Raw genomic sequence first — 115,343 nt, 5'->3', positions numbered from 1 at the left:
GCTGGAGCGCCTCATGAACGCCATCCCCATGCTTCACCGAGCCCGCGCTGCACCCGACGGCGCGTTGCAACACTCCACCCACGGCCGCATTCCGTCAGGAGGCCATCACATGAAGGTCTTAGGGAAACTTCACCAACACATCAAACGCAAAGGCCTGCGCGCCACGATCAGGGTCGTATGGAGGCGCTACGTGTTCGTTCACTGGGAGCTGCTGTGGATGAAGCGTGACCTGGTCAGCCCGGTGCCGCCCCATCAACTCAAGCCTTACCCACCGCTACGGATGAAAACCATCACGGTGCACAACGCCGCCGCCTTCGCCCGCCACTTTGGCGACCGCGTCAGCACCATGGAGGAACTGGCCGCCGAGGGTTACACCGGGCATATGTATCTGGACGGCAACGGCGATGCGGTGGCCTTCATCTGGGGCAGCAACCGGGCGTATCACGACCGGCATTTCTACGGCTGCACGTTCCCGGTGAAGAAAGGCGAATTCTTCGAATTCGGCGGTGAACTGGCCCGTGCCTATTGGGGCACCACGCTCTCCGTGGACCTGCAACTGCAACTCTGGAAAGCCATGCGGACACAGGGCTGCAACACCGTTGTGGATGTCTGCGATGCCCGCAACATACCGGCGATGAGACTGCACCTGCGCATGGGCTATCAAGAGCAAGGGCGCATCCAGCATGTCTACCGATTATTCGGTCGCTGGCGCTTCTTCCGTGAGACCCGTTACAGCGGCTCACGCCTGGATGCGTTACGCAAACCCTCCCATCCACCTGCTTATGCGTCGATGGCTTGATTCTATGATGGCTCGATTCGAATGGCGCACGTCCTTGTGCGCCGCGGACTTTCCGACAGCCGCCTATGAGGGGTTGCGCGCACGCGTGACGGACCACACGCCGTTCAACACCCTCGCCTGGCTGCGCGCTTCGGAACAGGCATTGACCGCCGGGGAACGCTTGCACGTTCTGCTCGGCTGGCACGGCGATGAATTGGTTTTGTGTCTGCCGCTGGTGGTGTCCGTGGAACGCTTTGGCGGGCTACCGTTTCGAGTATTGCATCACCTCGGGTATCCCCTCACCGACCGCCTGGCGCTGCTCACCTGCCTCGATGCCAACAGCATGCGCAAGGCGTTGGTGATCATCCGCCGTCGCGTCCCCCATGCGATGCTGCAACTCAATGAATTGTCCGAACCCATCGGCGAAGAAAGTGCGCTGACCACCTGGATGGCCCACAGCTCGACCGGCGAACGTCGCCTCAGTTGTCGGGTGCCGGTGCACTTGATCAGCGATGCCGACCGCCAGGAAGTCTCCGGCGACCCGCGCTACAAACTGCGCCGCGCGCGTAAACGCATCGCGGCCTGCGGTGCCGAGGTCCGGCGGATAACCCCCGACGCCGCTACCATCAGGCCACTGTTGCGGGTCCTCGGCAAAGTCGAAGCGCTGAGCTGGAAAGGCCTGCAAGGCGTGGGGATTTTTACCAATGACCGCTGCCGACAATGGATCGAGCAAGCTTTCACCGCCCTCGCCGAACAGGGATTGGTGCGGGTAGTGGTGCTGGAGCTGGACGGGCGCTGCATCAGCTACCGTATCGGGTTGCTGGACCAGGGCCGGCTGTACGACTACAACCTGGCGTTCCTGCCGCAATACGCAGACCTGGGCAGCGGTCGGGTGCTGCTCGAAGAGTGGATCCGCTGGGGTCTGGATGACAACTGGCGCTGGATCGACGCCTCGCGGATCAGCCTGGAAAACTCCAGCCATCAACTCCTGGAACGCATGACCGGGCAACTGGAGCACTGGCGCTGGAGCTTCTACTCCTGGCGCCCCAGCGGCCTCGCCCTGGGGCTGGCCCTGCGACTCTGGCACCGGCTCAAACCCTGGTTGAAAAAGTGGCAGGCCAGGCGTGCAGCGGCGCTGGTTGCTCCTACGCTTACTCTTATACAGGTTCCCGTCGCCAAAGGCTCTGCACCCACCGATAACAATAAAGAGAGCGAACATGCCTCGCCAAGTCATAGTCAACGCTGACGATTTCGGCCTCAGCCCGAGCGAAAACGCGGTGATCCTGGGAGCCTTCCAGGCCGGGGTCATCAGCTCCGCAACCGCCATGGCCAACATGCCGGCCTTCGAAGCGGCCTGCGTGCTGGCCCGACAGCCATTGCTCAAGGGGCGGATCGGGCTGCACTTCAACCTCACATACGGCCGGCCGTTGAGCCTGTCGATTCGCGCGCGCTCGATATTTTGCGACAGCCAGGGTGAGTTCGACCTGAGCCTGCCCCGCCACAGTCTCTGGCTCAACCGCCTGGATCGCGACGCGGTGCTGGAGGAACTCGAAGCCCAATGGCAACGCTGCCTGGACAATGGCCTGCACCCCAGCCACCTCGATTCCCATCAGCACGTACACAACATCTGGCCCATCGGTGAAATCGTCGCGCGCTTCGCCGCCCGCCAAGGGGTGCCCGTGCGACTGGCGCGCGATCTGGGAAGCAACCTGAGTGTGCCCAAGCGCGTGTTCAAGACGCTGCTCAACCGTCGTTTGAACAGCCTGGCCGGAGCAACCGCCCAGAACGTATGCACCCCGGTCGACCTGCGCAATGTGGTGATGCCCATCGACGGCCTGCTGGAAATCGTCGTCCATCCGATCCATATCGGCGCCGATTTCGGCGATGCCTATCTGAATCCGGGAGAGTCTTTGAGCCATATGCTGGATCAGCGGCTGGTCGGTGTTCCGAGGGTGTCCTATGCCGTTGTGCCGAGAACGCTCAAAGAGGACCCGCAATACTCGACCGAGCTACAGCCATTGAAACTTTGATTGATCGCCGTCCAAAACATTACCCACCACACCCTGGCTACGGCCTCGGAGGACTTCATGAGCACCATCGACAAACTTCGCGAACGCATCAAGCAAAAAGGCCTGCTCCACACGCTCCAGTCGCTCTGGAAACGCTATGTGTATTTCCATCGTGAACTGTTGTGGCTGGGGCGCGATCTGGTGACCCCGGTGGCACCGCACAATCTGCGGCCCTATACGGGCTTGCGTCTGGTGACCATCACCCCGGAAAACGCCATAGCGTTCACCAAGTATTACGGCAACCGTGTCAAGGCCATGGCCGAAATCGCCGCCGAGGGTCACACCGGGCACATGTACGTGAACGAGGAAGGTGATGCCATCGGGTTTATCTGGGGCAGCGCCGGGGACTACTTTGACCGGCACTATTACGGCTGCTGGTTCCGGGTCAATCCCGGTGAGTTTTTCGAGTTCGGCGGTGAAATGATCCCGCTCTACTTCGGCACCAACCTGTCGGTGGACGCCCAGTTCAAACTCTGGGATGTGATGCGGGCCAAAGGCTGCAACAAGATCGTGGACGTCTGCGACACCCGCAACATCCAGGCGATGAAAATGCACATCCGCATGGACTACCAGGAGCAAGGGCGCATCACCCACGTCTACGACCTGTTCGGCCGCTGGCGCTTCTTTCGCGAAACCTACTACACCGGCTCGCGGCTGACCGCGTTGCGTAAACCGGAACAGCAGCCAGTGACGGCGGCGCAGGCGTGATTGGCTTCCACATCGATCTCCGTCAGCCATTTTTTACGGCCGACTCGGACCAATGTGGGAGCGGGCTTGCTCGCGAACGCGATATGTCCGGCAACATTAATGTCGACTGACACGCCCTCTTCGCGAGCAAGCCCGCTCCCACATTGAATCGCACTGAACCTGTGGGAGCGTGGCTTGCCCGCGATGGCGTCAGTCAGTGCAACGCATTTCCCGGATATGACACTCAGCGCTTCACCGCCACCAAGGAACCCTCTTCCCGCTGATCCAACCGCTCACGCAAGAACTCGATCAACGCCTGCACCGGTCGCGAGGCCTGACGGTGCTGCGGGTAGACCGCCGACAAGGTCAGCGGTTCGGGGCGAAACTCGTCCAGTACCGGCACCAGCCGGCCGTCTTCCAGGGCCGAACCGACGATGAAGGTCGGCAAGTACGTGATGCCCATGCCGGCGATGGCCGCGTCCTTGAGCAGTTCACCGTTGTTGACCCGCATCCGCCCGGTGACGTTGACCGTCAGCGGCTTGCCCCGCCCCTCGAACCGCCATTGCACCTGGCGACCGTGGCCGTAGGGCAGGCAATCGTGGCTGTGCAAATCCTCGGGTTTGAGCGGCGTGCCTCGCTCGGCCAGATACGCCGGGCTGGCGCAGTACAAGCGTTCGATGGAGGCGATGCGCCGTGCGATCAGGGTCGAGTCTTCCAGCACGCCGATGCGCAAAGCCAAATCGTATCCCTCACCGAGCAAGTCCACCGGACGATCACTCAGGTCGACCTCGACGGTGACGTCGCGATAACGCTGCAAAAATACTGGCAGCAAACAGCCCAAATGCGCCACGGCAAACGACAACGGTGCACTCAGGCGAATGGTCCCGCGAGGCTCGATGGTCTGGCCGGCGATGCCCTGCTCCACTTGCTCGACTTCACTGAGCAGGCGCAGGGCCGATTCGTAATAACTCTGCCCCAGCGGGGTGACGTCCAGCCGTCGGGTGGAGCGATTGAGCAGGCGCACACCGAGGCGCTCTTCGAGTTGCATCAGCCGACGGCTGACGAACTGCTTGGACAGGCCCAACTGATCGGCCGCCGCCGTGAAGCTGCCGGAGTCCATGACCTGGCAAAAAATACGCATGTCTTCGAACGGGTTCATTGTCACTCTCTGATTGACAGTTAATCGCTTTATAGCCGCTTTTTCGCTTTCCGGCATCTTATTAATCTGTGCTCACGGTGTTGCTGAGGCCTGAACCCCAGCGCCACAGCAGCCCGATCCCAAGGCATAAAAACTCAAACGATTTAAAAAGGATTTGCACATGAACATCAAGAAAACCCTCGCCACTTCCGTCCTCGCCCTGTCCATCGGCAACGCATTCGCCGCCGGCAGCCCCGGTGTCGAACACAACACCCAGGCCTTCCTCGATGCCCTCGCCGCCGGCGGTGGCAAACCGCTGGAACAACTGAGCCCGAAAGACGCCCGCGCGGTGCTGACCGGTGCCCAGGCTTCGGTGAAGGTAGATCTGTCGGGTGTTGAAGTCAGCGACAAGGCGATCAAGGTCGACGGCCAGACCATCAACCTGAAAGTGGTGCGTCCGGCCAAGGTCAATGGCCAGTTGCCGGTGTTCATGTTCTTCCACGGTGGCGGCTGGGTATTGGGCGACTTCCCGACTCACCAACGCCTGATCCGTGACCTGGTGGTGGGCTCCGGCGCAGTCGCGGTATACGTCGACTACACGCCGTCGCCCGAAGCGCACTACCCGACCGCCATCAACCAGGCCTACACCGCGACCAAATGGGTGGCCGAGCATGGCAAAGAGATCGGTGTCGATGGCAAGCGACTGGCGGTGGCCGGCAACAGCGTCGGCGGCAACATGGCGGCGGTCGTGGCGCTGATGGCCAAGGAACAGAAAACCCCTGCCCTGCGCTTCCAGTTGTTGATGTGGCCGGTGACCAACGCGCAGTTCGACGACGGCTCGTACCAGCAATTCGCCGAGGGGCACTTCCTCACCAAAGGGATGATGCAGTGGTTCTGGGACAACTACACCACCAACCCGGCCGAGCGTGCGCAGATTCATGCCTCGCCACTCAACGCCAGCGCCGAACAACTCAAGGGCCTGCCTGCGGCACTGGTGCAGACCGCCGAATTCGACGTACTGCGTGACGAAGGCGAAGGCTACGCCCGCCACCTCGATGCAGCCGGTGTGCCGGTGACCTCGGTGCGTTACAACGGGATGATTCACGACTTTGGCCTGCTCAATCCGCTGAATCAGATTCCGGAAGTCAAAGCGGCGGTACGTCAGGCCGCGGCTGAGCTCAAGACGCATCTGAACTAAGCCCAACCGCTCGCCACACCCCAGGGTGTGGCGAGTTTTTTTGTGCCCGCTGGAGTGCAATCCATGAGCCTTTTCTCTGCCCACCTGTTGCCTTGGAGCGCCCTGCTGCTGGTGCTCGACGCCCTGCTCTGGCACCTCGTCCCGTTCAAGCATCGCGCGCCAAAGGTCGGTGTGCGGCTGGTGCTGTTTCTGGCGTTCAGCGCGCTGATTATCAACGCTGGCGTCAGCCCGTTGCAGGCACCGTTGGTTGCCGATGACCCGGTGGCGCAACTCGGTGCAACGGCGCTGGGGATTATCTGGTGGTTGTACGCCGCACGGGTGCTCACCGAGGTGTTCGGTCTGGTGCTGATGCGCCGCATCGGTCACAGCGGCCGTTTGCTGCAGGACGTGATCGGTGCGCTGGTGTTTCTGGCCTCTATCGTCGCGGCCGCCGGTTATGTGCTGGATCTGCCGGTCAAGGGTCTGCTGGCGACTTCCGGCGTGTTCGCCATCGTGGTCGGTCTGGCGTTGCAAAGTACCTTGGCCGACGTGTTCTCCGGCATTGTGCTCAACACCACCAAACCCTATCAGGTGGACGACTTTGTGATGATCGATGGCGTCGAAGGCAAAGTGCTGGACATCAACTGGCGCGCTACGCACCTGTTGAGCAACGCCGGCACGATGGCCGTGGTGCCGAACTCGGTGGCGGCCAAGGCCAAGATCGTCAACCTCAGTCGCCCGAACAACCTGCACGGGGTGTCGATCAGCATCAAGGTGCCGAACCACATCCGCCCACGCCGGGTGCTCGACGCCCTCGACCGCACGCTGCAAGGCAGCAGCAGTCTGTTGCTGTCGCCCGCGCCGAAAGCGGTGCTCGTCGATGCTGGCGAAGAGATGTCCGAATACGTGGCCAGCGGGTTCATCGCCGAGCTGGGCAAAAAGAGCGACGTGCGCAATCAACTGTTCGACCTCGCCCATCGCCATCTGGAAGCGGCTGGCATCTCGCGACACCCCGACGGCGTGATCGAACCCTCGACCCGCGCCCGCGCGCTGCTCGACGAAGTGAAGATTTTCCGCTCTCTGAGCCATGAGGAACGCGATCGCCTCGCCGAATCGATGGTCGCGCAACAATACGCCGCCGGCGAGGTGGTGCTGGATCTGGATGACGTGCCAGACAGCCTGTTCGTGATCGCCACTGGCGTCGTCAGCGCCAGCGTGCCGGACGGCAATGGTTTCACCGAGGCCGGTCGCATGGGGCCGAGCGAAGTGATGGGCGAACAGAGCATCCTGGCCGATACGCCATCGCAGGCGACGTTCACCGCGCTGACATCTTCGATCATCTACCGTCTCGACAAGAACCTGACCCGCCAGTGCATGGAACAGCGCGGCGAAGTGGGCCGGGCGTTGAACAAGCTGCAGGCGGTGCGCCAGCAGAACAGTCGGTTGGCGTTGATGGCCAAACCGGTGCCGATCAGGAAAGGTGGGTTTCTGGGATGGTTGCAGAAGCGCTGATGCAGCGGACATTCGAGCAGTACAAAAAAATGCCCGCACATCGCGGGCATTTTTCTTCAGCGCCTTACTTGGCAGTGAACTTGGTGTAGCTGTTGATCAGGTTGCGGTAGTTCGGCAGACGCTGGGACAGCAGGTTGGCCAGGCCTTCCATGTCGTTGCGCCAGTCGCCTTGCAGCTCGCAGGCCACGGCGAACCAGTTCAGCAGGTGTGCACCCGCCGCCGACATGCGTGCCCACGCCGCTTGTTGCACGGTGGTGTTGAAGGTGCCGGAAGAGTCGGTGACCACGAACACTTCAAAGCCTTCGGCAATGGCCGACAGGGTCGGGAACGCCACGCAGACGTCAGTCACCACGCCGGCGATGATCAGTTGCTTGCGACCGGTGGCCTTGATGGCTTTGACGAAGTCTTCGTTGTCCCAGGCGTTGATCTGGCCTGGACGCTGAATGAACGGCGCGTCCGGGAATTGCTCGCGCAGTTCAGGCACGATCGGGCCGTTCGGGCCTGCGTCGAAACTGGTGGTGAGGATGGTCGGCAGGTTGAAGAACTTGGCGATGTCGCCCAGGGCCAGCACGTTGTTCTTGAATTCGTTGGGCGAGAAATCCTGCACCAGAGAGATCAGGCCGGTCTGGTGATCGACCAGCAGCACAACGGCGTCATCTTTGTTCAGACGTTTGTAAGGAACGTTGCTCATGTGAAACTCCTCGGAGGGTGATGAGTGAAGCGTCGACCACACATGGCCGACGCTTTTGTTGCAAGACTCAGAACGCGAAGCAGGAACAGCCGAAGGCGCCCCAGAAACCGGCGAAGTCACTCACCGGCACGTTCGACATACGGGCCTTCTCATGGCTGTGGGTATGCACGGCGCACGGGCCGCTGCACTGGTGCACCTGCGCCTGCATCGGCGCGTTCGGCCGCCAGTGTCCCGGAACCTTCGCCACCGGCGACCAGTCCGGCAGCACCGGCAGGCTGACAGGCCCGAGTTTTTCGAAGTCGCCGGCGGCGTACACCACCTTGCCGCCGACCACGGTCAGTACCGATTCGATCCACTTGATCGCTTCTTCCTCGACGCTGAAGAAGTCCGCGCTCAGTGCTACGAGGTCCGCCAGTTGCCCGACCTTGATCTGGCCTTTCTTGCCTTGTTCCGACGAGAACCAGGCACTGCCGTGGGTGAACAGTTCCAGTGCAGTGGTGCGCGGCAAACCTTCCTCATACAGCGCCAGACCACCGACGGTACGGCCGCTGACCATCCAGTACAGCGAGGTCCATGGATTGTAGCTGGACACTCGCGTGGCATCGGTGCCGGCGCCGACCGGTACGCCCTCGGCCAGCATGCGCTTGATCGGCGGCGTAGATTCGGCGGCCTGCTTGCCGTAGCGGTCGACAAAATATTCACCCTGGAACGCCATGCGGTCCTGGATCGCAATACCACCGCCCAGCGCCCTTACCCGCTCGATGTTCTGTGGGGTGATGGTTTCAGCGTGGTCGAAGAACCATGGCAGGCCGTTGAACGGAATGTCGCGGTTGACCTTCTCGAACACGTCGAGCATGCGGCTGATCGATTCGTTGTAAGTGGCGTGCAAACGGAACGGCCAGCGCTGTTCCACCAGGTGGCGAACCACCGGCTCCAGCTCCTGCTCCATGGTCTGCGGCAGGTCCGGACGCGGTTCGAGGAAGTCCTCGAAGTCCGCCGCCGAGAACACCAGCATCTCGCCGGCGCCGTTGTGCCGCAGGTAGTCGTCGCCCTGGTGCAACTTAACGCTGCCAGTCCAGTTCTGGAAATCGGTCAGCTCTTCTTTCGGCTTCTGGGTAAACAGGTTGTAGGCGATACGCACGGTCAGTTGGTCATCTTTCGCCAACTGCTCGATCACCTGATAATCGTCCGGGTAATTCTGGAAACCACCGCCGGCATCGATCGCGCTGGTCAGGCCGAGGCGGTTGAGCTCACGCATGAACTGGCGGGTCGAGTTGACCTGATACTCCAGTGGCAGCTTCGGCCCCTTGGCCAGGGTCGAGTACAGGATCATCGCGTTCGGCCTTGCGACCAACATGCCGGTCGGATTGCCGTTGGCATCACGCACGATTTCGCCACCCGGCGGGTTCGGCGTGTCGCGGGTGTAACCGGCAACCCGCAATGCAGCGCGGTTGAGCAAGGCGCGGTCGTACAAATGCAGCACGAACACCGGGGTGTCTGGCGCCGCCTGGTTGAGCTCTTCCAGGGTCGGCATGCGCTTCTCGGCAAACTGGAATTCGTTCCAGCCACCGACTACCCGTACCCATTGCGGCGTCGGTGTGCGGTCGGCTTGCTCCTTGAGCATGCGCAACGCATCGGCCAGGGACGGCACGCCTTCCCAGCGCAGTTCGAGGTTGTAGTTCAAGCCGCCACGGATCAGGTGCAGGTGCGAGTCGTTGAGGCCGGGGATGACGCAGCGGCCCTTGAGGTCGATGACCTGGGTGCCCGAGCCACGCAGGGCCATCGCCTCTGCATCGTTGCCGACAGCGACAAAGCGCCCGTCCTTGATCGCCACGGCACTGGCCAGCGGTTTTTCCCGGTCTACGGTATGAAATTGGCCATTGAACAGAATCAGATCGGCGTTCATCGCAGTTCCTTCGTCATCAGTGAAATGAAGCAAAAAGCGCCCGCTCAGCGCGGCGAATTTGCGTTGGATTCGAGGTGTTCCCGTGGCTGACTGGCCGTCAGCCACGGCGCAAACAAGCGAGTCGCGGCCGGCATGCACACGTACACCACCGACACCACGATGGTCACGGTGATCAGGAACGTGGCGACCAAGTAGTTGGAGAGAAAAGCGTTGAGTTTGAGCAGCGGCCCCCAGAGCAGCGGCACCAGCAAGGTGTGCGGCAGAATCACCAGCAACGACACCACGGCCTGTTTCCAGCGCGGTGGCGGCGAGGCGGCATCGGCCAGCGGCGCAAACCAGAATTCGTTGACCGGGTTGACCTCGGTCTGGTCGCCGTCGGCCAGCATCGGCGCGGCTTCATCGATCAACGACTGACGTTGCGGCGAATCGAGCCAGTGCTGCATGGCCTCGGTGGAGCAAAAGCGCAGCACGCAGGTAAACATGTCCAGGCCAGCGTTCTTGCCGCGGATCACGTCCACGCCCAGATGCCCTTCCGTGCGCCCCGCTACGCTGACGATGTTGCGCAGCCAGGCTTCATAGGCTGCTTCGAAACCGGCCTTGACCCGGTGCTTGACGATCAGCGTCACGATCTCATCGGACCCCGGCGCTTTTTGAGTTTGGGCTTCAGACATAACGGAGCACTCCGGGCAAACGAACATTGAGCGCCAGGCGTCCAGGCCCGGCGATAAACACAGAGGTGAAGATGATCAACAACAGCCAGCCGAACTGCCCTTCGGCCACACTCCACTGCGGGTGCACGACCAGCAGCGCCACCAGCAGCACAAACAGAATAGGCAAGCACGCCAATCGCGCCAGGACACCGGCGACGATCAATAGCGGGCACAGGACTTCGGCGAAAATCGCCAGGATCAGCGTGAGGTGGGCACCGAGGTGGAATGGGTCTTCGATCAGTTGCAACTGCGCGTTGAAGTCCAGCAGCTTGGGCAAGCCGTGAACCCATAGCAGGAACAAGCTGCCGGTGACCCGCAGAAACAGCAGCCCGACATCCCGCGCCTGTTCTTCCCGTTGCGAAGCGTTCATGGCTCACCCCTGTTCAATCATTGGATTGAATAGTGCCGCCAAGGGGTAGGGAAAAATTGAATGTACGTGCTCTATTTGCCCCGACACACCGAAGGCCCGAACGACATATCCCCTGTGGGAGCGGGCTTGCTCGCGAAAGCGGTGGGTCAGTCGACATTACCGTTGAATGATCCACCGCTTTCGCGAGCAAGCCCGCTCCCACAGTTTTTTTGCGTGATCATTACTGCTCAGGCACAAAAAAACGGCCCGCAGGCCGTTTCGTATTGAATCCGCTCAGACGGCCGGGTCGGCCTTCAGCTCCAGGCTATCCAGCGCCCGACTCACCGCCAGCTCACCGAACATGATGAGCTGCGCGACACCCAGTACCGTATTGCGCTGCGGCCCGTCCAGAAACCCGGCGCAGTCACTGGCGATCACCTTGGCCGAGGCAAAGGATTCGCAGGCATTGACCAGCAGCTCTTCGATGTTGATATCCGGGGCGACAGTGTAGATCGTGCTCGGTTTGCGCGGGGGCTTGGGGTCGGACGGTTTGAGGTAGTGATCGAGGGCGCGTTCGGCGGCTTCGTTGAGTTTTTTGGGATCGAGGGGATCGTAGGGGGAAACGTCGTCGGTTGCTGGTGGGTTAGGTGTGGCTTTGAACATGGTGAATCTCCTTTGGAAAATAGCACCACCAGAACCTGTCGCTAAACAAATAAGGGTGGCGACTGTATGCAGGTTAGCGAACCGGTCAAAGGCACCCGGTAGACCCGAGGGTCTCCCGCATACAGCCACCATAACGTAATTGCAGACGTCAAAAGTCGGCAATAAAGTCTGGAGCACTGAGGCACTTTGAATAGTCCGAGTCGCTAAACCCGATCGCTGATTGGCAGCGATGCGGAAACGATAAAGACCAGGCCCAAAGCGCACAAGCCGGCGGATTCTGGCGCAGTCGTAGGCAACGGCGCAAGGATCTGTAGCTTTCAGGAAGTAACGTTAAACACCCTTAAACACAGCCCTCGAATCAACACACATCCCCCTGTGGGAGCGGGCTTGCTCGCGAAGGCGTCCGCCCAGTCGGCATCACTGTTGAATGACACACCCTATTCGCGAGCAAGCCCGCTCCCACAGGGTTTTAGGCGTTTTGAAGAGCTGTATTTGCAGCCATTAAACTGCCGGAATATCCAGCGAGGCCGACATGAACTGGCTGATCCGCGATCGCAGCCATTTCTCGGCAGGATCGTTGTCATGCACCCCGCTCCAGGCCATCGACAGTTGCGCCGCATCAATGGGAAACGGCGGATCTTCGGCGCGTAACGCACAGCCTTCCACCAACGCACACGCGGCATAGTCCGGGACAGTGGCGATCATTTCCGTACCAGCGAGCAAGGCACGCAAGCCACTGAACTGCGGCACGCCCAGCACCACGCGGCGGGTGCGGCCGACCTTGGCCAAATCGACGTCGATGTTGCCGCTCAGGTCGCCGGAGAACGACACCATGGCATGCGGGCGGGAGCAGTATTCGTCCAGCGTCAGCGGCTCCGGTCTGTTGTCGCCACGCAGGACTTTGCAGGGAATGTCCCGCAGCTTCTTGCGCTTGGCATTGGCCGGCAGATCCGTGGTGTAGCTCACCCCCACCGAGATTTCCCCCGACGCCAGCAACGCCGGCATCAGCAGATAGTTGGCGCGGCGCACCACGACCACGATCCCCGGTGCCTCTTCCTGCAATTGCCGCAGCAACGGCGGAAACAGCCCGAACTCGGCATCGTCCGACAGCCCGATGCGGAACACATCGCAGCTGGTCGTTGGGTCAAACTCCTTCGCGCGGCTGACCGCCCCGGAGATGGTGTCCATCGCCGGTTGCAGCTCCTTGAGAATCGCCAGTGCCCGCGCCGTCGGCTCCATGCCACGACCGTTGCGCAGCAACAACGGGTCGTCGAACAAATCACGCAACCGACCCAGTGCCGCGCTCACCGCCGGTTGGCCCATGAACAGTTTTTCGGCGACCCGGGTCAGGTTCTTTTCGAACATCAGGGCTTCGAAAATCACCAGCAGGTTCATGTCGACGCGGCGCAGATCATTACGGTTCATGGGCACGGTTCCCTTTTGTCTTCAGCCAGGCACAAGTCCGTCGGACTTTACTCGATCATCGGCACTTTCGCCGCTCGTTTGTAAGGCCCGTACTCGATCGGTACCCACTGGAAATGCTTGTCCACCGCGGTGATATGGCCGACACCCGGAAACGGCAAATGCGCCGCCGTGACCCAGATCTTGCTGGCCGCCGCATCGCTGAACACCTTGGCGCGGCTCTTGATCGCCTGCTGATTATCGACATCGAAACGGATCGATACCTCGGGATGCTCGAACTGCACCGCCAGGTTATGCACCAGATCCCCCATGAACAGAATGCTCTGGCCCTGGGAGTTGAACCGATAGGTAGTGCTGCCCGGTGTGTGCCCGGCCTCCAGCTCGGCATCGACAACGCCCGGCACTGGCGATTGCCCGGCAGTAAAGGTCTTGAAGCGACCCGCCGCGATGTAAGGCGCGGTGGAGTCCTGGGCGATCTTGAAGAATTCCCTGGCGCCGGCCGGTGCCTTGGCCATGGCTTGCGGGTCAAGCCAGTAATCGGCTTCGGCCTTGGCCGCGTAGACTGTTGCGTTGGCGAACACGGGCTTTTGCTGCCCGTCCACCAACCCGCACACATGGTCCAGATGCAGGTGGGTGAGCAGGATGGTATCGACTTGTTCCGGCTGATAACCGGCGGCTTTCATGTTCGCCGATAGCAGGCCCGCCGTGGCACCGATGCACTGCCCCGCCCCGGTATCCACCAGAATCAATTGTTTGCCGGTATTCACCAGAAACGCGTTGAACGCGGTTTGCACCCCCGGCGTTTCAATCGAGCGACGAGCCAGCAACGCGCGGATCTGGTCTTGGGTCAGCCCCTCGAGCAGTTTGGGCGACAGGTCGTTGTAGCCATCGAACAATGCCGTCACCTCATAGTCGCCCACCGCGAGCCGGTAATAACCGGGCACCTGAGTGTTCACCTGAGCCGGTGCCTGGGCCAGGCTGGTGCCGGACATCAGCGCCAATGCCAGGCCAAGTCCGCCAAACATGCAAACGCGGGAATGCTTCATGAGATCACCCTTGATCGAGCCAGAAAAAGCGGCCCTGTCCAGGCCGCTACACGTCGCCCATCTTGCATGACCGTGCATCAGCGCGAATTGCAGTGATGTGCTCAGTTGGCGCATTTTCACCCTTAAGCCTGACTGCGGAATTAACAACGTTTAACTCGCAAGCCAAAGCCCTCGCGACCAAGAATGAAGCCTTCTGCGCAGACTTGTTTCTAAAACAAGGGAACGTGCTGGCCCACCGTGCAGTGCACCCGCGCGCGCCCATCGACACGGACATTGGCCATGGCTCTCATTCAGCAAAACGCAATCAAGGCGTGTGCCATTGAAACGCAAAAAAAAACCACGGGTGGCCTTAGCCCCTGGCGTGAAACCCTGGTCAAGCAACTGATCCTCGACCACCTCGGCGACACCCTGGAAGTGACCGAGCTGGCACGGGCCTGTGCCCTGTCGCGTAGCCATTTTTCCCGTGCGTTCAAGTGCAGTACCGGTGTTTCGCCGCAGGACTGGATCCGACAGCAACGCATCGCCCGAGCCAAACAGTTGATCCGCAACACCGACCTGACCCTGACGCAAATCAGCCTGGAATGTGGCTTCTGCGACCAGGCACATTTCTCTCATATCTTTACCCGCAGCGAAGGCGTTACACCGTTTGCCTGGCGCTGCCGTGCCATGCGTACTCTTCCCTCTCTCGACAGCAAAAGATCGCGGCCTTCGCCAGCGCCTACGGGCATTCACATGACCCTGTAGGCGCCGGCGCAGTCCGCGATCTTTTGATGTTGATCAGCCCTTGATGAACGCCAGCAGATCTTCGTTGAGTTGATCCTTGTGGGTATCGGTCAAGCCGTGCGGGGCTCCCGGATAGACCTTCAATGTGGAGCCCTTGACCAGTTTCGCCGAAGCGATGCCCGCGGCTTCGATCGGCACCACCTGGTCGTCGTCGCCATGCACCACGAGGGTCGGCACGTCGAACTTCTTCAGGTCTTCGGTGAAGTCGGTTTCAGAGAACGCCTTGATGCAGTCGTACGCGTTCTTGTGGCCGGAAGCCATGCCCTGCAGCCAGAACCAGTCGATCATGCCCTGGGACGGCTTGGCGCCCGGCCGGTTGAAACCGAAGAACGGACCGCTGGCCAGATCCTTGTACAGTTGCGAACGGTCGACCAACGACGCCTGACGAATACCGTCGAACACTTCCATTGGCAGGCCGCCCGGATTGGCCTCGGTCTTGAGCATCAACGGCGGCACAGAAGAAATCAGCCCGGCCTTGGCCACGCGGCCGGTGCCATGGCGACCGATGTAGCGCGCCACTTCGCCACCGCCGGTGGAGAAGCCAAAGAGTACGGCGTTTTGCAGATCCAGATGCTCGATCAACTGCGCCAGGTCATCAGCGTAGGTATCCATTTCGTTGCCGAACCATGGCTGGCTCGAACGACCGTGACCACGGCGGTCATGGGCGATGACCCGGTAGCCCTTGGAGGCCAGGAAGATCATCTGCGACTCCCAACTGTCGGCATTCAACGGCCAACCGTGGCTGAAGACGATCGGCTGACCGGTGCCCCAGTCCTTGTAGTAAATCTCGGTGCCGTCTCGGGTGGTGAAGGTGCTCATTTTGATTCTCCTGATGCATGGGGTTTACGACGGTTAATAAGAGGTATGAGCCATTCGCTCGGCCAGGCGCGCCACCCGCTCGCCCAAATGTGCGGCAGTGCGGCGGTCTTCCAGGGGCGGTGCAAATTCAGGAGATTGCTCGACGTTCGATTGGGCCATGGCCCCCAGCGAGCTGCCGAGCCGGTTCAACTGCCCGTCGAACACGCCGATGCTGCTGCGCGCCGGCAGCAGGTCGAGGCCGACCCAGATCATCGAGTGCTGGGCGGCGAACACCGCCATCTGCAGCAAGGTGTTGAGCTTGTCGCCACACAGACAGCCGGAGTTGGTGAACCCGGCGGCGAGCTTGTCGCGCCAGGGTTGGGCCAGGTAGAACGACGCGGTGGCCTCCATGAAGCCCTTGAAGGCTGCCGAGGCGCTGCCCATATAGGTGGGAGCGCCAAAGATAATTGCATCGGCACGGTGCAAGCGCTCCCAGTGATCGTCCACTTCCTCGACCGAAATCAGCCGGCAGGTGCTGCCCAGGTGCCGTTCCACACCCTGGCTCACGGCTTCGGCCATGACCCGGGTATGCCCGTAGCCACTGTGATAAACCACCACCACGTTGCTCATTCCGGCTCCTCCAGAAGTGTTCGTCCTTTTTGCGGCACGCTTTTTGTCGCACTTTCTGTTACAAAAAGGCCGAGACCTTCGGCTACTTGAAGAAATGGATTTTTGAGCGTAGACCGGACTCGGTACGAGTTAAACGTTGTTAATTTTCTTCTGTGCCCCCCCATGGCCCCGGCGCGCTCTTCGCCAGCATCGCGCCCAATAAATACGGGGCCGCCGGGCACTGGCGGCAAGGTCGCAGCCGATGCACTTAACACCGAGGCGTTTGACGCTGCGTTGCACAGCCGAAAAAACCTGAGGAATATGCCTGGATACCGCGTGATAGACGGATGCAAGCAGGAGTGACCCGTTGACCCTTACCCCCGAACAGGCCATCCATTTCGGCCCCTACCGGATCTACCCTGGCCAACGCCTGGTGATGGAGGCCGACCAGCCCCTGCGCCTCGGCCGGCAAGCCATGGACATTCTGTTGATGTTGCTGGAGCACGCAGGCCAGGTGGTGAGCAAGCAGCAACTGATCGCCCGGGTCTGGCCCAAAAGCGTGGTGGAAGACACTAACCTGCGCGTACACATGGCGGCACTGCGCAAAGCCCTCGGTGACGGTCAGGCCGGCCAGCGTTACATCATCACCGTCGCCCAGCGCGGCTACAGTTTTGTCGCGCCGTTTTCCCTGGAGTCCAGCGAACAGCGGCAGGAACACGGCGCCCATGAGCCAAATGGTCATAATCTGCCGGTCCGCCGCACCCGCATGATCGGCCGTGAGGCCCTGGTCGACAGCCTGCTGACGCAACTGTCGCGGCAACGTTTCATCACTCTCGTGGGCCCCGGCGGGATCGGCAAGACGACCGTGGCGCTGCGTGTCGCCGAGCAACTGATCGGTCGCTATCGAGACGGTATTCGCCTGGTGGACCTGGCACCGATCAACTGCCCTTTGATGATCGGCGCGCACTTGGCGACAGCGCTGGGCCTGTCGTTGCATGACGCCGACCCCATGAACGGGCTCGCCACATGCTTGCGCGAACGGCAGATGCTGCTGGTCATCGACAACTGCGAACACCTGATCGATGCCATTGCGTTGCTCAGCGAAAGCATCCTGCGCGCGGCGCCCCAAGTGCATATTCTGGCCACCAGTCGCGAAAGCCTGCGGGCCGAAGGCGAATATGTGCAGCGCCTGGAATCGCTGGACTGCCCGCCGCCCATCGCCGTGCTCGACCGAGCTCAGGCCCTGACGTTTTCGGCGCTGCAGTTGTTTGTCGAGCGGGCGATGGCCAGCCACGACAGCTTCGAACTGAGCGAAGCCGACCTGCCGCTGGCGATTGAAATCTGCCGACGTCTGGACGGCATACCGCTGGCGATCGAACTGGCAGCGGCGCAGGTCGGCAACCTGGGTTTGAGCGGCTTGCTGTCGCAACTGCAAGACAGCTTTCGCCTGCTCGCCCAAGGCTGCCCGACCACCATGGGCCGCCATCAGACCCTGCGCGCCACGCTGGACTGGAGCTTCGAACTGCTCAACGCCTGCGAGCAGACGTGCCTGCGCCGACTGGGGATATTCCGGGGCGCTTTTACCCTGGAATCGGCGGCTGCCGTGATTGTCGGCCAGTACATCGAGCCCGACGTAGTGTTTGCCTCGATTACCCAATTGGTGGCCAAGTCATTGCTGAACGTGGAAGTCGGCGACGAAGAAGTGTTCTACCGTCTGCTCGACACCACGCGTGGCTATGCGCTGGAAAAACTCGACCAGGCCCAAGAGCTGGCGGACACCCGAGAGCGCCACGCCGAATGCTGCCTGGCCTTGATGCAGCAGGCGCAGAGTGATTGGGAACACACCCAGAGCGAGCGCTGGACCGAGCGTTACGCCCGCAGCCTGGACGACATTCGTGCAGTCCTGGATTGGGGCTTGAACGCTCAAGGGCCGCAGGCCTTGGCCATCCGTCTCGCCGCGACCTCGGCACCGCTCTGGCAAGAGCTGTCGCTGCTCAAGGAATACGGGGTGTACGTGCGCAAAGCCCTGGCGTTGCTCGAAACGACGCACCAGCCCTGCCCGCGTTTGACCATGAACCTCAAGCTTGCCCTCGGCAGTTCCTGCTACCACACCCAGGGCGGTACCGCCGAAACCATCGAAGCGTTCGTCAGCGCCAAACGACTGGCCGAAGACTATAACGATATGGCCGGTCAACTAAGGGCAATCTCGGGGCACATGGCGGTCAACCTCAGTTGTGGCCAATACCAAATGGCCCTGGAGCAGAGCCGGGAATTTGACCGTTTGGGGCTGCACGGCGACGCGGTGTTATCCCTGAGCACTCACCGCTTGCGGGTCCTGGCTCTGCATTTTGCCGGAGATCAGGCACTGGCGCGGGAGAATGCCGAGCAGGTCATTCAACGCCTGGCCCAGAGCGGCCAACTCAACCGTTTCACCCATGGTTTTGGCGTGCAATACGACCAGAGCGTGGCGACCCTGACGATTCTGGCGCGCATTCTCTGGCTGCAAGGGCTCCCGGAAAAAGCCTGGCATACCGCACGACAGGCGCTCGACATCGCGATGCAAATCAATCATGGCACGTCCATCTGCTACACCCTGGCGCTGTCCGGTTGCCTGATCGCCCACTACAACGGCGACACGCCGGTCGCCCGCGAGCTCCTGGCCTTGCTGCTTGAGCAGGCGAAGAAACACTCGGTGTTGCTGTTCTACACCTGGGCCAAATATTACGCGCAGGTGATCGACGGAACTGATGCGCCCTCATCCCCGCGACCGGACACCGGGTTGGTCAAGGAAATCATGGTCACTCTGGGCAGTCGTTTCATCGATGATGCGTTGCTGGAGCGGGCCGAAAACGGCGCGGCGGGCTGGAGCACGGCAGAGATTCTGCGGGCTCGGGCCGACGCGTTACTGGCAGAGGATTGCCCGAGCAGTGCTGACGCGGCCGAGGCGGTGCTGCTCAAGGCTTTAGCCGTGGCAAAAACCCAGGGAGCGCTGGCCTGGGAACTGCGCAGTGCGACATCGCTGGCCCAGTTGTGGCAGCGTCAGGGCCACTTCCGGCAAGCCCATGAGCTGCTGGCGCCGATTTACCAGCGCTTCACCGAAGGCTTCGCCACACCGGACCTGATCAAAGTCCGGCGGTTACTCGACGAATTGCAGCACGACCTGTCCGACTGATGTCCAGTGGGCCCGGCTGATGTAGCGCTCATAACGCAGTTCGAAGGCACGCAAGTAACCGCTGTTTTCGAGTTTCTCCAGGGCGTAGGTGCGCGTGGTATTGAGGAAACGGTAGCGCGTCACGCCGTTGCCCTGCTCCACCGACAGCAGCGATTTATTCGCCAGACTCTCCACCACGTTGACCAGGCTTGCGGGCAGCAACATCGCGCCACTGATCACGCCAATCGCCGCGTCCAGGGTGAACGCCATCTTGAACACCGCCAGCCGCTGCAACACGATCTGTTCCAACGGGCTCAGCCGTTCATAGCTCCAGTCCAGTGCGGCTTTGAGATTCTGATGCCGTGGCACGGCGGTGCGTCGACCTTGGCTCAACAGCTGAAAACAGTTGCCCAGTTGCGCTTGCAACCCCACCAGCGCCAATGCATCGATCTGCGCCGCCGCCAGTTCAATGGCCAGGGGCAAGCCATCCAGCCGACGACAGATTTCACGCACAGCCTTCAGATCCTGTTGGCGCAAGGCAAACCCTTGCTGACGGGCTCGGGCGCGGCTGACCAACAGCTGCACCGCTGAATACCCCATGGCCTCGTCCACGCTATAAATCGCCGAGGCTGGCGGCACCGTCAGGGGCGGTACCCGCAGCAGCGTTTCCCCCGCTGCTCGCAGCGGTTCGCGACTGGTGGCGAGGATCGACAGTCGAGGCGCCGAGGCCAACAGATCGTCCACCACTGTCCTGCAACGTTCGAGCAGGTGTTCGCAATTGTCGAGCACCACCAAGGCATGCCGTTGCGCCAACGCCTTGGCGCCGACATCCAGTTCCAGGGTGCGCGACAGATGATCGACAAGCTGCGACGGGTCATCGATGGCCGACAGGTCAACCATCCACACACCATCCCGATAGTGCTGCAACAGCAACTCGGCCACGCGCAACGCCACGGTGGTCTTGCCGATGCCAGCAGGGCCGATCAGGGTCATGAAGCGTCGAACCGGCAACTGCCGGACCACGCTGCCGACAATCGAGTCACGACCGGTCACCGGTGTGAGTCGCGCAGGCAGATTGTGTTGAGGCCTGTGCACAGTTTCGACCAGCACCGGCGTATCCGCCCTGTCGTGCTGCACCGGGGCGACGAAGCTATAACCGCGTTGAGGAATGTTAACGATGTAGCGCTGCCCGCTCTGCCCATCGCCGAGCGCTCGACGCAGGGCGGCGATGTGGACGCGCAGGTTGATTTCCTCGACCACCGACGTCGGCCAGACGCGGGCAATCAGCGTCTCTTTACTGACCACCGCACCGGCGCGCTCGACCAGCACCTGCAAAATATCCAGGGCGCGCCCGCCCATGCGCAGTGGCCGATCACCGTCCAGGATCAGCCGTTGGTGCGGGTGAAAAGCGTAGGGCCCGAACCGCAGCACCGTATCGCTGTTTATCTCTCTTAGGCTGTTCATGCACGTTCATGCGCTGAAAACCTGGCCCGGCTCAAGGAACTTCAAGTTCCATCGCACCCGCCCATCCAGGCTCCCGCACCTCCAAGAAAAAGAGTTCACGGGTATCTTGGCAGGCATCGGTGACGGTACAACGGCCACGGGGGGAGCATCACGGCCATCGCGGTGCGCATGACGGACAACAGCCCCCTAGCTGAATTGTTCACGGTACTGGGTGGGGGTCAGGCCAAGCTTTTCACTGAACAGAAAGCGCATATGGCGCACGCTGCCGAAACCGCTTTTGTAGGCCACGGTCTTGAGCGGCAAGTCGCTGGTTTCCAACAGATTCCTGGCGCAATCGATGCGCGCGCTTTGCAGAAACTCCATCGGCGTCATGTTCACTTCCCGGGTGAAAACCCTGGCGAAGTGCCGCGCACTCATGTTCACCAGACTGGCCATGCGTTCGATGCCGAACGCTTCGTCGAGGTGTTCGAGCACATGCTTCTGCACCCGGGTGATCGGCGTTTCCTGGGGCGCCACCGCCGCCATCAACGGGCTGAACTGCGCCTGCCCGCCTTGGCGTTTCATCACTACCAGCAGCACTTTGGCGACATCCTGGGCGACTTTCTTGCCGTGGTCCTGGGCAACCACCGCCAGCGCCAGGTCGATGCCGGCGGTGACTCCGCCGGAGGTGATGAGGCTGCGGTCCTGGACGAAAATCTGATCAGTCTCGACGATGGCCTTGGGAAAGCCCTTGATCAGCCGTTCGGTGTAATGCCAGTGAGTGGTCACGCGAAAGCCGTCCAGCAGCCCGGCATGCCCGAGCACGAACGCGCCGGTGCAGATCGACCCGTATCGGTCCGCACGACTGATGGCCCCCTGAAGCCAGTTAAGCAGCGGCGGATGCTTTTCGTTGTAGGCCCCCGGCCCGCCCGGCACCAGCAACACGTCATAGTGTGCGTTCGCCTGATCGATGTGCAGATCGGCCAGCACGTTCACGCCGTTGGAAGCCCGCAAGGGGCCATGCTCGGTGCCGATGGTCGACAACTCGTAACGGTCCGCCGGCTGCAGATAACGATTGGCGATGGAAAACACCTCCATGGGACCGGCCATGTCGAGCAGGAGAAAGTTTGGGAACAACACCATTGCCACGGTTTTCATGGGTTCAAAATCACTGAGGTCACTAAAAGAGAACGGTTTAATCCTGAGGGAACGGGCTTGCTCGCGAAGCTTTTGGCGCTCCTGAAGGCCCCTTCGCGAGCAAGCCCGCTCCCACAAGTATCCCGCCCCATTATGGCCGAGTGTAACAACAAGGGTACGTGAACCTGCTCACACAACTGTCAACTTGAGCGAGACAGTATTTCAATTTTCATCTACTTATTGCGCTCAACGGTAACCATTAACCTTCTCCTCACTCGGACGAATTCACGTCCTGACAGGAGATTTCATCATGCTGACCCTTCGCAAAGCTTCGGATCGCGGCGCGGCCAATCACGGTTGGTTGAAGTCGTTCCATACCTTTTCCTTTGCCAACTACCGCAACCCACGGGAACAGGGTTTTTCCGACCTGTTGGTGATCAACGACGACCGCGTAGCCGCCGGCAAAGGCTTTGGCCAGCACCCTCACCGCGACATGGAGATCTTCTCCTATGTGCTCGAAGGCGCGCTGGAACACAAGGACACGTTGGGCACCGGTTCGGTGATCCGCCCCGGCGACGTGCAACTGATGAGCGCCGGCAGTGGCGTGGCGCACAGTGAATACAACCACTCATCGACACGCCCGGTGCACTTCCTGCAAATCTGGATCGTGCCTGACGTCAGCGGCGCCAAACCGCGTTATCAGCAAGAGCATTTCAGCACCCAGAAAAAACGCGGCCGCTTGCAGTTGATCATCTCCCCGGATGGGGCCAAGGGTTCATTGAAAGTCCGGCAGGATGCGCGGGTGTATGCCGGCCTGATCGACGGCAAGGAAAGCGCCACCCTGGAACTGGCCGCCGATCGCTATGCTTATGTGCATGTGGCGCGTGGCAAAGTCGAACTGAACGGCATGCAGCTGCAGGAAGGCGACGGCGTACGGGTTCGCGAAGAACAGGTGCTGACCTTGAACAATGGCGTGGATGCCGAGGTACTGGTGTTTGATTTGCGGCCGCAGGAATTGCCGGAAATGCCGTGATCCTATCCCTACAACGCGCAGAAATGGCCTTGGCAATGCCAGTCAATTAGAGTGCGGAACCTGTGGGAGCGGGCTTGCTCGCGAAGGCGGTGTGCCAGACAACATTCATGTCGACTGACACGCCCTCTTCGCGAGCAAGCCCGCTCCCACACTGGATCTGCACCAGGCAGGCCCTAGATCGTTGCCCGCAATTCCCGTGGCGACAGGCCGTAATGTGAGCGAAAGCGCACGGCAAAACGTGAGGCCGAGGCGTAGCCGCTGGCACCGGCAATTTCACCGATGGGCCGGGACGTGGTTTGCAACCATTGCAACGCGGTCGCCAGTCGAACGCTTTCCAGAATATTCCTGAAACTGCTCCCCTCATTGGCCAGCTGGCGACGCAACGTCGATTCGCCGAGGTTCAGGTGTTGTGCGACGCTCGCAACCGTCCAGTCGCTCTCAGGGCTGCCCATCAGCAACTGCTGCACCCGTTCGGACAGTGGATCATTGCGATCCATCAGCAGCGGTCCGGCCTGGCCGTTGAGGCCCAGGCTGAGCAGAACCGCTTCCCCATAGTGGGTGCGTAATGCATCCGGAGCGTTCGCATTGATGGCGGCCAATAACTGATCCCATGCCTGCGTCGTGTGCCGGTCCAGAGGAACACACAGATCTGTGGTCGGGGCACGGTGACCACTCATGATCTGGCGGCCATATCGGTTGCTGAAGTTGCGCAGTGTCGAACCGGGAAAGGTCACGACATCAGCGATGTAGTGACCGTGAAGACCGGGGAAGTTCGAGATACCAAGCTCACGCCCGGCCGGCATCAGAATCAGATGTTGCGGCCCTGCGCGCATCTCCCGATCATCCCATTGCAGCAGCTTTTCCCCCTGTCGCACTCGACACAAGGTGGTTGCGAATATCGGCACCCGTTGCAAGGTATGAGGCTGCCGCGCCCTTATGACACACGCATCGATAATGTTTTCCCGGTGCTGGATGCCGTCACAAGGGCGCATTGTGCTTAACGTCCGTAAGTTGAAGTGATGGTCGCTTTGGCCAAGGCGTTGGCATTGAGCATATAGCCCACCAGGGCGCCGCTGGCCTGGCTGTCGAGTGGCAGCTTATCGACTTTCAACGCCCATACGGTGAATTGATAGCGATGGGGCTTATCCCCTGCCGGAGGGCAAGCTCCGCCAAAGCCCGACTGGCCATAATCGGTTCGCCCTTGTACTGCGCCGGCAGGCAGGTTCGAACCGACCCCTCTTGGCACACTGCTGGTGGAAGCCGGTAAGTTGACCACCGTCCAATGCCACCAGCCGCTGCCGGTCGGCGCATCAGGATCGTAGACCGTGATCGCATAACTTTTAGTGCCCGCCGGGGCGTTGGACCAGGACAGTTGCGGAGACGTATTACCCCCTTCGCAACCGAAGCCCTGAAACACCTCGCGACTGGTCAGCGGGCGATTTTCAGCAATATCCTGGCTGGTCAACGAGAAGTCGGCAGCGTGCCCGGTGAGGACGACGCCCATGGACAATGCGCAGAGGATAATTCGGATGTTCATCGTGACCTCATCGGTGTCTTGGTATGAAGCACGAGTCTAGAGAGAGCAAAGGCTGATTACTGTGCCGAAATGCTCGACCATTGTGCCTGAACGCTCTCTCGATCCAGGCATTGCCGCAGGTGATCTCAAACCCCTGCGAAGATATTTTTCATCGCCGCATACTGCAGCAGCATGATGGTCTTGGCATCGCAGATTTCCCCGCGATAGAACGCTTCAAGAGCATCGTCGAACGGCCACTCCAGCACTTCCAGTTCTTCGGTTTCTTCTTCCAGCCCGCCACCCTCGCCGACTTTCGAAGACGCGTCGTACTCGGCAATAAAGAAATGCAGTTTCTCCGTGACCGAACCCGGGCTCATGTAGGACTCGAACACCTTCTGCACATGGTGGACGCGATAGCCGGTTTCTTCTTCGGCTTCAGCGCGAATGCGCTCTTCAGGTGCAGCGCCTTCCAGCAACCCCGCCGCTACTTCAATCAACAAGCCATCATGGCCGTTGACGAACACCGGCAACCGGAACTGGCGAGTCAGCACGACGGTTCTCTTCTCACGGTTGAACAGCAGGATCGCCGCCCCGTTGCCACGGTCATAAACCTCGCGGGTCTGGCGCTGCCAGTCGCCGTTGTTGCGCAAGTAATCGAACGTGATTTTCTTCAGCAGGTACCAGTCGTGGGACAACACCTGGGACTCGATGATGTTGACCCGCTCGGCTGTGACAGACATAACAACCCATCCTTACTTTCATCAGAAAGCGTACATGTTAGGCCAAAACAGATTTCTCTGGTTTGGGGGGATAGAACAATCGCGGCGACCGGGATAGGCTCAGCCTTCACCGCCATAAGGATGTAGCACATGACCCTGCGAATCGAACTGTCGACAAATGCCACCCAGCAAGAGCGCGACGCAATCCTCGCTCCACTGCGCGTCTACAACGCCTCAAAGGCCGGGCCCACGGTGTCAGAGCAAATTGCTTTGCTGGTACGCGATGACAACGACGAGATTCTCGGCGGGCTTTATGCCCGGGTGTTTTACCAGTGGTTTTTCATTGAGTTGTTGTCGGTGCCGGACCAGGCACGGGGACAAGGGCTGGGCTCGAAGCTGATGCAGATGGCCGAAGACCTGGCGCGGGAGAAAGAGTGCATCGGGATCTGGCTGGACACCTTCGACTTCCAGGCGCCGGAATTCTACAAAAAACACGGCTACAGCGAGCTGGGGCACATTGCCGATTATCCGCCGGGCCACAAGCGCTTCTTTTTCCAGAAGCGCCTCGTTAACACTGATCAAGACGCGTAACTGTGGGAGCGGGCTTGCTCGCGAAGGCGGTGTGCCAGACAACATTCATGTCGACTGACGCGCCCTCTTCGCGAGCAAGCCCGCTCCCACACTGGAATGGCGTCAGCCGATCAGGCCGTGCTTAAAGGCAGGTCGCCAACGCCGCCAAACGGCGCTTGGCGACAAAATCATCATGCTGGGCGTAGTAGCTCAAGGCCGTGCCTGACGCATCGGTGGTCACGTCCACGAAAGACTCGGCCGAACGGGTGTAGACCGTCGAGCCGCCCTTCTTGCCCGGCTGCAAATACGCGCCAGCATCGACGCCGAACACTGCCTCGTCCTGCCAGGCAAACTGCACGCACTGGGCGACGACTTTTTCCGGTTTGTCCGAGGTCAGGGTTTTGTACGGGGTTTTGCCGCGGGCGTCGTTCATCGCCGATCCGGCACAGCCCGCCAGCAAGGTTGCGGCCAGCGCCACCATCAGAATTCGCATTGCGTTCGCTCATCAGGAAAAAGCGGACTGTACCACCGCGGCGCGGCGTATCGTTCTGCTTTACTTCATTTATACCGCGACACCGCGCAACGATTCGCGCACCCTGTCGCGCCAATATCGTCGCATCGCCCATTTTCCAGGAAAGGTCATGACACCCAACGCCGAGTTCTACAAACCCTCCACCGACTACGCCGACAAGCTGATCAGCCAGATCGGTCAGACGCCGGCCTGGATCGCCAAGCGAATTGGCGTCACCGACAAGCGGATTCGTTACATTCTCGACGGCGAAAGAACCGTCAAAGGCGAAACCACGCCGATCCAGATGACCTACACCGAGCAGTTTGCCCTCGAGTGTCTGGCCGCGGCTGCCAAGGCGAGCAAAAAGCAGTCTTCGTAATCCCTTCAAGGAGTGACCATGGCGGCAACCGAACAGCAACACGAGCAGGCGCTGAAGAAGTTTCTCGATCAGCGCCCCGAACTGCGCGTCGAACTGGATAACCTGAATCCACTGTTGGCCCAGGCCAAGAGCCAGACGGTGGCGCAGTACCGCGACGAGCGTTTGCATGAAGCGTTCGAAGCCGAGGCGGAGCGCCTGGGTTTGTTTGCCTGGGAGCTGACGTTGCAACTGACCACCGCCACACCCGAGGAATATCAGGCCCAACGCATGGAAGTGCACAAGGAAGTTGCAGAGATGGCCGGCATGGACTGGCTTGAGTATTGCGAGTTATATGGGTTAGCCAAGTAATCATCGCTGCTCAAGGAAGTCCTCTTCAATGCTGCCTTCTCCTTCAAGCACCCGGGCCACGCCGGGCCATCTGCATACTCATAAATGGCGCGGACGCATCGGCCTGTCGCTGGTCGCCGGTTTGTCGGTGCTCGCCGGCATGACCGATGCCATCGGCTTCATGGCCAGCGGCGACTTCGTGTCCTTCATGAGCGGCAACACCACACGCCTTGCCGTAGCAATCAGCGATGGCGACCTCGGGCTGACTTTGCGTCTGGTGATTCTCGTGGCCACGTTCGTCATCGGCAATGCCTTGGGCATTGTCGTCAGCCGATTCGGTGGCCGACGGGCGCTGCCATTGATGCTGTGCATCGCCACGTTGCTGTGCGGCGCCGCAGCCTGGCCCTATGACCTGCAACTGCCGGCGCTGCTGGCAACGATCATTGCCATGGGCATGCTCAATGCTGCGGTGGAAGAGGTCAATGGACTGCCGGTCGGCCTGACCTACGTCACCGGCGCGCTGTCGCGGTTCGGCCGTGGACTGGGACGCTGGATGCTTGGCGAGCGGCGCAATGGCTGGCGCGTGCAGTTGATCCCGTGGACCGGAATGTTTGCCGGCGCGGTGATTGGGGCGCTGCTGGAACAGCATCTGGGGCTCAAGGCGCTGTTTGTCAGTGGCCTGTTTGCCGGGGCGCTGGGGGTGATGTCGTTGAAGATTCCGCGGCGCTGGCAGTTGGGTTATATGCCGCGCTAAGTAGCGTGATCAGATCCTGCACTTATGTTGCAGGGAAGTCCGTCTTCGCGAGCAAGCCCGCTCCCACACTCGACTCTATCGATCACAAAATCGTGATCCGCCGCAGATCCAGTGTGGGAGCGGGCTTGCTCGCGAAGGCGGCGACTCGGTCTTCAGGTAAACGCCCTTCGCCGCACCCGCGATAAAGCTTTATCATGGCCGCAGTTTTGCTGATCGAGTCCGCCATGAAGTTTGCCATTGCGCTGTTTTCCGCCGCCCATGCGCCCTCCTCGCGCCGTGCCTTGCTGTTCGCCCAGGCCGCGCTGGCCGGCGGACATGAGATTGTCCGGCTGTTTTTCTATCAGGATGGCGTCTACAACGCGTCCGGCAGTGTGGTCACGCCTCAGGATGAGCAGGACTTGCCCAAGCAATGGCGCAACTTTGTCAGCGAGCATCAACTCGATGGCGTGGTCTGCATCGCCGCCGCCCTGCGTCGTGGCGTGCTGAACGAGGAAGAAGCCCAGCGCTATCAGCGTGAAGCGGTCGCCGTGGGAGCGCCGTGGGAATTGTCCGGCCTTGGCCAGTTGCATGACGCGGTGCAGGACGCTGACCGCCTGATCTGTTTCGGAGGCGCGTGAAATGGCTAAATCCTTGCTGATTATCAGCCGGCAGGCGCCATGGTCCGGGCCGAATGCGCGGGAAGCGCTGGATATTGTTCTGGCCGGCGGCGCCTTCGATCTGCCGATCGGCCTGCTGTTTCTCGATGACGGAGTGTTCCAGCTCGCTGCGAAACAGGACGCCAAAGCCCTGCAACAGAAAGACCTGAGCGCCAACCTGCAAGCCTTGCCGATGTTTGGTGTCGAAGACTTGTTTGTGTGCGCTGACAGCGTAGCGGCCCGAGGTCTTGACCCGGCAGGTCTGTCACTTGCAGAAGCCCGGGTGCTGAGCGCCCAGGACATCACCGCCCTTATTGACCGTTACGACCAGGTGATCACCCTCTGATGTCGACTTTGCATGTGTTGTCTCATTCCCCTTTCGGCGACGAGCGCCTGGGCAGTTGCCTGCGCGTGATCGGCGCCGACGATGCGCTGCTGCTGAGCGGCGACGCGGCCTATGCCCTGCAGCCAGGCACCGCGCCATTCAGCTCTTTGCATGCTCGCAACCTGAAACTGTTCGTACTGGCCGAAGACGCACAGGCCCGGGCTCTGCAAGTCCCGGACTGGGCCAACGCCATCGATTACCCGGCCTTCGTCGAACTGTCGATTCACTATGACAAGGTCAACAGTTGGCTATGAAATCCCTGACCGTTGGCGCCCGCGCCATTGAACTGGACAAGGACGGTTTCCTGGTCGAACTGAGCGACTGGTCGGCCGAGGTGGCCGCCGCCCTCGCCGCCGCCGAAGGCATCGAGTTGAGTCCGGAACACTGGGAGATCCTCGAACTGCTGCGCCGTTTCTACGACGAATTCCAGCTGTCCCCGGCCACCCGCCCGTTGATCAAGTACACCGCATTGAAACTCGGCCCCGACAAGGGCAACAGCCTGCACCTGAACCGACTGTTCAAAGGCACCCCTGCCAAACTCGCCGCGAAACTGGCGGGCCTGCCCAAACCGACGAATTGCTTATGACCGACTATCCAGCGCTGACCCTCGAAACGCCCGCCGAGCACCCGTTCGCCCAATTCGTGCGGATCCTTGGCAAAGGCAAACGCGGCGCCCGCGATCTGACCCGGGCCGAAGCCCGCGAGGCCATGGGCATGGTGCTCGACGACAAGGTCGAGGACACCCAGCTCGGCGCGTTCCTGATGCTGTTGCGGCACAAGGAAGAAAGCGCCGAGGAAATGGCCGGGTTCGCCGAAGCCTTGCGTGAACGCCTGAATCCACCGGCGCTGGCGGTCGATCTGGATTGGCCGACGTATGCCGGCAAGAAGCGCCACTTGCCGTGGTATCTGCTGGCGGCCAAGTGCCTGGGGCAGAACGGCGTGCGCATTTTCATGCATGGCGGCGGCGCGCACACGGCGGGTCGGCTCTACAGTGAACAACTGCTCCAGACGCTGAACATACCGCTGTGCCGCAATTGGCAGCAGGTCGGGTCGGCGCTTGATCAGGGCGGTCTGGCGTTCATGCCCCTGGTGGACTGGGCACCCCAGCTTCAGCGGATGATCGACCTGCGCAACACTCTGGGCCTGCGCTCGCCGATCCATTCCCTGACGCGGATTCTCAACCCGCTGAGCGCCCGCTGTGGCCTGCAAAGCATTTTCCACCCCGGCTACCAGGCGGTGCACCGCGATGCCAGCGGTTTGCTCGGCGATACCGCCATCGTCATCAAGGGTGATGGCGGCGAGATCGAGGTCAATCCGGACGCCGACAGTCACCTGTACGGCACCACCGGTGGCGAAAGCTGGGATGAAGAATGGCCGCAGCTGTCGAGCCAGCGCCACGTCAAACCGGCGACGCTCGATCCCGAGCACTTGAAAGCCGTGTGGCGTGGCGACGTGGTCGACAGCTACCCGCAAATGGCATTGATCTCGACCATGGCCCTGGCCTTGCGCGGCCTCGGCCAGCCCCGCGAACAAGCCTTCGAAACCGCCCAGCAATACTGGGATGCCCGGGATCGATCGATTTAATCGATCATAACAGTCCAACCTTTGCGCTTTTTGTTCGAACCTATGCGCATAGACTCCTCTCCAACGCTTATTAGGTTGAGGAGTCAGGCACATGGGTTTGTTAGTTGAAGGTCGCTGGCAGGATCAGTGGTACCAAAGCAGCAAGGACGGCGCGTTCCAGCGTGAACAGGCACAGCGTCGCAACTGGCTGACCGCCGATGGCAAGCCGGGCCCGACCGGCGTCGGTGGTTTTGCCGCCGAGGCCGGGCGCTATCACCTGTATGTGTCCCTCGCCTGCCCGTGGGCCCATCGCACGCTGATCCTGCGCAAACTCAAAGGCCTGGAAAGCCTGATCGACGTGTCGGTGGTCAGTTGGTTGATGCTGGAAAACGGCTGGACCTTCGATAAAAACCTCGGATCGACCGGTGACAAGCTCGATCACTTCAATTTCATGCACCAACGCTACACCGCCGATACCGCCGACTACACCGGCCGCGTCACCGTGCCGGTGCTGTGGGACAAGCAGCTGGGACGTATCGTCAACAATGAATCGGCGGAGATCATCCGCATGTTCAACAGCGCGTTCGATGACTTGACCGGCAATGACCTGGATTTCTACCCGGCACCGCTACGCAGCGAAATTGACGCCCTGAACGAGCGGATTTATCCGGCGGTAAACAACGGCGTCTATCGCGCCGGGTTTGCTACCTCACAGCAGGCTTACGAAGAGGCGTTCGATGAGTTGTTTGCTGAGCTGGATCGGCTGGAACAGCTGCTGGGCGCCAATCGTTACCTGACGGGTGAATACCTGACTGAAGCGGATATCCGCCTGTTCACCACGATGATTCGTTTTGACGCGGTGTATTACGGCCACTTCAAATGCAATCTGCGGCGGATTGCCGATTATCCGAACCTGTCGAACTGGCTACGGGAGATTTATCAGTGGTCGGGGATTGCCGAAACGGTGAATTTCGAACACATCAAGAATCACTACTATGGCAGCCACAAGACCATCAATCCGACCGGGATCGTGCCGAAAGGGCCGGCGCAGGATTTTACCAAAGCGCATGATCGGGGGCGGTTGAGCGGGAAAGGGGTTTGGCGTAAAGCGCAGGTCTGATCTGAAGCATGGGTTGGTTTTGAGGGCCTCTTCGCGAGCAAGCCCGCTCCCACATTTTGATCTGTATTTGGCCATGAATCTGCGGCTGAACACGGGCCAATGTGGGAGCGGGCTTGCTCGCGAAGGGAGCGACTCGGTCTCTAGACCTGCGCCTGAGCCCCTTCGAACCACGCCAGTTTCTCGCGCAGTTGCACCACTTCCCCGACGATCACCAGTGTCGGCGCATGCACTTCATGCTCCGCCACCAGCCGTGGAAGGTCGGCCAGGGTGCCGGTAAACACCCGCTGATTGACCGTGGTGCCCTGCTGGATCAACGCCGCCGGAGTATCGGCGGCGCGACCGTGTTTGATCAATTGCTCGCAAATGATCGGCAAGCCTACCAGCCCCATGTAAAACACCAGGGTTTGCGCCGGCGCGACCAGGTCGGCCCACGGCAAATCGGTGGAACCGTCCTTGAGGTGCCCGGTGACAAACCGCACTGACTGCGCGTAATCACGGTGAGTCAGCGGAATACCGGCATACGCCGCGCAGCCGCTGGCAGCGGTAATGCCCGGCACGACCTGGAACGGGATGCCATGGGCCGCCAGTTCTTCGATCTCTTCACCGCCGCGCCCGAAGATAAACGGATCGCCGCCCTTCAAGCGCACCACGCGCTTGCCGGCCTTGGCCAGATCCACCAGATGCTGGTTGATCTGTTCCTGAGGCACGGCGTGATCGGCACGGCGCTTGCCGACGTAAACCCGCTCGGCATCGCGACGGCACAAATCCAGAATCGCCGGCGCCACCAGACGGTCATACAGCACCACGTCGGCTTGCTGCATCAGGCGCAAGGCGCGGAAGGTCAACAGGTCGGGATCACCCGGCCCAGCGCCCACCAGATAAACTTCGCCAGTGGCGACAGGCGCCTCGCCATTGATTTTCGCCAGCATCAGGCGCTCGGCCTCGGCACCCTGCCCGGCCAGTTGCCGGTCGGCAATCGGGCCCTGGAATACATCCTCCCAGAACGCCCGACGCTGCTGCACGTCCGGAAACAGGCCTTTGACCTGGTTGCGGAAACGCGCCGCCAGACCGGCCAGTTGACCGTAAGTGGAAGGAATCCAGGTTTCCAGCTTGGCGCGAATCAACCGCGCCAGCACCGGCGCATCGCCGCCACTGGACACGGCAATGATCAGCGGCGAACGGTCGACGATCGCCGGGAAGATCACGCTGCACAGGGCCGGCGCGTCCACCACGTTGACCGGCACGCAACGCCGATGGGCATCGGCGGAGACTTGCGCATTCAGCGGTTCATCGTCGGTGGCGGCGATGATCAGCCCGCAACCGTCCAGATCCGCCTCGACGTAGCCACGCACCAGGCACTCGCCACCGCTGCCGGCTACCAGCTCACGCAACTGCGGTTCGATTTCAGGTGCGACCACCCGCAGCAGCGCACCGGCTTCGGCCAGCAGGCGGGATTTGCGCAAGGCAATCTCCCCCCCGCCGACGACCAACACACGACTGCCGCGAAGGTTATGGAACAGCGGCAGATAGTCCATTTAGCCGATGACCTCAAGGCCACCCATGTACGGCTTGAGCACTTCAGGCACACGGATCGAACCGTCGGCCTGCTGATAGTTCTCCAGTACCGCCACCAGGGTACGACCGACCGCCAGGCCGGAACCGTTCAGGGTATGCACCAGCTCAGGCTTGCCGGTTTCCGGGTTGCGGAAACGCGCTTGCATGCGGCGGGCCTGGAAGTCGCCACAGTTGGAGCACGACGAAATCTCGCGGTACTTGTCCTGGCTCGGGATCCACACTTCGAGGTCGTAGGTCTTGACCGCGCTGAAGCCCATGTCGCCGGTGCACAGCGCCAGGGTACGGTATGGCAGCTCCAGCAGTTGCAGGACTTTCTCGGCGTTGGCGGTCAGGTTTTCCAGCGCTTGCATCGAGGTCGACGGCTCAACGATCTGGACCATCTCAACTTTGTCGAATTGGTGCTGACGGATCATCCCGCGAGTGTCGCGACCCGACGCACCGGCCTCGCTGCGGAAGCACGGCGTATGCGCGACGAACTTGATCGGCAACAGCTTCGAATCGACGATTTCGCCGGCCACGATGTTGGTCAACGACACTTCAGCGGTCGGGATCAGGTACAGATCGGCTTCGCCGTCGCGGCTGATCTTGAACAGGTCTTCTTCGAATTTCGGCAACTGACCAGTGCCCTGCAGGGCCGGCGCTTGTACCAGATAAGGCGTGTAGGCCTCTTCGTAACCGTGTTCGTTGATGTGCAGGTTGATCATGAACTGCGCCAGGGCACGGTGCAGACGAGCAATCGGGCCGCGCAGCAGGGCGAAACGGGCGCCGGACAGCTTGGCGGCGGTTTCGAAGTCCAGCCAGCCGAACTTCTCGCCCAGGGCCACGTGGTCCTGAACCGGGAAGTCGAAAGCCTTCGGCGTGCCCCAACGGCGTACTTCAACGTTGCCTTCTTCGTCATCGCCGATCGGCACCGATTCGTGCGGGAGGTTCGGGATACCCAGCAGGATCGAATCCAGCTCGGTCTGGATCGCGTCCAGCTCGACTTTACCGGCGCTCAACTCGCCCGCCATGCGCTCGACGTCCGCCATCAGCGGCGCGATGTCTTCGCCGCGCTGCTTGGCCTGACCGATGGATTTGGAGCGCGCGTTACGTTCGGCCTGCAGAGCTTCGGTGCGGGTCTGGACGGTCTTGCGCTGTTCTTCCAGCGCTTCGATGCGCACGACATCCAGGGCAAAGCCACGGGATGCCAGGCGGTCCGCTACGTCCTGAAGGTTGCTACGTAACAGTTTGGAATCGAGCATGTCGGTTTCTCGTTATCAAAGTTTGGTCAAGGACAGGCCAGCCCAGGTGGCGAGCAGCCCGCCGAATACGCTGATGGCCGCATAGCCCAGGGCCAGCGGCACCTGCCCGGTTTCCAGCAGGCGCACCGTATCCAGTGAAAAGGATGAAAAAGTCGTCAGCCCCCCGAGGAAGCCGACGATCAGCCCGGCGCGCACCGCAAACGATACTTCCGGGCGAATCAAAAACAGGCCGTATAGAACGCCGATCAGCAAACAGCCCACGATATTAACGGCCAGCGTCGCGGTATAGAAGTGCCGCGGCCAATTCGCGTTGATCCAGCTACCGGTGGCGAAGCGCAATAGGGTGCCGGCGACACCGCCGACAGAAACCGCAACAATTAAGGGAATCACTATTTTCTCCGCTGTCGGGGGCTTAGACGGTCAAGCTGCGCGAGGTGGCTGAGCTTTTCGCCGATCTTCAGCTCCAAGCCGCGGGGCACCGGTTGATAGAACCGTTGTGGCTCGAGCTCTTCCGGGAAGTAGTCCTCGCCCGCAGCGTAGGCATCCGGCTCATCGTGGGCATAACGGTATTCATCGCCATAGCCCAATTGCTTCATCAACTTGGTCGGCGCATTGCGCAGGTGCAGCGGCACTTCCAGCGAACCGTGTTCGGTGGCGCTACGCATCGCGACCTTGAAGCCCATGTATACCGCGTTGCTTTTTGGCGCGCAGGCCAGGTATGTAATGGCCTGGGCCACCGCCAATTCGCCTTCGGGGCTGCCGAGGCGCTCCTGCACTTCCCACGCGGCCAGGCACAGGCTCAAGGCGCGAGGGTCGGCGTTGCCGATGTCTTCGCTGGCCATGCGCACCACGCGCCGGGCCAGGTACAGCGGGTCGCAGCCGCCGTCGATCATCCGCGCGAACCAGTACAGCGCAGCATCGGGGTTGGAGCCGCGAACCGATTTATGCAGCGCGGATATCTGGTCGTAGAAGGCTTCGCCGCCCTTGTCGAAACGCCGACGGGTATCGCCGAGCAGGCTTTGCAGCAGGTCGACACCGATTTCGCTGTTGTCTTCGGCCAGGTCAGAAGCGTTTTCCAGCAGATTGAGCAGACGCCGGCCATCGCCATCGGCGGCGGACAGCAGCATCTGGAAGCCCTCGTCGCTGAGGGTCAGTTGCCGCTTGCCCAGCCCACGCTCTTCGGTCAGCGCGCGATGCACCAGCTTGCGCAGGGCGGCTTCGTCGAGGCTTTTGAGCACATAGACGCGCGCCCGGGACAGCAGCGCGTTATTGAGTTCGAACGAGGGGTTTTCCGTGGTCGCGCCGATGAAAATCAGCGTGCCGTCTTCAACGTACGGCAGGAACGCATCCTGCTGGGACTTGTTGAAGCGATGCACTTCGTCGACGAACAGGATGGTGCGCTTGCCATACTGCCCGGCCTGCTGCTTGGCGACTTCCACCGCCTGGCGAATCTCCTTGACCCCGGCCAGCACCGCCGAAACCGTTTCGAAGTGCGCATCCGAGACTTCCGCCAGCAGCCGCGCCAGGGTGGTTTTACCCACGCCCGGTGGCCCCCAGAAAATCATCGAGTGCAGGGCACCCTGCTCCAGGGCTTCGCGCAAAGGCTTGCCGCGAGCGAGCAGGTGTTCCTGACCGACGTACTCGTCCAGATTGGTCGCGCGCAAACGGGCGGCCAGGGGCTGAGCAATCGGGGCACTGCGAAACAGGTCCATCACTACTTATGAAACCTCACTGGGTCCTGATGCCGATCAGTCAAAGCACTAACATACAATCCCTGTGGGAGCGGGCTTGCTCGCGAAAGCGGTGTGTCATTCAACATTGATGTTGGCTGATCCGACGCCTTCGCGAGCAAGCCCGCTCCCACAGGTCCTGCGTCTTACTCCTGGATCACGTCCGCACCTTTAGGGATGTCGAACTTGAATTTGGACGCCGGGATCGGCTCGTTGGCCTTCACACCGGTGAACAGGATATTGGTGCGCTGGCCGACGCTGTCGATCATCTGCATATCATTGACCAGACCATTGCGGAACGACAGGCGCAGGCTGTCGAACAGGGTGTCCTTGGTTTTCGGCTTCAGGGTGAAGTCAATCACGCCGCCGGCTTCCTTGGCGCTGATGTCGAAGCTCTGGCTGATCTTGGACACATCACCGGACAGCAGCAGCGCCGGGGTCTGGGTCAGACGCTGATCGAGCGTCTTGATGGTGGCCTGTTCCAGATCCGGGTCCCACAGGGTCACTTTCTTACCGTCCGAGACCATGGTTTGCTCGGCCGGCGCGTTGGTGTGCCAGTAGAACAGGCCCGGGCGCTGCAAGGACATTTCCCCCGCTGTTTCTTGTAATTGAGTGCCGCTGCCATCGAGGGTCAGCTGGGAAAAACGCGCGCTCAGGGTCTGGGATTTTTCCAGCAGTTGAGTCAGACGCGCCACATCCTTGTCATCGGCGTGGGCCGAGAGCGTGGTCAAAGCCAGTACCGGCAGCAACAGCATGCGGATAAGACGCATGGGAGTCCTCATAAACATTCGTGGGAGTGCGGGCGGCGCCTCAGGACGCCGCCCCTTTCAAAACCGGATCAGTCGCGCACCGGGCCAGGGGCCAGGACTTCACGCGAGCCGTTGGTGTTCATGGACGTCACGACCCCGGCCATCTCCATGGCTTCGATCATGCGCGCCGCGCGGTTGTAGCCGATTTTCAGCTTGCGCTGAACCGCGGAGATGGACGCACGACGGCTTTCCAGGACGAACTGCACCGCTTCGTCGTAGAGCGCATCGGTTTCGGCATCATCGTCACCGCCACCGCCGCCGTTTTCAAAGCCGCTACCGGCTTCTTCGACACCGGCCAGGATGTCATCGTTGTATTCCGGCGCGCCGCGCAGTTTCCAGGCTTCAACCACCCGGTGCACCTCGTCATCGGACACGAACGCGCCGTGAACACGAATCGGCAGGCTGGTGCCCGGCGGCATGTAGAGCATGTCACCGTGGCCCAGCAATTGTTCGGCGCCGCCCTGGTCGATGATGGTCCGCGAGTCGATCTTGCTCGACACCTGGAACGCCATGCGGGTCGGGATGTTCGCCTTGATCAGACCGGTGATCACGTCCACCGACGGACGCTGGGTCGCGAGGATCAGGTGGATACCCGCCGCACGGGCCTTCTGCGCGATACGGGCGATCAGCTCTTCAACCTTCTTGCCGACGATCATCATCATGTCGGCGAATTCGTCCACGACCACGACGATGGTCGGCAATTTTTGCAGCAGTGGCGCTTCGTCGTGAATGCTTTCGCGCTTGTACAGCGGATCGCTCAACGGCTCGCCGGCGTCCTGGGCTTCCTTGACCTTGGCGTTGAAACCCGACAGGTTACGCACCCCCATCTTCGCCATCAGTTTGTAGCGCCGCTCCATCTCGGCGACGCTCCAGCGCAAGGCGTTGGCGGCATCCTTCATGTCGGTGACCACCGGGCACAACAGGTGCGGAATGCCTTCGTAGATCGACAGCTCAAGCATTTTCGGGTCGATCATGATCAGCTTGGCGTCTTCCGGGCCAGATTTGAACAGAATCGACAGGATCATCGCGTTCACACCCACCGACTTACCGGAACCGGTCGTACCGGCCACCAGCAAGTGAGGCATTTTCGCCAGGTCAGTGATGACCGGCTTGCCGCCGATATCATGCCCCAGGGCCAGGGTGACCGGGGACTTGAAGTTGTCGTACTCAGGGGTCGAGAGCACCTCGGAGAACCGCACGATCTGCCGGTCTTCGTTGGGAATCTCGATACCGACCGTGGTCTTGCCCGGAATCACTTCCACGACACGCACACTGGTCACGGCCAGCGAGCGAGCCAGGTCTTTGGCCAGGTTGGCGATGCGGCTGACCTTGACCCCGGCGGCCGGCTGGATTTCGTAACGGGTAATGACCGGGCCCGGGTGAATCGAATCCACCGAGACTTCGACGCCGAATTCCTTGAGCTTGATTTCCAGCAGGTGGCCGACGGCCGCCAGGGATTCAGGCGAATAATTGAGTTGTTTCTTTTCCGCAGGGTCGAGAATCGAGATCGGCGGCAAGGTGCCTTCCACGGCGCTGTCGACGAACAACGGCGCCTGTTTCTCTTTTTCCACGCGTTTGCTCGGAGCGGCCGGTTTGGGCGGCGCGGGTGCAATCACCGGCGGCACCTGCTTTTCGCGCTCGGACATGTGCTTGCTCAGGGCCTGCTCGCGCTCGATCAGGCGTTCCTTGACCTTGGCCTGCTCGCGTTTGTCGGTGACCGTCGGCGCAACCACGTCATGCACGCGATCGTCGACTTCACGCAGCTGGGCGACCAGTTGCTTGCGTTCGGTACGGGCTGCCCACCAACGATTGGCCGCGCCCTGAAACAATTCGAACAGATCAAGGGTGATCTTGCCGGTGACGTCCATCACCTTGAACCATGACAGATCGGTAAACACCGTCAGCCCGAACAGGAACAGCGCGATGAACAGCAACGTGCTGCCCTGGATGTTCAGCGCATTCTTCGCCAGGTCGCCGAGGCTTTCCCCCAAAGCGCCGCCCGCGCCGGCCGGCAGACCGGTCGCCGCATGGAAATGGATATGGGCCAGCGCCGCGCCCGACAACACCAGAAACACCAGGCCGATCAGGCGCCAGGAAAACAGCCAGCCGCTCCACTGCCACGGCTCGTGGCGCTGGCGGAAGATCTGGTACGCCTTGATCGCCAGCAGCAACGGGAAAATGTAGGCGAAGTAACCCAGGACCATGAACAGGATGTCGGCGCTGTAGGAGCCGGCAGGCCCGCCGAAGTTCTGCACATCGTCGATCTTGCTGTTATGGCTCCAGCCCGGATCGTCCTTGCCATAGGTCAACAAGGCCATCATCAGGAACAGGCACAAGGCACCGATGGCGATCAATGCACCTTCCTTGAGCCGGTAGTGCAATTGCTGACGCCAGAGCGGAACGACTGTTTTAGGTGCTGCGGTGGATTTCTTCAAAACGCTTCTTTTCCTGCGCCCGTGGCGCGTCCATCTGTTGAATGACTATAAAAACTGCCCAATCCAGGCAGGTAAAAAAGTTAACAGCCCCAACCGGGACTACTTTTAACACTGTGCCCCGGGTTTTCGAAATACGGCACGCAGCGCTTTTTTGATACAAACACTGTTACAAGCGGGCATTGTACGGGTTTGTTCGCCCAATGCCATGCTTGAGACCCTTGGCTCCAGCATAGCCAACAGCACAGTACGCGCCGTCCAATTTGAGCATGCATTCTCTTTTGTGACAAAGGCTTATGAGGTGTTTTTATGAGTGAAGCGAAGCATTCCCGCCTGATCATTCTGGGTTCCGGCCCTGCCGGTTACAGCGCAGCCGTTTATGCCGCTCGCGCCAACCTCAAACCCGTCGTCATTACCGGCATACAGGCAGGTGGCCAGCTGACCACCACCGTCGAAGTCGACAACTGGCCTGGCGACGTCGAAGGCCTGACCGGCCCGGTGCTGATGGAACGCATGCAAAAACACGCCGAACGCTTCGACACCGAGATCGTCTACGACCACATCCATACCGCCAAGTTGCAACAGCGCCCGTTCGAGCTCATTGGCGACAGCGGCACCTACACCTGCGATGCGCTGATCATCGCTACCGGCGCCTCGGCCCAATACCTGGGGCTGCCATCGGAAGAAGCCTTCGCCGGCAAAGGGGTTTCGGCCTGCGCCACCTGCGATGGCTTCTTCTACCGCAACCAGGTGGTCGCGGTGGTCGGCGGCGGCAACACCGCGGTGGAGGAAGCGCTGTACCTGTCGAATATCGCCAAGGAAGTTCATCTGATTCACCGCCGCGACAAGTTGCGCTCGGAGAAGATCCTGCAGGACAAGCTCTTCGAGAAAGCCGCCAACGGCAACATCCGCCTGCACTGGAACCAGAATCTGGACGAAGTGCTGGGTGATGCCAGTGGCGTGACCGGCGCCCGCCTGCGTCACAGCCATACCGGCGAAACCCATGATCTCTCGCTGGCCGGCGTGTTTATCGCCATCGGCCACAAACCCAACACTGACCTGTTCCAGGGCCAGCTGAACATGCGCGACGGTTACCTGCTGGTCAAGGGCGGCAGCGAAGGCGACGCCACCGCCACCGACATCCAGGGCGTGTTCGCCGCCGGTGACGTGGCCGACCACGTTTACCGCCAGGCGGTGACCTCCGCCGGAGCCGGCTGCATGGCCGCGCTGGATGCCGAGAAGTATCTCGATGACATCCCCACCGTTTGACGGTTAACCTTCTTCAAGGCGGGCTTGCCGGCCCGCCACCGCCCTCCCCTTCTGCAAGCCCGGATGCCATGCTGACTTGGTTACAACGCAATACCCTGACTTTTCCGCCGCTGGAAAAAGCCATGCGCGACCCCAACGGACTGCTGGCCGCGGGCGGCGATCTGTCCGCCGACCGTCTGATTCAGGCCTATCGCCATGGCTGCTTTCCCTGGTTCTCGGAAGGCCAACCGATTCTCTGGTGGTCGCCGGATCCACGCACGGTGCTGTTTCCCGACGAACTGCATGTCTCGCGCAGCCTGAATAAACTGCTGCGCCAACAACGCTATCAAGTGACCTTCGATCGGGATTTTGCCGCGGTCATCCGCGCCTGCGCCGCGCCGCGCGAGTACGCCGACGGCACCTGGATCACCCAAGCGATGCAGGACGCCTACGTTGAGCTGCACAGGCGCGGCTACGCCCATTCGGTGGAAGTCTGGGACGATGGCGTGCTGGTCGGCGGGCTCTACGGCCTGGCCATGGGGCAGCTGTTTTTCGGTGAGTCGATGTTCAGCCGTGCCGACAACGCCTCTAAATATGGCTTTGCCACACTGGTGCGACATCTGAAAGACTCAGGTTTTGTGCTGATCGACTGCCAGATGCCTACCGATCATCTGCACAGCCTGGGCGCCCGAGCGATTCCCCGCAGCGAGTTTGCCGGCTATCTGGCGCGACACCTGGATCAACCCGATCATGCCACCTGGGTTTGCTGAGCGACATTGGCGCGTGTGGCTTACACTTAATGCAAAAGCTTATCCCGAGGGTTGATCATGACCGAGTTGGCGCGTTTGAAGTTCTATGCCACTCAGCCCCACTCTTGCAGTTATCTGCCCGAGGAGCAGGCCACGACGCTGTTCCTCGACCCTAGTCAGCCCATGGATGTGCATGTCTATGCAGACCTGTCGGAAATGGGTTTTCGTCGCAGTGGCGATCATCTCTACCGGCCTCATTGCCAGAATTGCAATGCCTGCGTACCGGCGCGTATTCCTGTGGCGCAATTTACCCCCAACCGTCAGCAGAAACGTATTCTCAAACGCAATGCCGACTTGCAGGTGCGTCCAGCCAGGCCAAAGTTCAGCGAAGAGTATTTCGACCTCTATCAGCGCTACATCGAACAGCGTCACGCCGATGGTGATATGTATCCGCCAAGTCGCGACCAGTTTTCGACCTTCCTGGTACGCGACTTGCCATTCTCCCGGTTCTACGAATTTCGTCTCGAAGGCCGCCTGGTGGCGGTGGCCGTTACCGACTTGCTGCCCAACGGCCTGTCAGCGGTCTACACCTTCTACGAGCCCGACGAGGAGCGTCGCAGCCTGGGGCGTTATGCGATCCTCTGGCAGATTGCTGAAGCCCGTCGCCTGGGGCTGGAAGCGGTCTATCTCGGCTACTGGATCAAAAACTGCAAAAAAATGAGCTACAAGACCCAATATCGCCCTATCGAACTGCTGATTAATCAACGCTGGATCATCCTGAGCTAGAACCCCTTGGCTTAAACCCCATTTTTCGGGCACAATGCACGCCGCTTTTGCCTGGCGCAGTTGCACCGGGCCATTCATTGGACACCGAGGGCTTTACTGCATGTCGAAAGAAGACAGCTTCGAAATGGAAGGCACTGTCGTCGACACCCTGCCCAACACCATGTTTCGTGTGGAGTTGGAAAATGGGCACGTCGTAACCGCGCATATCTCCGGCAAGATGCGCAAGAACTACATTCGTATTCTTACCGGCGACAAAGTGCGCGTCGAGCTGACGCCCTATGACTTGAGCAAAGGGCGCATCACCTACCGCGCTCGCTAATCAAGTCAATACAAAACGCCCGGCTATGCCGGGCGTTTTTGTTTGTGCGGGATTTGAGTCAGCGCGCAAGGACCAATGTGGGAGCGGGCTTGCTCGCGAAAGCGGTGGGTCAGTTTGCATCATTGCTGAATGTGCCGCCGTCTTCGCGAGCAAGCCCGCTCCCGCAGGGGATTTATGTATTTCTCGAGGCAGCAAAAAGGCGCCAATCGGCGCCTTTTTGCTTTGTTGCGGTTTAACGTCAGGCCATTTCAGCCGTGGTCTCGAACTCGAAGGTCAGCTCGCCGTCCTTGATGTCGATGTGTACCACACCGCCATGTTCGGCCAGTTCGCCAAAGAGTATCTCCTCCGCCAGCGGACGCTTGATCTTGTCCTGAATCAAGCGCGCCATTGGGCGAGCCCCCATGGTCACGTCGTAACCACCGGCCGCCAGCCAGCTGCGAGCAGCGTCGGTGACTTCCAGCAGCACACGCTTGTCTTCCAGCTGCGCCTGAAGCTCGGTAAGGAACTTGTCCACCACGCTTTTGATGACCTCATGGCTGAGGCGACCAAACTGGATAATGGTGTCCAGACGGTTGCGGAACTCCGGCGTGAAGCTCTTCTTGATCACTTCCATCGCATCGGACGAGTGGTCCTGATAGGTGAAACCGATCGAAGCACGCGCTGCGGTCTCGGCACCGGCGTTGGTCGTCATGATGACGATCACGTTACGGAAGTCTGCCTTGCGCCCGTTGTTATCGGTCAGCGTACCGTGATCCATGACCTGCAACAGCAGGTTGAAGACTTCCGGATGCGCCTTCTCGATTTCATCGAGCAACAGCACGCAGTGAGGCTGCTTGGTAATGGCTTCGGTCAGCAGACCGCCCTGGTCGAACCCGACATAACCTGGAGGCGCACCGATCAGACGCGATACGGTGTGGCGCTCCATGTACTCGGACATATCGAAGCGAACCAGCTCGACCCCCAACGCCTTGGCCAGTTGCCGCGCGGCTTCGGTTTTACCGACACCGGTAGGCCCTGCGAACAGGAACGAACCGACGGGTTTGTCAGGCGACTTGAGGCCGGCACGGGACAGTTTGATCGCGGTCGACAGCGAGTCGATCGCCGCATCCTGGCCGAATACCGTGAGCTTGAGGTCACGCTCAAGGTTACGCAGCAGCTCTTTGTCGGAACTGGTGACGTGTTTTGGCGGAATTCGCGCGATTTTCGCAACGATGTCCTCGACCTGAGGCACTTCGATGCGTTTCACGCGCTTCTCGATCGGCTGCAGGCGCTGGTAGGCACCCGCCTCATCGATGACGTCGATGGCCTTGTCCGGCATGTGCCGGTCATTGATGTAACGCGAGGCCAGTTCGGCAGCGGCGCGCAGGGCTTCATCACTGTATTCGATGTTGTGATGGAGCTCGAAACGCCCTTTCAGACCGCGCAGGATACCGATGGTGTCTTCCACCGAAGGCTCCGACACATCGACCTTCTGGAATCGCCGGGCCAAAGCACGGTCCTTCTCGAAGATCCCGCGGAATTCCTGGAACGTGGTCGAACCGATGCAACGGATATCGCCCGACGACAGCAGTGGCTTGAGCAGGTTCGAGGCATCCATGACGCCACCGGACGCAGCGCCCGCACCGATAATGGTGTGGATCTCGTCGATGAACAGGATCGCCTGCGGACGCTTCTTCAGCTCATTGAGCAACGCCTTGAAGCGCTTCTCGAAATCGCCGCGGTATTTGGTTCCGGCCAGCAAGGCCCCCAGATCGAGGGAATACACCACGCTGTTGGCCAGCAGGTCCGGCACCTGGTTGTCGACAATGCGCTTGGCCAGGCCTTCGGCAATCGCGGTTTTACCCACGCCCGCCTCGCCCACCAGCAATGGGTTGTTTTTGCGACGCCGCGCCAGGATCTGCGCAACGCGCTCGACTTCGAGCTCACGGCCTACCAATGGATCGATACGACCCTGGCGCGCGAGTTCGTTGAGGTTGCTGGCATAAGCATCCAGAGGATTGCCTGAAGAAGAAGACTCACCGCCCTCGTCGTCCTGCATATCTTGTTCACCTTCAGAGTGATCGCCATGCCCCGGCACTTTGGAAATGCCATGGGCGATGTAGTTGACGACATCGATGCGCGCAACGCTCTGCTGTTTCAGCAGAAACACTGCCTGACTCTCTTGCTCACTGAAGATCGCGACCAGCACGTTGGCGCCAGTCACTTCGCGTTTGCCCGAGCTCTGTACGTGAAAGACAGCACGTTGCAGTACACGCTGGAAGCCCAGGGTTGGCTGGGTTTCACGATCCTCGTCATGCAAGGGGATCAATGGCGTGGTGGAGTCGATGAACTCCTGCAGGTCATGCTTGAGTTTGTCGAGGTTTGCGCCGCAGGCACGCAAAACGGTAGCGGCAGCCTCATTATCCAATAGGGCCAGCAGCAGGTGTTCGACGGTCATGAATTCATGACGCTTCGAACGAGCCTCCTTGAAGGCTAGATTGAGGGTGACTTCGAGCTCGCGGTTTAACATAGCTTCACCTCATACCCAAGTGGTCGGCGATTAACCGTCCTTCTCGATTTCACAGAGTAGCGGATGCTGGCTTTCCCTGGCGTACTGGTTGACCTGCATGGCCTTGGTCTCGGCGATGTCGCGGGTAAACACTCCACATACTGCCCGTCCTTCTGTATGAACGGCCAGCATGACCTTGGTCGCCAGCTCGCGATTCAGGTTAAAAAACACCTCGAGCACTTCGACGACGAAATCCATCGGTGTGTAGTCATCGTTGAACAAAACCACCTTGTACATAGGCGGCGCCTGTAAAGCAGGCTTAGCCTCCTGAACAGCAATGCCTGCGGAATCGTCGTCGTGTAAATCAGGGCGATCCTGATTGAATGTTAGTCGAATCTGGCTGATTGCATGCATGGAAAGAAAGGTTCGTCAGTTGTGCAAATACAGTGGTGGGGGCGGCCATCGACGATTTCAACTCCGACTGCCCGGTCACCTTGACTATCGGAAAATCGGTGTTACAACCAATAGAGCCCACAGTGGGTAAAAAAGGTCCGCGGAGTCAATCTATTTACAAGATTAGACTGCGGATTAACTGGATGATACTCCAGTGATGGAGTCTGTTGCAGAGGGATATGGGTATGGCTGTCGGTAAGGTGAAATGGTTCAACAATGCCAAGGGGTTCGGTTTCATTAATACCGAGGCCAGAGAAGGTCGCGACGAGGATGGCAAGGATATCGATTTCTTTGCCCACTACTCAGCCATTGATATGGATGGATACAAGACCCTCAAGGCAGGGCAAATCGTTAGTTTCGAGATCGTTCAGGGCCCCAAAGGGTTGCATGCTGTAAAGATCACACCTGCCACCTTCCCGAACGGACAGACCGCACCTTCCATCAAGCCAGAAACAGTGTCGAGCTGACACAACCTGCCATCCAGTCATAAAAAACCGCCCGAAGGCGGTTTTTTTGTACCGATTCACCTACATGTGCGGCTTACATATGCGAGATGAGCGCATCGCCAAACCCGGAAGACGATACCAGCTTCGCGCCATCCATCAGGCGTTCGAAGTCATAGGTCACGGTTTTAGCGGAAATCGCGCCGTTGGTGCCCTTGATGATCAGATCCGCCGCTTCGGTCCAGCCCATGTGACGCAGCATCATCTCTGCGGACAGGATGAGCGAACCCGGGTTGACCTGGTCCTTGCCGGCGTATTTCGGTGCGGTGCCGTGGGTGGCTTCGAACATGGCCACGGTGTCGGACAGGTTCGCACCCGGCGCGATACCGATACCGCCCACTTCCGCCGCCAGGGCGTCGGAGAGATAGTCGCCGTTGAGGTTCAGGGTCGCGATCACATCGTACTCGGCCGGGCGCAGCAGGATCTGCTGGAGCATGGCGTCGGCGATGGCGTCCTTGACGATGACGTTCTTGCCGGTTTTCGGGTTCTTGAACTGCATCCACGGACCGCCGTCGAGCAGGGTCGCGCCGAATTCTTCAGCGGCCACTTCGTAGGCCCATTCCTTGAAGGCACCCTCGGTGAACTTCATGATGTTGCCTTTGTGCACGATGGTCAGCGAGTCGCGGTCATTGTCGACTACATATTGCAGAGCTTTGCGCGCCAGACGCTTGGTGCCTTCCAGGGACACCGGCTTGATACCGATACCGCAGTTTTGGTCGAAACGGATCTTGGTGACGCCCATTTCTTCTTTAAGGAACTTGATGACCTTGGTCGCTTCCGGCGAACCGGCTTTCCATTCGATACCGGCATAAATGTCTTCCGAGTTTTCGCGGAAGATGGTCATGTCGACGTCGCCTGGCTTCTTGACCGGGCTCGGCACGCCTTCGAACCAGCGCACCGGGCGCAGGCACACATACAGGTCGAGTTGCTGACGCAGGGCCACGTTCAGGGAACGGATGCCACCGCCAACCGGGGTGGTCAGAGGGCCCTTGATGGAAACCACGTAATCCTTGACCGCGTCCAGGGTTTCCTGAGGCAGCCAGGTGTCCTGATCGTAAACCTGAGTCGCTTTCTCCCCGGCGTAGACTTCCATCCAGGAAATTTTGCGCTCGCCGCCGTAAGCCTTCTTAACAGCAGCATCGACAACCTTGATCATGACCGGGCTGATATCAACGCCAATACCATCGCCTTCGATGAAGGGAATGATCGGGTTGTTAGGAACATTGAGAGAATGGTCCGCGTTGACGGTGATTTTTTCGCCGACGGCTGGAACCTGAATCTTCTTGTATCCCATGCTGAACTCCATTGTTTGGATTGAACATCTGGCTTCGTCCGAGCGTACCCCAGTTGAATCGGCGCGCAAACCCTATGTTCCGCCCATCTGCTGCAAAGCTGCACAGTTCGTGACGTACAAGCCTGAAAGCAAAGGGAAAAGCGCCAAACTCAAGCACGCCATACAAGGCTACTCCCCACACCTGCCTGCGACCTTTAGACCAATGGACGAGAATCGTTGCATATGAACCATCGGCAGATTGCCAGCTACCTATGTATAATGCCGCCGCTTACCACAGAGTCACGACGGCCGACCGCTCTGCCACTGGAAATGTAGCCGAGACCCTGGGCCCGAAAAAAGCAGGATTGTTACCGCAGTCCACCCGCTTGACGCTCGACCGATGCACCCAACATCACCGCAAAGAACCTCGACATTCGGCTCATGGATGACTTTGAACGAACGCGCTTACCCGGCGCCCCTCGAGTTTCTGTGCACGCTTTAGCAAAGAAGAGAGAGTTAATCCGAATATGCCCACCCGCTCGAAGATCATCTATACCTTCACCGACGAAGCCCCAGCCCTCGCCACCTATTCACTGTTGCCTATCGTAGAGGCCTTCACCGCCTCGGCTGATATCGCCGTTGAAACCCGCGATATCTCTCTTGCAGGGCGCATTCTGGCCAGCTTCCCCGAGCAATTGGGTGACAAAGCGGTAGCCGACCACCTCGCCGAACTGGGCGACCTGGCCGTTACACCTGAAGCCAACATCATCAAATTGCCGAACATCAGCGCTTCGGTTCCGCAACTGCAGGCCGCGATCAAAGAGCTGCAAGCCCAGGGCTACGCACTGCCGGATTACCCGGAAACCGTGACCAGCGACGCCGACAAAGAAGCCAAGGCCCGCTACGACAAGATCAAGGGCAGCGCCGTGAACCCGGTTCTGCGCGAAGGCAACTCCGATCGTCGCGCACCGCTGTCGGTCAAGAACTATGCACGCAAGCACCCGCACAAAATGGGCGCCTGGGCCAAGGACTCCAAGTCCCACGTCGCCCACATGAGCACCGGCGATTTCTACGGCAGCGAAAAAGCTGCCCTGATCGACGCCGCTGACGCCGTCAAAATCGAACTGATCGCTCAAGACGGCACCACCACCGTCCTGAAAGAAAAAACCACCGTACAAGCCGGTGAGATCCTCGATTGCGCGGTCATGAGCAAAAACGCGCTGCGCAGCTTCATCGCAGCAGAGATCGAAGACGCCAAGGCAAAAGGCGTGCTGCTGTCGGTTCACCTCAAAGCCACCATGATGAAGGTCTCCGACCCGATCATGTTCGGCCAGATCGTTGCCGAGTTCTATAAAGACGCACTGGCCAAGCACGCTGACGTGCTGGCGCAGATCGGCTTCAACCTGAACAACGGCATCGGCGACCTGTACGCTCGCATCAAGGCCTTGCCTGGCGATCAACAAGCGCAGATCGAAGCGGACATCCAGGCGGTCTACGCCGCTCGTCCGTCGTTGGCCATGGTCAACTCCGACAAAGGCATCACCAACCTGCACGTGCCGAGCGACGTCATCGTCGACGCCTCGATGCCGGCGATGATCCGTGACTCCGGCAAAATGTGGGGCACCGACGGCCAGCTGCACGACACCAAGGCGGTGATCCCGGACCGCTGCTACGCCACCATCTACCAGGCGGTGATCGAAGACTGCAAGGCAAACGGCGCCTTCGATCCGACCACCATGGGCAGCGTGCCGAACGTCGGCCTGATGGCGAAGAAAGCCGAAGAGTACGGTTCCCACGACAAGACCTTCCAGATCAAGGCCAACGGCGTGGTTCGGGTTTCCGACAGCGCCGGTCGCACCCTGCTGGAACAGTCGGTTGAAGCCGGCGACATCTTCCGCATGTGCCAGACCAAAGACGCACCGATCCAGGACTGGGTCAAACTGGCCGTCAACCGTGCTCGTGCAAGCGCCACCCCTGCGATTTTCTGGCTGGACCCAATGCGTGCCCACGACGGCGTGGTGATCGAGAAAGTCCAGGCCTACCTGAAGGATCACGACACTTCCGGCCTGGACATCCGCATCATGTCGCCAGTCGACGCGATGAAGTTCACCCTGGACCGCACTCGCGCAGGCAAGGACACCATTTCGGTGACCGGCAACGTATTGCGCGACTACCTGACTGACCTGTTCCCGATCATGGAACTGGGCACCAGCGCCAAGATGCTGTCGATCGTTCCGCTGATGAACGGCGGTGGCCTGTTCGAAACCGGCGCTGGCGGCTCGGCACCGAAGCACGTTCAGCAGCTGCTGGAAGAAAACTTCCTGCGCTGGGATTCCCTGGGCGAGTTCCTGGCCCTGGCCGCCTCTCTCGAGCACCTGGGTGTGACGTACAACAACCCTAAAGCGCTGGTATTGGCCAAGACCCTGGATCAGGCCACCGGCCAGTTCCTGGACAACAACAAGTCGCCATCGCGCAAAGTCGGCAACATCGACAACCGCGGCAGCCACTTCTACCTGGCGCTGTACTGGGCTCAAGCCCTGGCCGCCCAGACCGAAGACGCTGCACTGCAAGCGCAGTTCGGCGAGCTGGCCAAAACCCTGACAGCGAACGAAGCAACCATCGTTGCCGAGCTCAATGCCGTTCAGGGCAAGCCAGTGGACATCGGCGGTTACTACCACGCCAATGCCGAACTGATCAGCAAGGCCATGCGCCCGAGCGCAACCTTCAACGCCGCGATCGCTGCGCTGGTTTAAGGTTGTAAGGGCACATCACAAACCCCGGCCATGTGCCGGGGTTTGTGTTTGTGGCGCTGGACCAATGTGGGAGCGGGCTTGCTCGCGAATGCGGTTTATCATTCAACATTCATGCTGGCTGACCCACCGCTTTCGCGAGCAAGTCGAATCGTCGCACCGCCGCTCCCACATTGACCGTGTTTCAACATTCAGAATCGAGGAAGCTTCATGGATTGGCTGCCCCACATCACCGTCGCCACCATCGTCGAAGAAAACGGCCGTTTCCTGATGGTCGAAGAATCCAAGCACGGACGAACGGTGCTCAACCAGCCCGCCGGCCATCTGGACCCGGACGAAACGCTGACCGAAGCCGCCATACGCGAAACCCTCGAAGAAACCGGCTGGGACGTCGAGCCGACCGGCGTCGTGGGTATTTATCTCTACACCGCCCCCAGCAACGGCGTGACCTATCAGCGGGTCTGCTTTACCGCAAAAGCGATCAAACACCACCCCGATTATCAATTGGATGACGGTATTGTCGGCACAAAGTGGCTGACGCGTGACGAACTGCTGCAACAGCGCGCAAACTGGCGCAGTGAGCTGATCATCCGCTGTATCGATGATTATCTGGACGGCAAACACTTCAGCCTCGAGCTGATCCGCCCTTCTCTTTAGCCTTGCAGGCTTGAGCCTGCTAGAATCGCGTCCTTTTTCGAGACACTCATTGAATCCCTATGCGTGATCCAGCCCCTTCTGCCACACAAAAGAAGCGCGTCATTGTCGGTATGTCCGGCGGCGTGGACTCTTCCGTTTCCGCTCTCCTGCTGATCGAGCAAGGCTATGAGGTGGAAGGCCTGTTCATGAAGAACTGGGAAGAAGACGATGGAACGGAATACTGCACCGCCATGGACGACCTGGCGGATGCTCAGGCCGTGTGCGACAAGATTGGCATCAAGCTGCACACCGCCAACTTCGCCGCCGAGTACTGGGACAACGTGTTCGAGCACTTCCTGGCCGAATACAAGGCCGGCCGCACGCCGAACCCGGACATCCTGTGCAACCGCGAGATCAAGTTCAAGGCGTTCCTCGATTACGCCATGATGCTCGGCGCCGACCTGATCGCCACCGGCCACTACGTGCGCCGCCGCGACATCGATGGTCGCACCGAATTGCTCAAAGGCCTGGACCCGAACAAGGATCAGAGCTACTTCCTGCACGCCGTCGGCGGCGAACAGATCGCCAAGACCCTGTTCCCGGTCGGCGAGCTGGAAAAACCGCAAGTGCGCGCGATTGCCGAGAAACACGACCTGGCCACCGCGAAGAAAAAGGATTCCACCGGGATCTGCTTTATCGGCGAGCGCCGCTTCAGCGATTTCCTCAAGCAATACCTGCCGGCGCAACCTGGCGAAATCAAAACCACCGAAGGCGAAGTCATCGGCCGTCATCATGGCTTGATGTACCACACCATCGGCCAGCGCCAGGGCCTGGGCATCGGCGGCTTGAAAGACGCCAGCGACGAGCCCTGGTACGTGCTGATCAAAGACCTGGAGCACAACGAACTGATCGTCGGCCAGGGCAATGACCATCCGTGGTTGTTCTCCCGCGCCCTGCTCGCCTCGGACATCTATTGGGTCAACCCGATCGATTTGACCGAACCGCGCAAACTGACCGCCAAAGTCCGTTATCGCCAGAGCGACCAACCATGCACACTGGAAAAAACCGCCACCGGCTATCGCGCGACCTTCGATGACCCGCAACGCGCAGTCACCCCGGGCCAATCCGTGGTGTTCTACGACGGTGAAATCTGCCTCGGCGGCGGTGTGATCGAAGTGGCCGAGCCCTGGACCAGCAAGGACCAGCGTTCATGAGCCCGACTCAGGAGCAACTGACGGCCCTGGGTGGCGTGTTTCTCGCCGCCGTGCTGGTCGACAAGATCGCCAAGACCGGCCAGACCAACGAAGCCGGCCTGGCTTGCATGCTCGGCAGCCTGCTGATTCGCGACCCCAAGGACACGCTGGAAGTCTATGGCGGTGACGACATCAACCTGCGTGACGGTTACCGCGCACTGATCGGTGCCCTGGAGCGCGACCCCAGCACTCTTCAGCGCGAACCGCTGCGCTATGCCCTGGCGATGCTGGGGCTGGAGCGTCAGTTGGCCAAGCGCAACGACATGCTGGACGCGATCGGCAAGCGTCTGCCGCAGATTCAGTCCCAGGTCGAGCATTTCGGCCCGGCCCACGAAAACGTGATCGCCGCCTGCGGTGCGTTGTACCAGGACACCCTGAGCACCTTGCGCCAACGGATTCAGGTCCACGGCGACATGCGCAACCTGCAGCAACCGAGCAATGCTTCGAAAATCCGCGCGCTGTTGCTGGCCGGGATTCGTTCAGCCCGCCTGTGGCGGCAGTTGGGCGGTCATCGCTGGCAGCTGGTGATCAGCCGTCGCAAATTGCTTAAAGAGCTTTATCCGCTGATGCGCAGCAGCTGAACCGCGCCCGTAATACCGCTTTGTAGTCAGTAACGCGTAATACGCCGGTCAGTTGGCGACGGACCGGCGGATTTTTTCATGTATGATACGCGCCCCATTTCGTTGCCCGACTGTCCGAGAACACCCCATGCAGCTCTCTTCGCTCACTGCGGTTTCCCCTGTTGACGGCCGCTACGCCGGCAAAACCCAGGCCCTGCGCCCAATTTTCAGCGAATACGGTCTGATCCGTGCTCGCGTTCTGGTTGAAGTGCGCTGGCTCCAGCGCCTGGCCGCTCACCCTGCCATCAGCGAAGTGCCGGCGTTCTCCGCCGAAGCCAACGCGGTGTTGAACACCCTGGCGGAAAACTTCTCCCTGGAGCACGCCGAACGCGTCAAAGAGATCGAGCGCACCACCAACCACGACGTCAAAGCCATTGAGTACCTGCTCAAAGAGCAGGCGGCCAAGCTGCCGGAACTGGCCAAGGTCAGCGAATTCATCCACTTTGCCTGCACCAGCGAGGACATCAACAACCTGTCCCACGCCCTGATGCTGCGCGAAGGCCGTGATGACGTGATGCTGCCGCTGATGCGCCAGACCGCCAACGCCATCCGCGAACTGGCCATCCGCTTCGCTGAAGTGCCGATGCTGTCGCGCACCCACGGCCAACCGGCGTCGCCGACCACCCTGGGCAAAGAGCTGGCGAACGTGGTTTACCGTCTGGAGCGTCAAATCGCTCAAGTCGCCGCCGTTCCGCTGCTGGGCAAGATCAACGGCGCTGTCGGCAACTACAACGCTCACCTGTCGGCCTACCCTGAGATCGACTGGGAAGCCAACGCCCGCGCCTTCATCGAAGACGAGCTGGGCCTGGGCTTCAACCCGTACACCACGCAGATCGAACCGCACGACTACATCGCCGAGCTGTTCGACGCAATCGCGCGCTTCAACACCATCCTGATCGACTTCGACCGCGACATCTGGGGCTACATCTCCCTGGGCTATTTCAAACAGCGCACCATCGCTGGCGAAATCGGTTCGTCGACCATGCCGCACAAGGTCAACCCGATCGACTTCGAAAACTCCGAAGGCAACCTGGGGATCGCCAACGCACTGTTCCAGCACCTGGCGAGCAAACTGCCAATCTCCCGCTGGCAGCGTGACCTGACCGACTCCACCGTGCTGCGCAACCTCGGTGTCGGCTTCGCCCACAGCGTGATCGCCTACGAAGCCAGCCTCAAGGGCATCAGCAAACTGGAGCTCAACGAGCAAAAGATCGCCGCTGACCTGGACGCGTGCTGGGAAGTATTGGCCGAGCCGATCCAGACCGTGATGCGTCGCTACAACATCGAGAACCCGTACGAGAAACTCAAAGAGTTGACTCGCGGCAAGGGCATCAGCCCTGAAGCATTGCAAACCTTCATCGACGGCCTGGACATGCCAGCCGCCGCCAAGGCTGAGCTGAAACTGCTGACCCCGGCCAACTACATCGGCAACGCTGTAGCACAAGCCAAACGCATCTGATCGACCGCTGTACCCGTTTGAGACGCCCGGCAGCGCCGGGCGTTTTTATTCCCGTCTGAAAAGTGCTTTTTTTCAATAGGTTACACATGAATCCTGACATTCCTCTTCAACTTCTGGGCGGCATCACGGCACGGGAATTCCTGCGCGACTACTGGCAGAAAAAACCGTTGCTGATCCGTCAGGCGATTCCTGATTTCGAAAGCCCGATCGATGCCGACGAACTGGCCGGCCTGGCGCTGGAAGAAGAAGTCGAATCGCGCCTGGTGATCGAGCACGGCGAGCGCCCCTGGGAATTGCGCCGAGGCCCGTTCGCCGAAGATGAATTCAGCAAGCTGCCGGAACGCGAATGGACCCTGCTGGTGCAAGCGGTCGACCAATTCGTGCCGGAAGTCGCCGAATTGCTGGAGAACTTCCGCTTCCTGCCGAGCTGGCGCGTCGACGACGTGATGATCAGCTTCGCCGCCCCAGGTGGCAGCGTCGGCCCGCACTTCGATAACTACGATGTGTTCCTGCTGCAAGGCCACGGCAAGCGCAACTGGAAAATCGGCCAGATGTGCGATTCCGAGAGCCCGCTGCTGCAACACGCCGACCTGCGCATCCTCGCCGATTTCGAAGCCACCGACGAATGGGTGCTGGAACCGGGCGACATGCTCTACCTGCCTCCGCGCCTGGCTCATTCTGGTGTGGCTGTCGATGATTGCATGACCTACTCGGTCGGCTTCCGCGCACCGAGCGCCGCTGAAGTGCTGACCCACTTCACCGACTTCCTCAGCCAGTTCCTGTCGGATGAAGAGCGTTACACCGACGCCGACGCCCTGCCGGCTGTCGATCCTCATCAGATCCAGCACGACGCCCTCGATCGCCTGAAAAGCCTGCTGGCCGAGCACATGAGCGACGAGCGTCTGCTGCTGACCTGGTTCGGCCAGTTCATGACCGAGCCGCGCTACCCGGAACTGGTGGTTGGCCCGGAAGAAATCGAAGAAGACGACCTGCTCGCCAGCCTCGAGCAAGGTGCGGTGCTGATCCGCAACCCGAGCGCGCGCCTGGCCTGGTCGGAGGTTGATGACGACCTGCTGCTGTTCGCCAGCGGCCAGAGCCGTTACCTGCCGGGCAAACTGCGTGAGCTGCTGAAAATGATCTGCGCCGCCGATGCCCTGCACGTCGACAATCTCGGCGACTGGCTCAGCGATGAAGACGGTCGCGGTCTGCTGTGTGAGCTGATCAAGCAGGGAAGCCTGGGGTTTGCCGATGAATAAAATTCACGTTCGTGTCGCAGACTGGCAAAAGGATAACGCCGAGATCCGGCGCATTCGTGAGACGGTGTTCATCGCCGAGCAATCCGTTCCGCCTGAGCTGGAATGGGATGCCGATGACGCCACAGCCGTGCATTTCCTGGCCTTCGAAGGCGACTTTCCGATCGGCACCGCCCGCCTGCTGCCCGACGGCCACATCGGCCGGGTGTCGGTGCTCAAGGACTGGCGCGGCTTGAAGGTTGGCGATGCGCTGATGCAAGCGGTGATCGGTGAAGCCGAGAAGCGTGGGCTGAAGCAGCAGATGCTGAGTGCACAGGTGCAGGCCACGGCGTTCTATGAGCGCCTGGGTTTCAGCATGGTCAGCGAGGAATTCCTGGAAGCCGGGATTCCGCATGTGGACATGGTGCGTCACTCGACTTGATCCCTGTGGCGAGGGGGCTTGCCCCCGTTGGGCTGCGCAGCAGCCCTAAAAATCTTGGGGCCGCTGCGCGACCCAACGGGGCAAGCCCCTCATCACAAATACATATCAAGAACACCACAAAACGCCCCGCCATTCTCGGATGCCGGGGCGTTTTGCTGTCTGTGATTCAACTCGCACCACGCCGGGCCGACAAACTGGCAATATCAAACCTTTGATTTGCGGAGAAACGGACATGTCCCTACGCACCCTGCTCACCACGCTGCTGCTGACCTGCAGTTTTTCGGTCATGGCCGCCACCGAGATCGTGCCCCTGAATTACCGCACCAGCGCCGAACTGCTGCCGGTGGCGCAGAACTTCATCGGTAACGATGGCAAAGTCAGTGCCTATGGCAATCAACTGATCGTCAACGCCGAGCCCGGCAAGATCGACGAGCTCAAGGCCTTCCTCGCCCAGCTGGACACCGCGCCCAAGCGCCTGTTGATCACTGTCGATACCAACGAAAACAACTTTCAAGGCGATCAGGGCTACTCGGTCAACGGCTCCGCACCGAATCAGACCCGCATCATCAATCGCAGCACCGACAGCCGAGACGGCGGCATCCAGCAGGTTCAGGCCAGCGAAGGCGCACCGGCGCTGATCCAGGTCGGCCAAAGCGTACCGCTCACCAGCACCCAGACCGACAGCTATGGTGACCTGCGCAGCCAGACCGAATACCGCAACGTCACCCAGGGCTTCTACGTCACAGCCAGCGTCACCGGCGACATCGTTCACCTGGCTATCAGTACCAACCGTGACCGGATGAGCCAGGAACGTCCCGATGTAGTGAACGTGCAAAGTACCGACACAACTATCAGCGGTCGACTGGGCGAGTGGATCACCCTGGCCGGCGTGAATCGTCAGACTCAGGCCGACAAACAGGGCCTGACCCGCAGTTACTCGACTCAGGGCCGGGATGACATGACTTTGCGGGTGAAAGTCGACACCTTGGACTAAAGCACCAAAAACTGACTGATTAGTCGTATTAGACTAAAGATGTAGTGCTTGAAAAAAAGCACTACAAAACGTTTGACGAGCCAAAAAAGCAAAGGCATGATGGCCTCGCTCCCGCTAATCAGAGGCCCTGGCAAGGGCTTTCGAGTCGCTGTTCGCACCCTACCCCGCGAGCCGATTCGTGTCTGTACCGCCCACAAGGTGTGTTTGACGAGGTTGCCGACTGGAACGAAGTTGTCCCGAGGGACGGAAGCGTAATTAGGTAACCCGGCTCCACACTGAAGTTCGCACCAAGGCCCACGACGCCCGAACGCGCTCGCCAGTTCGCCCTTACCTGCTCACTTCCCCCTCGAGCCCATCGTTCATCCCGTCGCCATCCCCGCCGAACCCGACTTGACCGCCTAAGCTTCTGGTCAGCGAGCAGCCATGTACGCCCCAACTGAATGAGCGTATTTGGCACGCAGGAATTGTTCACCCAGAACCATTTTCGATTAAAGACGCGACGAGGTTTATCTCCATGGCACTGACACGCGAACAGCAAATTGCAGCCCTCGAAAAAGACTGGGCTGAAAACCCACGCTGGAAAGGCGTGAAGCGCAATTACTCCGCTGCTGACGTCGTCCGTCTGCGTGGCTCGGTTCAACCTGAGCACACCTTTGCAAAAATGGGCGCCGAGAAGCTCTGGAACCTGGTGACCCAGGGCGCCAAGCCATCCTTCCGCCCCGAGAAAGATTTCGTTAACTGCATGGGCGCCCTGACCGGTGGCCAGGCGGTACAGCAAGTCAAGGCCGGCATCCAGGCGATCTACCTGTCGGGCTGGCAAGTGGCTGCGGACAACAACTCCGCCGAATCGATGTACCCGGACCAGTCGCTGTACCCGGTGGATTCGGTTCCAACCGTGGTCAAGCGCATCAACAACTCGTTCCGTCGTGCCGACCAGATCCAGTGGAAAGCCGGCAAAAACCCGGGCGACGAAGGCTACATCGACTACTTCGCGCCGATCGTGGCGGACGCTGAAGCCGGTTTCGGCGGCGTACTGAACGCTTACGAGCTGATGAAGAGCATGATCGAAGCAGGCGCTGCCGGCGTTCACTTCGAAGACCAACTGGCTTCCGTGAAAAAATGCGGCCACATGGGCGGCAAGGTACTGGTTCCGACCCAGGAAGCCGTACAGAAGCTGACCGCTGCCCGTCTGGCGGCTGACGTTGCCGGTACCCCGACCATCATCCTGGCCCGTACCGACGCCAACGCGGCTGATTTGCTGACCTCCGACTGCGACCCGTACGACCAGCCGTTCGTGACTGGCGAACGTACTCAGGAAGGCTTCTACAAAGTGCGCGCCGGCCTCGACCAGGCCATCGCTCGCGGCCTGGCCTACGCGCCGTACGCCGACCTTATCTGGTGTGAAACCGCCAAGCCGGATCTGGACGAAGCCCGTCGTTTCGCCGAAGCGATCAAAAAGGAATACCCGGACCAACTGCTGTCGTACAACTGCTCGCCTTCCTTCAACTGGAAGAAAAACCTGGACGACGCGACCATCGCCAAGTTCCAGCGCGAACTGTCCGCCATGGGTTACAAGCACCAGTTCATCACCCTGGCCGGCATTCACAACATGTGGCACAGCATGTTCAACCTGGCGCACGACTACGCCCGCAACGACATGACCGCCTACGTGAAGCTGCAAGAGCAAGAGTTCGCCGATGCCGCCAAGGGTTACACCTTCGTGGCTCACCAGCAGGAAGTGGGCACCGGCTACTTCGACGACATGACCACCGTGATCCAGGGTGGCACGTCTTCGGTGACCGCGCTGACCGGTTCGACCGAAGAAGAACAGTTCCACTGATCTACTTCGTGTAAGCAAACGGCCCTTGCGGACCGAATAAAAGCTAACCGCAAAGCCGCCCATCTGACGCCCCGACTGGTTCGGGGCGTTTTTTTGCCTGCGATACCATGAACACCACCGAACCCTATGGGAGCGGGCTTGCTCGCGAAGGCGGCCCATCTTCCAACATTGATGTCGACTGACCCACCGCATTCGCGGGCAAGCCCGCTCCCACAGGGGCCGATGGCGCCCCCAGGAAAAACGTTGATCCAGAGCAATTTCGCGATCACGCAAACAAGGTAAAAACACCCCGCGTGCTACTTGCAGTAACGCACTTATAAGACAACTTCCCGAACCGCTGCCCGTTAAACAGTTTGAAAACCGCACCAAATAATACTGATTATCATTTAGCGGCAACTATGTTCGTTACATTCCCTACAAAACATAATTGACAAAACCCCCGCTAATGCCCGAACCGCATGGGCTACAGGGCTTTGGAGGTGTGCTATGTCCTTATTCCTGTAAATAATTTCGCTATCTGAATTTTACTTGCTCGGTGTTTAGCCATAAAATCAGCGCGATTGATTGCTGCGACATATCGTCACTGCTTTGTTTCTTTTCAAGCTCAGAGACCTTTGCTCTCTGTTAAGGATTACCAGCATGCCCGAAGCGACCGGACTCATGGCCCACAACTGGGGCTTTGCCATTTTCCTTCTGGGTGTCGGCGGCCTTTGCGCCTTCATGCTCGGCGTCTCCAGCCTCCTCGGGTCAAAAGCCTGGGGCCGCAGCAAAAACGAACCGTTCGAGTCCGGCATGCTACCTACAGGTGGCGCCCGCTTGCGGCTCTCAGCCAAATTCTATCTGGTCGCGATGCTCTTCGTGATCTTCGATATCGAAGCCCTCTTTCTCTTTGCCTGGTCTGTGTCCGTCCGCGAAAGCGGCTGGACCGGATTCGTCGAAGCTCTCGTTTTCATAGCAATTCTGTTGGCAGGTCTTGTCTACCTATTCCGAGTGGGCGCCCTTGACTGGGCTCCGGAAGCTCGTCGTAAGCGGCAAGCGAAGCTGAAACAATGAGGCTTTGGCAATGCAATACAATCTCACCAGGATCGACCCCGATGCTCCTAACGAGCAGTATCCGATTGGCCAACGGGAAACCGTTTCCGATCCGTTAGAAGATCAAGTCCACAAAAACATCTTCATGGGCAAGCTCGAAGACGTGCTCAACGGCACGATCAACTGGGGGCGCAAGAACTCCTTGTGGCCGTATAACTTCGGTCTTTCGTGCTGCTACGTGGAAATGACTACCGCCTTCACGGCGCCCCACGACATCGCGCGCTTTGGCGCCGAGGTGATCCGGGCATCGCCGCGTCAGGCGGATTTCATGGTTATCGCCGGTACCTGCTTCATCAAGATGGCGCCGATCATTCAGCGTCTCTACGAGCAAATGCTCGAACCTAAATGGGTTATCTCCATGGGTTCGTGCGCCAACTCCGGTGGCATGTACGACATCTACTCCGTCGTTCAAGGGGTGGACAAGTTCCTGCCCGTGGACGTCTACGTGCCTGGCTGCCCGCCCCGCCCTGAAGCTTTCCTGCAAGGCTTGATGCTGTTGCAGGAGTCGATTGGCCAGGAGCGTCGCCCACTTTCCTGGGTCGTTGGCGATCAAGGCGTTTACCGCGCCGAGATGCCTTCGCAAAAGGAACAGCGCCGCGAACAGCGTATTCAGGTAACCAACCTGCGCAGCCCCGACGAAGTCTGATCCAGATCTGTTCTTACAAAGAAACGAGAAACTGGCTTCATTCTTTACGTTGACCGAAAGCGATAAATAACCATGACTACAGGCAGTGCTCTGTACATCCCGCCTTACAAGGCAGACGACCAGGATGTGGTCGTCGAACTGAACAACCGTTTTGGCCCTGAGGCGTTCACCGCCCAGACTACCCGCACCGGCATGCCGGTGCTGTGGGTTGCCCGTGCCAAACTCGTCGAAGTCCTGACCTTCCTGCGCAACCTGCCCAAGCCGTACGTCATGCTCTATGACCTGCACGGCGTGGACGAGCGTCTGCGCACCAAGCGTCAAGGGCTGCCAAGCGGCGCCGACTTCACAGTGTTCTATCACTTGATGTCGATCGAACGTAATAGTGACGTAATGATCAAGGTCGCGTTGTCCGAGAGCGACCTCAGCTTGCCGACCGTCACCAGCATCTGGCCGAACGCCAACTGGTACGAGCGTGAAGTGTGGGACATGTACGGCATCCACTTTGCCGGCCACCCGCACCTGAGCCGCATCATGATGCCGCCGACCTGGGAAGGTCACCCGCTGCGCAAGGACTTCCCGGCCCGTGCCACCGAATTCGATCCGTTCAGCCTGACCCTGGCCAAGCAACAGCTCGAGGAAGAAGCCGCGCGCTTCAAACCTGAAGACTGGGGCATGAAGCGTTCCGGCCCGAACGAGGACTACATGTTCCTCAACCTCGGCCCGAACCACCCTTCGGCCCACGGTGCGTTCCGCATCATCCTGCAGCTGGACGGCGAAGAGATCGTCGACTGCGTACCGGACGTCGGTTACCACCACCGTGGTGCCGAGAAGATGGCCGAGCGCCAGTCCTGGCACAGCTTCATTCCGTACACCGACCGTATCGACTACCTCGGCGGCGTGATGAACAACCTGCCGTACGTGCTCTCGGTCGAGAAGCTGGCCGGCATCAAGGTGCCCGAGAAGGTCGACGTCATCCGCATCATGATGGCCGAGTTCTTCCGGATCACCAGCCACCTGCTGTTCCTGGGGACTTACATCCAGGACGTCGGCGCCATGACTCCGGTGTTCTTCACCTTCACCGACCGCCAGAAGGCGTACACGGTGATCGAAGCCATTACCGGTTTCCGCCTGCACCCGGCCTGGTACCGCATCGGTGGCGTCGCCCACGACCTGCCGCGCGGCTGGGAAAAACTGGTCAAGGATTTCGTCGAGTGGATGCCCAAGCGTCTGGACGAATACCAGAAAGCCGCACTGGACAACAGCATCCTGCGTGGCCGGACCATCGGCGTCGCCGCCTACAACACCAAGGAAGCCCTGGAATGGGGCGTCACCGGTGCTGGCCTGCGTTCGACCGGTTGCAATTTCGACCTGCGTAAAGCTCGCCCCTACTCCGGCTACGAGAACTTCGAATTCGAAGTCCCGCTGGCGGCCAATGGCGATGCCTACGACCGTTGCATCGTTCGCGTCGAAGAAATGCGCCAGAGCATCAAGATCATCGAGCAGTGCCTGCGCAACATGCCGGAAGGCCCGTACAAGGCGGATCACCCGCTGACCACGCCGCCGCCCAAAGAGCGCACGCTGCAGCACATCGAGACCCTGATCACGCACTTCCTGCAAGTTTCGTGGGGCCCGGTCATGCCGGCCAACGAATCCTTCCAGATGATCGAAGCGACCAAGGGCATCAACAGTTATTACCTGACGAGCGATGGCGGCACCATGAGCTACCGCACCCGGATTCGTACCCCAAGCTTCCCGCACCTGCAGCAGATCCCTTCGGTGATCAAAGGCAGCATGGTCGCGGACTTGATCGCGTACCTGGGTAGTATCGATTTCGTTATGGCCGACGTGGACCGTTAAGCATGAACAGCACGCTTATCCTGACAGACCGTTTCGCCCTCAGCGAAACCGAGCGCTCGGCCATCGAGCACGAGCTGCATCACTACGAAGACCCGCGCGCGGCGTCGATCGAAGCCCTGAAGATCGTCCAGAAGGAACGTGGCTGGGTGCCTGATGGCGCGCTCTACGCCATCGGCGAAATCCTTGGCATCCCGGCCAGCGACGTTGAAGGGGTGGCTACTTTCTATAGCCAGATCTTCCGTCAGCCGGTCGGCCGTCACATCATTCGCGTCTGCGACAGCATGGTCTGCTACATCGGCGGCCATGAATCGGTGGTCAGCGAAATCCAGAGCAAGCTGGGCATCGGCCTGGGCCAGACCACCGCCGACGGTCGCTTCACCCTGCTGCCGGTCTGCTGCCTCGGCAACTGTGACAAGGCGCCGGCGTTGATGATCGACGACGACACATTCGGTGATGTGCAGCCTGCCGGCGTTGCCAAATTGCTCGAGGGCTACGTATGACCCTGACTTCCTTCGGTCCTGCCAACCGCATCAAGCGTTCGGCCGAGACTCACCCGCTCACCTGGCGTCTGCGTGACGATGGCGAAGCCGTATGGCTCGACGAGTACCAGGCCAAGAACGGTTACGCCGCTGCACGCAAGGCCTTCGCCGACATGGCCCAGGACGACATCGTCCAGACCGTGAAAGACTCCGGCCTCAAGGGTCGCGGCGGTGCAGGCTTCCCCACGGGCGTGAAGTGGGGCCTGATGCCCAAGGACGAATCCATCAATATCCGCTACCTGCTGTGCAACGCGGATGAAATGGAGCCGAACACCTGGAAAGACCGCATGCTGATGGAGCAACTGCCCCATCTGCTGATCGAAGGCATGCTGATCAGTGCTCGCGCGCTGAAAACCTACCGTGGCTACATCTTCCTGCGTGGCGAATACACCACCGCCGCCAAGCACCTGAACCGTGCCGTGGAAGAAGCCAAGGCAGCGGGCCTGCTGGGCAAGAACATCCTGGGCAGCGGCTTCGATTTCGAGCTGTTCGTCCACACCGGTGCCGGGCGTTACATCTGCGGTGAAGAAACCGCACTGATCAACTCCCTCGAAGGCCGCCGCGCCAACCCGCGTTCCAAGCCGCCCTTCCCTGCCGCCGTAGGCGTGTGGGGCAAGCCGACTTGCGTGAACAACGTCGAAACCCTGTGCAACGTGCCGGCGATCATTGCCGACGGCGTGGACTGGTACAAATCGTTGGCCCGTGAAGGCAGCGAAGACATGGGCACCAAGCTCATGGGCTTCTCCGGCAAGGTCAAGAATCCGGGCCTGTGGGAATTGCCGTTCGGCGTCACCGGTCGCGAGCTGTTCGAAGACTACGCCGGCGGCATGCGCGACGGTTACAAGCTCAAGTGCTGGCAGCCAGGCGGCGCCGGTACCGGCTTCCTGTTGCCGGAACACCTGGACGCACAAATGTACGCCGGCGGCATCGCCAAGGTGGGCACCCGTATGGGTACCGGCCTGGCCATGGCGGTGGACGACAGCGTCAACATGGTGTCGTTGCTGCGCAACATGGAAGAGTTCTTCTCCCGTGAATCCTGCGGCTTCTGCACCCCGTGCCGTGACGGTCTGCCGTGGAGCGTCAAGCTGCTGCGCGCGATCGAGAACGGTGAAGGGCAAGCCGGCGATATCGAGACCCTGCTGGGTCTGGTCGGTTTCCTCGGCCCGGGCAAGACCTTCTGTGCTCACGCACCGGGTGCCGTGGAGCCGTTGGGCAGTGCCATCAAATACTTCCGTCCAGAGTTCGAAGCCGGCATCGCGCCTACCCGCGCCGTCGTCCCGCCTCTGGCAAAGCCGATCGTAGTCGGCGCTTAACGCTTTAAAAAAGGCGAACGGTCCGTGCCGTTCGCCTTTCGTCCGATGACGCCTTTCGAGGCTGTTTGGATTTGGACGGATAACAAGATTCCATTAGCCACGCCCGCTGACACCGGGCCAACGAAGAACTTTGAACCATGGCCACTATCCACGTAGACGGCAAAGAGCTCGAAGTCGATGGGGCAGACAACCTGTTACAGGCATGTCTGTCGCTAGGCCTCGATATCCCTTATTTCTGCTGGCACCCAGCCCTTGGCAGCGTTGGCGCTTGCCGCCAGTGCGCGGTCAAGCAGTACACCGACGAGAACGACAAGCGTGGTCGGATCGTCATGTCGTGCATGACGCCAGCTACCGACGGCAGCTGGATCTCCATCGACGACGAAGAAGCGAAAGTGTTTCGCGCCAGCGTCGTCGAATGGCTGATGACCAACCACCCTCACGACTGCCCGGTCTGTGAGGAAGGCGGTCACTGCCACCTGCAAGACATGACGGTGATGACCGGCCACAACGAGCGCCGTTATCGCTTCACCAAGCGTACCCACCAGAACCAGCAACTGGGCCCGTTCATTTCCCACGAAATGAACCGCTGCATCGCCTGCTACCGCTGCGTGCGCTTCTATAAGGACTACGCCGGCGGCACCGACCTCGGCGTATTCGGTGCTCACGACAACGTGTACTTCGGTCGCGTTGAAGACGGCACCCTGGAAAGCGAGTTCTCCGGCAACCTCACCGAGGTCTGCCCGACCGGTGTGTTCACCGACAAGACTCACTCCGAGCGCTACAACCGCAAGTGGGACATGCAGTTCTCGCCGAGCATCTGCCATGGCTGCTCCAGCGGTTGCAACATCTCTCCGGGTGAGCGCTACGGCGAACTGCGTCGCATCGAAAACCGCTTCAACGGTTCGGTGAACCAGTACTTCCTGTGCGACCGTGGCCGTTTCGGCTACGGCTATGTCAACCGCGAAGACCGCCCGCGTCAGCCACTGCTGGCCAACGGCGTGAAACTGAGCCTGGACGAAGCGCTGGATAAAGCCGCCGACCTGCTACGCGGTCGCAACATCGTCGGTATCGGTTCGCCGCGCGCCAGCCTCGAAAGCAACTACGCGTTGCTGGAACTGGTCGGCGCCGAGCACTTCTACTCCGGTATCGAAGCTTCGGAGCTGGAACGCATTCGTCTGGTCATGCAGGTGCTCAAAGACAGCCCGCTGCCGATCCCGAACATGCGCGACATCGAAGACCACGATGCGATTTTCGTCCTCGGCGAAGACCTGACCCAGACCGCTGCGCGCATGGCCCTGGCCCTGCGTCAATCGGTCAAGGGCAAGGCCGAAGACATGGCCGACGCCATGCGCGTTCAGCCGTGGCTCGACGCTGCGGTGAAGAATATCGGCCAGCACGAGCTGAACCCGCTGTTCATCGCCAGCCTGGCTGAAACCAAGCTCGACGACATCGCTGAAGAATGCGTTCATGCCGCACCAGACGACCTGGCCCGCATCGGTTTCGCCGTGGCTCACGCCCTCGACGCCAGCGCACCGGCCGTTGAAGGTCTGGACGCCGAAGCTCTGGCTCTGGCCAAGCGCATTGCCGACGCCCTGCTCGCCGCCAAGCGTCCGCTGATCATTGCCGGTACCTCGCTGGGTTCCAAGGCGCTGATCGAAGCGGCGGCGAACATCGCCAAAGCCCTGAAGCTACGCGAGAAGAACGGTTCCATCAGCCTGATCGTGCCGGAGGCCAACAGCCTCGGCCTGGCCATGCTCGGCGGCAACTCGGTCGACGAAGCGCTGCAAGCTGTAATCGACGGTAAGGCCGACGCCATCGTCGTGCTGGAAAACGATCTGTACACCCGCACCGACAAAGCCCGTGTCGATGCTGCCCTGAGCGCCGCGAAAGTGGTGATCGTGGCGGACCATCAGAAGACTGCCACCAGCGATCGCGCGCACCTGGTGCTGCCAGCGGCCAGCTTCGCTGAAGGCGACGGTACCCTGGTCAGCCAGGAAGGCCGCGCCCAGCGCTTCTTCCAGGTCTTCGACCCGACTTACCTCGATGCGAGCATTCTGGTTCGCGAAGGCTGGCGCTGGCTGCATGCCCTGCGTTCGACCCTGCTGAACCAGCCGATCGACTGGACCCAACTGGACCACGTCACCGCTGCCGTTGCTGCAAGCACGCCGCAACTGGCACGCATCGTCGATGCCGCACCGTCCGCTGCATTCCGGATCAAAGGCCTGAAACTGGCGCGCGAACCGCTGCGTTACTCCGGTCGTACCGCCATGCGCGCCGACATCAGCGTGCACGAACCGCGTACTTCCCAGGACAACGACACCGCATTCGCGTTCTCCATGGAAGGTTACTCGGGCTCGGTCGAACCACGTCAGCAAGTGCCATTCGCCTGGTCGCCGGGCTGGAACTCGCCACAAGCCTGGAACAAGTTCCAGGATGAAGTCGGTGGTCACATCCGCGCTGGCGACCCAGGCACTCGCCTGATCGAAAGCACCGGTGACTCGCTGAACTGGTTCGCCAGTGTTCCGCGTGCGTTCAACCCGGCGCCAGGCACCTGGCAGGTCGTACCGTTCTTCCACCTGTTCGGCAGCGAAGAAAACTCTTCCAAAGCCGCACCGGTGCAGGAACGCATTCCGGCCGCCTACGTGTCGCTGGCCAAGTCCGAAGCCGATCGCCTGGGTGTCAATGACGGTGCCCTGCTGAGCTTGAACGTGGCTGGCCAGACTTTGCGTCTGCCGCTGCGCATCAACGAAGAGCTGGGTGCCGGTCTGGTCGCATTGCCTGCAGGTATCGCCGGCATTCCACCAGCCATCTTTGGCAAATCCGTTGACGGTCTGCAGGAGGCAGCGCTATGACCTTGTTCACTCCTGAAGTGATCGACGTAATCATCGCGGTCCTCAAGGCCATCGTGATTCTGCTCGCCGTTGTGGTGTGCGGCGCGCTGCTGAGCTGGGTCGAGCGTCGTTTGCTCGCCCTCTGGCAGGACCGTTACGGTCCGAACCGCGTCGGCCCGTTCGGCGCGTTCCAGATTGCGGCCGACATGATCAAGATGTTCTTCAAGGAAGACTGGACCCCGCCGTTCGCCGACAAAGTGATCTTCACCCTGGCACCGGTCGTGGCCATGAGCGCCTTGCTGATTGCCTTCGCGATCATCCCGATCACCCCGACCTGGGGTGTGGCGGACATCAACATCGGCATCCTGTTCTTCTTCGCCATGGCCGGTCTGTCGGTCTACGCGGTGCTGTTCGCCGGCTGGTCGAGCAACAACAAGTTCGCCCTGCTGGGCAGCTTGCGGGCCTCGGCACAAACCGTGTCGTACGAAGTGTTCATGGGCCTGTCGCTGATGGGCATCGTGATCCAGGTCGGCTCGTTCAACATGCGCGACATCGTTGAATACCAGGCGCAGAACATGTGGTTCGTCATTCCGCAGATCTTCGGTTTCCTGACTTTCTTCATCGCTGGCGTCGCCGTGACTCACCGTCACCCGTTCGACCAGCCGGAAGCGGAACAGGAACTGGCCGACGGTTACCACATTGAATACGCCGGCATGAAATGGGGCATGTTCTTCGTCGGCGAGTACATCGGCATCGTGTTGATTTCGGCACTGCTGGTGACTTTGTTCTTCGGTGGCTGGCACGGCCCGTTCGACATTCTGCCGCAGATCCCGTTCATCTGGTTCGCACTGAAAACCGCGTTCTTCATCATGTTCTTCATCCTGTTGCGCGCCTCGATTCCGCGCCCACGGTATGACCAAGTGATGGATTTCAGCTGGAAGTTCTGCCTGCCGCTGACCCTCATCAACATGCTGGTGACCGCTGCGATCGTGTTGCTCAACACGCCCGCCGTCGCGGCTCAGTGAGGATAGAGAATCATGAAGTACATTTTTGACATCGTGCATGGCTTCTTCACCCAGCTTCGCAGCCTGGTGATGATTTTCGGCCACGCCTTCCGCAAGCGCGACACGCTGCAGTACCCGGAAGAAGCCGTGTACCTGCCGCCGCGTTTCCGTGGCCGTATCGTCCTGACCCGCGACCCCGACGGCGAAGAACGTTGTGTAGCCTGCAACCTGTGCGCCGTGGCGTGCCCGGTGGGTTGCATCTCGCTGCAGAAAGCTGAAACCGAAGACGGTCGCTGGTACCCGGACTTCTTCCGCATCAACTTCTCGCGCTGCATTTTCTGCGGCCTCTGCGAGGAAGCCTGCCCGACCACCGCGATCCAGCTGACACCGGATTTCGAAATGGCCGAGTTCAAACGTCAGGACCTGGTTTACGAGAAAGAAGATCTGCTGATCTCCGGCCCCGGCAAAAACCCTGATTACAACTTCTATCGTGTTGCAGGTATGGCGATTGCCGGTAAGCCAAAAGGCGCCGCGCAGAATGAAGCCGAACCGATCAACGTGAAGAGCTTGCTGCCTTAAGGAAGAAAGATGGAATTCGCTTTCTATTTCGCATCGGGTATCGCGGTTGTGTCCACGCTTCGCGTGATCACCAACACCAACCCCGTGCACGCCCTGCTCTACCTGATCATTTCGCTGATCGCCGTGGCCATGACGTTCTTCGCCCTCGGCGCACCGTTTGCCGGTGTACTGGAAGTGATCGCCTACGCCGGCGCCATCATGGTGCTGTTCGTGTTCGTGGTGATGATGCTGAACCTGGGCCCGGCCTCGGTTCAGCAAGAACGCGTCTGGCTCAAGCCCGGTATCTGGCTGGGCCCGGTCGCGCTCGGTGCCCTGCTGCTGGCTGAGCTGCTGTATGTGCTGTTCAGCCACTCCAGCGGCCAGGCACTCGGCCACACCACCGTAGACGCCAAGGCCGTGGGCATCAGCCTGTTCGGTCCTTACCTGCTAGTGGTCGAACTCGCCTCGATGCTGCTGCTCGCCGCAGCCGTCACGGCGTTCCACTTGGGCCGCAACGAAGCCAAGGAGCAATGACGATGCCTGCTATCCCTTTGGAGCATGGTCTGGCGGTCGCCGGCATCCTGTTCTGCCTCGGTCTGGTCGGCCTGATGGTCCGGCGCAACATTCTTTTCGTGCTGATGAGCCTGGAGGTCATGATGAATGCCTCCGCACTGGCGTTCATCGTTGCCGGTAGCCGCTGGGCGCAGCCGGATGGACAGATCATGTTCATCCTGGTGATCAGCCTGGCAGCCGCCGAGGCCAGTATCGGCCTGGCGATTCTGTTGCAGCTGTATCGCCGCTTCCACACTCTCGATATCGACGCTGCCAGCGAGATGCGCGGATGAACCTTCTCTATCTGACTTTCCTGTTCCCCCTGATCGGTTTTGTGCTGCTGGCGTTCTCCCGGGGCCGCCTCTCGGAAAACCTCTCGGCGCTGATCGGCGTCGGTTCCATTGGCCTGTCGGCAATCGTCGCGGCTTATGTGATCTGGCAATTCAACGTTGCGCCGCCCGAGGGTGGCCGCTACACCCTGGTGCTGTGGCAATGGATGGCGGTGGAAGGCTTTACGCCGAACTTCGCCCTGTACCTGGACGGTCTGTCCGTGACCATGCTCGGCGTGGTGGTGGGCGTGGGCTTCCTGATCCACCTGTTCGCGTCCTGGTACATGCGCGGTGAAGCCGGTTACTCGCGCTTCTTCGCCTACACCAACCTGTTTATCGCCAGCATGCTGTTCCTGGTCCTGGCCGATAACCTGCTGTTCGTGTACTTCGGCTGGGAAGGCGTGGGCCTGTGCTCGTACCTGTTGATCGGTTTCTACTACAGCAACCGCAACAACGGTAACGCGGCACTCAAAGCCTTCATCGTGACCCGGGTCGGCGACGTGTTCATGGCCATCGGCCTGTTCATCCTGTTCCAACAGTTGGGCACGCTGAATATCCAGGAACTGCTGGTCAAGGCGCCTGAGCACTTCAAGGCCGGCGACTTCTGGATCGTGCTGGCGACCCTGATGCTGCTGGGCGGCGCTGTCGGTAAATCCGCGCAACTGCCGCTGCAAACCTGGCTGGCGGATGCGATGGCCGGCCCTACGCCGGTTTCGGCACTGATCCACGCCGCGACCATGGTAACCGCCGGTGTCTACCTGATCGCCCGTACCCACGGCCTGTTCGCACTGGCGCCGGATATCCTGCACCTGGTAGGTGTCGTGGGTGGCGTGACGCTGGTGCTGGCAGGTTTTGCCGCACTGGTTCAGACCGACATCAAACGTATCCTCGCCTACTCGACCATGAGCCAGATCGGCTATATGTTCCTGGCCCTGGGCGTCGGTGCATGGGATGGCGCGATCTTCCACCTGATGACCCACGCCTTCTTCAAGGCGCTGCTGTTCCTTGCATCCGGTGCGGTGATCGTTGCCTGCCACCACGAGCAGAACATCTTCAAGATGGGCGGCCTGTGGAAGAAACTGCCACTGGCCTACGCCAGCTTCATCGTCGGCGGCGCGGCCCTGGCGGCCTTGCCTCTGGTGACCGCGGGCTTCTACTCCAAGGATGAAATCCTCTGGGAAGCGTTCGCCAGCGGTAACGAAGGCCTGCTGTATGCCGGTCTGGTCGGTGCCTTCATGACCTCGCTGTACACCTTCCGCCTGATCTTCATCACGTTCCACGGTGAAGCGAAGACCGAAGCCCATGCCGGTCACGGCGTTGCTCACTGGCTGCCGCTGTCGGTGCTGATCGTACTGTCGACGTTCGTCGGCGCGATGATCGTTCCACCGCTGCACGGTGTGTTGCCGGAAAGCGTCGGCCATGCCGGTGGCGAAGCCAAGCACAGCCTGGAAATCGCTTCGGGCGCCATCGCCCTGTCCGGTATCCTGCTGGCCGCGCTGCTGTTCCTGGGCAAGCGTCGCTTCGTCACGGCCATCGCCAACAGCGGCGTCGGTCGCTTCCTTTCGGCCTGGTGGTTCGCCGCCTGGGGCTTCGACTGGATCTACGACAAACTGTTCGTCAAGCCATACCTTGCGATCAGCCACATTCTGCGCAAAGACCCGCTCGACCAGACCATCGGTCTGATCCCGCGTATGGCCAAAGGCGGTCACACCGCCCTGAGCCGCACCGAGACCGGTCAATTGCGTTGGTATGCCGCCTCGATGGCTGCTGGTGCCGTGCTGGTAATCGGCGCCGTCGTGCTGGTAGCGGTCTGACTATGAACCTTGCGAACTTGCGAAAGGAAACGAGCCCGTCATGATTCTGCCATGGCTAATCCTGATCCCCTTCATCGGCGGCCTGCTGTGCTGGATGGGTGAGCGCTTCGGCGCCACCCTCCCCCGCTGGATTGCGCTGATCACCATGTCCCTGCTGCTCTCCCTCGGCCTCTGGCTGTGGGCCAACGGTGACTATTCATTTGCACCAAAACCGGGTGCCGATCCAACCTGGGCGATTGAGTTCAAACACGTCTGGATCCAGCGCTTCGGCATCAACGTGCACCTGGCCCTCGACGGCCTGTCGCTGTTGATGATCCTGCTGACCGGCCTGCTGGGTGTCCTCTCGGTACTCTGCTCCTGGAAAGAGATTCAGCGTCACGTGGGCTTCTTCCACCTGAACCTGATGTGGATCCTGGGCGGTGTCGTTGGCGTGTTCCTGGCCCTCGACCTGTTCATGTTCTTCTTCTTCTGGGAAATGATGCTGGTGCCGATGTACTTCCTCATCGCGCTCTGGGGTCACAGTTCTTCGGACGGCAAGAAAACCCGGATCTACGCGGCGACCAAGTTCTTCATCTTCACTCAGGCTTCCGGCCTGATCATGTTGGTGGCGATCCTGGGCCTGGTACTGGTCAACTTCAACGACACTGGCGTGATTACCTTCAACTACGCCGATCTGTTGAAAACCAAGATGTCCCAGACCACCGAGTACATCCTGATGCTCGGCTTCTTCATCGCCTTCGCGGTCAAGCTGCCCGTCGTACCGTTCCACTCCTGGCTGCCTGACGCTCACGCCCAGGCACCGACCGCGGGTTCCGTCGACCTGGCCGGTATCTTGCTGAAGACTGCTGCGTACGGCCTGCTGCGCTTCGCCCTGCCGCTGTTCCCGAATGCCTCGGCCGAGTTCGCGCCGTTCGCCATGACCCTGGGTCTGATCGGGATCTTCTATGGTGCGTTCCTGGCGTTCGCGCAAACCGACATCAAGCGTCTGATTGCCTTCTCGTCCGTTTCCCACATGGGCTTCGTACTGATCGGCATCTACTCCGGCAGCCAACTGGCGCTGCAGGGCGCGGTGATGCAGATGCTGGCGCACGGTCTGTCGGCCGCGGCACTCTTTATCCTCTCCGGTCAGCTGTACGAGCGCACTCACACCCGTGATATGCGCGAGATGGGTGGCCTGTGGTCGAAGATTGCCTACCTGCCAGCCCTGAGCCTGTTCTTCGCGGCGGCGTCGCTGGGCCTGCCGGCGACCGGTAACTTCGTCGGTGAGTTCCTGATCCTGATCGGCACCTTCGCCAGCGCCCCATGGGTCACCGTGATCGCGACCTCCGGCCTGGTGTTCGGTTCGGTCTACTCGCTGATCATGATCCACCGTGCCTACTTCGGCCCGTCGAAATCCGACGCGGTGCTGCATGGCATGGACGGTCGCGAACTGATCATGGTGGTTGGGCTTGCGGCACTGCTGCTTTACATCGGCGTGTACCCGCAACCGTTCCTCGATACCTCTGCCGCGACGATGCATGGCGTGCAGCAGTGGCTCGGCACCGCCTTCACTCAACTCGCTTCGGCCCGGTAAGAGCGCTATGGAATTCACGACTCAACACTTTATCGCGCTTGCGCCGTTGTTGATCACCAGCGCCACGATCATCGTGGTGATGCTGGCTATCGCGTGGCGCCGCAACCACTCACAGACCTTCCTGCTGTCGGTGGCAGGTCTTAACCTGGCCTTGCTGTCGATCCTGCCAGCCCTGAAAGTCGCGCCGCTGGCCGTGACTCCATTGCTGCAGATCGACACCTTCGCCTGCCTGTACATGGCGCTGATCCTGGTCGCCACCCTCGCCTGTGTAACCCTCGCCCACGCCTACCTGGGCGATGGCGGTTCGGGCTACCCGGGCAACCGTGAAGAACTTTACCTGCTGATCCTGATGGCCGCCGCCGGTGGCCTGGTGCTGGTCAGCGCGCAGCACCTGGCCGGGTTGTTCGTCGGTCTGGAACTGCTCTCGGTACCGGTCTACGGCCTGGTGGCTTACGCCTTCTTCAACAAGCGCTCGCTGGAAGCCGGCATCAAGTACATGGTGCTGTCGGCTGCCGGTTCCGCGTTCCTGTTGTTCGGCATGGCCCTGCTCTACGCCGACGCCGGCAGCCTGAGCTTCAACGGCATCGGTCAGGCCCTGGCGGCCACCGGCATGCCAAGTTCTCTGGCTCAACTGGGCCTGGGTATGATGCTGATCGGCCTGGCGTTCAAGCTGTCGCTGGTACCGTTCCACCTCTGGACCCCGGACGTTTACGAAGGGGCTCCGGCACCGGTGGCTGCGTTCCTGGCTACCGCCTCGAAAGTTGCTGTGTTCGCGGTGATGGTGCGTCTGTTCCAGATCTCGCCGGCCGCCAGCAGTGGTGTGCTGAGCAACGTACTGACCATCATCGCCATTGCGTCGATCCTGTTCGGTAACCTGCTGGCACTGACCCAGAGCAACCTCAAGCGTCTGCTGGGTTACTCGTCCATCGCTCACTTCGGTTACCTGCTCATCGCTCTGGTGGCGAGTAAGGGTCTGGCCGTGGAAGCCATCGGCGTGTACCTGGTCACCTACGTGATCACCAGCCTCGGCGCGTTCGGTGTGATCACCCTGATGTCCTCGCCGTACAACGGTCGTGACGCGGACGCCCTGTACGAATACCGTGGCCTGTTCTGGCGCCGTCCGTACCTGACCGCCGTCCTGACCGTGATGATGCTGTCCCTGGCCGGTATCCCGCTGACCGCGGGTTTCATCGGCAAGTTCTACATCATCGCCACCGGCGTCGAGTCGCACCAATGGTGGCTGGTCGGTTCCCTGGTACTGGGCAGCGCCATCGGCGTCTTCTACTACCTGCGTGTCATGGTCACCCTGTACCTGATGGAACCGAACCTGCGTCGCCACGATGCGCAACTGCACTGGGAACAACGTGCAGGCGGTGTGATGCTGCTGGCGATTGCCGTACTGGCGTTCTTCCTCGGCCTGTACCCACAACCGCTGCTGAACCTGGTTCAACAGTCTGGGTTGGCGGGTTGATCGCGTAGCGTTACTCGGTAGAAAACAGAAACGGCACCTTCGGGTGCCGTTTTTGCGTTTGGGGGACAAGATCAAAAGATCGCAGCCTTCGGCAGCTACAGGGTATTGCGTACGCTTTTGACCCTTATTGTTTGCCCCCTTCCTCCCAGATATCCAGAATCGCCTTCCGGGTGAATCAGCCGCATCCTACATCCCGATCCTGCCTTCGACTTTAACGTAATGACTTGACCGAATTGGGCAGGAACAGAAGCCTTGACCTATTCGATTCTTGTGATAGAAATATACGCAGGTAACGTACAGAACATGGACGCTCTTTTTATCGAATTACCCGTATTTCAAAAGCATCGAAGTGACTACCTGGATGATGATCTGTATCACCGGTTCCAGCAGGAGCTGCTGCAAAACCCGGAAGCGGGAGATGTCATCGAAGGCACCGGAGGTCTACGCAAAATTCGAGTGGTGGATGAGCGACGAAACAAGGGCAAGCGCGGTGGGCTGAGGGTGATTTATTACTGGTGGTCCGGTTTCGACCAATTCTGGTTCTTTACCTTGTATGGCAAAAACGAGCAGGACGATCTGACGCCACAACAGAAAAAACTGCTTAAAGAAATGCTTTATCGAGAAATCAAAGCGAGAACGAGCGATGAAACGTGACATTTTTTCCGAGCTGGTAGAGGGGTTTGAAGCCTTGGCCGATGAGCGCCAAGGTAAAGTCACTCTACGCACGCATAAAGTAAAACTGGCCAAACTGGCTCCGATTACGGCAGAGGAAGTGGTTGGCATCCGCCAGCAACTGAATCTCTCCCGGCCAGTGTTTGCGATGTACTTGCGCACCAACACCCGGACGCTGGAGAACTGGGAGCAAGGACGGGCGAAACCTAATGCTCAGGCGACAACGCTGATCCGGCTGGTTGAGCGCTTTCCGGAGACGGTTCAACAACTGGCGGCGCTGACCTGAATGCTTGCGGCGTTTTCAATGACGCCATCGCGAGCAGGCTTGCTCCCACAGGGCACCACGTTCTGTCAAAAAGAATGCGGTTCAATGTGGGAGCCTGCTCGCGAAGGGGCCGGCCCGTCCACATCTTCATGGATGTAGGTGGAGGTCCTCTGTGCTCTCACGCTCATATCCAATACCTTCAAATCCGGGCTCAAAAAAAAGCCCACCATCGGCATTCGATGACGGGCTAGTTCCAGTGCGACACGCTTACAAGTCTTTGGTTTTTTCATCCTTCTTTTCATTCAGTACGACGGGGCCACGCGCCTGTTCCTTCGCGACAAACAACTCCACCGAGCGGTCGTTGGCCACCATCATTTTCTCGAAAGCTCTGTCGCCGCCGCCTTCAGCCATGACCAGAGAAGACATCACCAACACCGCTGCAAACGCACTCAGTTGTGCAAGTTTCATGTTTGATTCCTCGTTTAATTAACTAACGAGGTCAAGGTAACAATCCGAACCTTTCATGACGGTGGCGCGCAAATTACATATCCGTCATGTGGCTGCCACTCTGTTGAATCAGGGCAAATAACAAATGTGGGAGCGGGCTTGCCCGCGATGGCGGTGGAACAGGCACACAGTAAAACGGCACCTTACGGTGCCGTTAGCGTTTCACATTACCGACGATTACTTACGCGCATCCGCCCACGATTTCAGCAGTTCGTTGTAGCTCACGGTTTCACCCTTGGGCTTCTCGTTGGCCAGTTTCGGCTTCGGTGCGCCCGGTTGGTCGAACCAGTATTGCGCGTCGCGTTCGGCGTTCATTTTCGGCGCGCAAGTGGCCTGGGCCTTGGAACGTTCCAGACGGGTCATGATCGCGTCCTGATCCTTGGCCAGACCATCGAGCGCCTGTTGCGGGGTTTTCTCGCCGCTGGCGGCTTCGGCGATGTGGCTCCACCACAACTGCGCCAGACGCGGATAGTCCGGTACGTTGGTGCCGGTCGGGGTCCATTGCACCCGCGCCGGGCTGCGATAGAACTCGACCAGGCCACCGAGCTTCGGCGCCAGGTCGGTCATGGCTTGCGAGTTGATGTCCGACTCGCGGATCGGCGTCAGGCCGACGATGGTTTTCTTCAGCGACACGGTTTTCGAGGTCACGAACTGCGCGTACAGCCAGGCCGCGAGTTTCTGTTTCTCAGGCGTGGACTTCATGAACGTCCAGGAACCCACGTCCTGATACCCCAGCTTCATGCCCTCTTCCCAGTACGGTCCTCTCGGCGACGGCGCCATGCGCCACTTCGGCGTACCGTCGGCATTCACCACCGGCAGCCCCGGTTTGGTCATGTCGGCGGTGAACGCGGTGTACCAGAAAATCTGCTGGGCAATATTGCCCTGGGACGGCACCGGCCCGGATTCGGAGAAGGTCATGCCCGCCGCTTCCGGTGGCGCGTATTTCTTCAGCCAGTCGACGTATTTGGTGGTGGCAAAAACCGCTGCCGGGCCGTTGGTATCGCCTCCGCGGGTTACGCTGGAGCCGACCGGATGACAGTCTTCGACACGAATGCCCCACTCATCCACCGGCAAACCATTGGGCAAGCCCTTGTCACCGCCGCCGGCCATGGAGAACCAGGCATCGGTAAAGCGCCAGCCCAGGGACGGGTCTTTCTTGCCGTAGTCCATGTGCCCGTAGACCCGCTTGCCGTCGATTTCCTTGACGTCTTCGCTGAAGAATTTGGCGATGTCTTCATAGGCAGACCAGTTCACCGGCACGCCCAGTTCATAGCCATACTTTTCCTTGAACTTGGCTTTCAGCTCCGGGCGCTCGAACCAGTCGGCGCGGAACCAGTAGAGGTTGGCGAACTGTTGATCGGGCAATTGATAGAGCTTGCCATCGGGCGCGGTGGTGAAGGAGGTGCCGATGAAGTCCTTGATGTCGAGGGTCGGCGAGGTGAAGTTTTTACCTTCATTGGCCATCAGGTCGGTAATGGCTTCGGTCTTGCCGTAACGGAAATGGGTGCCGATCAGGTCCGAGTCGTTGACCCAGCCGTCATAGATGCTCTTGTCCGACTGCATCACGGTCTGCAGCTTTTCCACCACATCGCCTTCTTGCAGCAGGTCGTGGGTAACTTTGATGCCGGTGATCTCGGTGAAGGCCTTGGCCAGCACCTTGGACTCGTATTCATGGGTGGTCAGGGTTTCCGAGACAACCTTGATGTCCATCCCGCGAAACGGTTCGGCCGCCTTGATGAACCACTTCAATTCCGCGAGTTGCTGATCGGCCGTCAGGGTGGACGGTTTGAACTCGCTGCCGATCCACTTTTTCGCAGCGTCTTCGTAGGCATCAGCCCACGCCGATGCGCTCAAACCGCTGAGTGCCAGCATGGCTGCCAATGAAATGCTATGTCGCAGCTTATTGTTTTTGTCGAACATAGAGACCTCCTGTTTAGGTTTTGGAGCACGATTGCCGAGCGATTCGACTAGCCCCAACGCATCACAGCCAACAGCCACACCAGGGACAACGCGAACGCTATCCAGATGCTCCAGTCGGTGACGCCGATTACCAGCAAATGCAGGTAGGCGCTGCCGAGAAGACCGATAAACAAGCGATCGCCACGGGTGGTGGCAATCGGCAGAAAACCTTTTCGAAGAATGCTTGGCGAACGCAACTCCCAGGTCGTCATGCCCACCAGGATCAAGGCGATGACGCCGAAGAACGCCGCCGTCGGGCCGGTCCAACTCATCCATTCCATCATCAGTTCCTCATACCCGGCCCAGGGCAAAGCCCTTGGCCACATGGTTGCGAACAAACCAGATCACCAGCATGCCCGGCAGGATGGTCAACACCCCCGCTGCCGCCAGCACGCCCCAGTCGATGCCAGACGCCGAGACCGTACGGGTCATCACCGCGGCGATGGGCTTGGCGTTGACCGAAGTCAGCGTCCGCGCCAGCAGCAGTTCGACCCAAGAAAACATGAAGCAGAAAAACGCCGTGACACCGATCCCGGAACCGATCAGCGGGACGAAAATCTTCACGAAGAACTTGGGAAAGCTGTAGCCGTCGATGTAGGCCGTTTCGTCGATTTCCTTGGGGACACCAGACATGAAGCCCTCAAGAATCCACACCGCCAGCGGCACGTTAAACAGACAGTGAGCCAACGCCACCGCGATGTGTGTGTCGAATAACCCGATCGAGGAATACAGCTGGAAGAACGGCAGCAGGAACACCGCCGGCGGTGCCATACGGTTGGTCAGCAGCCAGAAAAACAGGTGCTTGTCACCGAGAAAGCGGTAACGGGAAAACGCATAGGCCGCTGGCAACGCCACGGTCAGGGAAATGATCGTGTTCATGCTGACGTAGTACGCCGAGTTGAGGTAGCCGGTGTACCAGCTCGGGTCGGTGAAGATCACCTTGTAGTTGGCGAAGGTAAAATCCTGGGGAAACAGCGTCAGGCCGCCGAGGATTTCGGTGTTGCTCTTGAAGGACATGTTCAACAGCCAGTAAATCGGCACCAGCAGGAACAGGATGTAGATCAGCAGCGGGATCAACTTTCTCTTGCTCATGGCGGGCCTCACCGATTGGCGTCAGAGTGAGTCATGGCGGTGTAGAACAGCCACGACACCAACAGGATGATCAGGAAGTACACCAGCGAGAAAGCTGCCGCCGGGCCCAGATCGAATTGGCCTACGGCCATTTGGGTCAAGGTCTGACTCAAGAAGGTCGTGGCATTGCCCGGACCGCCACCGGTCAGCACGAACGGCTCGGTGTAGATCATGAAACTGTCCATGAACCGCAGCATCACCGCGATCAGCAGCACGCTCTTGAGCTTGGGCAACTGGATGTGTCGGAACACCGCCCAGGCCGACGCCCGATCGATCCGCGCCGCCTGGTAGTACACGTCCGGAATCGCCCGCAGACCGGAGAAACACAACAACGCCACCAGCGACGTCCAGTGCCACACATCCATCACCAGTACCGTGACCCAGGCATCCATGGTGTTGGCCGCATAGTTGTAGCTGATGCCCATGCCGTTGAGGCTCGACCCGAGCAGGCCGATATCGGCGCGACCGAAGATCTGCCAGATGGTGCCGACCACGTTCCACGGAATCAGCAGCGGAATCGCCAGAATGATCAGCACCACCGACGACCAGCGGCCCTTGATCGGCATGGTCAGGGCGATGGCGATGCCCAACGGGATTTCGATCAATAACACGCAGCCGGAATAGATGAACTGACGCAGCAAAGACGCATGCAGGCGTGGATCGAGCAGCACCTGCTTGTACCAGTCGGCGCCGACGAAGTAGCGGCTGGACTGGTCGAAGATGTCCTGCACCGAGTAGTTGACCACGGTCATCATCGGGATCACCGCACTGAATGCCACCAGCAGGAACACCGGCAGCACCAGCCACCAGGCCTTGTTGTTCTGCACCTTGTTCATGGCAGCACCTCCAGCAGGTAATCATCGGCATAGACCATCAACCACTGGGCCGGAAAACTGATGTACGCCGTGCCATCGGGCACCGGTTTGTCTTCGGCCAGGCGTACTTTCAGCAGAACGCCGTCGAGGTTCAGGGTCATGATCTTGTAGGTGCCCAGGTCTTCGACGTGTACGACCTTTGCCTGCATCGCGTCATCAAAGGATTCTTCCCACACATGAACGAACTCAGGACGGATGCCGACCTTCAGGGTTTTCCATTCGGTGTCGGCGATTCGTTTCTGCATCGCTTCGGACAACGGCAAGTGGGTACCGGCAAAACCGACACCGCCGGGTTGCGGTTGAACCTCGATCAGGTTCATCCCCGGGCTGCCGATGAAATAACCGACAAAGGTGTGGCTCGGCCGCTCGAACAATTCCCGTGGCGTACCGAACTGCACGATCTGCCCGCCATACATCACTGCGATTTTGTCGGCGAAGGTGGAAGCTTCGAGCTGATCGTGGGTGACGTAGACCATGGTGATGTTGAACTGCTCGTGGATCTGCTTGAGCTTGCGTCGCAGCTTCCACTTCAGGTGCGGGTCGATCACCGTCAGCGGTTCATCGAACAGGATCGCCGACACGTCATCACGCACCAGCCCACGGCCCATGGAGACTTTCTGTTTTTCATCGGCGGTGAGGTTGCGCGCCTTCTTGTGCAGCAATGCCTGAAGGTCGAGGACTTCGGCTATTTCATGCACCTTGCTGTAGATTTTCGCTTCGACCATGCCCTGATTGCGCAGCGGGAAGGCCAGGTTATCGAACACCGTCATGGTGTCGTAGACCACCGGGAACTGGAAAACCTGGGCGATGTTGCGCTTTTCCGGGGTCAGTTCGTTGACCACTTTACTGTCGAACAACACCTGGCCCTGGGACGGACTGAGCAACCCGGAAATGATGTTGAGCAAGGTCGACTTGCCGCACCCCGAAGGCCCGAGCAGCGCATAGGCGCCGCCCTGCTCCCAGACGTGGTCCATTTCGCGGATCGCGTAATCCTCGGGGCCGGCCGGTGTGTGGGTATAGCTGTGGGCAAGGTTCTGCAATCGGATTTCGGCCATCAGGCAACCCTCGCAATGCGGCGACCGGGCGCCTGGACCAGCCGCCCCTGCATATCGAACACAAACAGTTTATGGGTCGGTATATAGATGCGAATCGGCGCATCGACGTCGTATTCGTGCACCCCCGGCAGGTGCAGCACCAACAGGAAATACTCGTTGCGCACGTGCAGGAAGGTTTCCGAACCGCTGATCTCGGCCACCTCGACGGTCACCGCTAGCTCCAGGTCATCGTCGTTGCTCGGCACCAGCGAGATGTGGCTGGGGCGCACGCCGAAACGGAACTCGCCCTCGCCCACCGGGCGCAGATCGACGTTCAACGGAAAGTGCACGAAATTGGCGAAACTGACTTCGTTGCCGGCAATGCGCCCCGGCATCAGGTTGATCGGTGGCTCGGAGAACAACTCCGCCGCCAACACGGTTTGCGGCTGGTGATAGACCTCGGAGGATTTGCCGCTCTGAATCACCCGACCTTCGTGAAGAATCGTCGTGGTGCCGCCCAGCGCCAGGGCTTCGTTGGGTTCGGTGGTGGCGTAAATCGCGATGGTATTGCGCGCCTTGAACAACTCGCGCATTTCCTGGCGCAGCTCCTCGCGCAGCTTGTAGTCGAGGTTGACCAGCGGCTCGTCGAACAGAATCAGCTCGGCGTCCTTGACCAGCGCCCGGGCCATGGCCGTGCGCTGTTGCTGGCCGCCGGAGAGCTCCAACGGATGGCGCTGGAGGAATTTCTCGATGCGCAGCATCTTCGCGGTTTCCAGCACCTTGCTCTGGATCAGCTCATTGGCAACGCCGCCCTGACGCAGCGGCGAGGCGATGTTCTCGAACACCGTCATGGTCGGGTAATTGATGAATTGCTGATAGACCATCGACACGTTACGTAAACGCACCGGACGTTGGGTGACGTCGACGCCGTTCATCAGGATGCGGCCGCTGTCGGGCTTGTCCAGACCGGCCATCAGGCGCATGAGGCTGGTTTTGCCGGACAGCGTGCGACCGAGCAAAACGTTGAACGATCCGGGTTCGAAATTAAGGCACGCATCGTCGATCCAGGTCTGGCCTTCGATGGTGCGGCTGACGTGTTCCAGGATTAGTGACATGGCTCGGCCTTTTTTTATTTTTTGAGTCAAGCGACCGGAGCACTACAGCGACATTCGTGCCAGAAATCTCAAGCGTTTGATCCGACTCGAAATTCCATCAAAAGAGATTGAAACCGCGTTCGTTGCTGAACAGAAATGAACAATCACGACTGAACAATTGAACAATTTGCTGGTTGACAATGAACAATAGTGAACAACACTCTGTGGGAGCGGGCTTGCTCGCGAATGCGGACTGTCAGCCACATCATTGGTGTTTGACAGTCCGCATTCGCGAGCAAGCCCGCTCCCACATGCAATCCCATAACAACAATAAAAATGCTGTTTCAGAGGCTGACTGCCATGGCCGCACCTGCCCCGCCGCTCTCCCACGACGCCATCATCCAGGACTCCTGGTCACGCTGCCGTGCGTTCGGGCTTAATCATCAGAGTGCTCCGGCGTTCGACCAACTGCCGGCCGATGGCATCGCCCAATTGCTGGAGAGCCAGCATTCCCTGGTGCAGACCACCCATCAGGAAGTCCTGCCGTATTACGAAAACATCCTCAGCAACTCCAATTGCCTGATCATGCTCGCCGACAATCACGGCCAGGTGCTGACGTCGTGGGGTACCCAGCGTTTCATCGAGCCGAGCCTGACCCGCGGTTTCAGCGCAGGCGCCAGTTGGATGGAGCATTGCAGCGGGACCAATGCGATCGGCACCGCGTTGGCCTGCGAGCAGGCCGTGCATATCGAGCACGATGAGCATTTTCTCAAGGCCAACCGCTTCATGACCGGTTCCGCCGCACCGATTTTCGATGCCGAGCGCAAGGTGATCGCAGTGCTGGATGTGTCCAGCGACAGCTACCTGCCGCCGTCCCACACCTTGGGCATGGTCAAGATGATGAGCCAGACCGTGGAGAACCGGCTGATCCTCAACCTGTTCCACGGCCAGCATTTTCAACTGACCTTCAACACCGGCTTGAACAACCTCGACAGCCAATGGGCCGGGCTGTTGATCTTCGACGAGACCGGTCAGGTGCTGTCGGCCAATCGCCGGGCCGATAATCTGCTGGGCATCAACCTGTCGCGGGTCAGCGTCGAAAGCCTGTTCAAAGTCTCGTTGATGGAACTGCTGAATCAGCCGGACGGCCTGCCGTTTTCCCTGCAGGCCTCGGGACGCAACCGTTTCCAGTGCGTGTTGAAGCGACCTAAACAAGTGCCGATTCAAGCCAGGCTGTTTTCTCAAATAAAGAGTTCTGAAACAAAGGGTGCTGAACCCAAGAGCGCCGAACCCACCGTGGCAGTGCCTACCGCGATCAGCCTCAACACCCTGCACTTTGGCGACAGCCGCGTGGAAAAAGCCGTGCGCCAGGCCGAACGCCTGCTGGAAAAAGACATTCCGCTGCTAATCCACGGAGAAACCGGGGTCGGCAAGGAAGTCTTCGTCAAAGCCCTGCATCAGGCCAGTTCACGCCGCAAACAGCCGTTCATTGCCGTGAACTGTGCAGCGATCCCCGCCGAACTGGTGGAATCCGAATTATTTGGCTATGAGAAAGGTGCGTTCACTGGCGCCAATCAGAAAGGCAGCATCGGGCTGATCCGCAAGGCCGATAAAGGCACGCTGTTCCTCGATGAAATCGGCGACATGCCACTGCCAACCCAGGCCCGGCTACTTCGGGTGTTGCAAGAACGCTGCGTGCAACCGGTGGGCAGCAGCGAGTTGTTCCCGGTGGACATTCGGATCATTTCGGCGACTAACCGCTTGTTGCGCGAACAGGTTCAGTTGGGGCGGTTTCGTGAGGATTTGTATTACCGCATCGGTGGCCTGACCCTGGAGTTGCCGCCACTACGGGAACGCGGCGATAAGGAAGCGCTGTTCAAACGGCTGTGGGAACAGCACCGCGAACCGAGTCAATGGGCTGGCTTGAGCCGTGAAGTGATGGAGTTGTTCAGTCGTCATCCGTGGCCGGGGAATTTGCGCCAGGTCAGCAGCGTGATGCAGGTGGCGCTGGCCATGGCCGAGGAACAGCCCGTCAAGCCTGAGCATTTGCCGGATGATTTTTTTGTCGATCTGGAGATGGAGCCGGTGGATGCGCCAGAGCCGATAGTGGTTGATTTGAATGACGCCGAGGCATTGAATCGGCAGTTGCAGGCGGCTGGAGGAAATATTTCGCACTTGGCGCGGCGGTTGGGGGTTAGTCGCAATACCCTTTACAAGCGGTTGCGCCAGGTTGAGTGACGAGTGAGCCGCACTGGCGGCGTTCGGCTTGAGACCTTCGCGAGCAAGCCCGCTCCCACATTTGATCTTCGGTGTGATGGGGTTTTGTGTACGATGCAAATCCAATGTGGGAGCGGGCTTGCTCGCGAAGGCGTCAGCCGGGGCAACGCCGCACTTGCGTCCAACCAAAAAAACAAAACCCGCACAAGGCGGGTTCTGTTTTGTAGCCAATCAAGCGATCAATCAGCCAATCGCCAGGTCGTGCCGCCCTTGCCGTCTTCCAGCACCACGCCCATGGCGGTGAGCTGGTCGCGGATGCGGTCGGATTCGGCCCAGTCCTTGTTGGCACGAGCGGTCAGGCGCGCCTGGATCAGAGCATCGACCTCAGCCGCATCGACCCGCCCTTCGGCACCGGCCTGCAGGAAGTCATCGGCCTCAAGCTGCAACACGCCCAGCACGCTGGCCAGTTCCTTCAAGCGCGCCGCCAGACCGGCCGCCGCATCCAGATCGCTCTCGCGCAGACGGTTGATCTCGCGCACCATCTCGAACAGCACCGCGCAGGCTTCCGGCGTGCCGAAGTCGTCGTTCATCACTTGGGTGAAACGCTCGACGAAGGCTTCGCCGCCAGCAGGTGCCACTTTCGGCAGGCCTTTCAACGCATGGTAGAAACGCTCGAGGGCGCCCTTGGCGTCCTTGAGGTTGTCTTCCGAATAGTTGATCGCGCTGCGGTAGTGGCTCGACACCAGCAGGTAACGCACGACTTCCGGGTGGTACTTGTCGAGCACGTCGCGAATGGTGAAGAAGTTGTTCAAGGACTTGGACATCTTCTCGCCATTGATGCGAATCATGCCGCAGTGCATCCACGCGTTGGCGTAGGTCTTGCCGGTGGCCGCCTCGCTCTGGGCGATTTCGTTTTCGTGGTGCGGGAACTCGAGGTCGCTGCCGCCGCCATGAATGTCGAAAGTCTCGCCCAGGCAGCAGGTGGACATCACCGAGCATTCGATGTGCCAGCCCGGACGCCCGGCGCCCCACGGCGACTCCCAGCTCGGCTCGCCCGGCTTGGCGGCTTTCCACAGCACGAAGTCCAGCGGGTCCTGCTTGGACTCGTCGACTTCGATCCGCGCGCCGATGCGCAGGTCTTCGATTTTCTTGCGCGACAACTTGCCGTAGCCCATGAACTTGGCGACGCGGTAGTACACGTCGCCATTGCCCGGTGCGTAGGCGTAGCCCTTGTCGATCAGGGTCTGGATCATCGCGTGCATGCCCGGGATGTGATCCGTGGCACGCGGCTCCATGTCCGGCTTTTTGATGTTCAGGCGCGCTTCATCTTCGTGCATCGCCGCGATCATGCGCTCGGTCAAGGCCTCGAACGACTCGCCGTTCTCGTTGGCCCGATTGATGATCTTGTCGTCGATGTCGGTGATGTTGCGCACGTAGGTCAGGTCGTAACCGCTGAACCGCAACCAGCGGGTCACCAGGTCGAACGCGACCATGCTGCGGCCGTGGCCCAGGTGGCAGTAGTCATATACGGTCATCCCGCAGACGTACATGCGCACCTTGTTGCCATCCAGCGGCTTGAAGACTTCTTTGCTCTTGGTGAGCGTGTTGTAGATCGTAAGCACGACAGTTCCTTAAGACTTGATCACTGGCCCCACGAATCACGCAGGGTCACGGTACGGTTGAATACCGGAGCGCCCGGTTTCGAGTCCTTGATATCCGCGACGAAATAACCTTCGCGCTCGAACTGGAAACGGTCTTCCGGCTGTGCATTGCCCAGCGAGGGTTCAGCACGACAACCGGTGAGGACTTGCAGTGAGTCAGGGTTGATGTTGTCCAGGAAACTGGCGCTGTCTTCGGCCTTCTCCGGATTCGGAGAACGGAACAGACGATCGTACAGACGCACTTCGCACTCGACGCTGGCCGCAGCCGGCACCCAGTGCACCACGCCTTTGACCTTGCGGCCTTCAGGGTTCTTGCCCAGGGTGTCCGGATCGTACGAGCAACGCAGTTCGACGATGTTGCCGTCGGCATCCTTGATCGCTTCGTCGGCACGGATCACGTAGCTGCCGCGCAGACGCACTTCGCCGTTCGGCTCCAGGCGCTTGTAGCCCTTCGGCGGCTCTTCCATGAAGTCTTCACGGTCGATGTAGAGCTCACGGGCGAACGGCAGAACGCGCACGCCCATGTCTTCTTTCGGGTGGCACGCCAGTTCGAGGTTCTCGACCTGACCTTCCGGGTAGTTGGTGATCACGACTTTCAGCGGACGCAGCACGCACATGGCGCGTGGAGCGCTGTGGTCGAGGTCGTCACGGATGCTGAATTCGAGCATGCCGAAATCCACCACGCCGTCGGAACGGTTGGTGCCGATCATTTCGCAGAAGTTGCGGATCGATTTCGGCGTGTAGCCACGGCGGCGGAAGCCCGACAGCGTGGACATGCGCGGATCGTCCCAGCCATTGACGTGCTTCTCGTCCACCAGCTGCTTGAGCTTGCGCTTGCTGGTGATGGTGTAGTTCAGGTTCAGACGGCTGAACTCGTACTGACGCGGGTGCGCCGGTACTGGCAAGTTGTCGAGGAACCAGTCGTACAGCGGACGATGGCTTTCGAACTCCAGAGTGCAGATCGAGTGGGTGATGCCTTCGATGGCGTCCGACTGACCGTGGGTAAAGTCGTAATTCGGGTAGATGCACCACTTGTCACCGGTCTGGTGGTGATGCGCATGACGGATGCGATACATGATCGGGTCACGCAGGTTCATGTTCGGCGAGGCCATGTCGATCTTGGCCCGCAGCACGCGTGCGCCGTCCGGGAACTCACCGGCACGCATGCGGGCGAACCAGTCCAGGTTCTCTTCGACCGAACGCTCACGGAACGGGCTGTTCTTGCCCGGCTCGGTCAGGCTGCCACGGTATTCCTTGGCTTGCTCAGGGGTCAGGTCGTCGACGTAGGCCTTGCCGGCCTTGATCAGCTCTACCGCCCAGTCGTGCAACTGGTCGAAATACTGCGAGGCATAGCGCACTTCACCGGACCATTCGAAGCCCAGCCATTTGACGTCGCTTTCGATCGCGTCGATGTATTCCTGGTCTTCCTTGGCCGGGTTGGTGTCGTCGAAACGCAGGTGCGTGACGCCGCCGAACTCCTGGGCCAGGCCGAAGTTCACACAGATCGACTTGGCGTGACCAATGTGCAGGTAGCCGTTGGGCTCGGGCGGGAAACGAGTAACGATCTGCGTGTGCTTACCCGAGTCCAGGTCCGCCTGGATGATCGGGCGCAGGAAATTGACCGGTACGGCAGGGCCGGTCTTGGAATTCGAGGTAGGGTCGACAGTGGGCTTGCTCATAGGATCCTTGAACGTACAAGTGCGCGGCCAGTTGGCCAAATCGAAGCGGCTGTTATAAATCAAAGGGGCTTATCATAGCCGATGCTGTCAAGTGGCTGACAGAGCAGGCCGGCAATCGGTTGCATTTAATCGGCTGGCAATGAAAAACAGCCTCGAAATTCGCGTCCGGCACGCTAAACTGCGCACCTTGGCCGACACTGGCCGGACCGGTTGAGGGCTGTAGAGCCCCGAAACCCACGAATTCTTAGAATGAGTACCCATCATGACCAAAGTCAAACTGTCTACCAACTTCGGCGACATCGTCCTGCAACTGAACGCTGAAAAGGCACCGCTGACCGTTGCCAACTTCATCGAATACGTCAAGGCCGGTCACTACGAAAACACTGTTTTCCACCGCGTCATCGGTAACTTCATGATCCAGGGCGGCGGTTTCGAGCCAGGCATGAAAGAAAAGAAAGACAAGCGCCCAAGCATCCAGAACGAAGCCGACAACGGCCTGCCGAACAAGAAGTACAGCGTTGCCATGGCCCGCACCATGGAGCCGCATTCGGCTTCCGCGCAATTCTTCATCAACGTGGCTGACAACAGCTTCCTGAACCACAGCGCCAAGACCGTTCAGGGCTGGGGCTACGCGGTATTCGGCGAAGTGGTTGAAGGCACCGACGTCGTCGACAAGATCAAAGGCGTGGCCACTACCTCCAAGGCCGGTCACCAGGACGTACCCGCAGACGACGTGATCATCGAGAAAGCCGAGATCATTGAGTGATACTGCTGATTTCAGACTTGCATCTGGAAGAGGAGCGCCCGGACATTACCCGGGCGTTTCTGGATTTGCTCGCCGGACGCGCCTGCTCGGCGAGTGCGTTGTACATTCTGGGCGACTTTTTCGAGGCGTGGATTGGCGACGATGCCATGACGCCGTTCCAGCGTTCCATCTGCCAGGCCCTGCGTAATTTGAGCGACAGCGGCACGGCGATTTTTCTGATGCACGGCAATCGCGACTTCATGCTCGGCAAGGCCTTCTGCAAAGCGGCCGGCTGCACCTTGCTCAAAGATCCGAGTGTCGTGCAGTTTTACGGCGAGCCGGTGCTGTTGATGCACGGCGACAGCCTCTGCACCCGCGATGTCGGCTATATGAAACTGCGTCGTTACCTGCGCAACCCGATCACCCTGTTCATCCTGCGCCATCTGCCTTTGGGCACCCGGCATAAGCTGGCGCGCAAGTTGCGCAGTGAAAGCCGTGTGCAGACGCGGATGAAGGCCAATGACATCGTCGATGTCACGCCGGAAGAAGTACCGCGGGTCATGCAGCAATATGGCGTGAAAACCTTGATCCACGGCCACACCCATCGCCCCGCCATCCACAAGTTGCAGATTGGCGAGCAAGCGGCCAAACGCATTGTGCTGGGGGATTGGGATCGTCAGGGCTGGGCATTGCAGGTGGATGAGCAAGGGTTTGCATTGGCGCCGTTTGATTTCACCCCGCCGCCGCAATTGGCAGCCCCCGCGAACTAACGGCCAAACACAAAACCCATGTGGGAGCGGGCTTGCTCGCGAAGGCGGCGTGTCAGTCAACATAAACGTTGAATGTTAAACCGCTTTCGCGAGCAAGCCCGCTCCCACAGGGACTGTGTTGACTTAATGACCGGCTGCCGCAGGCCCTGCCTTCGCCGCAAATGGCGGTTTCGCCAGCCACACCAACAGAATCAAGCCCATGAACGCCCACCCCAGCAACGTGAAGTAATCCACGGTGGAGAGCATGTATGCCTGGCTGGTCAGCACATGATCCAGTTGCGCGTAGGCCGGGTTACCCGCCCCGCCCAGGGTGTTCAACGCTTCCCGGGTTGCCGGCTCATAGGTGGTGATGCTTTCACTCAGATACGCATGGTGCTGATCGGCCCGGCGAATCCAGATCCAGGTGGTCAACGACGCCGCAAAGCTACCGCCCAGGGTCCGCAGAAAGGTCGCCAGCCCCGCGCCATCGGCAATCTGGCTTGGCGGCAGGTCCGACATCAAAATGCTCAGGGTCGGCATGAAGAACAACGCCACGCCAATCCCCATGAACAGCTGCACCAGGGCGATGTGCTGGAAGTCCACTTCGTTGGTAAACCCGGCGCGCATGAAGCAACTCAAACCGATGCACAGGAACGCGCCACCGGCCAGCAGCCGCAGGTCGAATTTGTGCGCGTACTTGCCGACAAACGGCGACAGCACTACCGGCAGAATGCCGATCGGCGCCACTGCCAGGCCAGCCCAGGTAGCGGTGTAGCCCATCTGGGTTTGCAGCCATTGCGGCAGGATCAGGTTGATGCCGAAGAACCCGGCGTATCCGCCCACCAGCACGATGGTGCCGATGCGGAAGTTGCGGTAGGCGAACAGCCGCAGGTTGACCACCGGGTGTTTGTCGGTCATCTCCCAGATCACGAACACCGCCAGCGCAATTACCGAAATAGCCGCGCCGATGATGATGAAATTCGACTCGAACCAATCCAGGTCGTTGCCCTTGTCGAGGATCACCTGCAATGCCCCCACCCCAATGATCAAGGTGATCAGCCCCACGTAATCCATCGGCTGGTAACTGGTTTCCACCGGACGCGCCTTCAGTTGCTGGCGCACCACCATCACGGCGAAAACCCCGATCGGCACGTTGATGAAGAAGATCCACGGCCAGCTGTAGCTGTCGGTGATCCAGCCGCCGAGGATGGGACCGGCAATCGGCGCCACCACCGTGACCATCGCCAGCAACGCCAGGGCCATGCCGCGCCTGGCGGGCGGATAGACCGCGATCAACAGGGTCTGGGTCATCGGGTACAACGGCCCGGCCACCAGGCCTTGCAGTACCCGAAAGCCGATCAGCTCCGGCATCGAGGTCGAGATACCGCACAGAAACGACGCCAGCACGAACAGCATCGTCGCCCACAAAAACAGTTTCACCTCACCAAAGCGTCGGCTGAGCCAACCGGTCAGCGGCAGCGCGATGGCGTTGCTCACGGCAAACGAGGTAATCACCCAGGTGCCCTGCTCCGAACTCACGCCCAGGTTGCCGGAAATCGTCGGCAAGGCCACGTTGGCGATGGTGGTGTCGAGCACTTGCATGAACGTCGCCAGCGACAGGCCGATGGTGCTGAGCACCAGGCTGGGCGGCGAGAAAGAGGCGTTATGGCTCATCGCGAATCCTTTGGAGCTGAATTTTTTGGAGCGGGATTGGCACAGCGCCTGTTACTGACGCAGCTGACCTTGTGGGAGTGAGTGTGGAGAGGGAGCTCACTCCCACAGGGTCGGTGTGATGGCGAATCAGCGGTGCGCGGTTTTGCTGACCGCGGCGCTGTTATCGTGGATCAATTGGGTGATCATCGCGTCGGCCTCGACCAACTGACGGTCATACACATTGGTACTGAACGAAGCCTTTTGCGGTGGCTGTTGCGCCAGTACCGGACCGCTCTGGTCACGCAGGTTCACATCGACCTGAGTCGACAGGCCGACCCGCAATGGGTGTTTGGCCAGCTCTTCGGCATTGATGTGAATCCGCACCGGCACCCGCTGCACGATCTTGATCCAGTTACCGGTGGCGTTCTGCGCCGGCAGCAAGGCAAATGCACTGCCGGTCCCGGCGCCGAGGCTGTCGATGGTGCCGCTGTATTTGACGTTGCTACCGTAGAGATCCGCTTCGATGTCCACCGGCTGACCGATGCGCATGTCACGCAGTTGGGTTTCCTTGAAGTTGGCGTCGATCCACAGCTGATCCAGCGGGATCACCGCCATCAGCGCCGTGCCCGGCTGAACCCGCTGACCGAGTTGCACGGTACGTTTGGCGACATAACCGGTGACTGGCGCAATCAAGGTGCTGCGGGCATTGTTCAGGTACGCCTGACGCACTTGCGCGGCGGCGGCCATCACGTCCGGGTGCGACGACACCACGGTGTCATCGACCAGCGCGCTGGTGGTCTTGAGCTGTTGTTGGGCGTTGGCCAGGGCATTCTGCGCCGAGGTCAAGTCATCACGGGCGTGGGACAGTTCTTCCTGGGAAATCGCCCCGCCGGCGGCGAGATTTTTCCGACGATTGAAGTTTTCCTGAGCCTTTTGCACTTCGGCCTGCTGCGCATTGACCTGGGCTTTCATACCGTCGACGTTGCTGTACAAGCCGCGCACCTGGCGCACCGTGCGGGCCAGGTTGGCCTGGGCGCTTTGCAGACCGACTTCGGCGTCGTTCGGATCGAAGTTGATCAGCACCTGGCCTTCGTGGACCAAATCGCCATCGTCAGCGCCGATGCTGACCACGGTGCCGGTGACCAGCGGCGTGATTTCCACCACGTTGCCGTTCACGTAGGCGTCGTCGGTGCTTTCGCTCCAGCGACCGAAGAATTGGTGATAACCCCAGACGCCGGCTCCGGCGAGGATCACCATGATGGTCAGGACAAACAGCATCACTTTGCGCTTGCGCGGGTTGCTCGTGTCTTGAGCGTTGTCAGGGGCTTGAGTTGTATCGACAGTGGCCATGACGAGTACCTTGAATTAGTTGTGCTGCGTGGCTGGGATTGCGTTGGCTGCGGTCAGGGTGTCGCCCTGAAATCCGCCACCCAGCGCTTGCATCAGTTGAATCGACAGATCGATCTGCTCGGCATTCAGGTTGGCCAACTGACGCTGGGCCTGGAGCAATTGCTGCTCGATGCTGAGCACATCCAGGTAGTTACCGATGCCGGAACCGTAGCGCTGAACCACGGTGTTGTAAGAATCCCGGGCGATGTCGGTGGCGTGTTGCTGGGCGCCGATTTGCCGGCCGATATCGTGCAACTGGTTGATGGTGTCGCTGACATCGCCTAAAGCTTTCACCAGGCTTTTGTTGTACTGCGCCACCGCGAGGTCGTAATCGGCGTCGCGGGAATCGAGGTCGGCACGCAGGCGGCCGCCGTCGAAAATCGGCACCGAGATCGTTGGAGCGATGTTGAAGAAACGGCTCGCCGAACCAAACATCGCATCGCCCAGTAAAGATTCGGCACCCGCCGCCGCGCTCAAGTTCAAGTTGGGATAGAACTGTGTTTTGCCAGCGGCGATGTTCTTGCTCGCGGCCTCGACCCGCCAGCGCGCGGCCACGAGGTCGGGACGACGACCGAGCAGTTCGGCCGGCAATACCGACGGCAATGCAACGGCGCTGGCCTGAAGGACTTTCGGCCGGGCGATTTCGTTGCCGCGATCCGGGCCTTTGCCCAGCAGCACCGCCAAGGCGATTTTCGCGCTTTGCAGGCGTTTCTCGGCGTCGATCAGGCTGGCTTCGGCGCTGGCTTCAAGGCTTTCGGTTTGCTGGAACTGGTACTGACTGTCGATCCCCGAGCTCAGGCGACGCTGGCTGAGGTCGAGCATTTGTTGGGTGCGCTTGAGGTCTTCGCTGGCCAGGTCATGGATGATGTGTGCCTGCCCCAGATCGCTGTAGGCGCGGGCGACGTCGGCGGACAAGGTCAGTTGCGCGGCCCGCTGATCGACTTCGGCGGCGCGGGCCTGGCCCAATGCGGCTTCCCAGGCATCGCGCTGGCCGCCCCAGAGGTCGAAGGTGTAATTGAAGCTGGCGCCGAGATTACGCACGGTGGAGTAAGTGCCACCCTGCCCGCTCGGGTCTTTGTCGCGGGCCAGACGCGAACGGCTGACACCAGCGTTGGCATCGAGGGTGGGCATCCGCGCAGCATCAGCGGCATAGGCGGCAGCACTGGCCTGGTGAGCACGGGCGTCGGCGATTTGCATGTCGGGGCTGTCGTGCAGGGCTTCGCGGATCAGGCCGTCGAGCTGCGGGTCGCCGAGGCTTTTCCACCAGTCGCTTTTCGGCCATGCGGCGGGTGTCAGGATCACACCATTGAGCGACTGCCCGGCCTTGAGGTTCTTCGCATCGAGGCTGACGCCTTCGGTGCTCAGACCACTGTAACTGGCGCAACCGGCGACGCTCATGGCCAACAGCACCAGGCTCAGTCCGGTACGCAGGCGTTTACTGTTCATGACCACCTACCCGCAGCAAGGTGATCGAGTCACCCGCCGCTACCAGGATTTTCTTCAGGATGTGTTCCAGGGTTTTCAATTCTTCCGGGGTGATGGCACCGGCCAGTTCATTCATGGCATCGGCGCCGATCTGCGGCAGCTGGTCGGTCAACTGCTGGCCTTGTTCGGTCAGCACCAGTTGCACCTGGCGGCGGTCTGCCTCGGAGCGTTGGCGGGCAAGGAAACCTTTCTGTTCCAGACGATCGAGCATGCGGGTCATCGAACCGCTGTCCAGCGACAGGTGACGGCACAGCTCGGCCGGGGTATCGACGCCAAACTGGGCCATGATGATCAACACTTTGAACTGCGCGGCGGTGATGCCGTGGGGTTCCATGTGCGTGTCGATGATCCGGTCCTTGAGCAGCGCGGCGCGTCCGAGCAAGAGGCCGAGATGGCAATTATGGAAATCGTATGAGGAGAAATGTTTCATCTGACCACCAATTAGCTGCCTAGGCAGAGAATGTATGACGAGATGTTACTGCCTAGGCAGCGAATGTCAACGTAATAGTTAGGTTGCTTTGTATTTAGCTGATCGGCGGCGGGGGGATAGAGTGGTCAATCGTCGGCAGGAACAGGTTCACCCACATGATCGTGAACCTGTTCGCCGATGGGCTTGAAGGCGGGCTTACATCAGGGGAATGGAATAGCTCACGATCAAGCGATTCTGATCCTGATTGCGGGCGATATCGCTGCGTGACATTGCGTTGCGCCAGCCGAAACCGACGTTCTTCAACGCGCCACTTTGAATCACATAATCCAGGGAGATATCTCGCTCCCATTCGCTCGCGTCCTGGCCGCTTGTCGTCTGGATGTTGTTGCCCTTGAGATACATGACCGACGCCTTCAGACCCGGAACTCCCACGGCCGCGAAGTCGTAGGCATATTGCGCGAATGCGGTCCGTTCGCCGGCCTGGATGAAGGTTTGAATGGTGCGGTCGGTGTACAGATAAAGACTTGCGCCGCCCTCGCCTTTGTCGACCAGCCCGCCTTGATTGAGTTGAGCAAAGTTGCTGTCATCGGAAACGCTTTGATAACCCGCTGTAATGGCATGGCCGCCTAACGAGTAAATGAATGCCGCACTCCAGGTATCGTTGTCGATTTCACCCGTCCCGCCTTTGGTATAACCACCTAACTTGTAACCACTGGCACGCCCGGCGGCACTGCTGTTCTTGCCATCGGAAGTGGTCTTGAAATATCGCAAGTCGGTTTTCAGCGAGCCGTACTCACCCAACGGCAGTACATGCAATACACCGGCGAAGTGCTGTTGGTAATAGTCTTCAAGGTTGGCGTAGTAATACTGGGCAGTCAGGTCTTTAGTCAGTTTGTAATCAGCGCCGGCGAAGGTGAACTTGTTGCTTTCCTGGTTGGCACCCGCTACCGCCAGGCCGGCACTGTCGCTGGAACCGCGGCCAGTGGCATGCTCAAGTTGGCCGGCGGTAAAGGTCAGATTATCGAGTTCGTTGCTGGTGACCTGACCGCCTTCAAAGGTTTGCGGCAGCAGTCGACCATCGTTCGCCACCAGAATCGGCAACTTTGGCTGCAAGGTGCCGTAGCGCAACTCGGTCTTGGAGAACCGCATCTTTGCCGTCGCGCCGGCACGCGCCCATTGATCCGCGGCCTTATCGCCATCACTGGGAATCATTGAACTGCCGACATGCCGTCCTTCACCGCTGTCGAGCTTGATCCCAAGCAAACCGATCGCATCCAGACCGAAACCCACCGTACCGTCGGTGAACCCCGACTGATAGTTGAGCATGAAGCCTTGGCCCCATTCTTCAGTTTTCGACGGCGCGGCGGCACCGTCGCGGTTATCGTTATTGAAATAGAAGTTACGCAAGTTCAAGTTGGCTTTGCTGTCATTAATAAAATCAGCAGACGCCAAGGGACTCAGGGCCATGCCCAAACCGCCGGTCAAAAAACTTAATACTTGAAACGAGGCTTTCATCAGGGCGAACTCCAGCGCAGAAACCATGTTCTGTGCGCAGTAAAAAGACAGCAGGAAGCAACGGGCCCACCAATGGATAAGCCCGCGCATTAAGTCATCATTGAGATAAACGTCATGTAACCGTACTAAGTGGCCGTCGTTAAAACCTCCCCAAGCTAAATAAGCACAGCATCGTCATCGTCCTGGCGTTATCAGTCGATCAATCCATGATCGTCATAAAACGGATAAGGCCCGGCGTATTCACCGAACACGGCGTTGTGGGTCACCAGACCTTGTTGCGGATGCCAGCGATGTACCAGGTACCCCGCCGGCTCCAGATTGAAATGTGCGGGCGCGGATGCCTCCAGATCCAGCACGATCTGGTGGGAAGTGCCGGGGCACACACAACTCAACGAGCCGCCGAAGCGACGCTGCATGGGCCGATGCAGATGCCCACAAAGCAAGCGCTCTACCTGCGGATGGCGAGCGACGAGCGCTTCCAAAGCAGCGGTATTGATAAACGGCTCGTGGTCCATGTGGCCGATGCCCGTGATAAAGGGCGGATGATGAAGAATCAACAGCGTCGGTACATGGGGGCGACGGGACAATTGCTCATCGAGCCAGCGCAACTGGCTGTCCAGCAATTGACCGCCATGGGCGCCCGGCCGGGTCGAGTCCAAGCCGATCAGGCGTACCGGATGCTCCTCGACCACCCAGTCGAGCGGCGCGTTGGCGTTAGTCGGCAAATAAGTGTGATGGGTAAATCCCGCCAGTAGCTGCTCGCGATGATCGTGATTGCCGGGAACCAGATAGACAGGCATGTGCAATCGCGCCAGTTCGCGCTTGAGCACCGCGTATTCATCGGCACGGCCGAAATCCACCAGGTCGCCGCTGATGACCACGATGTCAGGGCGCGGTTGGCTGGCATTCAAATGATCCACCGCGCGCCGCAACGCGCCCAGACAATCGACCACGCCATAGGTCAGCTTTTGATCGGCTTTAAGGTGCAAATCGCTGATCTGCGCAATAAGAAACGGATTGTTCAAAATAAGTGCTCTTAAACAAAAAACATCACGAATGCAGGGTGAACAACACGTGTGGCTCGATGGCCAGGGCAATCAGCGCGCCAGTGGCATGAATGACGCCGTCAGCGCTGTCGACCAGCAATGGCTGCCCGACCCCGACGTCCACCAACAGGCGACTTTGCGCCCCCTGGAAAAACTGCCCGACCAGACGACCGCGCACATGCCCGGCACCGTCCATCACCCGCAAATGCTCAGGACGGCAGTACACCGTCGTCGGCACAGGGATCCCCTTCCAGGGCAACTCGCCACCGCTGACCTTCAAGCCATGGGCGGTCGGTTCGATCACCGGGAACGCATTGAGGTTGCCGACGAAACTGGCGACAAACGCGTTGGCGGGTTGCTGATAGATGTCTCGTGGCGTGGCAAGTTGTGCGATGCGTCCGCGCTCCATGACCAGGATCCGGTCCCCCAGCGCCATGGCCTCGCCCTGGTCGTGCGTCACAAACACCGAGGTAATGCGCAAGCTGCGCAGCAGTTGATCCAGCTCGCTGCGCAGCCGTTCGCGCAACTGCGCATCCAGCGCTGCCAACGGCTCATCAAGCAGCAACACCCGAGGCCGGGGGGCCAACGCACGGGCGAGTGCCACCCGCTGACGCTGGCCGCCGGACAACTCGTGAATGCGGCGTTTGCCGTGATCCTGCAGGCCGACCAATTCCAGTAACTCGGCGCAACGCTTGTTGCGTTCGGCGGGCGACAGGCCTCTTATCTTCAGGCCGTAAACAATATTGCCGGCCACGTCCAGGTTCGGAAACAACGCGTAATTCTGAAACACCATGCCCACGTCGCGGCGCTCGATCGGCAGGCGTGTGACGTCACTGTCGGCAAAGAAAATCTGCCCGACATCCGGGCGTTCAAGGCCGGCGATCATGCGCAACGTGGTGGTTTTACCGCAACCGGACGGGCCAAGGATCGCCAAGGTTTCCCCGGCCTCGATAGTCAGGTTCAAATCATCTACAGCAACGGTGCCGTCAGAGAACGCCTTGCGGCAACCCTGCAGGCGAATAGTGGTTCCAGTCATCGACGCTCTCCACGAGAAAGACGGGCGCTGATGGCTTGCAACGCAATCAGCAGCGGCACGATCATCAACAGAAATATGAGGGTGTAGGCGCTGGCCACTTCCAGCCGCGCCGAGGCATAGCTGTCGGCCAGGCCCACCGGCAAGGTCTTGGTCATCGGTGTGTGGAGCATCCAGGTCAGGTTGAACTCACCCAGCGACAGGGTGACGACCATCAACACTCCGGCCAGTATCCCGGCCCGACAATTGGGCACCACCACACTGAAGAAACGCTTGATCGGCCCGGCACCGAGGCTCGCCGCCGCCTCTTCGAGCGTCGGCAATTGCTGGCGCTGCATCACCGCCATTACTGGGCGCACCAGAAATGGCAAGGTAAACAGCACATGACCCACCAGGATAAACAGCCAACTGCTGCGAAACTCGCCGAATTGCCCGTAGGTCAGCAGCAACGCCAAGGCACTGGCCAAGCCCGGCATGGCCACGGGCAACACCATCAGCTCTTCAAATGCACGGCTGAAGCGGTTGTTCATCCGCACCAGGGCATAAGCCGCCGGCACGCCGATCACGCAAACACACACGGCACAGGCAACCGCCAACCGCAGTGATAACCAGACCGTCGGCGAGTAGCTTTGCCAGACCTGAATCAACCAGTCGAACGTCAGGCCACTGGACACCCCGACGAAGTAATTGCGCGTCAGCCCCGCCAGCAATGACATCAGCACCGGCACCAACATGAAGGCACAGACCAGCAGGGTAAAAACCAGCTGTGCGATAAACAGCGTTGTTCGTTTCACAAAACCGTCCCCGACTGTTTGGCCACGCGCCGTGCCAGCAACAGCACCGCCCAGGTGACTGCTCCGAGGATGACCGACAGCGCAGCGGCCACGGTGAAATTGGCGTAGTTGGTGAACACGTTATAGATGGCCACGGGGGTCACGTTCAGCCGCGTGCCCAAGGTGAACGCAGTGCCGAAAGCGCCCATCGACGTCGCGAAACAAATGGCGCCGCAGGATACCAGCGCGGGGGCCAACCCCGGCACGATCACGTCGCACACCACCCGCCAATGTCCGGCGCCGAGTGAGTGCGCGGCTTCTTCCAGGCTGCGATCCAGGCTTTCACACGCGGCCATCACCGTGAGAATCACCCGCGGAATCGAGAAGTACAGATAACCGATGAACAGCCCCGTCAGCGAGTAAGCGAAAATCCAGCGCTCACCCGCCATCCCCAGACCGAGCGAGGCGAACAGGCCTTGTCGACCAGCCAGCAGAATCACCAGAAAGCCGACCACCACCCCGGGAAACGCCAGCGGAAACGTCAGCAGCGCAACTAACGCCGAGCGACCGAAGAACTGCTGGCGAGCGAGAAACACCCCGCTGATGCCACCGACCAACAACGCCGCCAGTGTCACCAACGCCGCAAGGAGACAGGTCTGCACCAGGCTGCCAAGGTATTGCGCACTACTGAGCACTTGCCAATAGCCACTGTCGCTGCCCTCGCGCCCCTGCCCACCCAGCACAATCAAATGCGCCAGCGGCAACAGCCAGAACGCGAGCAGAACCGCTGCCGCCGGGGCCAGCGCCCAGGCAGCCGTTGGTCGCAAGCGCTGCAAAACATCGTGGCGGGACGAGACGTCCTGCACGTTGAGCGGCACAGTCGTCACTTACTTGACCTCACTCAGATAGCGCGCAGCAAAGGCTTCCTGCACCGCCGCCATTTTTTCGTAATCGACCACGCCGGCGCGGGCATAGTCACTGTCCGGAAGGAACTGCGCGGCGACGTCGGCCGGCATCTTCATCTCACGAACCGGACGCAGATATGCCTTGGCCCACAACGCCTGCCCCTGGTCGGACAGCACAAAATCCAGGACCTTTTCGGCGTTGGCGCGATGCGGTGCATTGTCGACCACGCTCATCACGTAAGGCACGCTGATGCTGCCTTCCCTGGGGATCACGAAAGCGACGTTCGCCTTGTCTTTGTAGCGCGCACGGTAAGCGTTGAAGTCGTAGTCGACCAGAATCGGCAGCTCACCGGAAAGCACCCGCGCATACGCGGTTTGTTTCGGCACGATGGGCGCGTTTTTCGCCAGTTTCTGGAAGTAATCAATGGCCGGCGCGAAGTTATCCAGGGTCCCGCCCATCGCCTGATTAATGGCGACCGCGGACACGTAACCGACGAATGCACTGGATGGATCGAGGTAGCCGACCATGCCTTTGTACTCAGGCTTGAGCAGATCAGCCCAGCTCTGCGGCACCGGCAAGCCACCCAGCGCATCGACGTTGACCATGATTCCCAACGTGCCGGAATGAATTGCAAACCAGTGCCCCTGCGGGTCTTTCAACCCCGTCGGAATCTGCTCCCAGCCTTTGGGTTTATAAGTCCCGACGACTCCGGCTTTTTGTGCCTGTAAACCGAATGTCACGCCGTAATACACCACGTCCGCCACCGGCGCGGCGTGCTCGGCAACCAACTGCGCCAGAGCCTGGCCAGAGTTTTTATTGTCCAGCGGTACCTGCACACCTGTGGTGTCGGCAATGGCCTTGAGTTGAGTGCCCCAATCTGCCCATTCCGGTGGACAGTTGTAGCAAATCGCCGTTTCAGCGGCCTGGGCCAGGCTGGCCACACCGCACAGCCATAACGCAGCCAGGGTTTTAGTGAAGCGGGTCATCGAGTTTCTCCTCGTAGGGTTGAGTACTTTCGCCTGGCCGGACATGGCAAGGCAGGCAATGGGAAACCGGGGCAGCGCCAGCAATTTGTGCCAGCAATTGGTCAATGACCGTGCTGGCCAGCGTTGCAATTGGCTGCACCACGCTGCACAGCGTGGGGTGCATTTGCGTGCCCAGGGCGATACCGTCGAAACCGATCACTGACAGCTGCCCAGGCACATTCCAGCCGTGTCGGCGCAGTTCGGCGATCAGGCTGATCGCCAGCAAATCGTTGGAACAAACCAACGCGCTGGGCGCCTGTGGTCCGGACAAAAAAGGTTCAAGGGCGGCGAAATCGGCTTGGGTATGGGCGGGCATTTCGATCACCGGCAAGCTGTCGAGGCCGTGCTCACGCATCGCGTCGCCATAACCGGCGTAACGCAGACGGGCACGGTCAGACTGCAAGGCCGGGCCGGCGACCATGCCAATGCGCCGATGCCCAGCGTCCAGCAAATAGCGCGTGGCCAGTGCCATCCCGGCGCGGTTGTCGACCGACACCGCGCTGTAATCGGGATTGCTCGGTTGGTGATAAGCCAGCACAAACGGCGTGTCCTCGCTGGCGAGGCTTTGCAGCACGCGGTTGCTTTCGGCATCGGTAACGGTCAGCACCAGCCCGTCAACCCGCTGGCGCAACAACTCCTCGACCACCGCGCTTTCACGCTCGCTGTTGTAATCGGTGGTCGCCAGCAACAAATTGTAGCCACGCAAACGCGCGGCCCGCTCCATTGCCTGGAATTGCTCGGCGAACACCGGATTGAGGAGATTGGGGACCACCACCCCGATCAGGTTGGTGGTTTGCAAACGCAGTTGACGGCCGAGGCGATTGGGCCGAAAACCCAGTTCGCGGGCAGCGGCGAACACTTGCTCGCGGGTCGCCGGACGCACCACTTCAGGGGAGGCGAAGGTCCGCGCGGCAGTCGCCCGCGATACACCTGCCAGTCGTGCAACTTCTTTCAAATCAGTCATTGTCGCTCGCTTGAGATCGATCTCATTCGCGAGAACATTACTCAGTGAACATGGCGTTCATGCGATTAAAAGATGACATTTTGATGTCAATCGCGGCATCCGATTACGCCCCACCCGCTCAACGGATTTGAGCACAGGCGCACCTGTCAGACCTTCAGCGATCCCGCAGAAATAGACTGGGTGTGTTTCCTCCCCCCACGTCCAGAGTCCGTGATGTCTTGCTCTGGGCTACGAGCGAAAAAATGATAAATGTTCTAGTTAGTGAATTATTGTGATGCCATTATGGTGGCGATTAATCCCCACTGATCAAACCCATACAAACTCCAACCGAGCTCACTGAATGAACATCCTGAGCCGCTCTAAATTCTCGACCAAACTGCTGACAGCGTTTGTTTTCTGCGCCTTGATTACTCTACTCGCAGGCGCCGGTAGCATCCTGAGCATTAATCGGTTGTCCACGGCGCTGGCGTTGACCTTTTCTGACAACCTCGTGTCAGTGGGCAAAATCGGGGAAACCCTGAGCAGCCTCACCGCGCACAACCGTGGGATGTATCGTCTGCTTGATGGGCAAAGAGGCGTGTTACCGGACAGCGAAAATCACCGCCTGCACGAAGCGCTGGTGACTGATTTGAACACTGCAAAAAATGCCTACGCCAGCTACCGTGCGACGCCACTGCAGGACGATGAGCGCGCGGCGGGTGACAAACTGGACCTGGTCTGGCCGACCTACATCAGCACATCACAAAAGATTGTCGACTGATAGACGCCAAAAATCTGGACCAGGCCGCCGTCATCCTCAACGGCACCAATAACATCGCGTTCCGTGAAGCGCGAAGCCTGATACGGGTGATGGTTGATTCCAACAACCGACAGATAGGCGAAGGCGCTGCTGAGGCGGAAGCGTTGCACCGCACCGCCATACTGTCGTTGACGACCGGGATCATCATTGCGTTCGTCCTGGCAATCGCCCTTGGCGTCTTCATCACCCGCATGATCACACGTCCATTGGCGCTGGCCGTGTCTTACGCACAGGAGATTGCAGGTGGGGACCTCACCCGAGCCATCAGCGGCAACAGCCACGACGAAGCAGGCCAGTTGCTCAATGCCATTTCTGCGATGCAAGGGGGCCTGAAGCGTACCCTCACACAAATCGCCAACGCATCGGATCAACTGGCCTCAGCCGCCGAAGAACTGTCAGCTGTGACCGAAGAAAGCACACGCGGGTTAACCCGTCAGAATGATGAAATCCAGCAGGCTGCCACGGCGGTCAACGAGATGACCGCTGCGGTTGAAGAAGTAGCACGTAACGCCGTCACTACTTCACAAGCCTCAAGCAGCGCCAGTAGCGACGCCATTAACGGTCAGTCACAAGTCAAACAGACCGTGACAGGCATCACCCACATGGTGGCCGAAATCACCGATTCCAACCAGGCAGTGACCGAACTGGCCGGCAATGTCCGGGAGATCAGCAAGGTGCTGGACGTGATTCGCAGCATTGCCGAACAGACCAATCTGCTGGCCTTGAATGCCGCTATCGAAGCGGCCCGTGCGGGAGAGCAAGGTCGTGGTTTTGCCGTGGTGGCCGACGAAGTTCGTGCCTGGCCCATCGCACCCAGGCCTCCACCGTGGAAATCGAAGGCATGATCAGCACTGTGCAACGCGGGGCCGACGGGGCCGTGAACGCCATGGGCAAGAGCCTGGCACTGGCCACTCAAACCCAGGACCTGGCGCAGGACGCCGGTTCGGCGTTGCAGAAGATTACGGACGGCGTTTCGATCATCAACGAACGCAATCTGGTGATTGCCTCCGCCTCCGAAGAGCAGGCCCAGGTCGCACGGGAAGTGGACCGTAACCTGACGAACATCCAAGACCTGTCGACCCAGAGTACCGCGGGGGCCAATCAGACGGCGGCCGCTAGCCAGGAGCTGTCTCGCCTGGCCGGTTCGTTCAGCACCTTGGTCGCCCAGTTCAAACTCTGAGCGCCGCCGCCCCACTCCCGCAAGGACCACACCGGACCGTGTGGGGCGGACCTGCTTACGACGGGAGCGACCCGGTCTATCTGAAAGGATCGAGGCGTTAGAAATCCCGCTTGTAGAAGATGTCCAGCGAACTGGCCACGCCGCTGGCGGCTTCGAGGTAGACCTTTTTGCTCAGCTTGTAGCGCAAGGCAATCGTGTTGGCTGGCTCGAACACGCCGACGCCATAGCGCAGGCTGAGTTTTTCCGAGAGGTTGCCACTGGCCACGACGCTGGTGGTGTTGCCGCTGCCCTCGGTATCGAGCTGGAAGTCCTGAATCCCCAGATTCTTGGCCAGGCCGCTGGTCACGCCGGAACTGCCCATCAGGCCCAGCCCAAGCGCCGCCTGGGCCAGCATGTTGTTGTCTTCACCGTTGCTGCTCAGCGGACGCCCCAGCACCAGATAGGACAAGGCCTGTTCCTGGCTCATGGCCGGTTCGGAGAAAATCTGCGTGGTGGGCTGCTCCGCGCTACCGCTGAGGCGAATGCCGGCGATGATGTCGTCGGTCTGGCGAATCGCTTCGATGTCCAGGTACGGCTGATCGATGGGACCGGCAAACAGCAATCGGGCCCGACGCACCGTCAGCCGCTGGCCGTAGGCGCGATAACGCCCGTCGTTGAGCCAGAGCTCGCCGCGTGTGTCCATGTTGTCGCCGATGTGCACATGACCTTGCAGGTTGGCGGTCAGGCCAAACCCGGCGAAGCTGAGTTTGTCTTCCCCGACCACCACATCGATGTCCATCGCCATGGCCATCGGCGGCTTGCCCTCTTCGGTCTGCTGACCGACGATCACCGTGTCATCGGAGACCTTGACCGTCGACGGCGGCAGCTCACGCACGGTGATTTCGCCCTTGGGCACCAGCACTTTGCCGACGATTGCGAGTTTGTCGTCCTTCATGGAGATTTTCAGGTCCGGCGCGACTTCCAGCGCGGCGTAGGGTTCGACGGTGACCGGCAACTGCGAGCCCTTGAGCGCCAGATCCACGACCAGTGCCTGGCCCCAGGCGATGTTGCCATTGAGGCTGCCCTGCCCGGCCTTGCCGCTTTTCCAGCCGCCGTTCAGCTGTACGGTTTCGCCGGCAATCACCGCTTGAAGTTGCAGGGCCTGGAGCGCCATCGGCAGTTCCGGCCCGGAGATTTCACCGTCGCGCAGCTCAAGGTTGCCGTTGACCAGCGGCGCCAGCAATCCGCCAGACAGCGTGCCGCTGCCGTTCAAATGCCCGGTGAGTTTCTCGACCATCGGCACAAACGGCCGCGCCACCGACAAATCCAGGCCATTGAGGCGGAATGAGCCGGTCAGCGGTTTGTTCTTCGGCAACGGGTTGATCTGCGCCTGCAGCATCAGCTCACCAAGCTTGCCACCGACGAAGCTGAGGTCGGTGTCGATGCGTTTTGGCGTGAGTTTGCTGGTGAGCTTGAGGGTCTGGTACGGGAAGTCCAGCCACTGATCCTTTTCCTTCATGCGCAGAGTGCCGCCGCTGGCGTCGATGCTGACCACGCCGTTGGGGCCGCTGGCCGGCAAGTCCAGTTGCAGGTCGGCGTTGAGCCGGCCCTGCCAGGCAAAATCCTTCGGCAGCCATTGCGCCAGGCTGTCGATCGGGAACTGCTTGAGGTGGTAACGCAGCTTTGGCTCCGGCATCAAGCGCTGGTCTTCGCCACACAGGCTAGCCGGGCCGGACATCCAGCAATGGGCACCGAAGTTGATTTTGCCGTCCGCCAGCCGTTCGAGTCTGGCCGGGTTTTGCAGCTTCCAGTCCTGACCACCGGCCTGGATATCGCCACTGACCAGACGCCCGCGCCAGTTACCTTTATCCAACGCGCCATCGAGACCGAGCGCCAGTTTCAGTTTCGGTCCTTGCAGGTCGAGGGTCAGCTTCTGGTTTTTGATGTCGCCCTGGCCGCTGGCGGTCAAGGTGCCCAGTGACGTGTCGCCGGTCTGGATGCCACTGCCCTTGAGGTCGATCTTCGCCCGTTGGGCACTGTCGAGGGTGGCATCCAGATTGAGGCTTTGCAGGCGGTTGTCTTCGAAAACCAGTTGCGTGCCTTGCAGGGCGAGCTTGCCTTGCGGTGCCTTGAGCGTGCCGGCGACATTGACCCGACCATTGAGCTGGCCGCGCAGTTGCGGCCAGAGTTGGGCCAGGCGCGGCATTTTGATGTCGATCTGGCCGGCGAGTTTCTGTTGCAGGCTGCCTTGACCATTGATGCTGTTGTCACCCAGGCGAATCTGCAACGCGCTGAGGTTCCATTGCTCGCCGCCGCCATCAGCCTTGGCTTGCAACACCGCCGGCTGCCCGCGCAGTTTGCCTTTCAGGTCCAGGTCGGCGGTCAGGCTGAGCCTTTCATTCTTCATCTCGCCTTTGCTGCGTAACGGACCCGCCAAGGTACCCGGCAACTCCGCGAGCCAGTACGCCGGGTTGATCGCCGAGAGGTCCAGCGCGGTATCCCAGGCGATGCCGTCGGCAAACTGCAGGTTCAGGTGCCCTTCGGCCTTGCCCTGCCCGGCTTCGAGCTTGAATTGCGGCAGATGGATTTGGCTCAGGTCACCGCTGAACGGGCTGTTCAGGCTGAACGCCCCGGCCGGGCCATCCAGTGCGGCCTTGAAGTTACCGATGTAGTTGCCGTCGGTGTAGGAGACTTCACCGTTGAAGCTGCGCAGCGCCACTTGCGGCTCGTCAATCAGCGGATAGAGACGGTGCCAGGGGAAATCCAGCCAGTCGATTTTCGCTTCGGCACTGAAGCCTTTGCTCCAGTCCAGTTGCCCGGTGAGCTTGAGGCTTTGTTTGTCATTGGCGGTCAGGTCGAGACCCGCGATTTGCGCGCCCTTGGCGTCGACCTTGCCTTGCAGCAACAACGCGACCGGGCCAAGCTCTGCGGGCAACGTGGCTTTGCCGAGCAACTGGTAGCCGTTTTTCAGGTCGCCGTCGCCGGTGAGTTCCAGTTGATTGAGTTGCAGGGTGTCCGGCAGCTCGGCGCTGGCCTTGAAGCCGTCAGCGGTGATGCGCACTTTTGCCGGCAGATTTTCCACCAGTGGCTGCAATTCGCCAGTCAACTGCCCGTTCAGGTAACCGCTGCTGTCGGCTTTCAGGTTCAAGGTTTTCAGCAGATCGCCGTCGACCTTCAAAGCCAGTGCCCAGGGTTCGGTGCCCGGCGCCGGCAAGGTCAGCTTGCCTTCGGCGGTCAGCGGCCAGTTGCCGCTCGGTTGCAACAGGCCGGACAGGTTCAGGCTCAGCTCATCACGCTGCAAGTGCACCGAGTCGATCTGCAAACCCTGTTCGGTCCAGTGCGCCGCCAGTTGCAGGCCTTTGAGTTCTTCGCTGCCATTGAACAGCAAACGGCCGACCTTGATGTCACCCAACTCGATGGCCAGCGGCAATTTCAAATCCGGGAGACTGATCGGCCCGCTGCTTTGCTCTTCTGCGCCTGGCGGAAATTGCAGGCTGACCTGCTCGGCCTGCAATTGCTCGATGCACAGCGTCATGCGCGTCAGGCACAGTGGCGACCAGGCGAAAATCACCTGGTTCAGCTCAACCCGGCTGTTGTCCTGCTGCCACAGCAGATGATCGGCGCTCCACTGTCCACCCAAACGGCCCTGGAAATTCTCCACGGTCAAACCCGGCACAAACCCGAGTGCCCAACGACTGCCCGTCGCCGTACCCAGCACGATGATCAAGGCCAGCACGACCAGCATCAGCAGCGCCGGGATCGCCAGCAGCGTTATTTTCAAACCACGCTTCACAGCTCAGGCCCCATGGAAAAGTGCAGTCGAATGCCGCCGTCGTCGTCCATCGCGTGGGCCAGGTCGAGGCGAATCGGCCCTACCGGCGAAACCCAGCGCACGCCAATACCGACGCCGGTCTTCAGGTTCGGCAGTTCGAGGGTGTTGAAGGAGTTGCCCTGGTCGATGAAGGTTGCGACCCGCCACTTTTCGGCGATGGAGTATTGATACTCGACGCTGCCGGCCACCATGTAGCGACCACCGATACGGTCGCCATCGGAGTTCTCCGGGGACAGGCTCTGGTAGTCATAACCGCGCACGCTCTGATCGCCACCGGCGAAGAAGCGTAAGGATGGCGGCACCGATTTGTAACCGTTGGTGGCGCTGCCGCCGACCTGCACCCGACCGAGGAAGCGGTGCTTGTCGAAGACCGTGGTCAGGCCTTTGACCAGTGCCGTGCCGTAGATCAGGTTGGTGTCCGAACCCAATCCTTCCTTGGCGACCTTGGTTTCGAATTGCAGGCGATAGCCATTATGCGGATCGATGCGGTTGTCACTTTTCAGGTACGAATAGCTCACGCCGGGCATCAGCAAGGTACTGAGCCCCGAGTCGTCACCGAGTGTGTATTCCTCGCGTTGCCATTTAAGCGACACCACCCGCTGCCAGCCGCTGGGCAACTTGCTGTGCCATTCGGGGCCGAGGGTCAGCAGCTTGCTGCGGGAGTCGGTGCCAGCGATATCTTCATATTGATAGCCAGCGGCCCAGCGCAGTTTGTCGGTCAGCGGTGGGTCCAGGGGAATGTCGTAAAACACCCCGACGTTCTGCCGCGGTGCCGACAGTTCGGCTTCCCAGCCATAGCTGTCGCCTTGCGGGTTGACCCAGTGCCGGGTCCAGTTGGCCTTGATTCGCGGGCCGACGTCGGTGGAAAAACCCAAGCCGAGCCCCATGGTTCGTGGCTTGCGGGTGTCGAGTTTGACCGCCACCGGGATCACGTCGTCCTTGGAGGCCGTTGGCGCCGCGTCGACGCGCACGCCTTCGAAATAGCCGCTCGATTGCAGCGCCTGATTGAGTTCGGCGATCAGTTCCGAGTCATAGGGTGTACCGGCCTTGAACGGCACCATGCGTTGCAGCAGGTCTTCGTCGAACGGCGTGTCGCCTTCAAAACTGACTTTGCCCAACGCATAACGCGGCCCGCTGTCGTAGATCAATTCGATGTCGGCGACGCCCGCGCGCGGGTCCACCAACAGCTTCTGGCGAGTGAAGCGCCCACTGAAGAAGCCGAAACGCGAGGCCTGGTTCTGGATCAGCCGCTTGGCGTCTTCGTAACGGCCATGATTAAGCACCGCGCCTGGCATTAGCAGGTCGCTTTTGGGCACACGAAAGGATTTGAGCGAGGCGGCAGGACCGTCGACACGTATCGTGACGTTACGCAAATGGATCGGCTCGCCGGGATCGATGTTCAGCACCAGGCGCGGCGTCTTGCCGCCCTTCACGTCGCTGTCGATTTGCGGCTGGTAATACCCCAGGGCCTGGGCGGCCTTGCGCGCCTGTTCTTCGGCGCCGTGACTGAAGCGCAGCAAGGCTTCTTCATCGCGATCGCCGAGGCTACCGATATAGCCCTCTATATTGGCCTTCAGTTCATCGTTGGACGGTTTGATCCGTACATCCAATTCACTTTGCGCCAGCGCCGCGCAGCTGGATAACAGCATCAACAGGCCGCTGGTCATTCTTCCTGGAACATTCATAGACGCGGATGCTATCACGAGCTTGGGAGCCTGATAGAGCCGGACTTGTCCCAAAAGTTCGGCGATTACGCTGTTGCTGTTTGTAACACCTGCGGGTTGGCGTGGAAAAACACGTGCTCACGAATCGGCCCTACGGCCACTTCGCCGATTTCCTCGTAGCCCTGACGCTTATAGAACTCCAGATAGCGAGGATTCCCGGTGTCGAGGATCACACCCTGGGAGTGCTCATCGACCGCGCACCAGTTGTGCACCGCTTGCAGCAATTGTTCGCCAAAGTGCTTGCCCTGAAATTGCGGGTGAACTCCCAGCAACGGCAGGATGTGCACCGAATCGGACGGCACGCAGGCCATCACGGCGGCGTGGTAGTCGAGGTAGCGCCGGGTACAGCGAAACCCGGTGCTGAGCACCATCCGCAGGCGCCAGGCCCAGCTCTCGGTGATGCCCAGGCGCCGTTGCGGTGGCGCGATCAGGGCGATGCCGATCAAGCGGTCATTCACCAGCAGCCCGATGGCCGGCAAATCCTGCAGAAAATGTTGTTTGACCAATTCGCGCACCGTCGCCCGCACCCGCTGTTCATAACCGGGGCGTTCGGCTTCGAACAGATAGCCGAACGTCGGCTCGTGCCGGTACGCCTGGTACAACAGAGAGCGTGCTTCGCGGGAATAGCCGCTGTCGAGCATGTGGATATCGGCGATGGCGGTCGAGGTTTCGGGCATAACGGCGGATCTCCCTGGGCACGGCTCGGATGGCTGCGCTCTTGTTTGGTACGAACCTTCAGGTGGCTTCACAGTTCCCCAGACAGGTATAGACCAAGCCAGCATCTTCATCGACTGGGCTTGCCCGCGAAGAGGCCGGATCTGCCAACACATCTCTGACAGGACACAACGAATCCCCTCACCCCACGCTGGCCCCATTCCTACATGTCAGCTAGCATCGCACTTTTGCCAGGACTGCCGACCATGAAGATCGTCTCCTTCAACATCAACGGGCTGCGCGCTCGCCCGCATCAGCTGGCGGCGCTGATTGAAAAGCATCAGCCCGACGTGATCGGGTTGCAGGAAACCAAGGTCCACGACGACCAGTTCCCTCTGGCCGAGGTTCAGGCGTTGGGTTATCACGTGTATTTCCACGGGCAGAAGAGTCACTACGGCGTGGCCCTGCTCTCGCGCCAGGAGCCGATTGCGCTGTACAAAGGTTTCGCCACTGACGAAGAAGACGCTCAACGGCGCTTCATCTGGGGCACGTTCGCCGACGCCAATGGCGTGCCGGTCACGATCATGAACGGCTATTTCCCACAGGGCGAAAGCCGCGATCACCCGACTAAATTCCCGGCCAAGGAACGTTTCTACAGCGATTTGCAGCAGTTGCTGGAAAGCCAGTTCAGCAACGACCAGCCGATCGTGGTGATGGGCGATGTGAACATTTCCCCGGAAGACTGCGACATCGGCATTGGCCCGGACAACATGAAGCGCTGGCTGAAAACCGGCAAATGCAGCTTCCTGCCCGAAGAACGCGAATGGATGGCCCGCCTGAAGAACTGGGGTCTGGTGGACAGTTTCCGTCACCTGAACCCGGACGTTGCCGACCGTTTCAGCTGGTTCGACTACCGTAGCCGCGGTTTTGAAGATGAGCCCAAGCGTGGGCTGCGGATTGACCTGATCATGGCCTCCAACGGGTTGTTGCCGCGGGTCAAGGACGCGGGCGTGGATTACGAACTGCGCGGGATGGAAAAACCTTCCGATCATGCGCCGATCTGGCTTGAGTTGAGCTGATCCTATGTGGGAGCGGGCTTGCTCGCGAATGCGGTAAGTCAGTCGACGTCAATGTTGAATGATCCACCGCCTTCGCGAGCAAGCCCGCTCCCACATTTGGAAACTGTCATCGTTCAGAAACCTTACTGACTTATTCTCCCGGCACTTTCTTTGGCTTATTAAGGTGCCGGCATGACCCTGCGCGTGTTGTTCCTGCTGCTGCTCGGCGCCGTGCTGCCGTTGACGGTGTCGGCCGGCGATCTGCCGACACCCGAACGTGGCCCGGTGCTGCGCATCCAGGGCTCCAACACCATTGGCGCGGCATTGGGACCGGCGCTGGTCGAGGGGTTGATGCATGAACAGGGCCTGCTCAAGGTGCACCGCGAAGCCCCGGACAAGGCCAACGAACAACGCATCGTCGGAGAAACCGCTCAGGGCCGTCGAGTCGAGGTGGAAGTCGCGGCCCACGGTTCCAGCACCGGATTCAAAGCCCTGAAAATCGCCTCCGCCGATCTTGCGGCCTCGTCACGGCCGGTCAAGGACAGCGAACGACTGGATCTCGAACCGCTGGGCGACCTGAAAAGCCCGGTTGCCGAGCAAGTCATCGCCATCGACGGGCTGGCCATCATCCTTCATCCGCACAATCCGCTGAAGCAGCTCAACACCGAGCAACTGGCGCGAATTTTCAGCGGCGAAGCGAAAACCTGGGAAGAATTCGGCGGCAGCGCTGGGACGATTCATCTCTATGCGCGGGATGACCAATCGGGCACCTACGACACGTTCAAGGAACTCGTCCTCAACCCGCGTGGGAAAATGCTGAGCGGCAACGCGAAACGCTTCGAGTCCAGCGAACAACTGTCCGACGCGGTCAGTCTGGACCCGCAAGCCATCGGCTTCATCGGTTTGCCTTATGTGCGCCAGGCCAAGGCCGTGGCCATTGTCGATGGAGACTCCCAGGCCATGTTGCCGCTCAATAGCCTGATCGCGACGGAAGATTACCCGCTGTCCCGTCGGCTGTTCTTTTACCTGCCGCCGAACGGGAAAAATCCCTGGGCCGAGGCCTTGGTCAAGTTCGCCCAAAGCAGCAAAGGCCAGGCGATTGTCGCGGCCAATGGTTTTATCGCGCAGACCGTTCAGGCCATGGCCGTCACACCGAATGCGCTGATGCCCGAGGGTTATCAGGCACTCAGTCGGCATGCCCAGCGGCTGACGGTGAATTTTCGTTTCGAAGAAGGCAGCGCGACGCTGGACAACAAGGCTCGCCAGGACCTGTCGCGGGTGCTCGACTATATAAAGCAGCACGACAAAACCAATCGGCAGGTGACGTTGGTAGGGTTTGGCGATGCCAAGAGCGACCCCACGCGGGCCGACCTGCTGTCGAAACTGCGGGCCATGGCGGTGCGGCGAGAACTGGTGAAAAGCGGCGTGGTGTTTCGCGAGATTCGTGGTTTTGGCGCCGAGATGCCGGTGGCGGCCAACAGCGGGGATGAAGGGCGGATCAAAAATCGGCGGGTTGAGGTTTGGGTGTATTGAGTCAGACACCCTCGCGGTGAAAGATCCGACGCCTTCGCGAGCAAGCCCGCTCCCACAGTTGATCTCCATATGACGCAGATCCAATGTGGGAGCGGGCTTGCTCGCGAATGGCTGGCACCGCGGGCTTACTGACCGCTGCGCATCATTTCTTTAGGCACATACTTGCCGATCTCGAACTTGCCGATCGCCGCGCGGTGCACTTCGTCCGGGCCGTCGGCCAAGCGCAGGGTGCGTTGCATGGCATACATGTAGGCCAGCGGGAAATCATTGGACACCCCTGCCCCGCCATGGATCTGGATCGCCCGGTCGATCACCCGTAACGCCACGTTCGGCGCGACCACTTTGATCTGCGCGATCTCGCTCTTCGCCACTTTGTTGCCGACGGTGTCCATCATGTACGCCGCTTTCAACGTCAGCAGTCGCGCCATGTCGATCTCCATCCGCGAGTCGGCGATTTTGTCGATGTTGCCGCCCAGACGCGCCAGCGGTTTGCCGAACGCGGTGCGGTTGACCGCCCGTTTGCACATCAACTCCAGCGCACGTTCAGCCATGCCGATCGAACGCATGCAGTGGTGAATCCGTCCCGGACCGAGGCGACCCTGGGCGATTTCGAAGCCGCGTCCTTCGCCCAACAGGACGTTTTCATACGGCACCCGGACGTTTTCGAACAGCACTTCGGCGTGGCCGTGAGGTGCGTCGTCGTAACCGAACACCGGCAGCGGGCGCACAATCTTCACGCCAGGCGTATCCACCGGCACCAGAATCATCGAGTGCTGCGCATGGCGCGGCGCATCCGGGTTGCTCAGGCCCATGAAGATCAGGATCTTGCAACGCGGATCGCAAGCCCCCGAAGTCCACCATTTCTTGCCATCGATCACCCATTCATCGCCATCACGCACAGCGCGGGCGGCCATGTTGGTGGCGTCGGACGAAGCCACGTCCGGTTCGGTCATGGCGAACGCCGAACGGATCTCGCCGCGCAACAGCGGTTCGAGCCAGCGTTGCTTCTGCTCTTCGTTGGCGTAACGCACCAGCACTTCCATGTTGCCGGTGTCGGGCGCCGAGCAGTTGAACGGCTCAGGGCCCAGCAATGAGCGGCCCATGATTTCCGCCAATGGCGCGTATTCGAGGTTGGTCAGGCCGGCACCGAGTTCGGACTCAGGCAGAAACAAATTCCACAGGCCTTCAGCCTTGGCCTTGAGTTTGAGCTCTTCCATGATTGCTGTCGGCTGCCAGCGATCGCCCTCGGCGACCTGGCGTTCGAACACCGCTTCGGCGGGGTAAACGTAGGTGTCCATGAACGCAGTCACGCGCTCACGCAGTTCCTGGACCTTGGGCGAATAAGCGAAATCCATGGCAGCTCTACCTTTTTAACAGGGGTTCAGAGGAGTTGTTCAGGTCATGCAATCGATGCTAGAACAGCTACGAAAATTTACCTAACCTATTCTCGGCGTGTATTAACATTCATCACCGATATATGATCGGCTGATTGCCACGGCCCTAGGGTCCGATCAAGACGCCCCTGATAACAAGAGTGCAGCGCATGAATCTGAGCAAGGTCGACCTCAACCTTTTCATCGTCTTCGACGCGATCTACACCGAAGCCAACCTGACCCGCGCCGGGCAGATTGTCGGCATTACTCAACCGGCGGTGTCGAACGCTCTGGCCCGCCTGCGCGAAACCTTCAACGACCCGCTTTTCGTGCGCACCGCCCAGGGCATGGTGCCGACGCCGATGGCACAGAACATCATCGGCCCCGTGCGCAACGCCCTCTCCCTGCTGCGGGTATCGGTACAGGAAAGCCGCATCTTCAACCCGTTGCAGGCGGTCAAGACCTACCGCATCAGCATGACCGACCTCACCGAAGCGGTGATCCTGCCGCCGCTGTTCCAGCGCCTGCGCCGCCTGGCGCCGACGGTAATTATCGAAAGCTTCCTGTCCAAACGTCGTGAGACCACCAAGGAACTGGCGGCCGGTCGCCTCGATTTCGCGGTGGATGCACCACTTAACACTGACCCGCAGGTGCGTCACGTCAAGCTGATGGAGGATCGTTACGTGTGCGCCATGCGCAAGGGCCATCCGTTGGCGGGCAAAGAGAAATTCACCCTCGACGATTACCTGTCCCTGACCCACATCCATATCTCCAGCCGCCGCAGCGGCCTGGGCTATGTCGACCTGGCCCTGGGCAAAATGGGCATCCAGCGCAAGATCGCCCTGCGCTCCCAGCATTACCTGATGGCGTCCCAGGTGTTGCAGCAGACCGACATGGTCATGACCGTGCCGGAACGCTTCGCCCGTCGCCATGATTTGTACTCGGTGAACCTGCCGGTCAAAGAAGTTCCGCCGGTGGAAACCCACCTCTACTGGCACGAAAGCACCGACCAGGACCCGGCCAACCGCTGGATGCGCGAGCAGATGATCGAGTTGTGCCAGCAGGTTACGGCCCATGAGAAGAAGCTCGATAAAGTGTAAGGCTTTGGACCGAGTCATCGTTCTTCGCGAGCAAGCCCGCTCCCACATTTGATCGCATTCCCCTGAGAGAACGCGGTCACCTGTGGGAGCGGGCTTGCTCGCGAAGAGGCCAGTGATACCAACGAAGATCCACGCCACTTGACGTAAACGTCAACCAGCCATTAGCTTAGCGCCATGACCTTTTTCGAGCGCTTCCATGAGCAGCCAGACCTATAGCATTTCCGACCTCGCCCGCGAGCTCGACATCACCACCCGGGCCATTCGCTTCTATGAAGAGCAAGGCCTGCTCAGCCCCGAGCGTCGCGGTCAGGAACGCATTTATTCGCCCCGTGACAAGGTCAGCCTGAAGCTGATCCTGCGGGGCAAGCGCATTGGTTTTTCCCTGGCCGAATGCCGCGAGCTGATCGAGCTTTATGACCCCTCCAGCGGTAACACCAAGCAACTGCACAGCATGCTGGCGAAAATCGCCGAGCGCCGGGAACAACTCGAACAGCAATTGCTGGACATCGAACAGATGAAACTGGAACTCGACACGGCCGAAGAGCGCTGCACTCAGGCGCTGGAGCAAACGATCAAGAGCCAGAAGGCCATCCAATAGTCGTACGAAGATCCAGTGTGGGAGCGGGCTTGCTCGCGAAGACGGTGTGTCAGGCGACGTCAATGTTGATTGTGCCGCCGCCTTCGCGAGCAAGCCCGCTCCCACAGTAGATCGTCGTTCGCCCACTACTACAGGTGAACTCCCATGCCCCTCCCCACCCACGTACGCCTGGTCGAAGTCGGCCCCCGCGACGGTCTGCAAAACGAAGCCCAGCCCATCAGCGTTGCGGACAAGGTGCAATTGGTCGACGCGCTGACCGCCGCTGGCCTCGGCTATATAGAAGTCGGCAGTTTCGTTTCGCCCAAATGGGTGCCGCAAATGGCTGGTTCCGCCGAGGTCTTCGCACAGATCCGGCGCAAGCCGGGGGTGACCTATGGCGCCCTCGCCCCCAACCTTCGGGGCTTTGAAGACGCCATTGCCGCCGGGGTCAAGGAGGTCGCCGTGTTCGCCGCAGCGTCCGAATCGTTTTCCCAGCGCAACATCAATTGCTCGATCAGCGAGAGCCTCGAGCGCTTCGTACCGATCATGGACGCCGCCAAGCAACATGGGGTCAGCGTGCGCGGTTATGTGTCCTGCGTGCTGGGCTGTCCTTATGAAGGTGACATCGCACCAGAACAAGTCGCCCGGGTCGCTCGCGAGCTCTATGCCATGGGCTGCTACGAGGTTTCGCTGGGAGACACCATCGGCACCGGCACCGCCGGCGCGACCCGCAAG

Annotated in this window: 107 protein-coding genes and 2 pseudogenes (2 of these 109 cut by a window edge); 60 read left to right on the top strand and 49 right to left on the bottom strand. The window is 60.1% G+C overall.

The window, feature by feature from the left end; translation table 11 throughout:
- From PSH64_RS10780 to PSH64_RS10760, 5 genes are all read left to right on the top strand, one after another.
- Positions 1-17, top strand: the final stretch of a protein-coding gene (locus tag PSH64_RS10780) for a hypothetical protein (protein ID WP_305480634.1). It extends 1,903 nt beyond the left edge of the window; the window shows 17 of its 1,920 coding nt (coding positions 1,904-1,920); its start codon lies beyond the left edge, outside the window; its stop codon occupies positions 15-17.
- 92 nt (positions 18-109) lie between these two features.
- The gene (locus PSH64_RS10775; protein WP_305481135.1) at positions 110-799 is read left to right on the top strand and encodes a GNAT family N-acetyltransferase; all 690 of its coding nucleotides are present in this window, start codon (positions 110-112) and stop codon (positions 797-799) included.
- A 4-nt stretch (positions 800-803) separates the two neighbouring features.
- Positions 804-2,024 carry a GNAT family N-acetyltransferase gene (locus tag PSH64_RS10770; RefSeq protein WP_305480633.1) on the top strand — a complete coding sequence of 407 codons (1,221 nt, stop codon included), beginning with the start codon at positions 804-806 and terminating at the stop codon, positions 2,022-2,024.
- On the top strand, positions 1,996-2,808 hold the full coding sequence (locus tag PSH64_RS10765; RefSeq protein ID WP_105348641.1) for a ChbG/HpnK family deacetylase: 813 nt from the start codon (positions 1,996-1,998) through the stop codon (positions 2,806-2,808). Before PSH64_RS10770 ends, PSH64_RS10765 begins: the two co-directional genes overlap by 29 nt.
- Before the next feature lie 57 nt (positions 2,809-2,865).
- Positions 2,866-3,555, top strand: coding sequence for an N-acetyltransferase (locus PSH64_RS10760; RefSeq protein ID WP_105348720.1), 690 nt, complete (start codon positions 2,866-2,868; stop codon positions 3,553-3,555).
- Positions 3,556-3,778: 223 nt separating this feature from the next.
- Here PSH64_RS10760 and PSH64_RS10755 read toward each other — a convergent pair whose 3' ends face one another.
- Positions 3,779-4,693, bottom strand: a complete 915-nt coding sequence (locus PSH64_RS10755; RefSeq protein WP_305480632.1) for a LysR family transcriptional regulator — start codon at positions 4,691-4,693, stop codon at positions 3,779-3,781.
- A 160-nt stretch (positions 4,694-4,853) separates the two neighbouring features.
- On the opposite strand from PSH64_RS10755, the gene PSH64_RS10750 reads away from it, so the two are divergent.
- Positions 4,854-5,870, top strand: coding sequence for an alpha/beta hydrolase (locus PSH64_RS10750; RefSeq protein WP_305480631.1), 1,017 nt, complete (start codon positions 4,854-4,856; stop codon positions 5,868-5,870).
- 63 nt (positions 5,871-5,933) lie between these two features.
- Entirely contained in the window at positions 5,934-7,361 is a 1,428-nt protein-coding gene (locus tag PSH64_RS10745; protein WP_305480630.1) for a mechanosensitive ion channel family protein, read from the top strand.
- Positions 7,362-7,425: 64 nt separating this feature from the next.
- Here PSH64_RS10745 and ycaC read toward each other — a convergent pair whose 3' ends face one another.
- From ycaC to PSH64_RS10705, 7 genes are all read right to left on the bottom strand, one after another.
- Positions 7,426-8,052 carry an isochorismate family cysteine hydrolase YcaC gene (gene ycaC, locus PSH64_RS10740; RefSeq protein ID WP_028941293.1) on the bottom strand — a complete coding sequence of 209 codons (627 nt, stop codon included), beginning with the start codon at positions 8,050-8,052 and terminating at the stop codon, positions 7,426-7,428.
- 67 nt (positions 8,053-8,119) lie between these two features.
- Positions 8,120-9,958: an amidohydrolase gene (locus PSH64_RS10735; protein WP_305480629.1), complete on the bottom strand. Its 1,839-nt coding sequence runs from the start codon at positions 9,956-9,958 to the stop codon at positions 8,120-8,122.
- 44 nt (positions 9,959-10,002) lie between these two features.
- Positions 10,003-10,629, bottom strand: coding sequence for an antibiotic biosynthesis monooxygenase (locus PSH64_RS10730; RefSeq protein ID WP_105348655.1), 627 nt, complete (start codon positions 10,627-10,629; stop codon positions 10,003-10,005).
- Complete coding sequence (locus PSH64_RS10725) at positions 10,622-11,038, bottom strand: DoxX family protein (protein WP_305480628.1); 417 nt, start codon at positions 11,036-11,038, stop codon at positions 10,622-10,624. Before PSH64_RS10725 ends, PSH64_RS10730 begins: the two co-directional genes overlap by 8 nt.
- Before the next feature lie 273 nt (positions 11,039-11,311).
- Positions 11,312-11,680, bottom strand: a complete 369-nt coding sequence (locus PSH64_RS10720) for a DUF6124 family protein (RefSeq protein WP_305480627.1) — start codon at positions 11,678-11,680, stop codon at positions 11,312-11,314.
- A 501-nt stretch (positions 11,681-12,181) separates the two neighbouring features.
- Entirely contained in the window at positions 12,182-13,105 is a 924-nt protein-coding gene (locus tag PSH64_RS10710; protein WP_305480626.1) for a LysR family transcriptional regulator, read from the bottom strand.
- Positions 13,106-13,152: 47 nt separating this feature from the next.
- Complete coding sequence (locus PSH64_RS10705) at positions 13,153-14,148, bottom strand: MBL fold metallo-hydrolase (protein ID WP_305480625.1); 996 nt, start codon at positions 14,146-14,148, stop codon at positions 13,153-13,155.
- A gap of 279 nt (positions 14,149-14,427) precedes the next feature.
- On the opposite strand from PSH64_RS10705, the gene PSH64_RS10700 reads away from it, so the two are divergent.
- Positions 14,428-14,892 (top strand): helix-turn-helix domain-containing protein, encoded by a 465-nt coding sequence (locus PSH64_RS10700; protein WP_305480624.1) that lies wholly within the window; start codon positions 14,428-14,430, stop codon positions 14,890-14,892.
- A gap of 33 nt (positions 14,893-14,925) precedes the next feature.
- On the opposite strand, the gene PSH64_RS10695 is transcribed toward PSH64_RS10700, so the two are convergent.
- Together PSH64_RS10695 and PSH64_RS10690 are read right to left on the bottom strand one after the other, a co-directional pair.
- Complete coding sequence (locus PSH64_RS10695; protein WP_007937066.1) at positions 14,926-15,750, bottom strand: alpha/beta fold hydrolase; 825 nt, start codon at positions 15,748-15,750, stop codon at positions 14,926-14,928.
- 33 nt (positions 15,751-15,783) lie between these two features.
- On the bottom strand, positions 15,784-16,359 hold the full coding sequence (locus PSH64_RS10690) for a flavodoxin family protein (protein ID WP_105348667.1): 576 nt from the start codon (positions 16,357-16,359) through the stop codon (positions 15,784-15,786).
- A gap of 346 nt (positions 16,360-16,705) precedes the next feature.
- On the opposite strand from PSH64_RS10690, the gene PSH64_RS10685 reads away from it, so the two are divergent.
- Positions 16,706-19,510, top strand: coding sequence for a winged helix-turn-helix domain-containing protein (locus tag PSH64_RS10685; RefSeq protein WP_105348670.1), 2,805 nt, complete (start codon positions 16,706-16,708; stop codon positions 19,508-19,510).
- On the opposite strand, the gene PSH64_RS10680 is transcribed toward PSH64_RS10685, so the two are convergent.
- Positions 19,475-20,953, bottom strand: a complete 1,479-nt coding sequence (locus PSH64_RS10680) for a winged helix-turn-helix domain-containing protein (protein ID WP_305480623.1) — start codon at positions 20,951-20,953, stop codon at positions 19,475-19,477. The two genes, PSH64_RS10685 and PSH64_RS10680, sit on opposite strands and share 36 nt — an antisense overlap.
- Positions 20,954-21,139: 186 nt before the next feature.
- Complete coding sequence (locus PSH64_RS10675) at positions 21,140-22,090, bottom strand: GlxA family transcriptional regulator (protein WP_105348675.1); 951 nt, start codon at positions 22,088-22,090, stop codon at positions 21,140-21,142.
- A 289-nt stretch (positions 22,091-22,379) separates the two neighbouring features.
- Here PSH64_RS10675 and PSH64_RS10670 point away from each other — a divergent pair, with 289 nt between their 5' ends.
- Positions 22,380-23,102, top strand: a complete 723-nt coding sequence (locus tag PSH64_RS10670) for a pirin family protein (protein ID WP_305480622.1) — start codon at positions 22,380-22,382, stop codon at positions 23,100-23,102.
- A 173-nt stretch (positions 23,103-23,275) separates the two neighbouring features.
- On the opposite strand, the gene PSH64_RS10665 is transcribed toward PSH64_RS10670, so the two are convergent.
- The 3 genes from PSH64_RS10665 to PSH64_RS10655 form a co-directional block, all read right to left on the bottom strand.
- A complete protein-coding gene (locus PSH64_RS10665; RefSeq protein WP_105348680.1) occupies positions 23,276-24,094 on the bottom strand; it encodes a helix-turn-helix transcriptional regulator in 819 nt (272 codons plus the stop codon).
- Positions 24,095-24,099: 5 nt separating this feature from the next.
- Entirely contained in the window at positions 24,100-24,639 is a 540-nt protein-coding gene (locus PSH64_RS10660) for a kinase inhibitor (protein ID WP_305480621.1), read from the bottom strand.
- A gap of 125 nt (positions 24,640-24,764) precedes the next feature.
- Positions 24,765-25,358: an NUDIX domain-containing protein gene (locus PSH64_RS10655; protein WP_105348684.1), complete on the bottom strand. Its 594-nt coding sequence runs from the start codon at positions 25,356-25,358 to the stop codon at positions 24,765-24,767.
- A gap of 129 nt (positions 25,359-25,487) precedes the next feature.
- On the opposite strand from PSH64_RS10655, the gene PSH64_RS10650 reads away from it, so the two are divergent.
- Positions 25,488-25,928 carry a GNAT family N-acetyltransferase gene (locus tag PSH64_RS10650; RefSeq protein ID WP_305480620.1) on the top strand — a complete coding sequence of 147 codons (441 nt, stop codon included), beginning with the start codon at positions 25,488-25,490 and terminating at the stop codon, positions 25,926-25,928.
- Between the two features lie 121 nt (positions 25,929-26,049).
- Here PSH64_RS10650 and PSH64_RS10645 read toward each other — a convergent pair whose 3' ends face one another.
- Entirely contained in the window at positions 26,050-26,400 is a 351-nt protein-coding gene (locus PSH64_RS10645) for a hypothetical protein (RefSeq protein ID WP_305480619.1), read from the bottom strand.
- 148 nt (positions 26,401-26,548) lie between these two features.
- On the opposite strand from PSH64_RS10645, the gene PSH64_RS10640 reads away from it, so the two are divergent.
- From PSH64_RS10640 to PSH64_RS10600, 9 genes are all read left to right on the top strand, one after another.
- The gene (locus PSH64_RS10640; protein ID WP_007941139.1) at positions 26,549-26,797 is read left to right on the top strand and encodes a hypothetical protein; all 249 of its coding nucleotides are present in this window, start codon (positions 26,549-26,551) and stop codon (positions 26,795-26,797) included.
- Positions 26,798-26,815: 18 nt separating this feature from the next.
- On the top strand, positions 26,816-27,145 hold the full coding sequence (locus PSH64_RS10635; protein WP_105348692.1) for a DUF6388 family protein: 330 nt from the start codon (positions 26,816-26,818) through the stop codon (positions 27,143-27,145).
- Positions 27,146-27,173: 28 nt separating this feature from the next.
- A complete protein-coding gene (locus PSH64_RS10630; protein ID WP_305480618.1) occupies positions 27,174-27,878 on the top strand; it encodes a YoaK family protein in 705 nt (234 codons plus the stop codon).
- 224 nt (positions 27,879-28,102) lie between these two features.
- Positions 28,103-28,495, top strand: coding sequence for a sulfurtransferase complex subunit TusD (tusD, locus tag PSH64_RS10625; RefSeq protein WP_064621317.1), 393 nt, complete (start codon positions 28,103-28,105; stop codon positions 28,493-28,495).
- A gap of 1 nt (position 28,496) precedes the next feature.
- Entirely contained in the window at positions 28,497-28,859 is a 363-nt protein-coding gene (gene tusC, locus PSH64_RS10620) for a sulfurtransferase complex subunit TusC (RefSeq protein ID WP_105348701.1), read from the top strand.
- Entirely contained in the window at positions 28,859-29,152 is a 294-nt protein-coding gene (gene tusB, locus PSH64_RS10615; protein ID WP_305480617.1) for a sulfurtransferase complex subunit TusB, read from the top strand. Before tusC ends, tusB begins: the two co-directional genes overlap by 1 nt.
- Positions 29,149-29,484 carry a TusE/DsrC/DsvC family sulfur relay protein gene (locus PSH64_RS10610; protein ID WP_105348705.1) on the top strand — a complete coding sequence of 112 codons (336 nt, stop codon included), beginning with the start codon at positions 29,149-29,151 and terminating at the stop codon, positions 29,482-29,484. The genes tusB and PSH64_RS10610 overlap by 4 nt, the downstream gene beginning before the upstream one ends.
- A complete protein-coding gene (locus PSH64_RS10605) occupies positions 29,481-30,482 on the top strand; it encodes a glycosyl transferase family protein (protein WP_305480616.1) in 1,002 nt (333 codons plus the stop codon). The genes PSH64_RS10610 and PSH64_RS10605 overlap by 4 nt, the downstream gene beginning before the upstream one ends.
- A gap of 91 nt (positions 30,483-30,573) precedes the next feature.
- Positions 30,574-31,581, top strand: a complete 1,008-nt coding sequence (locus PSH64_RS10600; protein WP_305480615.1) for a glutathione S-transferase family protein — start codon at positions 30,574-30,576, stop codon at positions 31,579-31,581.
- A gap of 140 nt (positions 31,582-31,721) precedes the next feature.
- Here PSH64_RS10600 and cysG read toward each other — a convergent pair whose 3' ends face one another.
- The 6 genes from cysG to PSH64_RS10565 all read right to left on the bottom strand — a co-directional run bounded on the left by cysG (position 31,722) and on the right by PSH64_RS10565 (position 39,371).
- Positions 31,722-33,116 carry a siroheme synthase CysG gene (gene cysG / locus PSH64_RS10595; RefSeq protein WP_019580092.1) on the bottom strand — a complete coding sequence of 465 codons (1,395 nt, stop codon included), beginning with the start codon at positions 33,114-33,116 and terminating at the stop codon, positions 31,722-31,724.
- Positions 33,117-34,397, bottom strand: coding sequence for a serine--tRNA ligase (gene serS, locus PSH64_RS10590; RefSeq protein WP_105343908.1), 1,281 nt, complete (start codon positions 34,395-34,397; stop codon positions 33,117-33,119). It lies immediately after the preceding gene.
- A 15-nt stretch (positions 34,398-34,412) separates the two neighbouring features.
- Positions 34,413-34,787, bottom strand: a complete 375-nt coding sequence (gene crcB / locus PSH64_RS10585; protein WP_305480614.1) for a fluoride efflux transporter CrcB — start codon at positions 34,785-34,787, stop codon at positions 34,413-34,415.
- Positions 34,787-36,109, bottom strand: coding sequence for a replication-associated recombination protein A (locus tag PSH64_RS10580; protein WP_305480613.1), 1,323 nt, complete (start codon positions 36,107-36,109; stop codon positions 34,787-34,789). Before PSH64_RS10580 ends, crcB begins: the two co-directional genes overlap by 1 nt.
- A 164-nt stretch (positions 36,110-36,273) precedes the next feature.
- Complete coding sequence (lolA, locus tag PSH64_RS10570; RefSeq protein ID WP_305480612.1) at positions 36,274-36,897, bottom strand: outer membrane lipoprotein chaperone LolA; 624 nt, start codon at positions 36,895-36,897, stop codon at positions 36,274-36,276.
- Between the two features lie 68 nt (positions 36,898-36,965).
- The gene (locus PSH64_RS10565; protein WP_086944984.1) at positions 36,966-39,371 is read right to left on the bottom strand and encodes a DNA translocase FtsK; all 2,406 of its coding nucleotides are present in this window, start codon (positions 39,369-39,371) and stop codon (positions 36,966-36,968) included.
- A 306-nt stretch (positions 39,372-39,677) separates the two neighbouring features.
- Between PSH64_RS10565 and trxB the strand changes: the two genes are divergently transcribed.
- The 4 genes from trxB to infA all read left to right on the top strand — a co-directional run bounded on the left by trxB (position 39,678) and on the right by infA (position 42,470).
- Positions 39,678-40,637: a thioredoxin-disulfide reductase gene (gene trxB, locus PSH64_RS10560; RefSeq protein WP_305480611.1), complete on the top strand. Its 960-nt coding sequence runs from the start codon at positions 39,678-39,680 to the stop codon at positions 40,635-40,637.
- A 68-nt stretch (positions 40,638-40,705) separates the two neighbouring features.
- A complete protein-coding gene (aat, locus tag PSH64_RS10555) occupies positions 40,706-41,386 on the top strand; it encodes a leucyl/phenylalanyl-tRNA--protein transferase (protein ID WP_105343916.1) in 681 nt (226 codons plus the stop codon).
- 57 nt (positions 41,387-41,443) lie between these two features.
- Positions 41,444-42,151, top strand: a complete 708-nt coding sequence (locus PSH64_RS10550; RefSeq protein ID WP_105343919.1) for an arginyltransferase — start codon at positions 41,444-41,446, stop codon at positions 42,149-42,151.
- A 100-nt stretch (positions 42,152-42,251) separates the two neighbouring features.
- The gene (gene infA / locus PSH64_RS10545) at positions 42,252-42,470 is read left to right on the top strand and encodes a translation initiation factor IF-1 (protein WP_002553999.1); all 219 of its coding nucleotides are present in this window, start codon (positions 42,252-42,254) and stop codon (positions 42,468-42,470) included.
- A gap of 238 nt (positions 42,471-42,708) precedes the next feature.
- Here infA and clpA read toward each other — a convergent pair whose 3' ends face one another.
- Both clpA and clpS read right to left on the bottom strand, forming a co-directional pair.
- Positions 42,709-44,979: an ATP-dependent Clp protease ATP-binding subunit ClpA gene (clpA, locus tag PSH64_RS10540; RefSeq protein WP_305480610.1), complete on the bottom strand. Its 2,271-nt coding sequence runs from the start codon at positions 44,977-44,979 to the stop codon at positions 42,709-42,711.
- A gap of 30 nt (positions 44,980-45,009) precedes the next feature.
- A complete protein-coding gene (gene clpS, locus PSH64_RS10535; protein WP_015094394.1) occupies positions 45,010-45,372 on the bottom strand; it encodes an ATP-dependent Clp protease adapter ClpS in 363 nt (120 codons plus the stop codon).
- Positions 45,373-45,596: 224 nt separating this feature from the next.
- On the opposite strand from clpS, the gene PSH64_RS10530 reads away from it, so the two are divergent.
- Positions 45,597-45,878 (top strand): cold shock domain-containing protein, encoded by a 282-nt coding sequence (locus PSH64_RS10530; RefSeq protein ID WP_105344298.1) that lies wholly within the window; start codon positions 45,597-45,599, stop codon positions 45,876-45,878.
- 73 nt (positions 45,879-45,951) lie between these two features.
- Here PSH64_RS10530 and icd read toward each other — a convergent pair whose 3' ends face one another.
- Complete coding sequence (icd, locus tag PSH64_RS10525) at positions 45,952-47,208, bottom strand: NADP-dependent isocitrate dehydrogenase (RefSeq protein WP_305480609.1); 1,257 nt, start codon at positions 47,206-47,208, stop codon at positions 45,952-45,954.
- Positions 47,209-47,714: 506 nt separating this feature from the next.
- On the opposite strand from icd, the gene PSH64_RS10520 reads away from it, so the two are divergent.
- The 24 genes from PSH64_RS10520 to PSH64_RS10405 all read left to right on the top strand — a co-directional run bounded on the left by PSH64_RS10520 (position 47,715) and on the right by PSH64_RS10405 (position 74,950).
- Complete coding sequence (locus PSH64_RS10520) at positions 47,715-49,940, top strand: NADP-dependent isocitrate dehydrogenase (RefSeq protein WP_105343928.1); 2,226 nt, start codon at positions 47,715-47,717, stop codon at positions 49,938-49,940.
- Between the two features lie 207 nt (positions 49,941-50,147).
- Positions 50,148-50,594, top strand: a complete 447-nt coding sequence (locus PSH64_RS10515; protein WP_305480608.1) for an NUDIX hydrolase — start codon at positions 50,148-50,150, stop codon at positions 50,592-50,594.
- Positions 50,595-50,653: 59 nt separating this feature from the next.
- A complete protein-coding gene (gene mnmA, locus PSH64_RS10510; protein ID WP_105343934.1) occupies positions 50,654-51,787 on the top strand; it encodes a tRNA 2-thiouridine(34) synthase MnmA in 1,134 nt (377 codons plus the stop codon).
- The gene (hflD, locus tag PSH64_RS10505) at positions 51,784-52,407 is read left to right on the top strand and encodes a high frequency lysogenization protein HflD (protein WP_105343935.1); all 624 of its coding nucleotides are present in this window, start codon (positions 51,784-51,786) and stop codon (positions 52,405-52,407) included. The genes mnmA and hflD overlap by 4 nt, the downstream gene beginning before the upstream one ends.
- A 127-nt stretch (positions 52,408-52,534) precedes the next feature.
- Entirely contained in the window at positions 52,535-53,905 is a 1,371-nt protein-coding gene (gene purB / locus PSH64_RS10500; RefSeq protein WP_105343937.1) for an adenylosuccinate lyase, read from the top strand.
- Positions 53,906-53,991: 86 nt separating this feature from the next.
- Complete coding sequence (locus PSH64_RS10495) at positions 53,992-55,161, top strand: cupin domain-containing protein (RefSeq protein ID WP_105343939.1); 1,170 nt, start codon at positions 53,992-53,994, stop codon at positions 55,159-55,161.
- Positions 55,154-55,579: a GNAT family N-acetyltransferase gene (locus PSH64_RS10490; RefSeq protein ID WP_305480607.1), complete on the top strand. Its 426-nt coding sequence runs from the start codon at positions 55,154-55,156 to the stop codon at positions 55,577-55,579. Before PSH64_RS10495 ends, PSH64_RS10490 begins: the two co-directional genes overlap by 8 nt.
- A gap of 232 nt (positions 55,580-55,811) precedes the next feature.
- Positions 55,812-56,573: a secretin N-terminal domain-containing protein gene (locus PSH64_RS10485; protein ID WP_305480606.1), complete on the top strand. Its 762-nt coding sequence runs from the start codon at positions 55,812-55,814 to the stop codon at positions 56,571-56,573.
- A gap of 514 nt (positions 56,574-57,087) precedes the next feature.
- Positions 57,088-58,413, top strand: coding sequence for an isocitrate lyase (gene aceA / locus PSH64_RS10480; protein ID WP_105343942.1), 1,326 nt, complete (start codon positions 57,088-57,090; stop codon positions 58,411-58,413).
- A 639-nt stretch (positions 58,414-59,052) separates the two neighbouring features.
- The gene (locus tag PSH64_RS10475; RefSeq protein ID WP_007905050.1) at positions 59,053-59,466 is read left to right on the top strand and encodes an NADH-quinone oxidoreductase subunit A; all 414 of its coding nucleotides are present in this window, start codon (positions 59,053-59,055) and stop codon (positions 59,464-59,466) included.
- Between the two features lie 10 nt (positions 59,467-59,476).
- Positions 59,477-60,151, top strand: coding sequence for an NADH-quinone oxidoreductase subunit B family protein (locus tag PSH64_RS10470; RefSeq protein WP_007940869.1), 675 nt, complete (start codon positions 59,477-59,479; stop codon positions 60,149-60,151).
- A gap of 72 nt (positions 60,152-60,223) precedes the next feature.
- Positions 60,224-62,008 carry an NADH-quinone oxidoreductase subunit C/D gene (nuoC, locus tag PSH64_RS10465; protein ID WP_105343944.1) on the top strand — a complete coding sequence of 595 codons (1,785 nt, stop codon included), beginning with the start codon at positions 60,224-60,226 and terminating at the stop codon, positions 62,006-62,008.
- Positions 62,009-62,010: 2 nt separating this feature from the next.
- The gene (gene nuoE, locus PSH64_RS10460) at positions 62,011-62,508 is read left to right on the top strand and encodes an NADH-quinone oxidoreductase subunit NuoE (RefSeq protein ID WP_007905058.1); all 498 of its coding nucleotides are present in this window, start codon (positions 62,011-62,013) and stop codon (positions 62,506-62,508) included.
- Positions 62,505-63,860, top strand: a complete 1,356-nt coding sequence (gene nuoF / locus PSH64_RS10455; protein ID WP_105343946.1) for an NADH-quinone oxidoreductase subunit NuoF — start codon at positions 62,505-62,507, stop codon at positions 63,858-63,860. Before nuoE ends, nuoF begins: the two co-directional genes overlap by 4 nt.
- A 137-nt stretch (positions 63,861-63,997) precedes the next feature.
- Positions 63,998-66,712 (top strand): NADH-quinone oxidoreductase subunit NuoG, encoded by a 2,715-nt coding sequence (gene nuoG / locus PSH64_RS10450; protein WP_105343947.1) that lies wholly within the window; start codon positions 63,998-64,000, stop codon positions 66,710-66,712.
- Positions 66,709-67,716, top strand: coding sequence for an NADH-quinone oxidoreductase subunit NuoH (nuoH, locus tag PSH64_RS10445; protein ID WP_105343949.1), 1,008 nt, complete (start codon positions 66,709-66,711; stop codon positions 67,714-67,716). The genes nuoG and nuoH overlap by 4 nt, the downstream gene beginning before the upstream one ends.
- Before the next feature lie 12 nt (positions 67,717-67,728).
- Entirely contained in the window at positions 67,729-68,274 is a 546-nt protein-coding gene (nuoI, locus tag PSH64_RS10440; RefSeq protein ID WP_219847839.1) for an NADH-quinone oxidoreductase subunit NuoI, read from the top strand.
- 9 nt (positions 68,275-68,283) lie between these two features.
- A complete protein-coding gene (gene nuoJ / locus PSH64_RS10435) occupies positions 68,284-68,787 on the top strand; it encodes an NADH-quinone oxidoreductase subunit J (protein WP_105343952.1) in 504 nt (167 codons plus the stop codon).
- A 2-nt stretch (positions 68,788-68,789) separates the two neighbouring features.
- Positions 68,790-69,098 (top strand): NADH-quinone oxidoreductase subunit NuoK, encoded by a 309-nt coding sequence (nuoK, locus tag PSH64_RS10430; RefSeq protein ID WP_007940879.1) that lies wholly within the window; start codon positions 68,790-68,792, stop codon positions 69,096-69,098.
- The gene (nuoL, locus tag PSH64_RS10425) at positions 69,095-70,948 is read left to right on the top strand and encodes an NADH-quinone oxidoreductase subunit L (protein ID WP_305480605.1); all 1,854 of its coding nucleotides are present in this window, start codon (positions 69,095-69,097) and stop codon (positions 70,946-70,948) included. The genes nuoK and nuoL overlap by 4 nt, the downstream gene beginning before the upstream one ends.
- 40 nt (positions 70,949-70,988) lie before the next feature.
- Positions 70,989-72,521 carry an NADH-quinone oxidoreductase subunit M gene (gene nuoM, locus PSH64_RS10420; protein WP_105343956.1) on the top strand — a complete coding sequence of 511 codons (1,533 nt, stop codon included), beginning with the start codon at positions 70,989-70,991 and terminating at the stop codon, positions 72,519-72,521.
- 7 nt (positions 72,522-72,528) lie between these two features.
- Positions 72,529-73,992: an NADH-quinone oxidoreductase subunit NuoN gene (nuoN, locus tag PSH64_RS10415; RefSeq protein ID WP_105343958.1), complete on the top strand. Its 1,464-nt coding sequence runs from the start codon at positions 72,529-72,531 to the stop codon at positions 73,990-73,992.
- 303 nt (positions 73,993-74,295) lie between these two features.
- Positions 74,296-74,646: a toxin gene (locus tag PSH64_RS10410; protein WP_305481134.1), complete on the top strand. Its 351-nt coding sequence runs from the start codon at positions 74,296-74,298 to the stop codon at positions 74,644-74,646.
- The gene (locus tag PSH64_RS10405) at positions 74,636-74,950 is read left to right on the top strand and encodes a DNA-binding transcriptional regulator (RefSeq protein WP_030130910.1); all 315 of its coding nucleotides are present in this window, start codon (positions 74,636-74,638) and stop codon (positions 74,948-74,950) included. Before PSH64_RS10410 ends, PSH64_RS10405 begins: the two co-directional genes overlap by 11 nt.
- Before the next feature lie 246 nt (positions 74,951-75,196).
- On the opposite strand, the gene PSH64_RS10400 is transcribed toward PSH64_RS10405, so the two are convergent.
- The 7 genes from PSH64_RS10400 to PSH64_RS10370 form a co-directional block, all read right to left on the bottom strand.
- On the bottom strand, positions 75,197-75,397 hold the full coding sequence (locus PSH64_RS10400) for a co-regulatory protein PtrA N-terminal domain-containing protein (protein WP_305480604.1): 201 nt from the start codon (positions 75,395-75,397) through the stop codon (positions 75,197-75,199).
- A 216-nt stretch (positions 75,398-75,613) separates the two neighbouring features.
- A complete protein-coding gene (locus PSH64_RS10395) occupies positions 75,614-77,356 on the bottom strand; it encodes an ABC transporter substrate-binding protein (protein WP_105343962.1) in 1,743 nt (580 codons plus the stop codon).
- A gap of 47 nt (positions 77,357-77,403) precedes the next feature.
- Positions 77,404-77,676: a DUF2160 domain-containing protein gene (locus PSH64_RS10390; RefSeq protein WP_105343964.1), complete on the bottom strand. Its 273-nt coding sequence runs from the start codon at positions 77,674-77,676 to the stop codon at positions 77,404-77,406.
- A gap of 10 nt (positions 77,677-77,686) precedes the next feature.
- Positions 77,687-78,487, bottom strand: coding sequence for a carbohydrate ABC transporter permease (locus PSH64_RS10385; RefSeq protein ID WP_105343966.1), 801 nt, complete (start codon positions 78,485-78,487; stop codon positions 77,687-77,689).
- Positions 78,488-78,495: 8 nt separating this feature from the next.
- Entirely contained in the window at positions 78,496-79,362 is an 867-nt protein-coding gene (locus PSH64_RS10380; protein ID WP_018925488.1) for a carbohydrate ABC transporter permease, read from the bottom strand.
- On the bottom strand, positions 79,359-80,456 hold the full coding sequence (locus tag PSH64_RS10375; RefSeq protein ID WP_019648454.1) for an ABC transporter ATP-binding protein: 1,098 nt from the start codon (positions 80,454-80,456) through the stop codon (positions 79,359-79,361). Before PSH64_RS10375 ends, PSH64_RS10380 begins: the two co-directional genes overlap by 4 nt.
- Positions 80,456-81,550 (bottom strand): ABC transporter ATP-binding protein, encoded by a 1,095-nt coding sequence (locus PSH64_RS10370; protein ID WP_018925486.1) that lies wholly within the window; start codon positions 81,548-81,550, stop codon positions 80,456-80,458. Before PSH64_RS10370 ends, PSH64_RS10375 begins: the two co-directional genes overlap by 1 nt.
- Positions 81,551-81,889: 339 nt before the next feature.
- On the opposite strand from PSH64_RS10370, the gene PSH64_RS10365 reads away from it, so the two are divergent.
- Positions 81,890-83,767 carry a sigma-54-dependent Fis family transcriptional regulator gene (locus PSH64_RS10365; RefSeq protein WP_305480603.1) on the top strand — a complete coding sequence of 626 codons (1,878 nt, stop codon included), beginning with the start codon at positions 81,890-81,892 and terminating at the stop codon, positions 83,765-83,767.
- Between the two features lie 218 nt (positions 83,768-83,985).
- Here PSH64_RS10365 and cysS read toward each other — a convergent pair whose 3' ends face one another.
- Positions 83,986-85,368, bottom strand: coding sequence for a cysteine--tRNA ligase (gene cysS / locus PSH64_RS10360; RefSeq protein WP_105343972.1), 1,383 nt, complete (start codon positions 85,366-85,368; stop codon positions 83,986-83,988).
- 20 nt (positions 85,369-85,388) lie between these two features.
- The gene (locus tag PSH64_RS10355) at positions 85,389-87,086 is read right to left on the bottom strand and encodes a glutamine--tRNA ligase/YqeY domain fusion protein (protein ID WP_305480602.1); all 1,698 of its coding nucleotides are present in this window, start codon (positions 87,084-87,086) and stop codon (positions 85,389-85,391) included.
- A 262-nt stretch (positions 87,087-87,348) separates the two neighbouring features.
- Between PSH64_RS10355 and PSH64_RS10350 the strand changes: the two genes are divergently transcribed.
- On the top strand, positions 87,349-87,852 hold the full coding sequence (locus tag PSH64_RS10350; protein WP_086944998.1) for a peptidylprolyl isomerase: 504 nt from the start codon (positions 87,349-87,351) through the stop codon (positions 87,850-87,852).
- Entirely contained in the window at positions 87,849-88,601 is a 753-nt protein-coding gene (gene lpxH / locus PSH64_RS10345) for a UDP-2,3-diacylglucosamine diphosphatase (RefSeq protein ID WP_305480601.1), read from the top strand. The genes PSH64_RS10350 and lpxH overlap by 4 nt, the downstream gene beginning before the upstream one ends.
- Positions 88,602-88,724: 123 nt before the next feature.
- Here lpxH and PSH64_RS10340 read toward each other — a convergent pair whose 3' ends face one another.
- From PSH64_RS10340 to PSH64_RS10290, 11 genes are all read right to left on the bottom strand, one after another.
- Entirely contained in the window at positions 88,725-90,254 is a 1,530-nt protein-coding gene (locus PSH64_RS10340) for a DHA2 family efflux MFS transporter permease subunit (RefSeq protein ID WP_105343978.1), read from the bottom strand.
- 126 nt (positions 90,255-90,380) lie between these two features.
- Positions 90,381-91,583, bottom strand: a complete 1,203-nt coding sequence (locus tag PSH64_RS10335) for an HlyD family efflux transporter periplasmic adaptor subunit (RefSeq protein WP_105343979.1) — start codon at positions 91,581-91,583, stop codon at positions 90,381-90,383.
- Positions 91,584-91,598: 15 nt separating this feature from the next.
- On the bottom strand, positions 91,599-93,068 hold the full coding sequence (locus PSH64_RS10330) for an efflux transporter outer membrane subunit (RefSeq protein ID WP_305480600.1): 1,470 nt from the start codon (positions 93,066-93,068) through the stop codon (positions 91,599-91,601).
- Entirely contained in the window at positions 93,058-93,537 is a 480-nt protein-coding gene (locus tag PSH64_RS10325; RefSeq protein ID WP_007940922.1) for a MarR family winged helix-turn-helix transcriptional regulator, read from the bottom strand. The genes PSH64_RS10330 and PSH64_RS10325 overlap by 11 nt, the downstream gene beginning before the upstream one ends.
- 195 nt (positions 93,538-93,732) lie before the next feature.
- Positions 93,733-95,052: an OprD family porin gene (locus tag PSH64_RS10320; RefSeq protein WP_026286361.1), complete on the bottom strand. Its 1,320-nt coding sequence runs from the start codon at positions 95,050-95,052 to the stop codon at positions 93,733-93,735.
- A gap of 191 nt (positions 95,053-95,243) precedes the next feature.
- Positions 95,244-96,077, bottom strand: a complete 834-nt coding sequence (locus PSH64_RS10315) for a phosphodiesterase (RefSeq protein WP_105343983.1) — start codon at positions 96,075-96,077, stop codon at positions 95,244-95,246.
- Positions 96,078-96,102: 25 nt separating this feature from the next.
- On the bottom strand, positions 96,103-97,134 hold the full coding sequence (locus tag PSH64_RS10310) for an ABC transporter ATP-binding protein (RefSeq protein ID WP_305480599.1): 1,032 nt from the start codon (positions 97,132-97,134) through the stop codon (positions 96,103-96,105).
- Complete coding sequence (locus tag PSH64_RS10305) at positions 97,131-97,925, bottom strand: ABC transporter permease (RefSeq protein ID WP_018925473.1); 795 nt, start codon at positions 97,923-97,925, stop codon at positions 97,131-97,133. Before PSH64_RS10305 ends, PSH64_RS10310 begins: the two co-directional genes overlap by 4 nt.
- A complete protein-coding gene (locus PSH64_RS10300) occupies positions 97,922-98,791 on the bottom strand; it encodes an iron ABC transporter permease (protein ID WP_305480598.1) in 870 nt (289 codons plus the stop codon). The genes PSH64_RS10305 and PSH64_RS10300 overlap by 4 nt, the downstream gene beginning before the upstream one ends.
- Positions 98,792-99,796, bottom strand: coding sequence for an ABC transporter substrate-binding protein (locus PSH64_RS10295; protein ID WP_018925471.1), 1,005 nt, complete (start codon positions 99,794-99,796; stop codon positions 98,792-98,794). It lies immediately after the preceding gene.
- Positions 99,780-100,799 carry a substrate-binding domain-containing protein gene (locus tag PSH64_RS10290; protein WP_064618828.1) on the bottom strand — a complete coding sequence of 340 codons (1,020 nt, stop codon included), beginning with the start codon at positions 100,797-100,799 and terminating at the stop codon, positions 99,780-99,782. The genes PSH64_RS10295 and PSH64_RS10290 overlap by 17 nt, the downstream gene beginning before the upstream one ends.
- A 340-nt stretch (positions 100,800-101,139) precedes the next feature.
- On the opposite strand from PSH64_RS10290, the gene PSH64_RS30410 reads away from it, so the two are divergent.
- From PSH64_RS30410 to PSH64_RS30400, 3 genes and pseudogenes are all read left to right on the top strand, one after another.
- A complete protein-coding gene (locus PSH64_RS30410) occupies positions 101,140-101,559 on the top strand; it encodes an MCP four helix bundle domain-containing protein (protein WP_370694462.1) in 420 nt (139 codons plus the stop codon).
- Positions 101,560-101,648: 89 nt separating this feature from the next.
- Positions 101,649-101,873 (top strand): annotated as a pseudogene (locus PSH64_RS30405) (methyl-accepting chemotaxis protein); the annotation flags it as partial.
- 42 nt (positions 101,874-101,915) lie between these two features.
- Positions 101,916-102,778, top strand: a pseudogene (locus tag PSH64_RS30400) (methyl-accepting chemotaxis protein).
- Between the two features lie 97 nt (positions 102,779-102,875).
- On the opposite strand, the gene PSH64_RS10280 reads toward PSH64_RS30400, so the two are convergent.
- The 3 genes from PSH64_RS10280 to PSH64_RS10270 all read right to left on the bottom strand — a co-directional run bounded on the left by PSH64_RS10280 (position 102,876) and on the right by PSH64_RS10270 (position 108,990).
- The gene (locus tag PSH64_RS10280) at positions 102,876-106,550 is read right to left on the bottom strand and encodes a translocation/assembly module TamB domain-containing protein (RefSeq protein WP_305480597.1); all 3,675 of its coding nucleotides are present in this window, start codon (positions 106,548-106,550) and stop codon (positions 102,876-102,878) included.
- Positions 106,547-108,274, bottom strand: a complete 1,728-nt coding sequence (locus PSH64_RS10275) for an autotransporter assembly complex family protein (RefSeq protein WP_305480596.1) — start codon at positions 108,272-108,274, stop codon at positions 106,547-106,549. The genes PSH64_RS10280 and PSH64_RS10275 overlap by 4 nt, the downstream gene beginning before the upstream one ends.
- Before the next feature lie 65 nt (positions 108,275-108,339).
- Entirely contained in the window at positions 108,340-108,990 is a 651-nt protein-coding gene (locus PSH64_RS10270) for an N-acetyltransferase (protein ID WP_105343993.1), read from the bottom strand.
- 243 nt (positions 108,991-109,233) lie between these two features.
- On the opposite strand from PSH64_RS10270, the gene xthA reads away from it, so the two are divergent.
- The gene (gene xthA, locus PSH64_RS10265) at positions 109,234-110,046 is read left to right on the top strand and encodes an exodeoxyribonuclease III (protein WP_105343994.1); all 813 of its coding nucleotides are present in this window, start codon (positions 109,234-109,236) and stop codon (positions 110,044-110,046) included.
- Between the two features lie 171 nt (positions 110,047-110,217).
- The gene (locus PSH64_RS10260; protein WP_305480595.1) at positions 110,218-111,558 is read left to right on the top strand and encodes a phosphate ABC transporter substrate-binding/OmpA family protein; all 1,341 of its coding nucleotides are present in this window, start codon (positions 110,218-110,220) and stop codon (positions 111,556-111,558) included.
- 125 nt (positions 111,559-111,683) lie between these two features.
- Here the strand turns inward: PSH64_RS10260 and PSH64_RS10255 are convergent, their stop codons facing one another.
- A complete protein-coding gene (locus PSH64_RS10255) occupies positions 111,684-112,913 on the bottom strand; it encodes an acyl-CoA dehydrogenase (protein ID WP_305480594.1) in 1,230 nt (409 codons plus the stop codon).
- A 188-nt stretch (positions 112,914-113,101) separates the two neighbouring features.
- On the opposite strand from PSH64_RS10255, the gene PSH64_RS10250 reads away from it, so the two are divergent.
- The 3 genes from PSH64_RS10250 to PSH64_RS10240 form a co-directional block, all read left to right on the top strand.
- Complete coding sequence (locus PSH64_RS10250) at positions 113,102-114,031, top strand: LysR family transcriptional regulator (RefSeq protein WP_008068246.1); 930 nt, start codon at positions 113,102-113,104, stop codon at positions 114,029-114,031.
- A gap of 196 nt (positions 114,032-114,227) precedes the next feature.
- Positions 114,228-114,629, top strand: a complete 402-nt coding sequence (locus tag PSH64_RS10245; RefSeq protein ID WP_105344001.1) for a MerR family DNA-binding transcriptional regulator — start codon at positions 114,228-114,230, stop codon at positions 114,627-114,629.
- Between the two features lie 144 nt (positions 114,630-114,773).
- On the top strand, positions 114,774-115,343 hold the 5' portion of the coding sequence (locus PSH64_RS10240; RefSeq protein ID WP_105344002.1) for a hydroxymethylglutaryl-CoA lyase. It continues 330 nt past the right edge of the window; 570 of the gene's 900 nt are visible here — the first part of the coding sequence; the start codon lies at positions 114,774-114,776; the stop codon falls past the right edge of the window.

The sequence above is a fragment of the Pseudomonas sp. FP1742 genome, assembly GCF_030687145.1.
Lineage (GTDB): Bacteria > Pseudomonadota > Gammaproteobacteria > Pseudomonadales > Pseudomonadaceae > Aquipseudomonas > Aquipseudomonas frederiksbergensis_D.
The sequence above is the reverse complement of the archived record's forward strand: the minus strand, read 5'-3'. Positions and strand labels throughout refer to the sequence as shown.

Bases quoted from the DNA above. Each gene is read 5' to 3' on its own strand.
- PSH64_RS10775 (WP_305481135.1), top strand. From the start codon at position 110: ATGAAGGTCTTAGGGAAACTTCACCAACACATCAAACGCAAAGGCCTG.
- PSH64_RS10770 (WP_305480633.1), top strand. From the start codon at position 804: ATGATGGCTCGATTCGAATGGCGCACGTCCTTGTGCGCCGCGGACTTT.
- PSH64_RS10765 (WP_105348641.1), top strand. From the start codon at position 1,996: ATGCCTCGCCAAGTCATAGTCAACGCTGACGATTTCGGCCTCAGCCCG.
- PSH64_RS10760 (WP_105348720.1), top strand. From the start codon at position 2,866: ATGAGCACCATCGACAAACTTCGCGAACGCATCAAGCAAAAAGGCCTG.
- PSH64_RS10755 (WP_305480632.1), bottom strand. From the start codon at position 4,693: ATGAACCCGTTCGAAGACATGCGTATTTTTTGCCAGGTCATGGACTCC.
- PSH64_RS10750 (WP_305480631.1), top strand. From the start codon at position 4,854: ATGAACATCAAGAAAACCCTCGCCACTTCCGTCCTCGCCCTGTCCATC.
- PSH64_RS10745 (WP_305480630.1), top strand. From the start codon at position 5,934: ATGAGCCTTTTCTCTGCCCACCTGTTGCCTTGGAGCGCCCTGCTGCTG.
- ycaC (WP_028941293.1), bottom strand. From the start codon at position 8,052: ATGAGCAACGTTCCTTACAAACGTCTGAACAAAGATGACGCCGTTGTG.
- PSH64_RS10735 (WP_305480629.1), bottom strand. From the start codon at position 9,958: ATGAACGCCGATCTGATTCTGTTCAATGGCCAATTTCATACCGTAGAC.
- PSH64_RS10730 (WP_105348655.1), bottom strand. From the start codon at position 10,629: ATGTCTGAAGCCCAAACTCAAAAAGCGCCGGGGTCCGATGAGATCGTG.
- PSH64_RS10725 (WP_305480628.1), bottom strand. From the start codon at position 11,038: ATGAACGCTTCGCAACGGGAAGAACAGGCGCGGGATGTCGGGCTGCTG.
- PSH64_RS10720 (WP_305480627.1), bottom strand. From the start codon at position 11,680: ATGTTCAAAGCCACACCTAACCCACCAGCAACCGACGACGTTTCCCCC.
- PSH64_RS10710 (WP_305480626.1), bottom strand. From the start codon at position 13,105: ATGAACCGTAATGATCTGCGCCGCGTCGACATGAACCTGCTGGTGATT.
- PSH64_RS10705 (WP_305480625.1), bottom strand. From the start codon at position 14,148: ATGAAGCATTCCCGCGTTTGCATGTTTGGCGGACTTGGCCTGGCATTG.
- PSH64_RS10700 (WP_305480624.1), top strand. From the start codon at position 14,428: ATGGCTCTCATTCAGCAAAACGCAATCAAGGCGTGTGCCATTGAAACG.
- PSH64_RS10695 (WP_007937066.1), bottom strand. From the start codon at position 15,750: ATGAGCACCTTCACCACCCGAGACGGCACCGAGATTTACTACAAGGAC.
- PSH64_RS10690 (WP_105348667.1), bottom strand. From the start codon at position 16,359: ATGAGCAACGTGGTGGTGGTTTATCACAGTGGCTACGGGCATACCCGG.
- PSH64_RS10680 (WP_305480623.1), bottom strand. From the start codon at position 20,953: ATGAACAGCCTAAGAGAGATAAACAGCGATACGGTGCTGCGGTTCGGG.
- PSH64_RS10675 (WP_105348675.1), bottom strand. From the start codon at position 22,090: ATGAAAACCGTGGCAATGGTGTTGTTCCCAAACTTTCTCCTGCTCGAC.
- PSH64_RS10670 (WP_305480622.1), top strand. From the start codon at position 22,380: ATGCTGACCCTTCGCAAAGCTTCGGATCGCGGCGCGGCCAATCACGGT.
- PSH64_RS10665 (WP_105348680.1), bottom strand. From the start codon at position 24,094: ATGCGCCCTTGTGACGGCATCCAGCACCGGGAAAACATTATCGATGCG.
- PSH64_RS10660 (WP_305480621.1), bottom strand. From the start codon at position 24,639: ATGAACATCCGAATTATCCTCTGCGCATTGTCCATGGGCGTCGTCCTC.
- PSH64_RS10655 (WP_105348684.1), bottom strand. From the start codon at position 25,358: ATGTCTGTCACAGCCGAGCGGGTCAACATCATCGAGTCCCAGGTGTTG.
- PSH64_RS10650 (WP_305480620.1), top strand. From the start codon at position 25,488: ATGACCCTGCGAATCGAACTGTCGACAAATGCCACCCAGCAAGAGCGC.
- PSH64_RS10645 (WP_305480619.1), bottom strand. From the start codon at position 26,400: ATGCGAATTCTGATGGTGGCGCTGGCCGCAACCTTGCTGGCGGGCTGT.
- PSH64_RS10640 (WP_007941139.1), top strand. From the start codon at position 26,549: ATGACACCCAACGCCGAGTTCTACAAACCCTCCACCGACTACGCCGAC.
- PSH64_RS10635 (WP_105348692.1), top strand. From the start codon at position 26,816: ATGGCGGCAACCGAACAGCAACACGAGCAGGCGCTGAAGAAGTTTCTC.
- PSH64_RS10630 (WP_305480618.1), top strand. From the start codon at position 27,174: ATGCTGCCTTCTCCTTCAAGCACCCGGGCCACGCCGGGCCATCTGCAT.
- tusD (WP_064621317.1), top strand. From the start codon at position 28,103: ATGAAGTTTGCCATTGCGCTGTTTTCCGCCGCCCATGCGCCCTCCTCG.
- tusC (WP_105348701.1), top strand. From the start codon at position 28,497: ATGGCTAAATCCTTGCTGATTATCAGCCGGCAGGCGCCATGGTCCGGG.
- tusB (WP_305480617.1), top strand. From the start codon at position 28,859: ATGTCGACTTTGCATGTGTTGTCTCATTCCCCTTTCGGCGACGAGCGC.
- PSH64_RS10610 (WP_105348705.1), top strand. From the start codon at position 29,149: ATGAAATCCCTGACCGTTGGCGCCCGCGCCATTGAACTGGACAAGGAC.
- PSH64_RS10605 (WP_305480616.1), top strand. From the start codon at position 29,481: ATGACCGACTATCCAGCGCTGACCCTCGAAACGCCCGCCGAGCACCCG.
- PSH64_RS10600 (WP_305480615.1), top strand. From the start codon at position 30,574: ATGGGTTTGTTAGTTGAAGGTCGCTGGCAGGATCAGTGGTACCAAAGC.
- cysG (WP_019580092.1), bottom strand. From the start codon at position 33,116: ATGGACTATCTGCCGCTGTTCCATAACCTTCGCGGCAGTCGTGTGTTG.
- serS (WP_105343908.1), bottom strand. From the start codon at position 34,397: ATGCTCGATTCCAAACTGTTACGTAGCAACCTTCAGGACGTAGCGGAC.
- PSH64_RS10580 (WP_305480613.1), bottom strand. From the start codon at position 36,109: ATGGACCTGTTTCGCAGTGCCCCGATTGCTCAGCCCCTGGCCGCCCGT.
- lolA (WP_305480612.1), bottom strand. From the start codon at position 36,897: ATGCGTCTTATCCGCATGCTGTTGCTGCCGGTACTGGCTTTGACCACG.
- trxB (WP_305480611.1), top strand. From the start codon at position 39,678: ATGAGTGAAGCGAAGCATTCCCGCCTGATCATTCTGGGTTCCGGCCCT.
- aat (WP_105343916.1), top strand. From the start codon at position 40,706: ATGCTGACTTGGTTACAACGCAATACCCTGACTTTTCCGCCGCTGGAA.
- PSH64_RS10550 (WP_105343919.1), top strand. From the start codon at position 41,444: ATGACCGAGTTGGCGCGTTTGAAGTTCTATGCCACTCAGCCCCACTCT.
- infA (WP_002553999.1), top strand. From the start codon at position 42,252: ATGTCGAAAGAAGACAGCTTCGAAATGGAAGGCACTGTCGTCGACACC.
- clpA (WP_305480610.1), bottom strand. From the start codon at position 44,979: ATGTTAAACCGCGAGCTCGAAGTCACCCTCAATCTAGCCTTCAAGGAG.
- clpS (WP_015094394.1), bottom strand. From the start codon at position 45,372: ATGCATGCAATCAGCCAGATTCGACTAACATTCAATCAGGATCGCCCT.
- PSH64_RS10530 (WP_105344298.1), top strand. From the start codon at position 45,597: ATGGCTGTCGGTAAGGTGAAATGGTTCAACAATGCCAAGGGGTTCGGT.
- icd (WP_305480609.1), bottom strand. From the start codon at position 47,208: ATGGGATACAAGAAGATTCAGGTTCCAGCCGTCGGCGAAAAAATCACC.
- PSH64_RS10520 (WP_105343928.1), top strand. From the start codon at position 47,715: ATGCCCACCCGCTCGAAGATCATCTATACCTTCACCGACGAAGCCCCA.
- PSH64_RS10515 (WP_305480608.1), top strand. From the start codon at position 50,148: ATGGATTGGCTGCCCCACATCACCGTCGCCACCATCGTCGAAGAAAAC.
- mnmA (WP_105343934.1), top strand. From the start codon at position 50,654: ATGCGTGATCCAGCCCCTTCTGCCACACAAAAGAAGCGCGTCATTGTC.
- hflD (WP_105343935.1), top strand. From the start codon at position 51,784: ATGAGCCCGACTCAGGAGCAACTGACGGCCCTGGGTGGCGTGTTTCTC.
- purB (WP_105343937.1), top strand. From the start codon at position 52,535: ATGCAGCTCTCTTCGCTCACTGCGGTTTCCCCTGTTGACGGCCGCTAC.
- PSH64_RS10495 (WP_105343939.1), top strand. From the start codon at position 53,992: ATGAATCCTGACATTCCTCTTCAACTTCTGGGCGGCATCACGGCACGG.
- PSH64_RS10490 (WP_305480607.1), top strand. From the start codon at position 55,154: ATGAATAAAATTCACGTTCGTGTCGCAGACTGGCAAAAGGATAACGCC.
- PSH64_RS10485 (WP_305480606.1), top strand. From the start codon at position 55,812: ATGTCCCTACGCACCCTGCTCACCACGCTGCTGCTGACCTGCAGTTTT.
- aceA (WP_105343942.1), top strand. From the start codon at position 57,088: ATGGCACTGACACGCGAACAGCAAATTGCAGCCCTCGAAAAAGACTGG.
- PSH64_RS10475 (WP_007905050.1), top strand. From the start codon at position 59,053: ATGCCCGAAGCGACCGGACTCATGGCCCACAACTGGGGCTTTGCCATT.
- PSH64_RS10470 (WP_007940869.1), top strand. From the start codon at position 59,477: ATGCAATACAATCTCACCAGGATCGACCCCGATGCTCCTAACGAGCAG.
- nuoC (WP_105343944.1), top strand. From the start codon at position 60,224: ATGACTACAGGCAGTGCTCTGTACATCCCGCCTTACAAGGCAGACGAC.
- nuoE (WP_007905058.1), top strand. From the start codon at position 62,011: ATGAACAGCACGCTTATCCTGACAGACCGTTTCGCCCTCAGCGAAACC.
- nuoF (WP_105343946.1), top strand. From the start codon at position 62,505: ATGACCCTGACTTCCTTCGGTCCTGCCAACCGCATCAAGCGTTCGGCC.
- nuoG (WP_105343947.1), top strand. From the start codon at position 63,998: ATGGCCACTATCCACGTAGACGGCAAAGAGCTCGAAGTCGATGGGGCA.
- nuoH (WP_105343949.1), top strand. From the start codon at position 66,709: ATGACCTTGTTCACTCCTGAAGTGATCGACGTAATCATCGCGGTCCTC.
- nuoI (WP_219847839.1), top strand. From the start codon at position 67,729: ATGAAGTACATTTTTGACATCGTGCATGGCTTCTTCACCCAGCTTCGC.
- nuoJ (WP_105343952.1), top strand. From the start codon at position 68,284: ATGGAATTCGCTTTCTATTTCGCATCGGGTATCGCGGTTGTGTCCACG.
- nuoK (WP_007940879.1), top strand. From the start codon at position 68,790: ATGCCTGCTATCCCTTTGGAGCATGGTCTGGCGGTCGCCGGCATCCTG.
- nuoL (WP_305480605.1), top strand. From the start codon at position 69,095: ATGAACCTTCTCTATCTGACTTTCCTGTTCCCCCTGATCGGTTTTGTG.
- nuoM (WP_105343956.1), top strand. From the start codon at position 70,989: ATGATTCTGCCATGGCTAATCCTGATCCCCTTCATCGGCGGCCTGCTG.
- nuoN (WP_105343958.1), top strand. From the start codon at position 72,529: ATGGAATTCACGACTCAACACTTTATCGCGCTTGCGCCGTTGTTGATC.
- PSH64_RS10410 (WP_305481134.1), top strand. From the start codon at position 74,296: ATGGACGCTCTTTTTATCGAATTACCCGTATTTCAAAAGCATCGAAGT.
- PSH64_RS10405 (WP_030130910.1), top strand. From the start codon at position 74,636: ATGAAACGTGACATTTTTTCCGAGCTGGTAGAGGGGTTTGAAGCCTTG.
- PSH64_RS10400 (WP_305480604.1), bottom strand. From the start codon at position 75,397: ATGAAACTTGCACAACTGAGTGCGTTTGCAGCGGTGTTGGTGATGTCT.
- PSH64_RS10395 (WP_105343962.1), bottom strand. From the start codon at position 77,356: ATGTTCGACAAAAACAATAAGCTGCGACATAGCATTTCATTGGCAGCC.
- PSH64_RS10390 (WP_105343964.1), bottom strand. From the start codon at position 77,676: ATGGAATGGATGAGTTGGACCGGCCCGACGGCGGCGTTCTTCGGCGTC.
- PSH64_RS10385 (WP_105343966.1), bottom strand. From the start codon at position 78,487: ATGAGCAAGAGAAAGTTGATCCCGCTGCTGATCTACATCCTGTTCCTG.
- PSH64_RS10380 (WP_018925488.1), bottom strand. From the start codon at position 79,362: ATGAACAAGGTGCAGAACAACAAGGCCTGGTGGCTGGTGCTGCCGGTG.
- PSH64_RS10375 (WP_019648454.1), bottom strand. From the start codon at position 80,456: ATGGCCGAAATCCGATTGCAGAACCTTGCCCACAGCTATACCCACACA.
- PSH64_RS10370 (WP_018925486.1), bottom strand. From the start codon at position 81,550: ATGTCACTAATCCTGGAACACGTCAGCCGCACCATCGAAGGCCAGACC.
- PSH64_RS10365 (WP_305480603.1), top strand. From the start codon at position 81,890: ATGGCCGCACCTGCCCCGCCGCTCTCCCACGACGCCATCATCCAGGAC.
- PSH64_RS10355 (WP_305480602.1), bottom strand. From the start codon at position 87,086: ATGAGCAAGCCCACTGTCGACCCTACCTCGAATTCCAAGACCGGCCCT.
- PSH64_RS10350 (WP_086944998.1), top strand. From the start codon at position 87,349: ATGACCAAAGTCAAACTGTCTACCAACTTCGGCGACATCGTCCTGCAA.
- PSH64_RS10340 (WP_105343978.1), bottom strand. From the start codon at position 90,254: ATGAGCCATAACGCCTCTTTCTCGCCGCCCAGCCTGGTGCTCAGCACC.
- PSH64_RS10335 (WP_105343979.1), bottom strand. From the start codon at position 91,583: ATGGCCACTGTCGATACAACTCAAGCCCCTGACAACGCTCAAGACACG.
- PSH64_RS10330 (WP_305480600.1), bottom strand. From the start codon at position 93,068: ATGAACAGTAAACGCCTGCGTACCGGACTGAGCCTGGTGCTGTTGGCC.
- PSH64_RS10325 (WP_007940922.1), bottom strand. From the start codon at position 93,537: ATGAAACATTTCTCCTCATACGATTTCCATAATTGCCATCTCGGCCTC.
- PSH64_RS10320 (WP_026286361.1), bottom strand. From the start codon at position 95,052: ATGAAAGCCTCGTTTCAAGTATTAAGTTTTTTGACCGGCGGTTTGGGC.
- PSH64_RS10310 (WP_305480599.1), bottom strand. From the start codon at position 97,134: ATGACTGGAACCACTATTCGCCTGCAGGGTTGCCGCAAGGCGTTCTCT.
- PSH64_RS10295 (WP_018925471.1), bottom strand. From the start codon at position 99,796: ATGACCCGCTTCACTAAAACCCTGGCTGCGTTATGGCTGTGCGGTGTG.
- PSH64_RS10290 (WP_064618828.1), bottom strand. From the start codon at position 100,799: ATGACTGATTTGAAAGAAGTTGCACGACTGGCAGGTGTATCGCGGGCG.
- PSH64_RS30410 (WP_370694462.1), top strand. From the start codon at position 101,140: ATGAACATCCTGAGCCGCTCTAAATTCTCGACCAAACTGCTGACAGCG.
- PSH64_RS10275 (WP_305480596.1), bottom strand. From the start codon at position 108,274: ATGAATGTTCCAGGAAGAATGACCAGCGGCCTGTTGATGCTGTTATCC.
- PSH64_RS10270 (WP_105343993.1), bottom strand. From the start codon at position 108,990: ATGCCCGAAACCTCGACCGCCATCGCCGATATCCACATGCTCGACAGC.
- xthA (WP_105343994.1), top strand. From the start codon at position 109,234: ATGAAGATCGTCTCCTTCAACATCAACGGGCTGCGCGCTCGCCCGCAT.
- PSH64_RS10260 (WP_305480595.1), top strand. From the start codon at position 110,218: ATGACCCTGCGCGTGTTGTTCCTGCTGCTGCTCGGCGCCGTGCTGCCG.
- PSH64_RS10255 (WP_305480594.1), bottom strand. From the start codon at position 112,913: ATGGATTTCGCTTATTCGCCCAAGGTCCAGGAACTGCGTGAGCGCGTG.
- PSH64_RS10250 (WP_008068246.1), top strand. From the start codon at position 113,102: ATGAATCTGAGCAAGGTCGACCTCAACCTTTTCATCGTCTTCGACGCG.
- PSH64_RS10245 (WP_105344001.1), top strand. From the start codon at position 114,228: ATGAGCAGCCAGACCTATAGCATTTCCGACCTCGCCCGCGAGCTCGAC.